The organism is Aliidiomarina sp., assembly GCF_022565475.1.
Taxonomy (GTDB): Bacteria; Pseudomonadota; Gammaproteobacteria; order Enterobacterales; family Alteromonadaceae; genus Aliidiomarina.
The window spans coordinates 1-114505 of the sequence record NZ_JAIUMR010000003.1 but is presented as its reverse complement, the minus strand read 5'-3'; the positions used below and the strand labels follow the sequence as shown (position 1 = coordinate 114505).

Here is a 114505-nt window from a genome sequence, read left to right as displayed (position 1 = left end):
GGGAAAAGTGTCGTTTACGCTGCTATTTATTATTGCTTTTATTCTGCTCTGTGCATGGCTTATTCGCCGGTTTGGTAGTGGTTATTTACCCGTGGCGGGTTCAGCGATTCGTATTGTCGCGAGCGCGAACGTCGGACCAAAAGAAAAAGTTATGATTGTCGACCTGCTCGATAAACGCTTGGCGATCGGTGTCACTGCTCAACAGATTACGCTACTGACTGAAAGTGAAATTCCAGCCGATGCAGAGCAAATGAACACCAACACGCAACCCGCTTCGCCCGGTTTTTCTCAATTATTGCGACGTTCATTGCAGCGCAACAAACCCGAGGAATAACATGTATTTTCGGTTACTACTGGGTGTCCTAGCACTGCTAATTGTCGGATTACTGCCGCTCGACGCGTTCGCCCAAAGCTTACCTACGATTACCAGTCAAACCGCAGAAGATGGCAGCCAGCAATGGTCAGTGCCACTACAGACACTTTTACTGCTCAGCAGTATGGCCTTCTTGCCCGCCATGCTATTAATGATGACCAGTTTCACCCGCGTCATTATTGTTTTTGGTCTTTTACGTACCGCCATGGGAACCCAGTCGGCACCCCCAAACCAAGTGCTGCTCGGACTCGCTTTGTTTTTAACCTTTTTCATTATGTCGCCGGTGCTCAGCCAAATCTACGAGATTGCATGGGTGCCCTTAACCGAAGACACGATCACCTTTGAACAATTTATTACCTTAGCCAGCGAACCGTTGCGCGAATTTATGTTAGCTCAGACGCGCCAAGACGACTTAGCCTTGTTTGTTCGTTTAGCCGATATAGGCCCTGTTGCTGGACCAGAAGAGCTGCCCATGCATGTTTTAATTCCGTCGTTTGTCACCAGTGAATTAAAAACTGCATTTCAAATCGGCTTTACAATTTTTATTCCCTTTCTGATTATTGACTTAGTCGTCGCTAGTGTCCTGATGTCGCTCGGGATGATGATGGTGCCACCGGCAACCATTTCATTGCCGTTTAAGTTGATGCTTTTCGTTTTAGTGGACGGCTGGCAATTGCTAATTGGTTCGCTGTCACAAAGCTTTTTCGTTTGACGAGGACTGAACGATGAATCCAGAACAGGTCATGACGATTGCTTATCAAGGAATGCGGGTCGCACTTTATCTCGCTGGTCCCTTACTGCTTACCGCCTTGGTTATTGGTTTAACCGTCAGTTTGTTTCAGGCCGCTACACAAATCAACGAAATGACCCTCTCGTTCATTCCGAAAATCCTTGGCGTCGTCATTGTACTCGTTATTATCGGCCCGCTGTTGTTACAACTCATTATGGATTTCACCCGCGAGCTGTTTACCAATATTCCGCTCATGGTTTCCTAGGCCTCGTCGATGATCGAGGTAACTTTTACGCAGCTTCAGGAATGGATTGCCGCTTTTTTTTGGCCGCTGGTACGTATTCTTGGTTTTATGGCGATAGCACCCATTCTGGGGCATTCTCGCATCCCTAATCAGCTTAAGCTCGGATTCGCAGCAATTTTTGCCATTGTTATTAGCCCCATTTTGCCGCCCATGCCGGACGTTCCGCTCTGGTCCTGGGCCGCCTTCGGCATTATTGTCGAGCAAATGCTGATTGGTGTTGCTATTGGCTTGGTAATGCAGATTACGCTCGCCGTGGTAATGGCTGCCGGTGAATTTATCGGCCTGCAAATGGGTCTCGCATTTGCAACTTTTTTCTCGCCTGACAGTGGCACCAACAGCATGATTTTATCGCGACTGCTGCATACCTTCGCGATCTTGATGTATTTGGCGCTCAACGTGCATTTAATGATGATTGAAGTACTTGCATTTTCGTTCCAGAATTTACCTATTGGCACTGCAGGGCTCAACCTTACTGCATTTGAAACGCTTGCGAGGTTTGGCAGTATTGTGTTTTTAAGCGGCATCTTGTTGGCACTTCCTGTATTCGGCGCCTTGCTGATCATCAACATCACCTTAGGTATTCTTAACCGCTCAGCACCGCAGCTAACCGTATTCTCTATCGGTTTCCCACTGTCGTTGACCATGGGCTTATTTTTGCTAATGATCTTAACCACGAACCTCGGCGGATTCTTACAAACCTTGTTTGCCCAAGGGGTTTCCTTTATTGATGAGTTAATTCACGCTCTCGCACCACTACCCCAATAAAAAACCCAGCATCGCTTTCGCTGTGCTGGGTTGTCAACGCGTCCATCCGATGATCAACGAAGATAATCGAAAAGACTCATACTGGTAATATCCACAAACGTTTTTTGTGCCGCTTGAAGGCCGACCATGCGCATGCTGTAATCCGACGCTGCAGCTACGTAGTCAAGATCAACGAGGTCTGAAAGTGTTTGCTCATAAGCGAGCAAGCGATTCTTGGCGACCAAATCAAGCGTATCTAGCTCATTCAAGCGTGAGCCGACTGAGGCTCGACGCGTTAATGTGTTGTCTAACATTTGGTCGAGCTCGCGCAAGGTTTCGCTGAACACATTACGCTGTGCGGCGCGTCCTTCTGGCGTTTCCGTTGAACCGCGCAATGCGGCAATAGCGTCTTCCATACTGCGAAATAAGTTGGGGTCCATTTGATTCGCCCGTCCCGCAGTTAAACCATCACCATCGCTCGGTTGACCTGAGAATTCAAGGCGAACACCTGCATAATCAATTGGTTGCCCTTCACTCCATGCGCCTGTGGCAACTTCTGTACCATCGACCATTACGGAATATGTGGTTGCACCTGCTCCATCAACCGCAAAATTGACGTTAAAGCGCTGGCCGAAGTTAGGGTCCGAGGTATCCAAAACATTTAAGCGCTCAATCACTAACGAGCCTTGATTTCCTGCGTTAACCTTCTGATGATAGGTCGTGACCCCAGGGGCGGAAGCGAATAACCGTTCAGCTGTATCACGCACGACCATGGTGCGGTTGTCATCAATGAATTGCTCGCGAGGCTCTATGCCATCGATAAACTGAACTCGACCATCAACCCGAATTAAAGGCGCTGAATCGTCTTTTTGGCCGGCAAATAAGAAGCGCCCAACACCATCGGTGACATTCGCTTGGCCAATCATGGCCTCATAGATGCCCTCTAATTCAGCAGCGATTGACCCTTTGTCGAGGTCGCTAACCGTATCGCTCGAGGCTTGTACCATTAGCGTTTTGGCGCGCGTGATCATATCGCCAAGACCATTTAAAACGCTTTCTTGCTGGGACAAATTGTTGCGAGCCGACACGCGTGAATCAAGCAGTTGCTGCGTCGTAGCTTTCGATTGCATAACGTTAACGGCACGGGAAGCCGCTTGTGGATCATCTGAAATATTCACGACTCTGCGACCGGTCGCCAACTGATTGCCCACCTTCATGAACGCGCCCTGCTGTTGGTTCATGGATTTGACATTCTGGTCGAAAATAATCTGTGTACTTATCCGCATCGTTTCACCTATTTATCGAACTAGCGCAGTTGCAGCAGTTCTTCCATGATTGTTATACCGGCCTGAATAACACGTGCATTCGCTTGATAATACTGCTGATACAACATCAGATTCGCTGCTTCTTCGTCCAGATTAACACCTGATTCGGACTGTTGAATCATACGCAGCTGATCGGTAAGACCTTCCTGCGCGGCTAAATTCGCATTTAATACGCTAATACGCGTACCTGTGTCACTGACAATCGCGGCATACGCTTGCGTGAACGTGGCTGAACCACCAACGATCGTTTGGTTTTGCAACGCTTGCATCGCCATCGCATTGCTATTATCACCACTGTTACCTGATTGCGCTGCGGCGAGCTCAGAACTGTCACTAATATTGACTGCGAACTCACGCGCAACATTTTGCACGGGGTAAATTCGGAAACGGTCGCCATTCTCTGGTGTGCCGTTGACTTCCATGGTCAGTCCCGCAAAGCTAATGGTATTATCCGGGTTGACCGTTACATCAACTTGCTGGCCATTATCTCGGCGCACGGCAGTGAAATTGCCATCGGCAAACGTCACGTCAAACGCTGCAGAAGTAAGGCGAGCGGTATCGGTAATAGCGACCGTTGCAGTTGCGTCACCTGCATTTTTGCTATTTAAATGGACAATCGGCGAGCCAATCGTAAATAGCGCCTGACCAGGCTGACCATTCAAGTCGGTGCCTGAAGTATGAATGTCATTAAAGCCTTGCGCAATTGAGGTTGCTAATTGACCCAGCTGCCCCTGAAGTCGATCGAGTGACTCTTTCCGGAACTGCATCAAGCCACCCAAGGTGCCTTGTTTTAACACATCTTCACCGAGCTCCATGGTGTTACCCGATCGACTCACGTAACCCAAACTCAATCGCGAAGGGTCGCCGGAGTCACGAAGCGTTTGCAACGTCATGGGTGTTTCACCAGCGACCAAAGACAAGCCATTACCGAAGGAAACATTGTACTGGCCACTGCCGGCGGTATTCACTCGAATATCCATGATTTTACTGAGTTCAGCAACCGCATGATCACGCTGATTTAACAGCATATTAGGCTCTTGCCCGCTTGCAGCGCGCATTGCTGTGATGTCTCGGTTCAGATCGGCTATCTGGCGAGTAAGTTGGTTTGCTTTATTGATTTCAGAGGTAATTTGACTGTTGATGTCACTTTGCATGTCCGCTAAGTAACTATCGAACGCACGAAATTGCGCGGTAAGGCTGTTCGCTGTGCCTAAGACGCCTTCTCGAGCCGCGGCGTCAGACGGGTTGGATGCGAGATCGCCAATCGACGCATAAAAGCGCTGCAACATGGGCCCGATACCTGCATCGGGATCAGACAATAAGTTATCGATCTGGCTGATTTGCGACTGATAAGCTTTTAATCCCTGCAATGAGCTTTCCGCACTATTGAGTCGTGCGGCAATGAACTGATTGAACTGGCGCTCAATCGTAGCCACCTGCACACCGCCGGTTTCATTTTGTCCGAATTGGACAATTTCCCGGTTATAACCGGGTGTAAACACATTCGCGATGTTGTTACTGGTCGCATTCAAACCTGCTTGAGCTGCCTGTAAACCACCAATACCAATATTAAAAACACTCATACAAACACCGCCTCACAAATACAATCTAACTTCTATTATCGACGTAACAAGAAAAAACTTGAGTCTTTTAATGTAAATCGTTAGCGCTTGGTCGACGGTTGCTGTAGCTGTTGCACGAGCTGCTCGGCAAGGCCGATGCCTTGTTTGGACATGTGGCGCGAAAGTTGTTCATCATACATCGACATTAAGGTGTCACGCTCGTGACTATCAAACAGTTCAGAGGGGCCGCTCGCCTCGCGCATCGACTTCAACATCATGTGGAGAAAAAGCGCTTCAAATTCTTCAGCGGCCTGTTTTAAACCTGCATCTGGGTTTTGCTGGTTGAGTGTTTTTACGCGCTCTAACTGGGTTACGTCCATAGCGAGTTGATTTGATATCGGATTCATATCCATTAAATGATCTCCAATGATGCGCGCAAGGAGCCTGCAGCTTTCAATGCTTCAAGGATAGCCATCAGGTCTGACGGCGTCGCACCAAGAGCGTTAAGCGCATTGACAACTTCCATCAGATCAACGCCCTCAACTACTGACAAGGTACCGCTGTCTTCACTGATATCGATGTCTGCGACATCGGTCACCACGGTCTGCCCACGACCAAAGGCGCGCGGCTGGTTTACTTCTTGCCGCGCTTGAATCGCAATCGACAAATTACCATGTGCAATCGCTGCTTGGCGCAAGCGAACTTGACCATTTAAAACAATCGATCCGGTTCGCGAGTTCAGCACAACGCGTGCAGGACCTTCCGGTGTATCAATTTCAATTTGTTCGATACGCGCCATAAAGCTGACGCGTTCGTTCGGGTCTTCCGGTCCGTACAGACGAATCGAGCGACCGTCCATCGCGGTCGCAACAAACAAACCGAACTCTTCATTGATACGCTGCACGACACGTTCAACAGTGGTGAAGTCATTCGTTTTTAGCTGTAGCTCGAGCTCGCCTTGATTCTGCCCCATAGCTAACGGGACTTCCCGCTCAACGATTGCACCGCCAGCGATCCGCCCTGCTGCTTGATGATTAATCACTTGCGAACTTCCTGCAGCCTCAGCACTCGCTCCTGTAATTAACAAGTTTCCCTGAGCTAACGCATAAATCTCGCCATCAATACCGCGTAATGGCGACATCAACAAGGTGCCACCGCGCAGACTTCGTGCATTACCCACAGAGGAAACGGTGATATCCAGTCGCTGACCGACGCGCGAAAACGGCGGTAAATCGGCGGTAATCATGACCGCAGCTACATTTCGCAACTGCATATTAGTTCCTGGGGGAATGGTTACACCGAGTTGCGACAACATGTTACTTAAACTTTGTCCGGTAAAAGGCGCTTGTGTGGTTTGGTCACCCGTACCGTCAAGACCGACAACCAGACCATAACCGACAAGTACGTTATCACGAACACCGGCGAAGTCTGCAATGTCACGAATTTTTTCTGCTTGCACGGGCGCCGCGAAGGCGAGGCATAAGCTGCAAATGACCAATAAACGTTTCATGTTGACTCCTAGAGCGGGCTTGCCCAGTTAAAGAAACGCTGCATCCATCCCATGCGCTGGGCACCATGGACATAGCCATCACCTATATATTCGATACGGGCATCCGCGACTTGCGTCGACAGCACGGTATTCTGGGCGCTAATCGCGCGCGGGTTCACAACACCAGAAAAACGTATATATTCAGCGCCTTGATTAATGGCAATGTGCTTTTCACCACGGACGCGGAGATTGCCATTCGGCAAAATCTCTAACACTGAAACCGTAATCGTGCCTTGAAAGCGATTGTTCGCACTGGCTGCACCTTGCCCCAAGAAATTTGTTTCTGAACCAACGTTGAAACCGAGCTCGGCTAAACGCTCAAGTACATCCGGTAACTGGGCCAAATCCACCGCCATGTTGCTACTACGACTAGCCGACGTTTGCGAGCTTTTCGATGCACTCACTTGCTCTTCAAGGAGTATCGTAATGATGTCGCCGCTCATGCGCGGGCGGCGGTCTTCAAACAGTGGCGCAAACCCGCGTTGTGGTTGGAAAATAGAGCCATTCGAGACCACTTCCGCATATTCTGGGTAAACCATTGGCTCCGGTTCACTGACGACACGAGGCTTCGGCGGTGCAGAACACGCGGCGACAAGCAACACGCAGAAAATGCCGATGCTAATCTGAAAAAACTTGTGGACTGTCATGACCATTTCCTCACTCAATGACTATGGTGCACATTTACAGTTGCGTTAACCGCGACAACATTTCGTCACTCGCACGAATGCCTCGGCTGTTGATCTCGTAAGCGCGTTGGGTCTGGATCATGTTGACCATTTCTTCCACTACGTTCACATTCGAGTTTTCAACAAAACCTTGCATGAGGCGACCAACACCGTTATTACCCGGAATTTGCTCTTCTGGCACACCTGAAGATGCGGTTTCTCGATACAGATTTCCGCCAATACTTTCAAGTCCGGCTGGATTAATAAACTGTGCTAGCGTCAACTGACCGACTTGTTGATTCTGCGGGTTGCCCGGCGTAGTGACGGTGACGATACCGTCTTCGCCAACCGTAACGCTCAAGGCATTAGGCGGTAAGAACACGCCCGGCTCGATCGGATAGCCATTCGCGGTCACCAATTGACCATTCTGATCAATTTGAAAACTGCCGTCGCGGGTGTAGGCTAAATTGCCATCGGGCATCAAGACTTGGAAAAAGCCTTGGCCGCTAATCGCTACGTCACGCGAGTTCTCGGTATTAATTAAATTGCCTTGAGTGTGCAAACGCTCAGTGGCGACCGCGCGAACACCGGTACCCAGTTGTAAACCTGACGGTAGACGGTCTTGGGCGTTGTTCATCGCCCCTGGTTGGCGCATATTTTGATAAAGCAAATCTTCAAACACCGCACGCGAGCGCTTAAAGCCTGTGGTATTCACGTTTGCTAAGTTATTGGTAATCACGTCCATCTGAAATTGTTGTGCTTCCAGACCCGTTTTACCTGTCCATAATGACTTGATCATTGTTCTCTCCTCACCCTACTGCTTAGCCAGACATCGACAGCAGGCTGTTCGCACGTTGTGCGTTTTCATCTGCGGTAGACACGACTTTCATTTGCATATCGAACATGCGCTGATTACTAATCATCGCGACCATAGCTTCGACGGCACTAACATTACTGCCTTCGAGTGCACCACTGACGACGCGAACACCGTCATCAGCATTCAACGGCGCATTGTTGACACTGCGAAATAAACCGTCATCGCCGCGAACGAGTTGTCCCGGTTGCGCACTGACCAACTTCAATCGATCAACTTCTGCGACTTCGTCGGGATTTTGTCCGGGCGACAACGCCGTAATCGTACCGTCTTCACCGATAGTCAGCTGTGCTCCAAGGGGGACCATAATCGGACCACCGTCACCTAACACTGGGCGGCCGTTACTATTCAACATGCCATTTTCATCGATGCTTAAATCACCACGGCGGGTATAACTCTCGGTTCCATCCGGTGCTTGTACTGCTAACCAGCCTTCACCGCGGATGGCGACATCCAGTGGCCGTCCAGTCTGATTCACCGGGCCTGCCGTTGAGTCGAAACTTGGCGTACTTGCTACCGCAGCAGTCCGCGTATTCATCATGCCTTGTGCATTCACCGGTACTGCTCGGGTTGCATCAAGCTGCTGACGAAAGCCACTGGTATTCACATTCGCTAAGTTGTGCGTAATCGTCGCTTGGCGATCAAGCGAGTTTCGTGCACCGTTCATAGCGGTGTAAATCATTGGATCCATGTCGCGCTCCTAAAAAAGGCGGCGCTAGCATTTAGGCTAGCGCCATTTCCATTAACGTAAGTTAACTGTGGTTTGCAGAACTTCGTCTTGGGTACGGATACTCTGAGCATTGGCCTGATAGTTACGCTGTGCAATGATCAGGTCGACCAACTCTTGGTTCAAATCAACGTTCGACGCTTCAACAACGCCCGACGCAATTTGACCAAACTGAGCTTGTCCAGGAATACCAATGATCGGGCTACCTGAATCAGCCGTTTCGCTCCAGACGTTATTACCGATCGCTCGCAAACCTTCATTGTTTTGGAAGCTCGCTAAGGCTAAGGTGCCTAAAACTTGCTGTTGGTCATTCGTGTAAGTGCCCATAATTTGCCCTTGCTCATTCACATTTAAGCGCAACAATGAGCCTGAGGTATATCCATTCTGAACCATAGAGCTGACTTCAAAATTATTGGCAAACTGCGTGGTTCCGGTTAAGTCGAGCTCGAACTCAACTTCGTTGGCGCCAGTGCCTGGGTCAAAGTTAAAGCTCAAAACTGTTGCTGCGGATAAGGTGCCGTCGGCATTGAACTCAACGTCTTGAAGGTCCCGAACATCGTCGTCGCCGTCAATCATAATGCCCGCTTGCCAATCATTCTCACCTGTCTTAAAGAAGAAGATACGAACGTCTTGGCGCGTACCGAGTGAATCATAGACAGAGACGTTGCTCACGTACGAATATGTCGTTGGGTCATCTGGATCAAAATTGTTAGGGTCCACTTCATCAACACGAGCATCAAGGTTAAACGCAGCGTCTACGTTGCTCGTTGGCTGAGCTTGAATGCCATCGGCTGGGATACGGATTGCTTCTGGAGCGGTTCCCGGTGCAACACCGCGGTTATAACCGGTTAATTTTGCACCTTGGGCATTAATTAAGTGACCATCTTTGGTCATACTAAATTGACCGTTGCGTGAATAAACGGTTTGATCGTTTTGCGTCAAACGGAAAAAGCCGTTACCACTAATCGCTAAGTCAAGATTGCGGTTGGTCGTTTCTTGGTTACCAGCACCAAAGTTTTGAACCAGTCCGCCGACCTTTACACCCATACCAACTCGGCTGTCCGAATAAACGTCAGCAAAGCGAATACTCGTGGACTTAAAACCGACCGTACGTGCGTTAGCAATATTATTACTCACCACGTTCAGGCTTTCTGCGGAAACACGTAAACCGCTTAATGCTTGTGAAAAACTCATAATTGAGCTCCTTGTTTAAATGAATCTGTAACTTCAGTTAGTTTTTTCATCCGTCTTACTGATTAATTGCTTCAGCGACGGCTTCACGTGTCAGATCACCTGACGTATATCATCCAGTCGGACTGGATCAAAAATGCCGCCGAGGTCAAGGCGCAAGCCATCGGCGTGGCCGGTGCTTACTGCCACAACTTCAGCGTAATTCAATGAATCATACGAAACAGCGCGGCCATCGTTTAGGGCTTCAACCGAGAAGCGATACGCACCTGCAGGCGCTCGTGTGCCGTCGGCTAAATTACCGTCCCAACCGATGGTTTGTAGGCCCGAGCCAGACGATCCCGCGTTAAATTCACGCACCACATTGCCATTCATATCCATAATGCGAACTTTCACTTCGGCAGCGGGTTCTTTCAGGTCAACCGCGAACGGTGTTGGATTGCCCTCGTCACCCATCATCATTTGGTTACCAGGAACCAATACGGCTTTACCAATTAATGACGAAGCTTGCATGAATCGGTCGGCATCAATCTGGCGATTGATCACATCCATGGTGTCGTTAAGTTTCTCGATACCACTCACCGTATTGATTTGCGCCAGCTGCGAGGTCATTTCGGCATTTTCCATTGGGTTCAACGGATCTTGATTGCGCAACTGAGTGGTCAACAAGGTCATAAAATTCTTGTGTAGATCATCGGACTCTGAGCGGCGTGCGGCTTGATTGCCATTGACACTTTGCAGTACCGAGCTATCGATTTGGTTAATCATGGTTATTCTCCAATCGTCAGCGTGCGCGTCAGCAGCTGCTTGGTCGTGTTCATTACTTCAACGTTGGCCTGATATGAACGCGACGCAGAAATCATATTGACCATTTCGGCAACCGGGTCGACATTCGGCATCGCCACATAACCTTCTTCATTGGCGAGTGGATGACCTGGGCGATATTCCATGCGCAGCGGCGATTGATCTTCCACCACTTCCCGCACTTGGACGCCTGCGCCACCGTTGCGTCCGGCTTGCGCGTCTTGCAATTTACTTTCGAAAATCACCTGTTTGGCACGGTATGGCTGGCCATCCGGTCCGGCAACACTGTCCGCATTGGCTAAATTACTTGCCGACACATTCATGCGTTGGGATTGCGCCGTCAGTGCCGATGCGGAAATATCAAAAATTGAAAACATACTCATACGTTAGCTCCGGTTACTCTGACTGCATGGCAGTGCGCAAGCCTTTGATGCGACCATCAATAAACTGCAAGCTTGCTTGATAGCGAATTGAGTTATCGAGAAAACGACTGCGCTCCATGTCCATATCGACCGTATTCCCGTCCATACGGGGTTGGCTCGGGTTACGATACTGCAGGTTATCCACCGTAAACTGAGGTTTTCCGCCACCAATATGACCCTTTTGTGTGGTCGCCAAACCAGTGCCGGTCGTTGTCCGCCCCTGCTGCACTGCTCGTTCTAATTCAGCCCGAAAATCAAAGTCGCGAGCCTTGAAGTTTGGTGTGTCAGCATTCGCTATGTTGTTCGCCAACACTTGCTGCCGTTCATGGCGCAAATTCAACGCTTCTTGGTGAAAGTGCAGCGTACCTGTCAATTTATCGATCATCTCGATACCTCGTTGTTGTTCTTCCGCCCTGGTTGTTTTTTAACCAAACCAGTCAGGGGGCATTTCGCACCGTGAAGATTAACGCTGCTTGCGTAAAGTCAATGGCTGGAAAAGAAGCGTTTTTTTGTGCTATTTCTCGCCTTTACAATTCTTCGACCGTCGTATAATGCTCGCCATATGAATCCATCTCGATGGTCGAGACAAACCAAGCTGGCATTGTAATTCCATGATTTTTAAACGCTTTTATTTATCCCTTATCGCTCTCGGCTGCTTAGTGTTAAGCAGTGCCGAGGCATCAGCGATGGTAAATAGAGGCGCAGAAAAAAATGCCGATTTAGAGCGCGCTGTCCAAATTTTTCTGCATAACGAACTTGAGCGTCGCCGCGCCAGTGGCGATGAATCCATTCCTCAATATGAATCTGCCGACATTCAATTAGTGTTGCCGCCTGCAGGACTGCCTTGCGATGACCCGAATTTGTCACTACCAAGTCGGCCACAACGGTTTGCCGGAAGAATATCGGTCGCTGCCAATTGCCCAGACAACCCCAACTTGGTGCGGTATTTACAGGCAAATATCGAGTTAATGGGTTATGTTGTCGTTGCCGCACAGGACATTCCTGCGGGTGTGCCATTGACCGCCGAGCAAGTGACTTTGCAGCTCGTCGACTTATCTCGAGCGACAACGCAAAGCGTTTTTGCCGAGCAAGTGGTTGTCGGCCAGACCAGTCGACGTATGATCCGGGCTGGTCAACCCATCCATGAAAACATGATTCATCAGCCGCCAGTCGTGAATCGCGGCGATAAAATGGTCATTAGCGCGCAAGGGAATGGTTTTGCCGTCAGCCGCGAAGGTGAGGCGATGGATGCCGGTGCGATCGGCGATGAAATTCGCATTCGGGTTGGTCAGCGCGAAGTGATTCAAGCAAGAGTCACCGCACCGGGACACGCTCGAGTAAACTTATAAATTCGTGTTGCTGCTTTTTTCGACAATCATGGATATACTAACGTACAATGATTTCGATTCAACTTTAGCCGCTTAGTGTTAAGTTTATGTAAATCGCTGTAAGCTATATGCAACGAGGGTTTCAGCACTACAATTAAAAGATAAAAGGGCTAAAGTTTTGCCGTGTCGCGCCGATAACTCGAGTATAGCGAACGTAAAGCACGACGAACAAAGGGGTTTACCTTGAAAATTAATGGTACACAACCGTTGCCACCGAGCGCGCAACCAGAGCCAAGTAAAAGCGGGAAATTGCAAAAGCCTGGCAGCACTGAAGCAGCGACTTCGCCTGCAGCGGTAACGCATTTTAGTCAAACAACGCAAGATACTAGCCAAGATATCGATATGGCGCGTGTCGCTGAGCTGCGCGAAGCAATTCGTGACGGCAAGCTGGACATCAATGTAGACAAAATTGCCGATGGCCTCATCGCCAGCGTACAAGATCTACTGAAAGCACAAAGCTAAGTTCGTTTAGCCAACGAATTTAGCTCGTTTGCGCGCTCATCACTTCTGCAAGTATCCGGCCTAAGGAATTTATTGTGAGCGCAGCACTACAACAACACCTCGAAAGCCATCATTCTATTCTGACCAAACTCACGGAATTACTCGAAGAAGAGCAACGTTTACTCGGCGTCGGCGACATCGATGGTAAGGCACTCGAAACGGTCGCAAAAGACAAGTCGACTCAATTTGCTGCTTTACAAGAGAATGAGCAGAAACGCCGCAATTTGCAGAAAAGCCAAGGTTTAGGTGAGAACAAAGAAGGCGCTTTACGGCTTGCAGAACGTTCTGGTTGCGCACCACTCTGGCAGGAAACCCTCGAGCTGGCGCAACAGGTAAGCCGACTCAATGTTCTCAATGGCGAACTCATACAACATCGCTTGCAACATAACCAACAAATGCTCAATATTATTCGTGAGGCCGCCGGTACGCCGTTATATGGTGCCGACGGAAAATCAACGACAGCAGGCTCGCGACTTAACTCAAAAGCCTAGGGAGGTTGCATGTTTGACTACCGCTCGCCGTCAGCACTCCATCGCGAAGACTCGGTTTTACTCATTATTGATATTCAAGAACGCTTGCGCCCAGCAATTGCCGATGCCGATCACATTGTCCAACAAGCCGAAAAACTGGCTCAAGTCAGTCAGCTCATGGACGTTCCAGTTCTGGTGACGGAACAATACCCGCAGGGTTTAGGCGCAACCGTGTCTAGCCTGCAAGCGCATCTACAGAATGCCAACGTCATTGAAAAAATTCACTTTAGTGCCATGCGTGAAGAGCATTTACCGCTCGCTTTGGAAAGTCTCAAGCGCAAGCAAATTGTCGTCTGTGGCACCGAAACCCATGTCTGTGTGCTGCAAACCGTCTTGGACTTATTACAAGCGGATTACGACGTCTACGTGATCACCGATATTGTCGGCTCGCGCGACACTGCGAATAAAGATCTCGCCTTGCAGCGTATGGCCGCTGAGGGTGCCGTTTTGGTGAGTTATGAAATGGTCGTCTTTGAATGGCTTGAGCGCGCCGGAACGGACACCTTCCGGCATGTTTCTAAAAACTTCGTCGTGTGACTTCGCACCGCCCTGCCGGGCGATGCTTTACGACGATATTGCGCAGTTATTCATCTTCATATGCGGCGGCGATTTCAGCCAACTTCGCAGCAATAGCCTCGCGGCTATGCCAATGCCCCTGCGCCATGACTCCAGCCGGTTCAAATAATGTTTCGATATTCGCTATCGGATCAGCGTCGACCAACATCAAATCGGCGCGGTGACCGACTCGAACTTGACCGAACGTGTCGTGTTCCGCGAAGTAATTGCCAACAGCGACGGTTCCTGAATAGATGACGTCATAAGGGGTCATCCCCGCATCAATCATGAGCGGGATCTCGCGACGCATCGACAAGCCCGGCACACTAAATAATTGTGGTGCGTCGGTACCCAATAGAATTTCTGCACCAGCATGATAAAGAGCGCCTAACAGGCGTTGGCGATTCTCTTGATGGATTGCGGCGGTATTTCCGGTGTAATACACGCTTTGCGGATCAGACAGGAAGTTGCGCCAGCCTGCACGGACTTGCTGCGGCACATATTGCAGCTCCGGATAAGCCAATAGACGTTCTGGGTTACCGGCACCAATCAAGGTAGCCCAAAGTGCTTGTGTTGGCACCACACCGACGCCATGAGCAACGGTAAGTTCTGCCAACTCTTGTAATTGTTCGTCCGCGACGCGTTTACTAAAACCGTCTACTTCAGCTAAATAACCATCCAAGTGGTCAATCGTGCGACTGCCCAAAATTATCGCGTGTCGAATCCCAACGTCAGTTGGCACATGTCCGGCAAAATCGATCCCCTGTTCCTGTGCTTCGGCGGCAATCGCTCGATACTGATCGAGACTTAATCCCGGGTGAATCTTGAGTAAGTCCCATCCGGCTTCAGCATGTTCACGCACGCGTTGCCGCGCCTGTGCGCGATCACGCACGGTGTTGCTGTTGAAGCTAGGGCCGGCAAGATACAAGGTTGGGCCGATTCGGCTGCCGTTGGCGATATCGTCTTTCAGCTGCAGCTGGTGGGGGTGTCCCAGCATGCCGCGCACCGTGGTAACGCCACCTGCTAAGTAAAGGAAGAGGACATCATCGAGATAGCGCTCAGGAATACCACTAAATGACTGCGTGGGTGGCACATGGCCATGCATTTCAGCGAGCCCCGGTAATAGATAGCGGCCATTACCGGCTATACGAGTGGCCCCTGCCGGAATGTCGACCTGATCTTGAGACCCCATGGCAACAATACGATCACCGGCAACAACAACGGTTTGATTACGTTGCATGCGGCCTTCATGCTCCGGCTGCATCGTCAATACATGAACATTCTCGAACACGGTCACACGGGATTCATCAGCAGATGCAGGTGTTGAACATAGCGCAAACACAAGCCACCAGCTCACGAGCGATAGACACAGTCGCGTCATCATATTGGCTCCTTTTCGATCAGACTTAATACAATCTCTCTACGTCAAAACAGTATAGTCTGATCGGCATGAATCGCGATCTATGTTTTATCCTTACCCTGGCCAACCACATGTTGATGCATGTCCTGGAGTTGTTGTTGCATCACCGCCATCTGCTCGCGCATCCAGTGAATGTCTGCTGCTTCGCCCTCACCATCTTCAAGCTCTTGCGCTGCGCTCTCTTTCTGCATGGTTTCGAGGACGATACCAATCATCATATTGAGGAAAATAAAGGCACTTAAGAAGATAAAACTGACGTAGTACAACCATGAGAGCGGGTAGACCTCCATGGTTTCATACATGATTGAGGTCCAACTTTCGAAGGTTGCAATCCGGAACAAGGTCAGCATGGCAATGGAAATATTTTCCCAATAAAACGGATTAATATCGCGAAATACAAAACTGCCAACTGCACCGTAAATATAGAAAATGATAAACATGAATAATGCCACATAGCCCATGCGCGGCAAGGCTTTCAAAAAGGCATTCATAAGCACCCGCAATTCCGGCACGATTGAGACCAAGCGGAGAACCCGAAAGACCCTGAGCAAGCGTGCGAGTAGGACACTTTGACCGCCATCAACCGGAATTAAACTGGCGACCACAATGACAAAATCGAAAATGTTCCAGCCGGATTTAAAGAAGTCGCGATAGCGTTTTTCGGCGAGCATGCGGATGGCAATTTCGACCACAAAGAATGCGGTGACGGCCCAGTCGAGGACATCCATAATGCGCGTAAATCGCGTCGTTTCTTCGTAGGTTTTTGCACCGACAACGAGCGCTGAAAAAATAATAATGGCGACAACAACCAGCTCAAACACTTTGTTGCTGCGAAGATTTTCAAATCGGGTTTGCCAGCTTCGGTAATCTGCTCTGTCCATTTTGACGTTTACTTCTATTCAATTCAAAATTAGAGCGCAATTTAGAGCGCTTGTCGGAGTGATGCAAGGGCTAGATGCGGCCGCGCAGCACAAATTGCAATGCTGCGAAAGTAAACTTTTTGCATTAGTTTACTTACCGATTTTTTATGATTTATGCTAGATTAACCCGTTCGACGCGCCGAAAATTTCGGTAACTTATTGATTTTAGGGTTTGCTGAAAGAGGAAAACGCATGCAATTAGCCGTTCTGGTGATTTATCTTGCAGCACTCATAACCCCTTGGTTATTCGTGCAACATCAGCATCGAACCGCTTACTTAATGGCCATTGTTCCGGCCGCACTCACGATTTGGTTCGCCGGTCATATTCCGATGATCGCCGCCGGTGAAGTGCTCATCCATGAGTTCGCGTGGATTCCTGGTCTCGATATTTCGTTCACCATGGTGCTTGACGGTTTGTCACTCATGTTTGCGCTACTGATTTGCGGGATCGGTACCTTTATCGTCCTGTATGCCGGAGCCTACCTGAAAGGGCATGAGGACCAGAACCGATTTTTAGTGGTACTCCTTGCGTTCATGGGCTCGATGTTGGGCTTAGTGCTTGCCGACAACCTGATTACCCTATTCGTTTTCTGGGAACTCACCAGTATCACCTCTTACTTGCTGATCGGCTTTAATCATCACCAAGAAAGTGCACGTAAAGCGGCGTTGCAAGGACTCATTGTCACCGTTGCAGGCGGTCTCGCTTTACTGGCCGGTATCGTCATGCTAGCCATCGCCGGTGGTTCATACTCGATACAAGAGATCCTGAATAGTAGTAACAGCGTCACATCGCATGCGCTCTATACCGGCATGCTCATTTGTTTGCTACTCGGCGCATTTACTAAATCAGCACAGTTTCCGTTCCATTTCTGGTTGCCAAATGCAATGGCGGCGCCGACGCCAGTCAGTGCTTACTTACACTCCGCAACCATGGTGAAAGCGGGTATCTATTTACTTGCCCGTTTACAACCGCAAATTGGCGGCACCGAACTGTGGACGATTATCCTCAGTACCGTTGGTGCGTTTACCCTATTTACCGGCGCATTTATGGCACTGAGAAGTACCGATCTCAAAAAGCTGTTGGCTTATTCCACCGTGATGGCCCTCGGTACCCTGACCTTGCTGCTCGGTATTGGCACCGAATTGGCGATGCTCGGTTTCGCTGCCTACTTGCTCGCCCACTCGCTGTACAAAGGCGCGCTCTTCATGCTCGCGGGCATCGTCGACCATGAAGCGGGCAGCCGTGAAGTCACTGAATTGGGAGGCTTGCGTAAGCAGCTACCATTAACGGCTATATTGACAGGTGTTGCAGCACTCTCCTTGGCAGGAATACCGCCACTATTTGGATTCGTTGCTAAAGAGCTCTTGCTCGAGGCCATGATCGACGGCGCATTTGCATGGTTTATTTATGCGCTTGTGATTGTCGGCTCGATTTTCATTGTCACCGTCGCCTCTGTCATTGCCTTGCGTCCCTTCTTTGGCGCATTTAAAGCACCAAAGTCTGCAGACAAGATTCATGAGCCGCCGCTCGCCATGCTCGCTGGCCCGATTGTATTGGTGGCGCTGTCGCTCGTCGCTGGCCTGCTACCCGGTTTAGCCGGTTACTGGATTACACAGCCGGCGACTAATGCCGTCGCGGGCACTGTCGTGGACGGCTATTTGGCACTCTGGCATGGCCTGAATTTGCCACTATTGCTCTCAGCAGTGAGTCTAATTGCCGGTTTGATTCTGTTTAAAATGTGGGACAACGTGCGTAATCGCTTACGCATTTTAGACCCGATTATTGCGCGCGGCCCAGAACGGGGTTACTTCCTCTTTATGGATGCGATCGTATGGGTGGCCGAGTGGCAAACGCGGAAGCTGCAAAACGGGTCAATGCGCAACTATCTGCGCACGATCGTCCTCGTTTTTGTCGGATTGACGGGGTACACCCTGCTCGCCCGCTACCAAGTCCATTGGAATTTCGATATCTCCGTTTACTTCCATGAGTTGCTCGTCTTGGGCGTGTTGGTCGCAGCGGCGATTACTGCCAGTGTCACACACTCGCGGCTTGGAGCTGTTGCCGCCATGGGTGGCGTTGGCTATACCATTGCCTTGGTCTTTATTTTGTTCAGTGCACCCGACCTCGGTATCACGCAGATACTCGTGGAAACCCTCACGGTTATCTTGCTCGTACTCGTGCTGTTCCGCTTGCCGAGCTTCTCGAACATCTCGACTACCCGCGAGCGAATCCGCGATGCGGCAGTTGCCCTTACTGTCGGTGTGCTCATGACGTTCTTGATTATGATTACCATAGACGTGCAGTTGTTCGAGCCGATCTCAGGTTACATGATTGAGAATAGCTATCCGTTGGCGCATGGTCGTAATATCGTCAACGTCATCTTGGTTGATTATCGCGCGCTCGACACCTTAGGCGAGATTTTTGTCTTGGCCCTTGCAGCCATGGGTGTGTACGCCATGATCAAGTTCAATCCACAAACAGCGCCGGGAGCGAACCATTTCGCCGGCACCTTGATTCTGCCGCCGAAGAAAATTCCTGAGAAAGACATTGTGCACTCACTCGACGAAATTCACCTTGCCATGCTGGAGAAAGAAGAGATTCTGGCGCCGGGTGATGTTGCCGAGAACAACGGCAAGAAAATTGCCGCGGCCAGCGACGCCAAGTCGAATCCGGATCTGAGTCCGAATGCCTCCGACGGGCATGACGATGATGTAGCGGAAGGCGATGGCTCTAGCGAAAGCGACAATAATCAGCGCAAGGAGGACAAACCGTCATGATGAAACCAGGTACGCTGATCCTTCATGCTGCAGCACGTTTCCTTGTGCCCTTGCAGCTCCTGTTTTCAGTTTTCTTACTGCTGCGTGGGCATAACGAACCGGGCGGTGGATTTATCGCTGGGCTTGTCGCCTCAGGTGCGTTCGCCCTGTATCTATTCACGTTCGGTGCTGCGGTCACGCGCGACTTGATGCGCGTTGATCCGCGCAATTTAATTGGCATCGGCCTATTTTTTGGCATGATTTCTGTGTTTCCAGCGCTCTTCAATGGCCAGCCATTGCTGACCGCCCAATGGTGGCCGATTATGCTGCCAGGCGGCACAGAAATTAAGCTCTCGACACCGCTGATCTTCGATATTGGTGTCTATTTCGCCGTGTTTGGCTCAGTCATGCTGATGCTGATCGCGCTCACCGAAGCAGAAGAACACTAACAGGAGGCAAAAATGGAACCCATCATGGCCATTGTTGTTGGCCTCTTATATGCAGCGGCTATTTACATGATGCTTCGGCGCAGTATCGTCAAGCTGGTGATCGGGCTCATGTTAATTTCAAACGCGGCCAACTTACTGATCTTCACCTCTGCAGGGATGACCCGCGGCGGTCCACCACTCATACCGGAAGGTTCGGTTTTGCCTGAGGGTGTGATTGCGGATCCACTCCCGCAAGCATTAATTCTGACAGCGATTGTTATCGCGTTCGGGGTACTCGCATTTGCTGTTGTATTGATTCACCGTGCATACAACATCCTGCGTACCGATAACTTGGATCAGATGAAGGATACTGACACGTGAGTTTAGAAGTCGCTCTGCCAATAATTATTCCTTTAATGACCGGAACCTTGTGCGTCATGTTGTGGCGCTACAATGTTATCCAACGTGTTCTTTCACTCGTTGGTAGTCTCGCCTTACTCGGTGTAAGCATCTGGCTGCTCGTCAGTGTCATCGAACACGGCCACGTTGTGATGTATATGGGCAACTGGGTTGCGCCCTTTGGGATTACCCTCGTTGCCGATATGCTCAGTGCCATTATGGTGGTGTTGACGGGTATGATGGCCGTTGCAATTGCCATCTTCTCGCTGTCTTCCGCATCACCCAGTCACGAGCGTTTCGGCTATTACCCGCTCATGCACTTGCTGCTTGCCGGCGTCGCAGGTTCCTTTTTAACCGGCGATATTTTTAACCTGTACGTCTGGTTTGAAGTGATGCTAATCGCGTCATTTGCGCTCCTGATCCTCGGTGGCGAGCGTGCGCAAATGGAAGGTGCGGTTAAATACGTCACCCTCAACTTGCTCTCATCCGCGATTTTCCTCAGTGCAATCGGTTTGCTCTACGGTATTACCGGCACCCTAAATATGGCTGATATTGCCGTCAAGCTCGGCGCCGCAGAGCACACTGGCATGGTCGACGTGATCGCGGTCATGTTCTTAATTGCCTTTGGGATTAAGGCGGCGGCATTCCCGTTGTTCTTCTGGCTACCGGCGTCTTACCATACCGGCCCAGTGGCAGTCTCAGCGCTGTTTGCTGGCTTGCTAACCAAAGTCGGCGTCTATGCGCTATTCCGAGTGTTCACGCTGATCTTCAATCAAAACGTCGATTTCACCCATGAGCTATTGCTGTGGATGGCAGCGCTGACTATGTTGACCGGTGTACTTGGCGCCGCCGCGCAATTCGAGTTCCGGCGGATCTTGTCATTCCACATTGTCAGTCAGATCGGCTACATGATTCTTGGCTTAGCACTCTATACGCCACTTGCCATCATTGGTGGCGTGTTCTATATCATGCATCACATCATCGTAAAGACCAATTTGTTCCTGATCAGTGGCATAACGCACCGCTTACTCGGCTGCTATGACCTGAAGAAGCTCGGTGGCGTCTATAAAGCACGACCATTCCTGAGTGTACTGTTCTTAATTCCAGCACTGTCACTGGCGGGCATACCGCCACTGTCCGGCTTCTTCGCCAAGTTCATTATCATTCGTGCGGGTGTCGAAGCCTCGGCGTGGGTGGTGACAGGTATCGCCTTACTGGTCGGCCTCTTAACCCTGTATTCGATGATTAAAATTTGGGCTGAAGTATTCTGGAAGCCGCTCCCTGAAGGGCAAGATGATACGGCGTTAACCCTTGGTAAGACACCGAGTTCGCTCGTCATTCTCTATATTCCAGTTATTTTGTTGGCACTCTGTACCTTGTATATCGGTCTTAATGGCCAGCCCATTTATGATCTCGCTGAGTTTTCGGCACGTCAGTTACTAAACCCTCAAGCCTATATTGATGCGGTGTTAGGAGGTGGCTCATGACTGGATTTATGTGGAATCTGCTGCTTGCGGTGACCTGGGTTGTGTTAACCGGAGACGCTGGCGGCGTGAACCTCATTTTCGGTATGCTTGTCGGTTATGCAGTGCTGGGCGTTATGCAACGGCAAATTCCTAGCATTCGCGGCTACACTCGGCGACTACCGCGCCTGATTAAATTTTTCTTCTTTTTTATTAAAGAATTAATCATGGCCAATTTAACCGTCGCCTTCGATATTATCACCCCGGTTTGGCACATGAAGCCCGGTGTGATTGCCATGCCATTGGCAGCAAAAACCGATTTAGAAATCACTATGGTTGCGAATCTGATTTCATTAACGCCGGGCACGTTAAGCCTTGACGTTTCCGACGACCGTCGCGTTTTATTTATCCATGCCATGTTCCTTGATAATGAGCAGGAGCTTCGCAACAGCTTGAAAGATATGGAGCGTCGGGTCTTAGAGATCCTGCGCTAACTAGAAGGAGGACCTGTGCAGATTGTTTATCTACTTACCTTTGGCTTATTAAGTATCGCCTTTGTGCTGATCTTTATTCGCCTAATTCTGGGCCCCACTTTGCCGGATCGCGTGGTCGCGCTCGAGTTGTTAGCGACCGTAGCGGTCGCCATGACCGGTATGTATGCGATATTCGTCGACCGTAGTAGTTTCATCGACGTGGCTATCGTCGCAGCGCTAACCGCCTTTCTAGGCGCGATTGGTTTTGCGCGCTTCTTAGAACGAGGAGGTCCTCGCGATGATTGAGGTAGTGATTGATTGGATTATTGCCATTCTGATGCTGTCGAGTGGCTTATTTACGTTACTCGCAGCTGTCGGCATCTTACGGTTGCCCGACTTGTTAACACGTATGCATGCCAGCACCAAGGCCGGTGCACTTGGCGTCGCATTAATGATGACCGCCGCTATGTTGCATTTTAATGACCTCGTGGTCATGGCAAAAGCACTCGCGGTGATTATGTTTATCTTTATTACCGCCCCAATTGCAGCACATGCCATTGGCCGTGCCGGCTACTTTGTCGGCGTTCCGATTTGGGTAAAGACAGTCAAGGACGAGCTCTTTAATCGTTACGAGCCTGATACGCATCGGTTACGCAGTGGATTAGAAACACCGGAAGAATTGGCCGCATTAAAACCCAGTAAAGATAAGCCGCGAATTCGCGTGAGTAGTAAAAAGTAACGTTCGGCTCGCAAACGAAAAAGGCCAATCCAAAGCATTTGGATTGGCCTTTTTCGTAGCTTAAGCACTTACGGCTCGAGTTCTTCCGCGGTAAAAAGATCCTTAAATAATGGCGTGCTCAAGTAGCGCTCCGCGGAGCTCGGCAAAATAACCACCAAATTCTTCCCTGCATACTCCGGTAAACAGGCGATGCGATCGGCGGCAACCACGGCAGCACCTGAGGAAATGCCAGCTAAAATACCTTCTTCGCGCATTAATCGGTGAGCCATCGCATAGGCCTCGTCATTGCTGATGCGTTGAGTACCACGAATCAAGCTAAGATCGAGGTTCTGCGGCACAAAACCAGCGCTGATACCTTGGATTTTATGCGCCACATGAGTCAATTCCTCACCGGCCAGCGTTTGACTAATCAACGGCGAGTCCGCGGATTCCACCGCCCAAATGTCTAATGCATGATTCATCTCTTGGAAGTAACGCCCAACACCCGTTAAGGTTCCGCCAGTCCCGACGCCTGCGACAAAAATGTCGACGGCACCATTGAGGCTTCGGAAAATTTCCGGTCCAGTGGTTTGCTGGTGAATCGCTGGGTTCGCCGGATTTTCAAATTGGCGCGTAAAGTAAAATCGGTTTGGCTCGGCTTGCATCATCTCGGCTACTTTTGCAAGCGCGCCCTTCATGCCATTTTCTGCTGGTGTCAGGACAATGTTAGCCCCCAGTGCTTTCATCAGCTTGCGCCGTTCGAGGCTCGCCGAACGCGGCATCACGAGCGTAACTTTGAAACCTTTCGCCGCTGCCACGCTTGCAAGCGCTATCCCGGTATTACCTGAAGTGGCCTCAATCAACTCTTGGCCTTTGGCCAGTGCGCCATCTCGTTCAGCTTGGCGCACTAGGCCAAGTCCCAAACGATCTTTGACGCTTCCCGCTGGGTTACGACCTTCCATTTTTGCGTACACATTCGCCTTAGCGCTGGGACTGAGAACACGTGATAGTTTAACCAGTGGCGTATAACCAATGCTGTCCGCGTTATTTTCAAACCGAGTGGGTGTTGTCATTGCTTATCCTCTTGTTGCGCATCGTCAGTCACGCTTTGTTCGCTCGCGGCATCTTGCTGACGTTGGCGAGCGGCTTCCTTTTCCGCACGCAGAATGTCTTCATCTTCTAATTCGATAGGCGGTAAATCACCACACACGTTACCACCCATGCGATTAATGGTTTTGCACATTTCCGCAACGCGGGCGTCTAATACATGGACATGATCCAGCATTCTACCCATCGCGGTAGCGACCGGGTCTGGATTGTCCCGTGACACAGCGTAGGCATCGAAACCATATTTTTTCGCAATTTCGGCCCGACGTTCCGACTCGCCGTCATCCTGCTCAACAGACGCTCGTGTTTGGCTGACGATTCGTCCGGGAATCCCAACCACGGTTGCGCCGGCCGGCACATCACGAACGACCACCGCATTCGAGCCTATTCGGGCATTTTCACCAATTTGCAAAGGACCTAAAACTTTCGCCCCAGCGCCAATCACTACACCATTCGCGAGCGTTGGATGGCGCTTGCCATGCTTCCAACTTGTGCCGCCTAAGGTGACGCCGTGGTATAGCGTACAGTCATCACCGATTTCGGCGGTTTCACCAATCACAACACCCATGCCGTGATCAATAAAAAACCGACGGCCAATTTTGGCTCCGGGGTGTATTTCGACACCAGTAAACCAACGCGCAATCGTCGAAATCCAACGCGCCAGCCATTTCAATCGCCAATGCCACAGACAGTGACTCAAGCGATGAATCCAAATAGCATGCAGGCCAGGATAATTGGTAAGCACTTCAAAGAAATGACGAGCAGCTGGGTCTCGAGCATATACGCTGGCGATATCTTCGCGAATTCCGCGGAATAACATAGGCGACTCTCAGTCAAAAAAAGCCGTTTTTCCGGCTAGTTACAAGCAATGCTCTGGCATTACATCGTGTTTCATCGATCGTGTTCTCTTGCTGATCCATCGATAAAGAATATAAGTTATGTGGTTATCAGTATAACGTTTATCAAGTGGCAGGGTGAAGTACGGTGTAATTAATCTGCCGGTTTCATCACCGATCAAAGAATTAAGCTACACTGCAATACAACAACAACGACCATAATAAAAAGACTCAACGAGGAATCACCATGAAAAAACGACTTCCGATCACAGTGCTGAGCGCCTGCTGCCTTGCCGTACTGGCGGCGTTACCCGCGTCCGCTGACACACTGGTGCATGCTGGTCGCCTAATTGACGGTTCAAGTAACAGGGTGCAAGAGAACGTCACCATTCGCATAATCGATAACAAGATTTATGGTATTGAACGCGGCTTCACATCGCCAACCGCTGACGACACGGTCATTGACCTCTCAGCAAAAACAGTGATGCCAGGTTTTATCGACATGCATACCCATCTCACGTCACAGTCAGAACCGGGCTCCTATTTGCATCGTTTTACCCATAACCCTGCGGATGTCGCATTTCGCTCAGCACACTTTGCCCAATTAACGCTGCAAGCTGGTTTCACCACAGTGCGCGATTTAGGCGATAGTTTTACCACGAGTGTCGCCCTGCGCAATGCAATTAATAATGGCATTGTTGATGGTCCACGCATTTATACTGCAGCAAAGTCATTAGCAACCACCGGCGGCCATGCTGATCCGAGTAATGGCTATCGCCAAGGTTTAGTCGAAACCCCCGGCCCCATGGAAGGCGTCATCAATGGTACCGATCAAGCTCGGCAAGCGGTGCGCGCTCGTTATCAGGAAGGGGCAAATCTGATTAAATTGACTGCAACCGGTGGCGTGCTGAGCTTAGCTGCGTCTGGCGACAATCCACAGTTTATGGATGACGAGCTGGAAGCGATTGTTGCCACCGCACGCGATTACGGCATGAAAGTCGCCGTTCACGCTCACGGTAAAGACGGTATGGTGCGGGCGATTCGCGCTGGGGTTGATTCGATTGAGCATGGCACTTACATGGACGACGAAGTCTTCGAATTAATGAAGTACCATGGTACCTATTATGTCCCCACGATTACGGCCGGTAAGTCAGTCGCCGAACGCGCGGAAATCCCAGGTTATTTTCCACCACAAGTGGAAGCGAAAGCACGAACCATTGGCCCGCTCATTCAAGACACCTTTGGTCGCGCTTATCAAGCTGGCGTGAAAATCGCTTTTGGTACCGACGCAGGGGTGTTTGATCATGGCGAAAACGCCCGTGAGTTTGTGTATATGGTGGAAGCCGGTATGACACCGATGGACGCCATTGCATCAGCGACTCGCCATGCGGCTATATTATTGGGAGCGGACGATCAGATCGGAACGGTCAGTGCCGGTAAATATGCCGATCTCGTCGCTGTCAGCGGGGATCCGCTGGAGGACATCAGTATTTTGCGACAGATTAGCTTTGTCATGAAAGCCGGCACTGTTTATCGTCACGATCAGTAACCGGCACTTAGGTGAATGATTGTAGCGCTTAGCGGACGTTTAGCGGCGCTCTTTCACCCACACCAGTAAGGTCGCAACATCCGCTTGAATTGCGGCTTCCATCTCCACTTCATAACCTTCACGCTCACGATCCAGTTTCCGAATTTCGTTTTTCGGAAACTCTTTCCGTGCTTCATGCGTGGGCATGTGCTTAATCCGCTCATACATCTCATGGATCGCCGGCCAGCGCTTAGGGTAATCGGCTTGTTCCGCATCCGCTAAATTGTCGAGCAGGACGGAAAGACGAATACAGCCTTCTGACAATGGGCATTGGTCCTGTTGCATTGCCAGCGCAATGGTGTAAATGCTTTCGTGTAAATAGTCGTGGCGTTTTTGCTGTGCAGCCGCCAACGCCGACTTCTGATCACGCAAGCGTGATAAGAGTAATCCAGCGTACACACTCAACGCCGCAATAATCAGGAGACCTACAACCAATAAAACCCACTGTAACACGTGCTACACCTCTTTTTTGTCGTCTTCGTCATCGAAATCGAAGTCAAATTCATCAACGCTGCTGAATACTTCACCGCGGCTTTCATATTCCTCGTTGGCGTCGTTGTCGTCGTCTTCATCGAACGCGTCTAAGTCGATACCAAGTTGCGCAGCCAGCTCTTGATAACGATCCAGTTTTTCGTCGACATAGTGCTGGTCGATTTTATTCAGTACGTAACCCGCTTCAAGTTTGACCAACAAGTCTTGTAACTTCCGGTCATTTTCTAATTGCCGAAACTCTTGTTCAGGCGTCATGGCCTTTGCCGCAGCAGCACCCAATGCAATTGGTTTTTTCGAACCTAAGCGCGCGTCTCGTTGATTTTTTGCTGCCGTTGACGATTTCGTTTGCTGACTCACAGCATAACGACTACCGGCTTTCTGCCCCTTACCTTTTTCTTTCGACTTCGGCGCTGGCTTGGCAGCTGCATCTTGCGGCCGCTCGACTTTACGCGGCGCGAGCGGACCCGGTTTGCGAGACTTTTTAATACGCGTCATAAAATGAGGCTTACCCTATAGCAAATTCAACAATGGACAATACGAATAGTCAGCAACATGCAAACTACCCTATAGGATAACGTATTCTGGAGTGTTCAGCATTAAGAGATGGATAACTGTCGAGAAGAAAATAAAAAAGGCGATGAAATCATCGCCTTGATTTGAACCCGCACACCCCCCCAGGGTGAATTCGAGAACGATTGTCGCTAGTTCCTACATTATTATTGTTCTTCCTTGTGAACTTGCTTCTTTTTATCCGCGCCTTGCGGCACGCCTTTTTCACAGCAAGAATTTTTAATTCGCAAAAACCTTTTGCTAATAACAGACTGCAACACTTTTCATTATTATTGGTGAGCTACACGCTGTTAAGGATACTGCATTTAGAGCAACAACTCGTTGCGCAGTGCTTTCCCAAAATGTTTTTCGCCTCCTGGCGTATTTTTATTCCCTTTGGTCGCTTTTCTTATTTTTCTTTGTTAACGACTTATTAATTTCCGCTCGATGAGCGTTGTAGTGAGAGCCTATCACAAAATTACAACAAGTCACTAGTTTATTTCAGACAATTTTATTTTTATGTTCATTAATCTGTAAACTTTTCGAGCCAAAACCGCGCTATTCCTGACTTGTGCTGGTTGGTGACGACTCACTTCCCCTTGCTTTTCTGTCCCCTAGATTACGAATTTTCGCCGACTTTGCAACCTGAAAATCAATCTTTCGGAAAGTTTTTTTCATTTTTTTGTGATAACTCCGACATAAACTATAGCAAAAGTAATAGATTTTTCAGGGTGGCAACTGTGGTCAATCCGTTGCAAAATGTCGGCAACCTCAAACACAGAATAAGCAAAGGTATGTGTATGCGTAAAATCGCCTCAATCCTAGTCGCCAGCGCCGTCTTGCTAGCCTTATCTGGCTGTCAAAGTACCGCACCGAACGCCAATACGACGAATCAACCGGCAGCTTCCGCAGCCGCGCAATCTGCGGATCACTATTTTACCCAGTTGGCCGATCGCGCTTGGGAGTACAACCAAGGGCAATACTTAATTGCGCGCGATGACAGTGGTCGAGCTGGTCACCGCCTCAATGATATCTCGCCCGAAGCGCTCGCTACACGTTACGAGACACGCAAAGAATTTTACACCCAGCTGGCCGCCATCGATGGCAATCGTCTCAGTGCGGAAAATCAAATTAACCGTGACATGTTGATGTACGCCCTGCGTAACCAATTATCGCAGTACGAATTTAATATGCACCTCATGCCGCTGACCAACGAGACCGGCCCGCACAACACCATTGCACGCCTGCCGCAGCAAGTGCGCTTTAACGGTACCGAAGACTATCAGCGCTATTTGCAGTTACTCAGTGATATCCCTGCTTGGCTAGCACAACAAACCGCGTATATGCGCGAAGGTTTAGAGCGCGGTATATCCCAACCCAGTGTCGTTCTCCGCAATTTCCCTCAAGGTGTACTCGCTTATGTCACTGTTGATCCAGCGGAAAGCATTTTTTATCGCCCAATTACCCAAGCCAATCGACATGTCAGTGGCGAGGCATTGAACGACCTCGAGGTTGAAGCGCAAACCGTGATTGCTACACTCGTCAATCCAGCACTGCAGGATTTCCATGATTTTCTCGCCGATGAATATGTGCCAAACGCTCGCGAAGACATTGCGGCCACTAACTTGCCGAACGGCGAAGCATTTTATGCCAATCGCGCCAAACACTACACAACGCTGGACTTAACACCCGAAGAAATTCATGAAATTGGCGTCGCCGAAGTGGCACGGATTCGTGCCGAAATGGAAGAAGTAATTGCCGAGGTTGAATTCGAAGGAACCTTTGCTGAGTTTATTCACTTCCTCCGCACTGACCCGCAGTTTTACGTCGAAACCGGCGAAGAGTTGCTCAAGGAAGCCGCTTACATAGCCAAACGTGCCGACCATGTGTTGCCGCAGCTTTTCCGGCATTTACCACGAACGCCTTATGGTGTTGTACCGGTACCGGCCGAAATCGCACCGAATTACACCCAAGGCCGTTATTCCGGACCATCACGTGATGATGAAGCTGGTGAATACTGGGTCAACACCTATGCCGTTGAAACTCGGCCTCTGTATGAACTCGAAGCATTAACCTTGCATGAAGGTGTTCCTGGCCACCACTTACAAATTGCACTGGCGATGGAAATGGAGAATGTGCCCGGCTATCGCCGTTCAACCTACATTTCGGCGTTTGGTGAAGGTTGGGGTTTGTATGCGGAATATCTCGGCCTTGAAACAGGATTTTATCAAGACCCGTATAGCAATTTTGGTCGCTTAACCTATGAAATGTGGCGGGCTGCACGTCTGGTGGTCGACACGGGTATGCATGCCATGGGCTGGACCCGCGATCAAGCGGTTGAGTTCCTAGGCAGCAATACGGCCCTGTCACTGCACAACGTCAATACCGAGATTGACCGCTACATTAGCTGGCCGGGTCAAGCGCTATCCTACAAGCTCGGTGAACTCACCATCAAACGTTTGCGCGCGGAAGCAGAAGCAGCCCTTGGTGCAGACTTTGATTTACGAGAGTTCCATGATGAAGTGTTAAAGAATGGAAGTATTCCGTTGGCGACACTTGAACAACAAATTCACGATTACATTCAGCGGAAATTAGCCGAACAAGCGTAATCGTGTTGGTCAACAACAAAAGTCGCAGCCAGTTGATGGTTGCGACTTTTTACTATCGGCTATCGACTAGCCTCGTGGTGGCACCGGCTTACGATTAGCTAGCCAAACACCGAGCAGAATAAAGCCCATGCCGGCGAGCTGAAAAACACCAATCGTTTCACCACTCAAAACCCCTAGAGTCATTGCCACAATCGGGATGAGATACGTGACTGAGCTAGCAAAAACGGTCGTTGCAATTTGTACTAAGTGATTAAATAAAATTAAAGCTAACGCTGTACCCACCACACCTAAGACCACCACCGCTGCGAGTGATCCCCATGCGGCCGTGCTGGTAAGCTTACTCGCCACTTCGCCCGGACCAAGCAAGTACAGGAGAGCAACCGGTAACACCATGAGCAAGGATACGCCGGTAATCGTAAGTGGCGTTTGGTCGGGTAAATAGGTTTTGATTAAATTTAAGTTCATGCCATAACAAAACGTGGCGGCGACAACAAAGAGCGCGTAGGCATTCAGGGTCAATTCGCCAGAAGCACTCAACAACACCAGCATGAGTGTGCCACCCAAGCCGATGAGCAAGCCTAGGATGGTGCGCCCCGTCACCCATTGGCGGAAGATAATCGAGCCTATAATCAGTGTGAAGAGTGGCGTTAACGCATTGAGCGCGCCCGTCACACCACTGTCGATGCGGGTTTGCGCCAGGGCAAACAGAAACGCCGGTAACAAGCTACCGGTTAACCCGACTGAAGCCACCACCAACCATTGGTGTCGCTTCAGTCGGTGCATCCGCACCAAGGCAAAGGGAGCTAAAAATGCCGCTGCGGCAGCTAAGCGAACCGCCGCGACCTCGACTGGCGTAAACGTCAACAAGCCCATTTTAATTAACCAAAACGAGCTTCCCCAGACCAGAGCAAGTGTCAATAGCTTTGCCCATGTCGACCATGGGTAAGCTTGTGTATCCGTCATGTTTTACCTATGTTGCGCAGGTTGCAGTCGCGCGTGATGCGCTGGCATGACTGCAACCGAATGGAAGAAATTCTGTCGGCTAATTACTCTACTCTGCAGCAGAAGGATCAGCTGTGTCGTTTCCTTCGTCTGTGGGTAAAGTAAACCAACCTTGGAGCACTCGCTCTAAATCCGGCAAGCCTGACTTATTCAATGACGAAAAGGTGATGGCTTGCACATCGCCATTAAATCCCGGTAATGCTTCCTGAATTTTCATCAGTGTGGCTTTGCGCCCACCACTATTGAGTTTGTCTGCTTTGGTCAGCACAACCAATACCGGCAACTCGCTGGAAACCGCCCAATGAATCAGCTCTTGATCCAAATCTTTCATAGGGTGACGAATATCCATCAGCACCACTAAACCGCGCAAACATTGACGCTTTTGGAGGTACTCCGAAAGCGCTTCTTGCCATTTATGCTTCATTGCCAAAGGCACTTTGGCGAAACCATAACCCGGTAAATCGATTAAACGACGGTCTTCGTCCAAACTAAACACATTAATTTGTTGCGTTCGGCCTGGCGTTTTACTGGTCCGCGCCAAACTCTTTTGGCGTGTCAGGACGTTCAATGCACTTGATTTACCTGCGTTTGAACGGCCGGCAAAAGCGACTTCCAAGCCTTCGTCTGCAGGTAAATGACGAATATCGGGTGCACTTGTAATAAATCGTGCGGATTGAAAATGTACGCTTTGGCTACTCACTACGAACCTCAATTACTCCGGAAGGACGGGTATTATGAACGAATAATAGTCGACAGCCAACCATAGAACCATCAATCAGACGTTTCATCGTGGCGAGAATCGTGTAAAATAGCGACTGGAATTTTTTTCGGGCCCTGGCCCAGCTGAAGACAAAGAATAAACAGAGAAGAGAGATCATGAAAAAACTCGCGATTCTATGTGGTTTTGTGTTGTTCGCCAGTGGCGCTGCGGCGGCTAAGGCCGATATCGTAGGTGACGCCGAAGCTGGGCAGTCAAAGTCTGTTACGTGTGCAGCATGTCACGGACAAACGGGCACCAGTCCTTCTGGCGACTTCCCGAACATTGGCGGTCAAGGCTACAAATATTTAGTTAAGCAATTAATGGACTATCGTTTAGGCGCGCAAACAAATGGCGCTGAAGGTCGGAACAACATGCTCATGGCCTCTCAGGTGGTCAACTTAAGCGACCAAGACATCCATGACCTTGCTGCATTCTATGCAAGTCAAGAGCATCCGGTTGGCGCGGTCGACGAAGAAATCGTCGAAGAAGCACAGCGTTTGTTTATGGGTGGCGATTTGGATCGCGGTATCACTGCGTGCGCAGCATGTCACGGCCCAAGCGGCTTAGGTATGGGCTTAGCAACATTTCCATTGTTGAGCGGTCAGCATGCAGAGTACACGGCGCTGACGTTGAAAGAGTTTCGTTCTGGTGATCGTAGCAACGATCCAAATGGCATGATGCGTGACATCGCAGCTCGTTTGACCGACCACGATATCGAAATTCTGTCTAAATATATTCGCGGCTTATACTAAAGCAGCACATTAAACTAGGTTTACGGAAAACCGCTGTGGGTAAAAACACGGCGGTTTTTTTGTCAGCGTTTTTTACTTCTTCCGCTCAGCCGCTTTGCGCTCAATCGGAAAATAAAAAGCCCCGGACAAAGTGACCGGGGCGAAGGATGTCCAGGGAAAACATCTTGGGAGAGCATAATGCTCACTTACTATGAGTCCCTATTGGTTAAAAAGTTTCCAATAAAATTTAACCATTTATCAGCTGGTTATAATTTAGTCAGCGCTAATACTAAACAATGAGTCCACTCTGCTCGTCAATTAATGCGCCTCATCCCAGTTATCACCCACGCCCGCATCAGCAATCAGCGGCACATCGATTTTAACCGCCTGCTCCATCACCTCAACTAACTTAGGCAAATAGGTCTCAACCTTGTCCTCGCGAATTTCAAAAACCAATTCATCGTGGACTTGCATGGTTAGAAACACGTCGCCCTCATTGATATTGCCGGGTGTTTTCAACCAAGCGGCGACATCAAGCATGGCCTTTTTCATAATATCTGCGGCGGAACCCTGCATCGGCGCATTAATGGCCGCCCTTTCTGCTGCATTTCTACGCATAGCATTCCGCGCATTAATTTCTGGCAGGTATAAACGACGGCCAAAAATTGTCTCGACATATCCTTGGGCAGAAGCTTGTTTGCGCGTGCGCTCCATATAGTCAAGAACACCAGGGAAACGCTCAAAATAGACGTTCATGTAATGCTGCGCGTCATTACGGCTAATGTCGAGTTGGCGCGCCAAACCAAATGCAGACATACCGTAAATCAAGCCGAAGTTCACGGCTTTGGCTCGACGCCGTTGCTCAGACGTCACCTCTTCTAGTGGCACACTAAATACTTCCGCCGCGGTTGCTTTGTGAATATCTCGACCGCGAGCAAAAGCTTCCAGTAGGCCTTTCGACTGCGACAAATGCGCCATAATTCGCAATTCAATTTGCGAATAGTCAATCGCCACAATTTTATAGCCGTCGGGCGCGACAAAGGCCTTGCGCACCCGCCGTCCAGCTTCGTTACGAATGGGGATATTCTGCAAGTTCGGATCCGTCGACGACAAACGGCCTGTTGCGGTCACCGCTTGATGGTACGAGGTATGAATGCGGCCGGTCGCCGCTTTAATCATCCGCGGTAATTTGTCGGTATAGGTCGATTTCAACTTAGCTAATCCGCGGTGGCGCAAAATTAGGTCCGGCAGCGGGTAGTCCAGTGCCAATTCCTGTAAGACCTCCTCAGCCGTTGACGGAGCGCCTTTGGGAGTCTTCTTCTTCACTGGCAAACCGAGCTGCTCAAATAAAATCGTTTGCAGTTGCTTGGTCGAATTGAGATTAAAGGGCTCTCCCGCAATGTCAAACGCGTCCTTCTCGATTTCAGCCAACTCTTTGGTAATTTCTTGGCTTTGTTTAGCTAGTTGATCGGCGTCGATCATCACGCCTCGCCGCTCCATCATCGCCAAAATTGGAATTAACGGTAGTTCAAGTTCACGGAGCACTTCTTGCAAGCGTCCTTCTGCTAATACACGCGGCCACAACACCTCGTGCAAGCGTAAGGTGATATCGGCGTCTTCCGCGGCGTACGGAGCCGCCTGCGCTATCGACACTTCATCGAAACGCTTCTGCTTACTCCCCTTACCCGCGACGTCTTCATACGCGATCGTCTTATGACCCAGATGCTGCAACGACAAGGTGTCCATGTCATGGCGTGAACTGGTACTATTAAGCACATATGACGCGAGCATAGTGTCGTTGAGGATGCCGCGAACATGGATGCCGTAGCGACGGAATACGTGCATATCATATTTAATATGTTGGCCAATTTTCTTCGGCTGATTGTCTTCCAGTAAATGCTTCATCTGTCCCAGCACCCAGTCGCGGTCCAGTTGCTGCGGCCCATCTAAATCTTGATGCATTAACGGCACATACGCTGCTTCACCAGGGGCAGTGGCAAATGAAATGCCAACTAATTCCGCTTCCATGTAGTCAATGCTGGTGGTTTCCGTATCAATTGCATAGTAATCAGCTTGCTCAAGGCGCTGCAGCCAATCTGCGAACGTCGCTTGGTCAGTAATCGTGACATAACTCGAGCGATCAATCGGCGACATGGCCGCGGATGACTCGGAACTTTCGCCATGACTTGCTGCGTCGCTAACCGCTTGGCCATTGGCAGCGCCGTTACCATTAATACCTTCAGCGCTGTCCATGCCCTTCTCGAGCGCTTTCTGCGCATGACCTTCACCCGCATGTTCTGCAGATTTTTCGCCTTTCTCTAACAGCTCCGCCAGCCAACGCCGGAACTCACATTGTTTATAGAGTTCCGCTAACCGCGCATCATCAGGATCAGCAAGCAGCAGTTCTTCGGGTTTTAAGTCCAATTCAACGTCAAGTTTGATGGTGGCGAGTTGTTTCGACAGGAGCAAGATATCGCGATGTTCTTGCAGCTTGGCCGGCATCGACTTGGCCCCACGGAAACTCAGCTCTGCGACTTTCTCCGGATTTGCTAACATATTCTCGATCGAGCCCATCCCGCTTAGCATGGCCAAGGCGGTTTTCTCACCGACTCCCGGCAAGCCTGGAATGTTGTCCGAGCTATCCCCCATTAATGCGAGAAAATCGATCATTTGATCCGGTCGCACACCGTATTTTTCCGGCACAGCCGCTTCATCAAGGACGGTGTTGGTCATGGTATTAATCAAAATGACGTGCTCATTCACGAGCTGAGCCATATCCTTATCGCCCGTACTAATCAGCGTCGTGCGGCCTTCATCAGCCGCTTGTTGCGCGAGCGTACCAATCACGTCGTCGGCTTCGACCCCTTCAATACTAATCAGCGGCAGTCCCATAGCCCGAATAATTTCATGCAGGGGCTTAATTTGCGAGCGCAGGTCGTCCGGCATCGGCGGTCGGTTCGCTTTATATTCCGCATACATGTCATTGCGAAATGTCGTACCTTTAGCGTCAAATACCACCGCCATGTGGGTTGGATGATATTGATTGAGAAGGCTGCGGAGCATATTAACGACGCCGTAAATAGCACCGGTTGGCTCTCCCGCCGAATTGGTCAAGTGCGGCGGCGCGTAGTAGGCTCGAAATAGATAAGAAGAGCCATCGACAAGAATAAAAGGCTGTTTTGGAATTTGAGGCGTCATAGCGAAAAACCTGTTTCTGTTAAGCACAGTTGAATGCTGCTAGGATGCCACAGACTTGGCTTTCTGGCTAATGAGCTAGACTATTTTTCGCCGTTTGGCGCGAGCATGATGGAAACGATTGAACTGCAAGCGACGAGCCTGTGTACGGTTCCTCTGCTTCTTGCTAACAACCTGTGGATAACTCTGTGAAGAACGATCAATTCTGCCGTGAGTCCAAACTATCAGACTACAGCATCAAGATTTAATAAGCGTTTGATTTTACAGGGATTAAACAGCAACCCAGACCGCATATACTTATTCTTTTTGGCGTAATTGCCACCTGTGGAAATTGCTTTAGTCGAACTTCAACCAGAGATAGTTTAAAGTACGTTTTAGTGTATAGAAGTCGTGAAAACTTCGGCGCAACGAATAATTTTTGTACGCAATCTCTCAACAGGTTTGACAGATTAGCACAATCATTCGCCAATACCAGATCAAAATTCGATCTTTTTTAACATTTTTTGATCTGAAAAATTCGGTTCTTATGAACGAAAATAATGGAGGATTATGGCCATGAAAAAAATCGCTGTGTTATTAAGTGGTTGTGGTGTTTTTGACGGCAGCGAAATTTATGAAACTGTCATTACGTTACTTGCCATTGAACGCAACGGTGCCAGTTACCAATGTTTCGCGCCAGACAAAAATCAGTTTCATGTGATCGATCATCAGGTTCAACAACCCGTTGCAGAAGCGCGTAATGTGCTCACCGAAGCTGCACGCTTAGCACGCGGTAACGTCAAACCGCTCAGTGCGTTACACGTCGACGAGTTTGATGCGTTAATTGTCCCCGGCGGTTTTGGTGCAGCGAAGAATTTCTCTGACTTTGCTATCAACGGCGCCGATGCGGTTGCGGATGACGAGGTCGTCGCTTTTTGCAAAGCCTTTGTTCGCGCACAAAAGCCCGCCGGATACATGTGCATCGCACCCAGCTTACTTCCCTTCGTGTATGGCCAAGGTATTGAACTGACCATAGGTACCGACGCCGATACCGCTGCTGCCCTTGAGAAACTGGGTGCAAAACACATCTCATGTCCTGTCGATAAGATTGTCGTTGATGAACGACATCGCGTAGTCACGACACCGGCGTACATGCTGGCCAGCTCTTTAAGTGAAGCGGCGAGTGGCATCGATAAACTGGTGGCGAGAGTACTGTCGCTGGCGAACTAACCTATATTTGTGCAGCCGAAAACGAGCAAGCCCCGCACAACTGCTGCGGGGCTTGCTCTGCTCAAGTTCTATCGGTTCTAATCGACCGGATGGCCATTCGCGCTGAATTCACCGTCTTTTAAGATAATTCTTAACGGCATGGACTGCGCGTCCTCAGGCAGTGCTAACAACAACATCTGTCCCATCGCTGGTAGCTCAGTCACAGTTACATCAAGGTTCATCAGTCCTAACGTGGCATTGAAAGGTACATTTCGATGGTTGTCTAACGAGTCCATCATCTCCGCCCAGCGCTCCGTTAAGAATGTCATTGAACCGTGCAGTTCAAGCTTGCCAAGTTGCTCACTTTCGCCGACAAAGCGCTCGACCACAAGCTCAGGATCGACGGAAACGAACGCCGCCAAATTCGCCCACGCTTCATCGTCGAGTTCACTAAAATCGCGGTCAATTAAAAAGCGCTGCAGTACGAGTACATCGGCAGACTTGACGCCATTCAACCGCCAATCAACGGTCACCGTCGTCGGACTGTCAGACCAAATGAAGTTCGCGTTTGAGGAGCCATATATCGACGCATCTTCACGGGTCGCATCCATAAAGAAGCTATATCCGATGTCTTCACCATGCCAATTAAAGCTCTCTGCATCTTGGCCAAAGGTCATGCCGAATTGGCCAACATGGCTGCGCAGATCAACAACTTCCGCCACGCCATTGCGCGTCTGCGTACCCCAGTGCACTTTGACGTCGCGTGCAGCGACGCCTTCGTTTTCACCCAAGCCATAGAATGCATGGGACACCTGCCAGTCCATGAGGATTTTCGAGCCGACCATCGCAAGTTGCGCATGGACAACGCCAAGCTCAAGACTCCAGTCGTTCCAAACCTGATTGTAGGCGTCACCTTGGTAGTCTAAAAATAAGCCACCACGGGATACCCGTCCCTGCGAGCTGTAGGTATAAGGCGTCATGCCTTCAGCCAATAGCGCATCAATACGGCTTTCACCTTGGCCTATCCACCGCGCGCTCAGGAAGCCATAGGTCAAGTCGACGTTTTCGCTAAAAAGAATACGAGTACTGTTGTCCAGCTCCGCATTACCGCTAATGCGAACCTTGCCCGAACGCCAACCTTGCGCTAACCATTCCACATTGACTTCAAATTCATGATATTCCGAGAACTCCTCGATGAGCCGAGGTAATTGTTCTTCGGCGAGCTTTTTCGTCGTCAGGATACCGGCGATATAGCCAGTAATTGCAAGGATAATGACAACAATAACAATATTCTTTTTCATAATCTTCCCGATAGATTTCCATCAACACACGCGAGTAGTCCGTACTCGCAGTAAAGGTTGAAGGGCTGGTTACAAGGGCCAGAAAAATAACAATGCTGGAATACTGACCGCTAAAACAATAAGCTGCAATGGTAGCCCCATTTGCCAGTAATCCCCAAATTTAAATCCGCCGGGGCCGAGAATGAGCGTGTTATTCTGATGTGCAATCGGTGTCAAGAACGCACATGAAGCACCCACGGCAACCGCCATCAAAAACGCATCCGGATTCAAGTTCAACTGATTCGAAACACTCACCGCTATTGGACACATCACCGCAGCGGTCGCCGCATTATTCATGATGCTCGTTAGTAGCGTCGTCACAATTAAGATAAAGCCAAGGATAACTGGCGGACTGCTATCGCGCAGGAGAACCAACGCTGACTCCACAATCAGGTCGGCGGCTCCCGTGGTTTCCATCGCCAAAGCAATCGGAATTAATGCCGCCAACAGCACCACGACTGACCAGTCGATATTTTCATACACTTGTCGCAACGGAATCACGCGTAATGCCATAACTGCAAACATCCCTGACGCAAAGGCGACAGCGGCCGAAGTAATGCCTGTGGCGGCCAAGGCAACCGCAGCGACCATAATAATCGAAGCGAATGCCGCTCGTTTCTTGCTGGGTACGCGTACCGTGCGCTCAGCAAGCGGTACACAGCTGTAATTATTCGCAAATTGCGAGAGTGCTTCGGCAGTTCCTTGCATTAATAACACACTGCCCGACTGAATCTTGGTTTGGCGCAAGCGTTTAACGGTTTGACTACCTTCAAAGGAGATCGCCAAAAGATTCAAACCTAATCGACTGCGCAAGCGCAGTTCAGCGGCGGTATTATTGATCAACGCTGAATCCGGCATGACAACCATCTCAACCAAGACCACTTCCGAGTCATCCGATGCGCGCGGCACGGCATCGGCTTGCGCCGAGCTGGTGAGTCCGCCGCGCAAAGTATAGTCGCCATAGGCGGTGACCCGACGATCTACCCATGGCGGTGGCAAATCAAATTCCTCGTCGACCATGCGTAGTTCGCTTTTTTCGCTCTCGTCCTCTTCCTCGTCGTCCGCACTCGGCGGTTTAACGTTATCCACCAAGCGCAGTCCCAATACACTAATCGCTTGGCTCAAGCTTTCCGGCTCAGCCTTGATCACGAGTAAGTCACCTTTCGAGACACGCTGATAGCCGTAAGGGTGAACCACTTTCACCTTGTCACGCACTAAACCGATAATTTCGGCGTCACTTTCCTGTAACTTCGCATCGAGTTCACGCAGCAACATACCTGCCGCTTTTCCGTCTTCAGACACACGGACTTCAGTTAAATACTTACCCGTATCGAAGTTCCCCGCATCAGCACGTTCGCGCTTTGGAACCAGACGCCAGCCGCCGATGGCGAGAAAAATCACCCCCGCAACCGCAACTAAAACACCCACAGGGGCAAAATCAAACATTTGATAGCCGGCGCCCAATGATTCAGCGCGATAGCCGGAAACGATCAGGTTGGGTGGCGTGCCGATCAGGGTTGTCATGCCGCCGAGGATAGAGCCAAAGGCCACCGGCATAAGCACCCGCCCAGGCGGTATTCCTAGCTTTGACCCCAACTGAATCGCGATCGGCATTAATAGCGCCATCGCACCGACATTATTCATGAACGCGGACAAGACCGTAGCGAGCGCAGTCAATGCCGCGATGGTAGTTACGGCGCCTCCGGAGCTTGGCGTGAACTTATGCGCGACAACATCAATCGCTCCGGTAATTTGCAACGAGGCACTGAGCACAAGGACACAGGCCACAGTGATCACTGCAGGATGACCAAAGCCATAAAATGCTTCGGCACTTGGCACTAAACCAGCGATCACACAGGCCAATAGTGCGCCCAGCGCAACAATATCATGACGCCATCGACCCCAGATAAAGAACACCAAGGTGAGCAGCAAAATCCCTAAAATCAAACCTTGTGGTACGGTCATATGTTTATCCTGTTTCGAGTTGTCGACGCAGTTCGTTTAACACCAACTCAGTTTGTGGCTGCTCGCCAGTCCACGCTTGATAACTCAAGGCGGCTTGCTCGACAAGCATCCCTAGCCCATCGGCGACTTTGCAGCCAGACTGCTGTGCCCACTGTAAAAATACCGTCGGCTGCGCGCCATACACCATGTCATAACAAAACGGCGCGCCATGCAATATTTTTTCACTCAACGGCGGCAGCTCACCGTATAGACTTGCCGCTGAGGCGTGAATAATTAAGTCCCAGGGTTCATCTTGAAGCGCGCTGTCATAGTCACCGGCGGTAACGCCAGCGAATTCATCAGCAAGCTGCTGCGCTCTCGCCACGGTGCGATTGACAACATGAATGACCTGCGCCTGCGCTGCCAACAGGGGTCCAAGAACGCCACGTACAGCGCCACCAGCGCCGATAATTAAAATTCGTGCACCGGCCAGCTTCACGCCAAGACGCAGTAGATCACGCACCAGACCAAGGCCGTCGGTGTTATCCCCAAGCCAACGACCTTCGCGTAAAATTAAGGTATTCACTGCACCGGCTTGCTCTGCTCGTTCACTCAGTGTGGTGCAGAATGAAAGGACTTGCTCTTTTAACGGCACGGTGACATTCGCACCGACGCCGCCGCTTGCGACAAATTCCGCCAAACGCTGCGAAAATTGCTCTGGAGCTGCTAAAATGCGCTGATATTCGAGCCGCCGCCCAAACTGCGCAGCAAAGGCAGTATGAATTTGCGGGGACAAGCTATGCTCTATCGGATAACCAAAAACAGCGAGTTTCATGAAAATACCAACATTCCTTCATCGTTTACGCAATGTCCACACAGAACCGCAAACCCTTTACCAGCGTTTAGGTGGCGAAGATAGTGTGCGTGCCATGGCGGATCGATTTTATGACATTATGAGCACAGATCCAGCGGCGAAGGAACTTTATGCCATGCATCCACTGCCTTTGGATAGCATTCGCGTGAAGTTTTTTGAATTTTTAAGTGGTTGGTTTGAAGGGCCGCAGTTGTATGTGGAAAAGTATGGTCATCCCATGTTGCGGGCTCGCCATCTGCCATTCAGTATCAATGAAAGGATGCGTAACCAATGGCTGCATTGCATGTACCAAACCCTGGAAGAGCAAGTGCAAGATAAACAATTAAAACATGAATTGCGCCAGCGTTTTACACGCCTGGCGCACCACATGATCAATCAATAACTAAGACGCGTCTTTAGCTTTTTGCTTCTGAATCCGCTCGATGCGGCCAGCAAAACCGGTCTTGGTTTTATCGTCGAGGCCAAAACCAAGTGCCTGTTCACAGACATTGATGGCTTTGTCGTAATGCCCATCTTCAACCAATAAGGTCGCATAATTTTGGAAAGTCAGCACTTGCGGCAAAGACCCGCCGTTACTCTCGGCTAACGGCTTTTTGATCTGTTCAAATTCGTCAATGTGACGCGCAGAAAAGGTTTTACAAATGGTCCGCCAACCGTCATCTGCTCGATTGCGATAACTCGTTTCAGTGATTTGTTGGTAAAGGCGGTGACGTGTAAGTGGGTCCTTCTCGTCGTCCAAGGCCAATAATGGCTCTTTTATCTCATCAGGAACTTCCGCCCCGAGTGGTGACGGCTGTGATTTGTCGCCGCTATCAATCACCGGATCAACGTCCTTCGAAATCACCTCTTTTTCTTTGCTTGGCGTTTCGTCGCTCGTGGATGTTGGCTTTGTGCTCACGGGTTCACTTGAGCTATCGGACTTCGAGGATGCCGAAACTGAGGATTGCTCCGAGACACTACTGGACGGCTTGCGTTCAGATTGATTCGCTTGCTGTTGTGATTTGTTGGCCGCTAAACGACGAATAATAAAGATTGCGGCAACAACAATGACCACGAGAATGAGTAAACTAGGCATGGTAAGTTCCTGTATCGATTATTTTTTATGCGGACTCAGCTTAGTCCGAAATCGAACAAGAAACAAGCGATGGCCGGCGCAACACGACCAATGTCTGTGCCCAACACGATTAACTACTGTGCAGACACTGTGCTGAGCACGCGACTCTACCCTTGCAGAGCTGCGCGCTGCCGCTGCATGACTAAGGTAAATTCAACCAATTCCGTGGCTTCAGGTAGTCTTGTAATGCTGCCTCACGACTATCTGCCTCAGCTTGGTACATATACTCCCAGCGCGCCAGCGGTGGCATCGACATGAGAATCGACTCGGTGCGACCACCGGTTTGCAGACCGAACAACGTGCCACGGTCATAGACTAAGTTGAATTCCACATAGCGCCCACGACGGTATAACTGGAACTGGCGCTCGCGCTCGCCAAACGGCGTGTCTTTGCGTCGTTGCATAATCGGCACATAGGCTTTGGTAAAATGGTCACCAACCGAACGCATCAGCCCAAAAGCATGCTCGAAATCGAGCTCGCCGTTCGGGTTGCGATTCAAATCATCAAAGAACAAGCCACCGACACCGCGCGTTTCTTGTCGATGCGGTAAGAAGAAATACTGATCACACCATGCTTTATAATCGTTGTAATACGCTGAGCCAAATGGGTCACACGCCGCCTTCGCCGTTTCATGCCAATGTTTAACGTCCTCGTCAAATGGATAGAAAGGCGTGAGATCAAACCCGCCACCGAACCACCATACAGGCTCTTCTCCCGGCTTTTCAGCGATAAAGAAGCGAACATTAGCGTGCGACGTCGGTATGTAAGGGTTATGCGGATGAATCACCAACGACACGCCGCAAGCATTGAAGCTGCGGCCGGCTAATTCAGGTCGGTGTGCGGTCGCCGACGCCGGCATCGATGCGCCAAATACATGGGAGTAATTGACACCACCTTGTTCAATCACTGCACCGTTCTTTAGAACTCGCGAGCGACCGCCACCCCCTTCTTCACGCTGCCAACTGTCTTCGACAAAGCGCTGTTGGCCATCAACCACTTCAAGCTCCGCACAAATCGAGTCTTGCAAGCTCTGCAAATAGCGCTTTACTCGTTCTAAATACTGGTTTTGCGGGTTGGCTTGCTGCGGATCGGCTTGGCTCATCGTAACGTGGCTCCTGTCAGGGGGTTAATAATTTGCGACGGTTCTGTCCGACCGCCAGTTTCACCGGCCATAATCCAGTCTAATTCATGGCCAAGTTCAGCAGCGACCGCTTCGGCACTGCGCAGTGGCGGCTTGCCAGCGTAATTGGCACTGGTCGACACCAGCGGTGTACCGAGGGCGCGACACAATGCACGCACCGGTTCAAATGCGGTTACACGCACGGCAATGGTATCAAACTCACCACGTAAAAAGCCTGGCACATTGGCTTTTGCCGGTAACACCAGGGTCACTGGCCCAGGCCAATGAGAGAACACCTGAAAACGTTTATCTTGGGGGATTTTACTGTCATCAACATAGTCGAGCAATTGGCTATAGTCGGCAGCGATCAGAATGAGGCCTTTCGTTTCCGGTCGCTGCTTTAATGCAAGGAGTTTTCGCACGGCAATCTCATCGTACGGCGCACAACCTAAACCGAACACAGCTTCGGTTGGATAGGCAATTAAACCGTGGTTCGCAAGCGCTGCTTTTGCTGCCGCGAAGTTGTCTTGTGTTGGATCAGAAATTGGAAACGACATGCGGACTCCTGAATAATTCACGATGACAGTGCTGGTTCCTTACCGCATCCTTTCGCGCCAGCTAACGAGCGTTATTATAACGGCTCAGATTTGTAACCGCACTGCTTTTGCGGGCAACGTAAACGAACGCCGGCGGCCGAATCGCGTTTAACCAGCACACCCCACCCGCATTCAGGACAGCTTTGTGCGACTGGCTCGTCATTGACGGCATATTTGCATTTCGGGTAACGGTTACAGGCATAAAACTGCTTGCCGTACTTATTTGCTCGCTGTTGCAAATGTCCTTTCTTACACTCTGGGCACGCAATCGTTGCAGTAGTTTCTTTCACTGCCGTAGGGTCGAGCATAAAGTGACATTCAGGGAAGCCGCTACAGCCAATAAAAAAGCCGTAACGGCCTTTCTTTAAGAGTAATCCGGCATTGCACTCTGGGCACTGCTCCGGCAAAGGTTGCGGGTCGAAATCGCCGGACTCATGCAGCGATTGGGTATAGTCACAAGCAGGATACTGACTGCATCCCCAAAAGGAGTGATGTCCGGTGTGCTTCAGTCGCACTACATTTCCACACAGCGGACAAGGCTCGTCGCGCTCGTTTTTACGATCCGGCGCGTCAAATAGATGTGTTGGAGTCATAGGGCCTCTGCGTTATCGGCAAATGGTTTCACCGTCAGAAGACTAGTGTAACAAACCCTCTGGCTCTTCAAACAACAGGTCTTCCATCTGGCTGTAGGCGTCTTCGTGACCCGGCACGTTAAACAGAACCATTAAAATCACCCACTTCAAGTCTTCCAACATGAATTGCGGGGTATCAAGTTCCATCACACGGTCGATCACCATTTCGCGAGTCGCGAAATCCAGCACGCCAATTTGCTCTAAGTACAGCAAGAACCCTCGACACTGCACATCAAGCCGAGCCTGCTCTTCCGCAGTGTAGGCTCGGAACGACGCCACAGGCGCCGCTTGATTTATATACGGATGGTCCTGACTGTCCTGTAGATCGGCCAGACGCTCTAACCAAGCGAGCGCTTTCCCGATTTCCTGTTCGTGGAAACCTGCACGGGTAAGCTCGTCAGTCAGTTCATCGTGGTCAACCACCACTTCCATTTCAGAATGGACGTAGTTCTCAAACAAGTACATGAGGATATCAAACATCTTCATTACCTCCTCACCCTGACGTAACCGCCAGGTACTGTCTTAATCCATCCATCCAACTCGAGACTGATGAGCTGGTGCATTACTTCTGAAACCGTCATTCCTGAGTGACTTATGATAGCGTCAATCGAGGTGGTTTCAAATCCCACACTAGCTAATATGGGGGCATTTGCCAAGTGTTCAAGCGCATTTTCGCATGCATTCTCGTCGAAAACATGCGCTGCGCGCGAAATATTCGGGAGATCGCCGCAACAGCCCTCACCAAACATCATTTCGTAAGCCTCCACATTGGCCTGCAAGTCGAGGTCAATTTCCTCGGGTTTCGTCACCAATCGCGCACCTTGTTGAATCAGAAAATTGGGGCCTGCGGCCAAGGGGTTCAGCGGTGATCCGGGAATCGCGTAGACCTCGCGGAAACAATCTAAAGCTGACTGAGCGGTATGCAGTGAGCCGCTGCGTTCAGCTGCTTCGACGACCACCACGCCGCAACTTATTCCTGCAATAATACGATTACGCAGCGGAAATTGTTCACTCCGCGCCGGCGTTCCCGGTGCATATTCGCTCAGAATCAATCCTTTTTCGCCGATTTCAGTGAGTAGTTGGCGATTGCGAGCAGGATACAACTGGTCAATGCCGCTACCGAGCACGGCGATGGTTGCACCCGCGACCGACAAGGCTGCGCGGTGCGCTGCGCCGTCCACACCCAGCGCACCACCACTAGCAATCACCCAGCCCATTTGCGCCAACTCACGGCTGAACATTGTCGCCAGCTCAATACCGCTCGGGCTCGCATGACGCGAGCCAACAATCGAGATTGACGGTCGCTGCAACAAGCGCAGATCGCCGCGGGCAAAGAGCACCATCGGCTGCGGAGTAATTAGCGTGACATCGAAAGGAAAAGCTGAACAGCCCCACGTCAGCATGCGGTGTGAAGGACATTGACCCAGCCAATCGAGTGTTCGCGCCGCTTCCTTTGCACTCACATCAGCTAAGTTGCGAATAATGGCTTGCGGCACCTCAGCCAAAGGCTCAAGCACATTATCGGGCGGAAACCGAGCAAAGGGATCTAACTCGCCGTCGTCATGGTTTGACCAAAAACAGCAGAGCTGCTCGCGCACGCGAGACGGTGCCCGTTGAATACTTAGCCACTGGCGAATCGTTTTCACCGAGGTATTGGCTGCTGTTAATGCGTCGATTTCGACAACGTCCGCTGGCTGGTTATTCTGTGCAACCGAGAGAGGCCACTCTGCCTGTTCCTTCATCATGTGTCATCCTTGTTTTTTTAGCAAAAAGCCCCATATTTGACCTATAGTCACGGAGCGGTTGAAGACAATTCTGCGGAGTTTTCAAACTGAAACAAGGACAAAACTGTATTTTCAGCGATCTTCCACGTAAAATTAGCGATCCACGTACGAACGGAACCACAGCACTATGGCAGTTATGACGATTTTGAAGTATCCAGATGAGCGTTTACGTACCATCGCTCAACCGGTTAAACAGGTTGACGATGCGTTGCGCACAACGATCGATAACATGTTTGAAACCATGTACGGCTCTCAGGGCGTTGGCCTTGCCGCCACCCAGGTGAATGTGCACAAACGTTTATTCATCGCCGATTGCAGTGAGAATCAAAACGAGCCGCTGGTCTTTATTAATCCAGAAATTATCGAACGCGATGGTATTCACGAAAATGAAGAAGGTTGTTTAAGCTTTCCTGGCGTGTATGCCAAAGTTGAACGCGCAAGCCAAATTAAAGTTCGCGCTCTCGATAGCAACGGCGAAACCTTTGAGCGTGAAGCTGATGGTTTGCTCGCGATTTGTATTCAACATGAAATCGATCACTTAAACGGCAAATTGTTTGTCGATTATTTATCACCGTTAAAACGTGACCGGATTCGCAAAAAACTTGAAAAAGAAGCACGCTTAGAAGCCAAGCAAGGCGCTTAAGTAGCAACCGAGAGGACAGTCAGTGCGGATTATTTTTGCCGGAACCCCAGATTTTGCAGCGCGGCACTTACAGGCACTGCTCGATACCAGCGACCTGAATGTGGTCGCTGTTTACACTCAGCCTGATCGGCCTGCCGGTCGCGGCAAGAAACTGCAAGCCAGCGCAGTGAAAACGCTCGCGCTAGCGCATCATGTACCGGTCGAGCAACCAAGCTCGTTAAAGACTGCTGAAGCACAAGCGCAATTGCGTCACTATCAAGCCGATGTCATGGTCGTAGTCGCTTATGGTTTGTTACTGCCACAAGCAGCGCTGGATATACCGCGTCTTGGTTGTATCAATGTCCACGGTTCGTTGTTACCACGTTGGCGCGGTGCCGCGCCGATTCAGCGCGCAATTTGGGCCGGCGACCAAGAAACCGGTGTCACCATCATGCAAATGGATGCAGGCCTTGATACCGGCCCCATGCTTGCAAAGTCCTATCTTGCTATCGAAGCCGACGACACCTCTGCATCACTCTACGAAAAGCTAGCGAAACTTGGTCCATTGGCTTTAGTTGAGGCCTTGCGCAGTCTGAACACTGGCGACATTCATGGTGTGCCACAAGAAGATAGCAAGGCGACTTATGCCAAAAAACTGAGCAAAGAAGAAGGTCAAATTGATTGGTCGCAAGACGCCGCCTTTATTGAACGATGCGTGCGTGCATTTAATCCTTGGCCGGGCAGTTACTTCACCGTCCCGGGGCATGAAGATCAACCGTTCAAAGTGTGGCAAGCAGAAGTTCAGGCTTCGCCTTCAACAGCGCCAGCACACGGTACCATTGTCGCCGCCGACAAACATGGGATCAGCGTGCAATGTCAAGGTGGTGTTTTAGTGATGACGCAACTGCAGCCGGCCGGTAAAAAGGCGATGTCTGCAGCGGATGTACTCAACGCCCGCCGTGACTGGTTTGCGGTTGGCTCAAGTTTAATCAGCACACCGTCCGCGGCCTCGTGAGTCACCTCGTCGCGTTACAACTTACCCTGATTCAAGGCGATTACAGACGCAATGACTGACAAAAAAACGACGTCCGAGCCGAAACAAGCGAGTCCCCGTCCTGCAGCGGCTCGCGCTGCCGCTGCACAAGCATTGCAGCTGGTGTTGCAACATGGTCGCTCATTAACTCAGGCCTTACCGCAGGCCAGCGAGAAGTTAGTTGGCAGTGAGCGTGCCTTTGCGCAGGCCATTGCCTATCAAGTGTTACGTCAATTACCCGTTTACGAATGGCTGCTAAGTCACTTGTTGGACAAGCCGTTAAAAACCAAAGTCCGGGTTGTGCACTACCTCTTATTAGTCGGCTTGTGTCAGTTGCGTGACATGCGTGTGCCGGCGCATGCGGCGATCGCTGAAAGTGTCAGTGCCGCCAGTTTATTAAAACAACCTGCACTTAAAGGCATGGTCAATGCTGTTTTGCGTCGTTATCAACGCGAAATGGATGCGCTCGAAACGCAACTCGCTTTGGAGCAAGACAAATCCGCGACACTGGCCTTCGCTCACCCTGGCTGGTTGCTCAAACGCTTACAACACGCATACCCAGAACACTGGCAAGACATTTGTACTGCGAACAATCAAGCGCCGCCGTTGTGGTTGCGGGTCAACGCACAACAATTCAGTCGTGACGATTATTTGGACCTATTGAACAGCGCTGGCTTAGACGCCGTCGCCGACACGCACTGTCCATCAGCCATACTTTTGCAGCGTTCGACCGATGTCACTGCTTTGCCTCATTTCACCGAGGGAGCTGTGTCAGTTCAAGACCGTTCGGCCCAATTCGCTGCACATATACTGACCCCGAAAAATGGCGAACGGATCCTCGACGCCTGTGCTGCGCCCGGTGGAAAAACGGCTCACATTCTTGAGCTCGCACCGCAAGCGCGAGTAGTTGCACTCGACTTTGACGAGAGCCGATTACAGCGTGTGCACGAAAATTTACAACGCCTACAGCTCAACGCTGAGGTCATCTGCGGTGATGCAAGTCAAGCAGACTGGTGGGATGGTGAGCTCTTTGACGCCATTTTACTGGACGCACCCTGCTCCGCTACCGGCGTGATCCGTCGCCACCCAGACATTAAGTGGCTGCGCCGCAACGACGACATTAGCACCTTAACCGAGCTACAAAAATCAATTCTGCAACAGCAATGGCAACGGTTAAAACCCGGTGGGCGTTTACTTTATGCGACATGTTCTATCCTTCCTGACGAGAACATGCTGCAAATTCAAGCATTTCTCGCTACAGTTGACGGTGCTGTCGGTAAAACGATTTCATCTGACTTAAGTGGCGTTGACCTAATCCAGAGCGCCACAGACGGTTGGCAGCTATTACCTGCAGTAAGTGCCGAACACCAACAAAGCGGTGACGGGTTCTATTATTTTCTGCTTGAGAAAAAGAGCGACGCATGAAAAAAGTCATAATTGTCGGTGCCGGCCGCGTGGGTGCGACGTTAGCCGAAAGCTTGGTCAGCGAACGTAACGAAGTCACCGTTATTGATCAGAATCGCGAATTGCTTGACCTGCTGCAAGACAAGCATGACTTACGTGTCATTCAAGGTAATGGCGCCCATCCTGACGTCTTACGATCAGCAGGAGCCGACGACGCTGACATGCTGATTGCGGTGAGCAGCCTCGATGAAGTCAACATGCTCGCCTGTCAGGTCGCCCACTCTATTTTTAATACGCCACTGAAAATCGCCCGTGTCCGTTCAGAGCAATACACCAAATACGAAGATCAACTGTTTCGCAAAGAACAAATGCCAGTCGACCATATTATTTCACCGGAACAATTGGTGACCTCTTATATCAAACGCCTGATTGACCATCCGGGCGCCTTGCAAGTGGTGCATTTTGCGGAGGGTAAGGTGAGTTTGGTCGCAGTACGCGCGTCGTATGGCGGAAAACTTGTCGGCCACGCCATTGCGACGTTGAAAGAGCACATTCCAAACACAGATACTCGCGTTGCCGCGATTTTTCGCCAAGGCCGCCCGATTCGTCCCGTGGGTTCAACCATTATCGAAGCCGATGATGAAGTGTTTTTCGTTGCCGACAGCAAGAATATTCGTGTCGTTATGGAGGAATTGCAGCCTCTGGAAGCACGCTATCGCAATATTATGATTATGGGCGGTGGTCACATTGGTGCTGGCTTAGCGCGCCAACTCGAAGAAACACATAAGATTAAGCTGATCGAACTTAGCCATTCGCGGGCGGAACAGCTCAGTGCCGAACTCAGCAATAAAACACTCGTTCTTCAAGGCGATGCCACCGACCAAGAAATGCTCAATGACGAGCGAATTGAAGACGTAGATCTCTTTATAGCCGTCACCAATGACGATGAAGCCAATATCATGGCGGCACTGTTAGCTAAACGCATGGGCGCTAAGAAAACCATGGTATTAATTCAGCGCAGTGCGTATGTCGACTTAGTTCAAGGCGGCGAAATCGATATCGCGATATCACCACAACAAGCGACGATTTCGGCGCTACTCAAGCATATTCACCGTTCTGATTTCGCCAGTGCTTATTCGTTACGCCGTGGCGCAGCTGAAGCCATTGAAGCGGTAGCGCGCGGTGAAGAGAATACGTCGCAAGTGGTTGGGCGTGAAGTCGGCGAGCTGAAACTGCCGCCAGGCACCACCATTGGTGCGATTGTCCGCGGCAGCGAAGTGCTCATCGCCCACGATGACACCCTGATTCAGTCTGATGACCATGTCATTTTATTCTTGGTCGACAAAAAGTATGTCAGCGAAATTGAGCGACTGTTCGCACCGGGCGCGCTGTACTTTTAGCGCACCAAGCTGTCGCTAAGCCATTCGGCTAACCATTCGGTATACCTAGTGTTTCCAGAATGCTGGCGTAAAGAGGACCAGTAAGGTAAAGATTTCTAAGCGGCCAAAAATCATCGCTAACATCGCCACCCACTTGCCGCCGTCGGAGACGCTGGCAAAATTACCCGCCACTTCCCCTAAACCTGGACCTAAGTTGTTCAACGTTGCTGCCGTCGCGCCAAATGCCGAATAATCATCCAGCCCGGTGGCAATAAACAACAACATTATGATGACAAACACCAACGCATAAGCGGCAAAGAAGCCCCACACGGCCTGTACGACTCGGTCCGGCAAGGCACGATTGCCCCACTTAACCGTGAATACTCCACGCGGATGAATCAGACGATTAATTTCGCGCATTCCTTGGCGGTAAAGTAATAAGACCCTTATCACTTTTAAACCACCACCGGTTGAGCCTGCGCTGCCGCCAATAAAACTGGCGAAAATAAGAAGGACAGGCAAGAACAATGGCCAAGTAGCATAGTTCTGGGTCGTAAAACCGGCCGTTGTTGCGATTGAAACGGTCTGGAAAATACCGTGGAACAGCGCATCCGACCAATGACCGAACCACTGCTGACTGAGTAACACGAGAACAACGATGGTAATTAAGGCAAATTGAATAGCGATTAACGCACGAAACTCTGGGTCTTTGTAATACACTTTCAAGGAGCCACGGTACAGCTCATACTGCTGTTGGCCTTCAACTTTGCGACTGTAGAGACGAGGAACTGCGGAAAAGTGCAGCGCGAAATTTACCGCTGCAATCAGCAAGAATAAGACACAAATCATGTGAATCACGGGGTTGTCGTAATAGCCCATACTGGCGTCATGGGTAGAGAACCCGCCGATGGCAACGGTTGAAAACGCGTGCCCGATGGCATTGAACGGCGTCATCCCCGCGGCCCAATAAGCTAAGGCGCAGGCAATGGTTAAGCCAAGATAAATGTACCAAAGCTGCTTCGCCGTGTCGGCGATGCGGGGCGTCATTTTTGAGTCTTTGACCGGACCAGGAATTTCTGCGCGGTATAATTGCATGCCACCAATGCCCAGCAAGGGTAAAATTGCGACAGCTAGTACAATGATCCCCATGCCCCCTAGCCATTGCAGTTGCTGACGATAAAAACGATAGGCATGCGGCAACTCGTCGATACCGGTGAGTACGGTCGCCCCTGTGGTTGTTAACGCCGAGAACGACTCAAACATTGCGTCAGTAAAACTTAGGGTATATTCATCTGGCATCCAAAACGGTATGGCGCCGACCGTCCCTAACACCACCCAGAACATGACCACAATGACGAAGCCTTCACGGGTTTTTAATTCACGTTTATGGGTGCGGTTGGCATACCAAATCAGGATACCAATGACCAAGCTCAGCACGAATGCCAACAGAAATGCCCAGCCACCACCGTCTTCGTAGAAGTAAGCCAGCACTGCTGGCGGAATCAAGGTGACACTAAAAAGTGCGATAAGTATGCCTAAAATCCGCAATATCGTGCGTATTTGCATGGAAAACGAGCCCTTAGCCTATCTGTTTTTGTTGTTTGTACGGCATTTCACGTTCGACAGCATTGCGGATCTTAACTGCGGCCATTGCCATTAATCTGCATTCGAACCACTGGAGTTAATACATTAGCATCATTTCCCAGCAACATTGTATAAATTTGCTGGTAGGCCAACACAGCTTTGACATAGTCACGGGTTTCTTGAAACGGTATCAGCTCCACCCATAGGTCCGCTGGCATTGGCTCTGCTGGCAACCATTCATTCACCCGGTTAATCCCAGCATTATAGGCAGCCGTAGCTAGTATCCAGTTCTGATCCGTGCGTTGTAACAACTCGGCCAAATACTGTGTACCGAGCCGCACGTTATCTTCTGGTGAATCTAAGCGTGGCGTGGTGTTGCGCATCGGCCCCGGGCTTCGACGAGTGAGATGTTCCGCAGTTCCCGGCATGACCTGCATCAGTCCCCGTGCGCCAGCGGGCGAAACTGCATCCGGTTGAAACGAACTTTCCCGCCGCGCGATGGCAAACACCCACGATAGATCGACAGCAGCGCGCTCCGCTTCACCGCTGAGCAGTTCCCGATACGCCAGTGGAAAGCGCCGATGAACATCATTGAGGGCTCCATTTTGCGCAAACGCGAAGATCGCTTGGTCATGCCAGCCCCACTCCGAGGCGACCACGGCGGCCAATACCTGTTGTTCGGCAGAGAGGTCGGTCCGTAACGTATTCCATTCACGGCGCGCATCAAGAAACTGTTCCAGCTGACGCCATTCATAGGCACGCAACGCGGCTGGGTGTGTTGCCACAGCTTGCAGGTCTGCCGGCTCATAGGTTAACTCTTGATGATTTAAATCTGGCACGAGCGCCAATCGCGCACTTGCTAAAAAACCATAATAATTACGCTCTCCCGCGACTTGCTCGAGCTTGGCATGGCCAAGGTCATTGAAGCCAAGCTGCACCAATGCCCGCGCATGCCAGTAAGTCCATTGCGGAGCACTGCGTTGCGCCTCCGGTAAATTAATCACGAAGTGATGAATGAGGTCATAACGCTGTTGCTTGAGTAAGGTTGCCAAGTACCATTGCTGCGTAGCCGAGTCCGCGTGGCGCATGTCCACTTTACTAAACCAAACCAAGGCATCTGGCTCTTGGCGCAGCGCTAACGTGACGGCAATGGCTTCGTTCATCTGCTGTTGTTCAGCGGCGCTGAAGGGATGTTGCTGGAACTTATCAAGATACGTTTCCCACGCTTGAATGGTCGCCCGGTGGTTTTGCCAGCGATAACGCTGCAGTGCGGCAAGGATAATTTCCTTTTCGCGGTAATCTTGGTCTTGAAATTCTTGCGTGCGCCGAACTAACGAAGGATTGGCGTGCATGCGACGTTTTAGCAGCGTCAGATCTTGCTTATCCTCTGGCATGTAGCGCGTGAGATAACGCGCTAACGAGGTTTGGCGCTCATTTAAGGCCAAACCAATCCGCCGCCAGACCACTTGCTCGGTTCGGTTGCCCGCTGCCGCCCAGTTGGCAAACACCGAGTCACAAGCAGACGGCAAACTCCGACCATGCAGCCATTGTGCGGTCACTTCCTGCCAAAAACGTTCCAATTCCTTGTCATTACCCCGAACGTCTTGATAGCGATAACGCAGGTACTGGCACTGCAGTTGTGCAGACGATTGCGGCCGATAGTCGCGCAGAAAGCGGTTGGCGTCGTTACGGCGCACGTGATACTGCAGCCATGCGGTGCGCAATTGACGCTCTGCCGGTGTCCCCCGATGTTCCTGCAGGAATTCAAGAATAGGCCCTTCATTTTGTAAACTAAGGTTGTTTTCGAGTAAGTTCGCCTCAAGATAAGGAAAGAGCGGATAGTCCGTTAGCTGTAACATGGTTTCGCGTGCTCGCGTGAATTCACGACGCGAGAGCATTTGCTCAACGTCAATAAAGAGTTCACGCTGCTTGCTGAGCTTTTCTGCATGCGGCAGCGAGCCGTCCGGTCGCACGCCAAACGGGTCAAAGTAATGGACGGCAGGATGCGGAGCAAGCGAAGCTGTGTCAGGCTCGCTCGGTGACAGTGCAAATGCAGCACCAATCAGCAAGCCCGCACTGACAAGCAAGGTGAAACGAACCTGACGTAAAGGCTTTTGTACAGCCTTTTCAAACGGGTGTTTAATTTTATTTCTCATTATGGGATGATAACCGCCACACTTTTTACGATACTGTTCTAAGAACCGTTCGTGAACTGAGCATCGTGTAAGAACGAATACAACTTAATTTCGTAACGATCGTGCTCGCTACAACATCGTGCAAATCATCTCTGATGTACTACATACGTTGTAGCATAAGCACACAACAACGCAAGCATGAGAACAGAGATCGGCTCTGTTTTTATTGGGAGACCAGTCGGGAGACCAAATATGATCTACCAAGGCAACAATCTACACGTTGACTTTATTGAACCTGGAATTGCACAACTGACTTTCGATGCGCCAGGCTCGGTCAACAAATTTGATGAAAAAACCCTGAATGAGTTCAGTGACGCCCTTGATGCACTGGCTGCAAATCAAGACTTAAAAGGTCTTTTAGTACGCTCGGCAAAGTCAACGTTTATCGTCGGTGCCGACATTACCGAATTCCTCACTCTCTTTGCCGATCTCGACAAAACGAAGAAGTGGGTTCACATGGCCTCGCGCGTCTTCGATAAATTGGAAGACTTGCCGGTGCCAACCATTGCTGCAGTCAATGGTTTTGCCTTGGGCGGCGGCTGTGAAGCCATTCTTGCCTGTGACTACCGAATCGCTGATGAAACTGCGGTTATTGGTCTGCCAGAAGTGAAATTGGGTCTAATCCCAGGCTTCGGTGGCACGGTTCGCTTGCCTCGCGTGATTGGTCCTGACAATGCGTTAGAAGCGATTACCACAGGCGCCAACCACAAGCCCGAGAAAGCCTTGGCGATTGGCCTGATTGACGCGGTGACCGCAAGCGACCGTTTACAAGAAGGTGCATTGAGCATGCTGCGCGACGCTATTGCCGGCGACCTTGACTGGCAAGCCAAGCGTCAGCCGAAGCTTGAAGCGTTAAAAGCCAACGAAGTCGAGCGTCTAATGACGTTTAGCACCGCTAAAGGTTTAGTCTGGGCCAAAGCCGGTAAACACTACCCGTCCCCACATGCTGCAGTAGAAGTAGTTGAACGCGGCGCTGGTGAAGCGCGTGAAGAAGCACTCAATATCGAGAATGAACTCTTTGTCAAGCTGACCCAAACCGACGCAGCGCGCGCACAAGTGGGTATTTTCCTTGCTGATCAAGTGGTTAAGGGTAAGAGCAAAAAAACGGCAAAGTCTGCGACGAAACACATTAAGCGTGCGGGTGTTTTAGGTGCTGGCATCATGGGCGGCGGCATCGCCTATCAGTCAGCAGTCAAAGGCGTGCCAATTGTCATGAAAGACATCCGTCGCGAAGCGCTCGACTTAGGTTTAGCCGAAGCATCAAAAATCTTAGGTAAAGGTTTAGAGCTTGGTAAAATCAACCAAAAAACGGTTGCCAATACGCTGACATCGATTACCCCAACACTGAATAATAGTGAGTTAGCGGACGTTGATATCATCGTTGAAGCCGTGGTTGAAAATCCAAAAGTGAAAGGCTCAGTGTTGGCGGAAATTGAAAAAGTGGTGGCGAAGGACGCAATTATCACGTCGAATACGTCAACTATTTCTATCGATAAACTGGCTGAGAACCTCGAAGACCCATCACGTTTCTGCGGTATGCACTTCTTTAACCCAGTGCACAAAATGCCATTGGTGGAAATTATTCGCGGCAAGCACACATCGGATGAAACCGTTGCTGCAGTCACTGCTTATGCACTGCAAATGGGTAAAACCCCAATTGTGGTCAACGACTGCCCTGGCTTCTTGGTCAACCGCGTGCTGTTCCCCTACTTTGCAGGCTTCAGCAAGTTACTCGACGACGGTATCGACTTCCCTGGCATCGACAAAGTCATGGAAAAGGAATTCGGCTGGCCAATGGGCCCCGCTTACTTATGTGACGTTGTTGGTCTCGACACCGCTGACCATGCAACCCATGTCATGGCCGAAGGCTTCCCAACGCGCATGGCACGCGACGACAACGGCGCCATCGCGAAGCTAGCGGCTGCAAATCGGTATGGTCAGAAGAACGGCAAAGGCTTCTATGAGTACAGCGTCGACAAACGTGGTCGTCCGCAGAAAGTGGTAAATCCGGACGTTTACGAAGTGATCGGCAAAAAAGAAGCCAGCGCTGAGAAGGACGAAATTATTGCCCGCTGTATGATTCCAATGGTCAATGAAATGATCCGTTGCCTCGAAGAAGGCATTGTCGGTTCAGCAGAAGAAGCAGATATCGCATTAATTTACGGCCTTGGTTTCCCTCCATTCCGTGGTGGTGCGTTCCGCTATTTGGAAACGCTTGGCCTCGACAAATTCATTGAGTTAGCCGACAAGTTCGCTGATCTAGGTGAGATGTACCAAGTCACCGATGGTTTACGCGAGAAAGCGAAAAACGGCGAATCTTACTTTAAGAGCTAATTCGAACGGAGATTGTTATGAAAGACGTAGTGATTGTAGATGCAATTCGCACACCCATGGGCCGTTCGAAAGGCGGTGCCTTCCGGAATGTTCGTGCCGAAGACCTTTCCGCAGAATTAATGAAAGGCCTACTGGCGCGGAACCCGAATATTGACCCAACTGAGATTGAAGATATTTACTGGGGCTGTGTACAACAAACCCTTGAGCAAGGCTTTAACGTCGCGCGAAACAGTGCGCTCATTGCCGGTATTCCGCACTCTGTTGGTGCGGTTACCGTCAACCGTTTGTGTGGTTCTTCAATGCAAGCGATTCACGATGCCACGCGCGCAATTCAGACTGGAAACGGTGACATCTTTATTGCTGGTGGTGTTGAGCATATGGGTCACGTACCCATGATGCACGGCGTCGACTTCCACCCAGGCCTAAACCGCTCGGTGGCAAAAGCGGCCGGTTCAATGGGCTTAACCGCTGAATTATTGGGTAAGAAGTTCGGTATCAGCCGTGAAGAACAAGACTCATTCGGCGCACGTTCACACCAATTGGCGCATCAAGCGACCTTAAGTGGCGAATTTGACAGCGAAATCTACGCGATTAATGGCCACGACGAACACGGTGTTTTAAAACGCTTTAAGCACGACGAAGTGATTCGTCCGGAAACAACGGTCGAAGCGCTAGCTGGTTTACGTCCGGTATTTGACCCAGCCAATGGTACGGTCACGGCGGGTACGTCGTCAGCGATTTCTGATGGTGCGGCAGCAACCTTAGTGATGTCAGCCGACCGCGCGAAAGAACTCGGTTTAACGCCACGTGTTCGTATTCGCTCTATGGCAATTGCCGGTTGTGACCCATCGATTATGGGATATGGTCCGGTTCCGGCCACCCAGAAAGCACTCAAGCGCGCTGGTTTAAGCCTTGCTGACATTGAGCTGTTCGAACTCAACGAAGCTTTCGCGGCGCAAGCGCTGGCGGTTATGCGTGGTTTGAAAATCGAAGACCAGCTGGACAGCAAGGTGAACTTGCACGGCGGCGCTATTGCATTAGGTCACCCACTTGGATGTTCAGGCGCGCGTATTAGCACGACCTTAATTAACTTAATGGAACAAAAAGACGTAAGCTTAGGCTTGGCCACCATGTGTATTGGTTTAGGCCAAGGTATTGCGACCGTGTTTGAGCGCGTGTAAAAAACACAGCACTTTGATATACCGCAAAAATCCCGCTGGCGATTATCGTCGGCGGGATTTTTTTATCGTCTTAAAATGCCTATAATGACGCTACGTTCATGCACTATTTATACAGCAAGCGATATTGTCAGTTAATTAAGAAAAGGATGAATCATGTCGCCCTTCACTACTGCGGACTATCAACTTGATACCATGGGCTTGCGTTGCCCAGAGCCTGTCATGTTGATTCGTGGCAAAATGCGGCAGATGCAAGACGGCGAAAAGCTGTTGATTATCGCCGATGATCCGGCAACAACCCGAGATGTTCCGGCATTTTGCCGTTTTATGGATCATCAGCTTCTCGCAGCGCAAACCGATGAAGCGCCCTATCGTTATTTAATTCAAAAAGGACTTTAATTCAAATAGAACGCAACTGTTCCACGTGGAACAAGAGGATGCTCGCTGGTATACCGATTCGCCAAGCGCGCCTGTCAGTCGTTGTCGCGCTATCTTTAGTCAGTCTTACAATTTATATTCCCAAAACTCCGCGGCACCCATTTCTGGATCAAGCTGATAAGGCTTAAACCCATACTTCAAATAGGCAAGACGTGCCGGTTCATTGCCACTAAGCACTTCCAACGTGAGTTTCACGCAGCCACGTTTTGTCGCTTCCTCTGCGGCAGCAGCGATCAGCTGTTGGCCAATACCTTTACCGCGGTGGCCATCGAGTACTGCAATATCATGCAGGTTACAAATCGGCTTTGCTGCAAACGTCGAGAAACCTTCAACACAATTGATTAACCCGACAGCGCCGTCGTCGTCCCACGCGATAAAGCTGAATACCGTTGGTCGTTTCGCCATTTCAGCAATCAAGTTCGCTTTGGTGTCGTCACTGAGTGCTTCGCCGCCACCCATTGGATCTTGAGCATAATGATTTAAAAGTTTAAGCAATGCATCAGCATGCTCAGGATTTTGATAATCCACCGGTAAAATTCGCAACATTTCCTGAATATTCCCCTATTTTCATCTGGTTATCTCTGCCCGACTTCCCAAGAATAATAAGGGAAACACCGCAGCTTTAGCTTGCCCAAAGAATAACATACTATAAGACCTACAAGGATCCTTGCTTATGGAACCCCCGAACATGCATGAACAACAGTCACTCGGCAGTTATTTAAAAAGTCGCCGACAACAACTCAAACTTAGTCAGCCGGAGCTCGCTGACAAAGTTGGCATCGAGCAATCCTTTTTATCGAAGCTCGAGAATGAGCACTCGTTACCAAGTACCGATACGTTTCGGCGTTGGCTCAATGCTCTCGACCTCACCGTCGACAATATCGTTCACGCACTGCCATCTGCTTACGTGACCAGTAAGCTACGGCAAATCAGCGACATTGACCAATTTCTCGTCCGACAACAGCAGCATACATTCGCGAGTCGGAGTCGCCTCTTGACCTGGTCTGCGATTGCACTGTCCCTTTCTCTGCCGATTTTCTACGTCGGTTACAGTGCCTCCGTCTTTCCGACCACACAGTACGAATATGTGTCTCAAGGGCTAATAGAACCCAGCGAGTCGGCGATGCTCTACTCAAACTGGCACGTCACAGTGCAGAATAATCAGGACGACTTTATCGCAAAACGCCAAGAAATTTACCAACGTTACGATGAACGGCGGCGACTCTCGTTTACGAATCGCGGCGAATACTTCACGACACAGGATGACGAGCAACCACTTATGCGCAGAACGTGGGAGCGTCAACCCGTCAATGAAGCTTCGATAATCACTCGGCCAGTCAACGGTCTATTACAAGGCATCGGCTTAGGATTGTTGGTCATCGGTTTGCTTGGCTTTTGGCGTGAGCGCCGCCTCTATCGCAAATAGCCGATGGTCGGTCTTGAACTCCGTTCCCCAATGTTCCACATGGAACCTTGGGGAAGTCCTACTGAACTACATGACCTCCGGTACCTCGAGTTCCGGCGGTGCTTCACGTATTTCAACAAACTGCTGCAGCCACTCCTCGATGTGCCCACGTATCGGCTTCAACATGGCGACCATCGACGTATGTCCGAGCAACTCATATTCAAGATAGCGCTTATTCCCTTGCTCAATTTGAAAGACTTTGAAGCGTTCTATGTCCGGATTTGGCATTGTGACAGTCACCGGTAAGTCGGTATCAACCTCAGGGTACTCATTCAGCACCTGCAAATTCTCGACGCCTAACCAGCGTTCCACGGCTTTGCGACTCACCTGCAAATCAACAACTTCGTCGGTCCGTCCTGCGAGCACAAGTGCCGGGCTTTGCGTCGCTTCCAAACGCTGTGCAAGCGTGGTCATCCGCTCGGTTTCGCCACTGCGAGTGATAATATTGCCAAGGGCCGCATCGAAACGCGAGTCGGAGACAAACCACCGTAAGCGCCAGTCCATCTCCTTCAGTTGCTGAAACATAAAATTGGCGTCGCTACGAAAATCGTTCATCGGCGCCACGAACACCAGACCTGAAGGCTGTACGTCCTTGTCAATGAATAAACGCTCAAGCTCGGTCGTTGCCATCATCCCCATCGAAAAGCCCATTAATACGACCGGCGCGTCTCCATAGTTATTGATCACGTGATCGCGAATCAATGTGAGATTCGGCAAACCGAATGCCATCGGGTTCGTTTCCGTCGGTCCGGCAATAATCAATGGGCGAAACCCTAGTGAGCGTAACCAAACTCCCGTTGGTGCAAACAAGTGCGCGGACTTCATTCCGTAACCCGGTGCCACGATGACAACAGGAGCATCATCGGCAAGCTCGGGTAAGCGAAATAAGGTTTCCTCTGAAAAGTATTCGCTAAGTTCAGGTTCCCGTGAATTGCGCAACGTTAGCGTCCACTTAAACTCCTCATGGGTCATTTGACCCTCGTCGTAAATGGCTTGAACATCGGCTAAATCAAGATAATGAAGACACCGATGCTCAACCGTCGCACTACAGACCTTTTGTCGATTCGGTGCGACCGCAAATTCTACGCTGGCCATGCCACTCACAGGTTCCATGTTGAGGATTTGGCGTTCGACGAGGCTCGTACAACCCGCTAATATCGCAATTACACTCATGGCTACGCCGGTACCAATTACCCTGGCAAATACTGTCATCACTTTTCCCTATTTAAAATCACAATCAACGAGATGGTCGTTCACCATACCGACTGCTTGCATAAACGCATAGACAATCGTTGGGCCAACAAAGGTAAATCCTGCTTTCTTCAGCGCCTTTGACAACGCTTGCGACTCGGCAGTTTCTGTCGGTACGTCGCCCATGGACTTAGGCTGATTCGCGATCGGCGCATGGCCCACGAACGACCACAGCCACTGACTGAAATCTACACCTTGTTCATGGAGTCGAACAAACGCATCGGCATTTTTAAAGATAGAATTAATCTTTAAGCGATTGCGAACAATGCCGCTGTTGTGCATCTGCGCTTCGATAAAGGTCGCACGTGCCTCCCCTTGAATCTGCGCTAATCGATGTGGATCGAAGCCAAAAAACACAGCCTCATAATTGGCTTGTTTACGTAAAATCGTAATCCAGCTCAGTCCAGCCTGTTGGCCATCGAGGCATAATTTAGCAAACAGTTCGACACTATCACGGACGGGTTTACCCCAGAGTTCATCGTGGTATTGCTCGTAATCGGCATGCCCTAAACACCAAGGGCAGCGATTAATTGACTGATTGTCCATTCCCATGCGCTTTCTCCCTATAAATTCGGCGCTTGCTCAGTGTATAATCACACAAATCCCATGCCGCTGCACAGCGGAAATTCGGCCGAATTGAAGTGGAAATCTCATGGAAAAATTTGACGTTAAAACATTTCAGGGTTTAATTCTCGCCCTACAAGATTATTGGGCACAGCAAGGTTGCGCGATTGTTCAACCCCTCGATATGGAAGTCGGAGCGGGAACCTTTCACCCGATGACCTTCTTGCGCTCGATCGGACCGGAACCGTCGAGCTACGCGTATGTGCAGCCTTGCCGCCGTCCAACCGATGGCCGCTATGGTGAGAATCCGAACCGATTGCAACATTATTATCAGTTTCAGGTGATCATGAAGCCGAATCCTGCTGATCTACAGGAGCTGTATCTCGGCTCGCTGAAGTTGCTTGGATTCGATCCGCTGGTACACGACATCCGCTTCGTTGAAGACAACTGGGAATCGCCCACCCTTGGCGCTTGGGGGCTTGGTTGGGAAGTTTGGCTAAATGGCATGGAAGTGACGCAGTTTACTTACTTCCAGCAAGTTGGTGGCCTCGAATGTAAGCCTGTGGCTGGGGAAATCACCTACGGTCTTGAACGCTTGGCGATGTATATCCAAGGCGTCGATAGTATTTACGACTTAGTCTGGACGACAGGACCACGCGGTACCATCTACTACCGTGACGTGTTCCATCAAAACGAAGTTGAGCAATCGGCCTATAACTTCGAGCATGCTGATGTCGCTGTTTTGTTTGACCGCTTTGAGTCCTGCGAAAAGGAATGTGAGTTACTCATCAGCAACAACCTGCCATTGCCAGCGTACGAGCAAGTGATGCGTGCATCGCATGCATTTAACTTACTCGACGCCCGACACGCCATCTCGGTGACCGAACGTCAACGCTATATTTTACGTGTGCGCACAATGGCGAAAGCCTGTGCGGAAGCCTACTTCGCGGCTCGTGCCGAACTTGGTTTCCCATTGGCAGAGAAGGCAGACGCTGAAGCAGCGCTCGCCGTATACTGCAAGAATAAAGAAAAAGCGCAAAAGAAAGGAGCGAAAGCATGAGTCAGCGTCACGATTTACTGATTGAGCTCGGCACCGAAGAGCTGCCACCGAAAGCGCTAAAGGGCTTAAGTGAGAGTTTTACGGCTAGTTTCGTCGCTGAATTAAACCAAGCTCGCCTGTCTTTTGAAGACGTCGAATCGTTCGCAACGCCGCGCCGTTTAGCGGTGTTGTTTAAAAGCGTCGAAGCACAACAAGCCGATGAGATCGTCGAGAAACGTGGGCCGGCAATCCAAGCCGCCTTTGATGCGGATGGCAATCCGACGCGTGCCGCCGAAGGCTGGGCTCGCGGTTTGGGTATTACCGTCGCCGATGCGGAGCGGTTGAAAACCGATAAGGGTGAATGGCTGCTGTATAATGCAACTGTCGCTGGTAAGAGTATTCGTGACCTAGTGCAGGGTTTCATCGACCAAGCTGTGAAGCAACTGCCAATTCCAAAAGCGATGCGCTGGGGCTCAACCTCCTATCAGTTTATTCGTCCATTGCACACACTCACCGTCATGCTCGATCACGAAGTGCTTGATGCAGAGTTGTTTGGTGTGCAAAGTGACAATAAGGTGAACGGACATCGATTCCATCATCCTGAGCGATTGACGGTTGACCACGCAGCCAATTACGCTGAAGTTTTGGCTTCAGGGCATGTGGTCGCCAGTTTTGCGGCACGGCGCGAAACCATTCGCGAATCGGTCGTCGAACTGGCGAAAGCAGAAGACGCCGTGCCCGTTTGGGATGAAGACCTCATTGACGAAGTTGCGTCCCTTGTGGAGTATCCGGTACCTATGGTCGCCAACTTTGATGAGTCCTTCCTTGCGGTGCCCAAAGAGGCGCTGATTTACACCATGAAGGACGACCAGCGGTACTTCCCGCTGGTGAATGAAAACGGCGATTTACTCCCCCGTTTTATTTTCATCAGTAACATCCAAAGCCGTGACCCGCAGCAAGTCATCCAAGGCAACGAGAAAGTCATTCGTCCACGCTTAGCCGATGCTCAATTCTTCTTCGAGTCCGACAAGAAGACCAAGCTCGCCGATCGATTGGACAAGCTCGACACCGTTCTCTTCCAAAAAGAACTTGGCAGTATTGGCGATAAAGCCCGGCGTATGGAAGCCACCTCGCGGTTCATTGCCGACGAGCTTAAAGCCGACAAAAACGCAGCGGCGCGTGCAGGCTTATTAGCGAAAGCCGACTTAGTGAGTTCCATGGTCATGGAATTCCCAGAAGTCCAAGGCATCATGGGCATGCACTATGCGCGTCATGACGGTGAAAGCGAAGCGGTCGCTAGCGCTATTGAAGCGCATTATCGTCCGCGCTTTGCTGGTGATTCCCTGCCGACCAGTTTAGAAGGTTGTGCAGTCGCTCTCGCCGACAAGCTCGACACGCTTTCTGGCATCTTTGGGATCGGGCAAATCCCAACCGGCGACCGTGACCCATTTGGTTTGCGCCGCGCTGCTATTGGCATGCTTCGCATCTTAGTGGAAAAGCAATTGCCATTGGACGTAGAAACTTTAGTTCGTAGTGCCGTCGCCAATTACGGAAACATTATTAAGAATCCAGACGAAGTTACCGCCCAAGTGGTCGACTTCCTCCTCGGTCGTTTCCGGGCGTGGTATCAAGAGCAATCGATTTCGGTCGATGTCATCCAAGCGGTGTTAGCTCGCCGTCCAACGATAGCGCTCGACTTTGACCATCGAGTGAAAGCCGTCGCTGAGTTCCGCTCGAACCCACAAGCGGAAGCACTTGCTGCGGCCAATAAACGGGTGAGTAATATTCTTGCCAAGAGTGAGATTACCCTCACCACGGTTGATGTGTCGTTGCTACATGAAGACGCAGAAAAGGCGCTCTATAGGGCTCTCAGTGGCCTTCGTGACACGGTTTCGACAGCTGCTATCAATGGTGATTATGCCGCCGCTCTCAGCGCGTTAGCGACACTCCGAGAGCCTGTCGATCGCTTTTTCGATGAGGTCATGGTCAACGCTGACGACGAAGCGATTCGCCGTAACCGATTGAGCCTGCTCAATGAGCTGCGCGACCAATTCCTCAACGTCGCAGATATTTCGTTGTTACAGTCGTAAGCTGGCGATGGCACAAGTCAATTGGCTTGTGTCATCCAACCTACCGGCAAAGGAGAAGTGTGATGGCCTTTTTAGTGTATTTAGCCGTTATTTTTTTCTGTATTTGGATCGGTAATGTCGCAGCAAAAACCCGCAAGTGGCTCAGCTATGTGCTGTGCATAGCAGCGCCCGTGCTGTTAGTGACCTTGGTTGCAAGTCTGCGCTGGTATTTTGATCCTAGCCTCGATTTCGCCGGGTTGCTGACTGTACTCATCACCTTCCTCGGACTGACCGGCATTATGACGGCGCTCATCGTTCGTCATATGGTATTAAAGACACCCCAAGCACCGAATAGAAAAAAACCCCGCTAACGTTCGTTGCGGGGTTTCTACTTTATGGTTTAGCGCTATTTACATCGCGTCCTAGACGTCCAAGTTCGCCACTTTCAACGCATTACTTTCAATAAATGCACGACGAGGCTCAACATGATCACCCATCAAGGTCGTAAACAATTGGTCAGCACCAATCGCGTCTTCGATAGTGACTTGCAACATCCGGCGAGTTTCTGGGTCCATCGTCGTTTCCCACAATTGATCCGGGTTCATCTCGCCTAGACCTTTGTAGCGCTGAATATATAAACCGCGCTTCGATTCGCTAATCAACCACTCAATGGCTTCAACGAAATCGTCAACCGGTTGCACTTTCTCACCACGCTGGACATAGCCACCGTCTTCCACTAGACCGTTAATCTCCGAGCCGACAGACGCTAAGCGGTCATAGTCGCGTGAGACGAGAAACTCATAGGTTAGTGGGAAGTCGGTGAATACACCATGACGACGCAAACGAATCATCGGTAAGAACACACCGCGATCTTCATCGTTGGTGACCAAGACTTCGTAGGTTGCTGAGTCTTTTTCCGTGGCCATCATATCCGCGCAGAATTTCTCTGCCCACGCCGTCACGTACTGTTCGTCTTTCATATTCTCAGCGGTTAAGCGCTCAGCGTAAACGAGACGGTTCAGCACATGTTTCGGTAATCGACGGCTTAACCGCGCAATGGTATCCAGTGCAAATTGATAGTCGCGTACCATTTTCTCTAACGCCACACCGGTAATGCCCGGGGCATCGGCATTGACGTGCAAAGAGGCACGGTCAAGCGCCAACGACGTGAGATATTGAATCAGGCCTGGATCGTCTTTGATATAGTTTTCTTGCTTACCTTTTTTCACTTTATACAGCGGCGGTTGCGCGATATAGATATAACCACGCTCAATTAACTCTGGCATTTGCCGGTAGAAGAAGGTCAATAACAAAGTACGTATGTGCGAGCCGTCGACGTCAGCATCGGTCATAATAATGATGCGATGATAGCGCGTCTTGTCTGGGTTGTATTCGTCACGGCCGATACCACAGCCCATTGCTGTAATTAACGTTGCAACTTCCTGCGACGACAGCATTTTGTCAAAACGTGCTTTCTCAACGTTCAGGATTTTACCTTTCAATGGCAAAATGGCTTGGTTTTTGCGGTTACGGCCCTGTTTCGCAGAACCACCCGCAGAGTCACCCTCCACAATATAGAGTTCAGAAAGTGCTGGGTCTTTTTCTTGGCAATCTGCGAGCTTGCCCGGCAAGCCGGCCAAATCCAAGGCGCCTTTCCGACGCGTCATTTCCCGCGCTTTACGTGCAGCTTCACGAGCGCGTGCAGCGTCAATAATCTTTTGTACGATCACTTTCGCATCGGTCGGGTTTTCTAACAAGAAATTGGCTAGGTTCTCACCCATGGCTTGCTCGACCGCACTTTTCACTTCGGACGACACTAACTTGTCTTTCGTTTGCGAAGAGAACTTTGGATCAGGAACTTTCACCGAAATAACGGCTGTGAGACCCTCACGGGCATCATCACCGCTGGCGTTGGTTTTCGCCTTTTTGGTGTAACCTTCCTGCTCCATATAGTTATTCAAAGTCCGTGTCAGTGCCGCACGGAAACCTGCCATATGGGTTCCACCGTCGCGCTGTGGAATGGTATTGGTAAAGCAATAGATATGCTCTTGAAACGAGTCGTTCCATTGCAAGCCGACTTCAACTGAAATGCCGTCATCGCGCTCAACACTAAATTGGAAAACTTTTGGGTGAATCGGGGTTTTCTTGTCATTCAAATACTGAACAAAGGCGGCAATACCACCATCATATTTGAAGTGATCACGACGATCAGCGCGCTCGTCAATCAAATGAATTGAAACGCCTGAATTCAAAAATGAGAGTTCGCGTACCCGTTTGGCAAGGATGTCGTAATGAAATTCTGTTTGCGTGAACGTTTCGTGGCTTGGCCAAAAACGAATTTCGGTGCCTGACTTGCTGGTGTCACCGACCGCTTGAATATCGCCGTCTGGGTTACCGTGGGTGTAAGTCTGTTTCCAAATTTTGCCTTCACGATGAATTGTCAATGCCAACTTTGCTGACAAAGCGTTCACAACAGAAACACCAACACCGTGCAAACCACCGGATACTTTGTAAGAGTTGTCGTCAAACTTACCACCAGCGTGAAGTACGGTCATAATGACCTGTGCTGCAGACACGCCCTCTTCGGCATGCATTTCAACCGGAATACCGCGACCATCATCGCGAACAGAGACGGAACCGTCGGAGTGGACCGTGACGTAAATCTCGTTACAGTGGCCTGCCAGTGCCTCATCGATAGAGTTATCGACCACCTCAAACACCATATGGTGCAAACCTGTACCGTCGTCGGTATCACCAATGTACATTCCTGGACGTTTACGCACTGCGTCCAGACCTTTCAACACCTTAATACTCGACTGATCGTAATTACTAGCAGACATAGTTTCTTCCTGTTTAATCATTTTTGATTGTTCCTTGTTCCACGTGGAACAATCGAACTTCGGCATTCTCAAAGCGATGTTGTAATTCTTCTTTGCGAATCGCAGTGATAAACACCTGACTTCCACTTTCCAACAATGCGTTGCAAAGTCTCTGTTGATTCTCTGCGTCTAGCTCAGCGGGTAAGTCGTCAACTAAAATGACACACCGTTTGCCTAAACGTTCGGCGTAGTCAGCACTTTGTACTAACCGTAACGCCGCAACTAAGAGCTTTAGCTGTCCACGGGACAGCCGTTCGCGAGCGTCGACACCATCTACACGGATTTGCCATTCCGCTTTGGTCGGCCCCACGCTGGTGAAACCTTGGCGCAAATCCAATTCGAGCTTGGCAGCTAACGCCTCGCTCAATGTCTGTTGCTCTTGCCATCCTTGCAACAAACGAAATTCGAATTCGTATTGCGGTAAAAATTGCTGGCAATACTTATTTAACTGTTGGTTTAGCCCGGTTAAATAGGCAGCACGCGCGTTGGTGACTGCTTCCCCTGCTGTTGCCAACTGTTGATCCCAGTACGCGCCACCTTGTTGATGGTAACTGCGTTGCTTCAACAAACTGTTTCTTTGTTTCAACAGTCGAGAAAACGTTAACCACTGTGGATAATAACTTTGTTCCACATGGAACAAACCCCAGTCCATGTATTGGCGACGCTCTTTCGGACCATCCGTGACCAAGGTTACGCCTTCCGGCGTAATCAGTTGAATCGGCATGAGCTTTGCTAATAAACTAAAGCGCTTTTCCGACTCGCCATTCATACGAATTTCAGTTTCGCCGTTACGATAGCGCCGAAAACCTACTTTCTGAATTTCTCCATCTTCTGCATCTCGAACGCGAGTGAACAAAGTCAGGGCTTCATTTTCATCTTGCACGACTTGTCGCACTTGATGCGTTCGAAACGAGCGACCAAAGCCTAAGCTATAGATCGCTTCGAGAACACTAGTCTTACCGCTACCATTTTCACCATATATAATATTCACATGGCGACTGGGCTCAAGCTGGGCATTGGTAATATTTCGAAAATGCGCAATGACCAACTGATTAATTTGCATAATGAAGTAATTAAAGCCTCAAAGGAACGCCTATAGACGCATCGGCATAACCACGTAAAGCGCACCTTCGTCTTGATTGTCTTCGACGATCGCGCTGCTATTTGGGTCGCTTAAGGTAATTTTCACTTGCTCGCCGTGAATCGAATTCAACACATCAAGTAAATACGTCACGTTGAAGCCGATCTCAAATGCTTCATTATTGTAATCCACTTCTAAGCGCTCTTCGGCTTGCTCTTGTTCCGGGTTATTGGCGGTCAGCACGATTTCATTCGTATCCAACCCAACCCGCACACCGCGGAATTTCTCATTCGACAAAATCGACGCGCGTACACAGGCCTGACGCAATAAATCGCGATCAGCAACCACAATCCGGTCGCCTCCGGTAGGCAGTACCCGACGGTAATCTGGGAAACGGCCATCGAGCAGCTTACTGGTAAAGGTCATTCGTCCGGTTGCCACACGAATATGGTTCTGTCCCAGTGACAGTGAAACGACACTGTCATCGTCTTCAAGTAATCGCAGCAATTCCGACACGCCTTTGCGCGGCACAATGACTTGTTTATGCGGCAACGCCGCTTGCTCAAGTTTCACCGCCGACAGCGCTAAACGATGGCCGTCGGTTGCGACTGTACGCAGAATGTCTTCGTTCACTTCGAACAACATGCCGTTCAAGTAATAACGAACATCTTGGTTCGCCATCGAGAAATGGGTTTTATCCATCAAGTCGCGTAAATTGCCTTGCTCCATCTCGATCTGGACTTCACTCTCCCATTCATCGATGTTTGGATAATCACTTGCTGGCAGGGTACTCAATGAAAAGCGGCTTTTACCCGACTTCACTAAGGCTTTATCATCGCTGGCGGTAATCGTTACTTCAGCGCCTTCCGGCAACGAGCGAACAATATCGAGCAGCTTCTTCGCTGGAATGGTCACATCGCCCGGCTGTGCTTGCTCTAAAGTAACTTCCGACACCAGCTCAACTTCGAGATCTGTACCTGTTAACCGCAAACTCTCCTCACTCACTTGCAAGAGCACGTTACTGAGAATCGGTAAGGTCGTCCGACGCTCGACAGCACCACTAACGACCTGCAACGGTTTGAGCAAAGCATCCCGTGAGATTGTAAATTTCATGCGGTTAACTCCTCTTCTTATTATTTAGTTGTCGCATCAAACCGATAAGGTCCGGTTCAAGTTACGATAGTCTTCCTGAATTTCGTGGTCTGATTCAATGAGTTCTTTAACCTTCCGGCAAGCGTGCAATACCGTTGTATGATCACGCCCGCCAAAGGCATCTCCAATTTCTGGCAAGCTGTGGCTGGTTAACTCTTTTGCTAACGCCATAGCAACCTGACGAGGGCGCGCGACCGAGCGCGTTCGGCGCTTCGAGGTTAAGTCGGAGACCTTAATATGATAATATTCTGCCACCGTACGCTGAATGTTATCGATTGTCACCAGCCGCTCTTGAGCAGCGATCAAGTCACGCAAGGCTTCTTTCACAAAATCGATGGTGATATCGCGACCGGTCAGTGTCACATTCGCTATGACTCGGTTCAACGCACCTTCCAATTCACGAACGTTTGAGCGTAAACGCTTAGCAATGAAAAATGCGACCTCGTGCGGTAGCTTGATTTTACGCTCTTCCGCCTTGCGTTCCAAAATAGCGACGCGAGTCGGTAATTCCGGTGGTTCGATGGCTACGGTTAAACCCCAACCAAACCTCGACTTCAAACGTTCGTCGACCCCTTCAATTTCTTTCGGGTAAACATCACTTGTCAGTATAACCTGTTGATTTCCTTCGAGAAGCCAGTTGAAGGTATGGAAGAACTCGTCTTGAAAGTGGTCTTTTTTTGCGAAAAACTGCACGTCATCAATCAATAAGGCATCGACACTACGATAGCTATCTTTAAAGCTGTCAATTTTGTTGTGTTTCATGGCGTACACCATGTCTTGAACAAATCGCTCAGCGCGCAAATAAAATACTTTCGCGTCCGGCTTGTTGGCCAAAATGCCATTGCCTATTGAATGCAACAGATGCGTTTTACCTAAACCGGTACCGCCATAAATAAATAAAGGGTTATAGGCCTTGCCCGGATTCTCCGCGACTTGTAATGCTGCGGCGCGCGCTAACTGGTTCGAGCGACCTTCAACGAAGTTTTCAAACGTATAGGTCGGTTGCAGATTGCTGTGCTGTAAAGAAATTGGCCGGTCAGCCGGATTCGTTGTTGGTTTCGCGGGCTCTGCAGGAGCACGGCTCGGTGCTGGTGCTGAATTGCGCTCAGGCGCTGTTGCTCTCGTTGCACTGGCGCCGAGATCTTGTGGTTTCCGCGCACCCCCCACTCGGAGCTCAACATTCGGCGCTTCGTCACCAGCGGTTGCGCGGAGAAAGGTTATGATCTGTTTTAAATACTTGTCTTTCACCCATTCCATAACATAGGTGTTGGGTGCGTAAAGAAAGAGCGTGTTGTTTTCGAAGTCAACCTGCAGCGGGCGGATCCACGTACTGAATTGCTGCGCAGGCAACTCATTTTGTAATCGTGTCGCACAATTGTGCCACAGTGAATTACTCACGAAACACTCCTCTTTCTCGATTCTTATTGTTATCAATTTCGCAGCAGACTACTGCCACAAGACCTTTACGAGCGATTCGGATCCTAAGCGCGATCCTTACCTGCGATCGCGCTTCACCCGACCTTCCATTCTACGTAAAATAGCCCGTCTAAGCTAGCTTTTTGCCACTGAAAAGGCAAAGTTATCCACAGGCATTAATTTCGAATTAAATTTGACAGCGATCCGTTTTACTTGTAGAATCCGCGCTCATTTTGAAACCCAGATCAGCTACGGAATAACAGCTATGAAAAGAACATTTCAACCAAGTGTATTAAAACGCAAGCGTACTCATGGCTTCCGTGCGCGTATGGCAACCAAGAATGGCCGTCAGGTCCTGGCTCGCCGTCGTGCCAAAGGACGCAAGCGTCTGACTGCTTAATTCAGTTAAGCTCAGGCAGCTGAGTGACTCAGTACGCATATCCTCGGGAGTTACGTCTGTTAACTCCCGTAGACTTTCAAAACGTCTTCAATAATCCCCCTGTAAAAGCCGTCAGTCGCGAATTTACCATGCTCGCGAAACCAAATGACCTGGCCTATCCGCGCTTGGGCGTCACAATAAGCAAAAAAACTGCCAAACGTGCTGTCGACCGCAATAAAATTAAACGAATTGTACGCGAAACTTATCGTTTAAAGCAGCATAAACTGTCAGGCTTTGATATTATCGTCATCGCTAAGCCAGGGGTGACCAAATTAGACAATCATGCCCTGAGCGAATTACTGAATTATTTATGGCGAAAATTAAGCAAGCGCTGCGTGCAATACTCGTCGGCCTCTTAACCGGCTGCATTCGACTTTATCAGTGGTTTATTAGTCCGCTATTAGGTCCGCGTTGTCGTTTTGTGCCAACCTGTTCAGAATATGCCGTCGTCGCTTTAAAGAAACATGGCGCTCTGAAGGGGCTTTTGCTCGCCAGTCGAAGAATTAGTAAATGTCATCCGGGTCATCCCGGTGGTTTTGATCCGGTTCCCGGAACAGAGTCGGAGTGGACAGACGAAGAAACTTTGTCTGCGGAACTTCGCGAACTCGAGACTAGGAAATCACAAAAAGAGAAAGAGTAACTATGGATTCGCAACGTACAATTCTGGTTATTGCCCTTTTGGTACTATCGTTTTTTATGTTCCAACAATGGCAAAACAAGGGTGGCAATACCCCTGGCATTGATCGCAGCAGCGCACCTACCGAACAAGCGAGCAATGGTCAAAGCGATGTACCCTCCGATGTTCCGGCTCTCGACGGTGACATTCCGGTAGCGGGCGGTAATGACAGCGTCCCTGCAGCCGATACCACGGCGGTACTTGGTGACACCATTACGGTTGAAACCGACGTATTGCGTGTGAAACTCAGTTTGCGTGGTGGTGATTTAATCCAAGCCGAACTGCTCCAGCATGCAGAAACACTGGGCGAGCCCGCGCGTTACACCATCTTGTACCAGCGTCCGGGACATTTGCACATCGCCCAAAGTGGCTTGATCGGTCCTGACGGTATTGATAACGCCGAAACCCGCCCACTCTTCAGCGCTGACCAGACTCGCTTTGAAATGACGGGTGATACCCTTGAAGTGCCGCTCTATTACGTTAAAGAAGACGGCTCTGAAGTCATAAAGCGCTATACATTTACCCGTGGTGACTACGCGGTAAAAGTCGCATTCGACGTCACCAACCGTAGCGACGCACCGAAAACCGTGAACTTCTATGGTCAATTAAAACAAACCATGGTCGACGGCGGTCGGAGCAGCATGTTTATGCCGACTTATCGTGGCGCAGCTTATTCAAGCGACAGTAACCGCTATAAAAAATACAGTTTTAGTGACATCCAAGACCGTAACTTTAGCACCAACACACCGGCCGGCTGGGTCGCAATGTTGGAGCATTACTTTGTGACCGCTTGGGTTCCCGATCAAGAATCAACCAATCGTCTTTACACCAACCGCAATGCGCTTGGCGAAGGCATGATCGGCTTTATTGGACCAGCGCACACCATCGCACCGGGTCAAAACATTGTCCTTGAAAGTGCCTTATACATGGGGCCAAAAGACCAAGCTCGCTTGCGTGAACTTGCCCAGCACCTCAACTTAACCGTCGACTATGGTTTCTTGTGGTGGTTAGCACAGCCGATTTACTGGTTGCTGTCGCTCCTGCAATCGGTTGTCATCAACTGGGGTCTAGCGATTATTCTCGTCACCATCATCGTCAAAACACTACTGTATCCGTTGACGAAAGCACAGTACGTGTCGATGGCGAAAATGCGTAAAATTGCACCTAAAATGAAAGAAATGCGGGAAAGGTTTGGCGATGATCGGCAAAAACTCTCGCAAGCTATGATGAAAATGTACCAAGAAGAGAAGGTTAATCCGCTTGGTGGGTGTTTACCCATGCTCCTGCAATTACCGATCTTCTTAGCGCTTTATTGGGTACTTCTGGAAAGCCCAGAGATTCGTCATGCAGACTTCGTATTCTGGATTAACGATCTATCAAGCCGTGACCCATTCTTCATCCTGCCGTTGCTCATGGGTGCGAGCATGTTCCTCATGCAGCGCTTACAGCCAACGCCAGTGACGGATCCAATGCAGGCGAAGATTCTCCAGTACATGCCGGTCATGTTTACGGTATTCTTCCTGTTCTTCCCGGCGGGTCTGGTACTTTACTGGTTAGTCAGTAACTTGATCTCGATTGCGCAGATGACGTACATCTATCGGCAGATCGACAAAAAGGAAGCAGCGAGCGGCAAACGCCGATAAACTTGCTTAACAACAAAAAGCCCTCAATATTTGCTTACAATTATTGAGGGCTTTTTGCTTGGTGTCGTGCAAAATAAAGACTATATTAGAGACTTAAACTATTTAACGTCATGCCCCTACGGAAACGGTGCCCCTATGTTAAAGATGGATCTTTCTTCACTTGTGCGACTCTCGATGCTCATACTCCTCGTGACATGGATATCGCAACCTGTTGTCGCCGACGATACGAAAACCATTCGTATCGGTACCTTGCACGGAATTCAAAAGCACCATCCAACCTTCGAGATTATTCAAGAAGCCTATCGGCGCATCGGCGTTACCGCCGAGCTTGTGACCTTGCCTTATGAACGTAGCGAATACGAAGCAAATCGCGGCCGAATTATTGACGCCGAACTCGCCCGTACCGAAGAAGCAAGTACTGCATTGGCTAATTTAATCCGCATCGAGCCGTCTATTTTTCCAGTGTATACGTCAGTATTCACCACGCGCACCAATTTGGAAATTACCAGTTGGGAGTCTTTACGTGGACTACGTATCGACACTGTTCGCGGTATGCACACCGTCGCCGATCGTCTTGGTGATATTCCATTTAATGAGGTTGGCAGTATCGAACAAAGCATTCAACGCATTTTGTCCGGACGCTCCGATGTGGCCGTATTACCTGGTTTTGAAACTGAACAAGTCCTCGAGCAATTGAACATCACGTCAGTTCATCGATTAACACCTGATTTAGAAACCTTTTTGCTCTATCATTACTTGCATCAAAAACACGCAGACCTCGTGCAACCGTTGCAAGCCTCGTTGTGGCAAGTCATCAGCGAGCGACAATTGCAGCAGGCTGCTTTACAGGACAACGATGAGCAATTTGAGCACCATTACCCAAACTGAAAGTTTTAGTAACGACGACACCATCGTCGCCCAAGCTACTCCGCCCGGTAAAGGCGGTGTCGGGATAGTCCGTGTCAGCGGTAGCGACGCCAAAGCAATCGCCACCGCACTACTAGGTTATTGTCCTAAGCCTCGATACGCTGACTATACAGAGTTTAACGACACCGACGGTCAACTACTCGACAAGGGCATCGCTTTATTCTTTCAAGGCCCGAATTCATTTACTGGCGAAGACATCCTTGAACTTCAGGGTCACGGCGGCCCTGTTGTTATCGATATGCTGATTAAAGCGATATTAGCTACTGGCAAAGCACGTTTAGCCCGCCCTGGCGAATTTAGCGAACGTGCATTCTTAAATGACAAACTCGACTTAGCGCAAGCCGAAGCGATTGCAGATCTTATTGATACCACGTCAGAACAAGCCGCTCGCATGGCGTTGCAAAGCCTACAAGGCGAGTTCTCGTTTAAAATCGACCAGCTGGTCGACTCGGTCATTCATTTACGCATGTACGTTGAAGCGGCAATCGACTTTCCCGACGAGGAGGTCGACTTCCTAAGTGACGGTAAAATTGCTAACGACCTCGAACAAATCATTACCAACTTACTGAGTGTCGAGCAGCAAGCCAAACAAGGCAGCTTGCTGCGCGAAGGTATGCGTGTCGTCATCGCCGGTCGGCCGAATGCTGGCAAATCGTCCCTGTTGAATGCCCTAGCCGGCCGCGAATCCGCCATTGTCACCGACATCGCTGGCACCACCCGGGATGTTTTGCGTGAGCACATTCAAATCGATGGTATGCCGCTGCATATCATCGACACCGCAGGTCTGCGCGAAAGCCCCGACAAAGTCGAGCAAATTGGTATCGAACGTGCTTGGGCCGAAATTGAACAAGCCGACCGCGTGCTCTTCATGGTCGACAGTACCGAAACCAATGCCATCCACCCAGACGATATTTGGCCGGAGTTTTTCGCCCGTCTGCCAGAGCACCTACCGTTTAGCGTCATCCGTAACAAAATCGACCAAACCGGTTACGCCGCTGGCTATCAAGAAAACCAAGGTGTTCCCGTTATTTCCTTGTCCGCTGCCACTGGACAAGGCATCGAGCACTTACGCGAACACTTAAAAGCGTGCATGGGCTTCAACGCGAATATGGAAGGTGGCTTTATGGCACGTCGCCGCCACCTCGATGCCATTGAGCGGGCCAAAAGCCACCTCTATGCAGGTAAAGAGCAACTCGAAGGCTACTTGGCTGGTGAATTACTTGCCGAGGAGCTGCGTCTCGCTCAGCACCATCTCAATGAGATTACGGGTGAGTTCACCAGTGACGACCTACTCGGCAAGATTTTTGGCAGCTTCTGCATCGGGAAGTAGGTCGCTTACCATCAGACATTAACAAAGCGAAAAGGTAGGCCCAATGAACATTTTAATTTTTTTAGGCAGTGTTCGCGAAAGTACACCGCCTCGCCCGGCTCGCTTAGGTGAACGTGTTGCATTTGCCTGTAAGCGGATATTAAAAGCCAATTTCCCGAACAGCCGCATTGAAGTCATTGACCCACTTGACGTGAAACTAGAGCCTGTATTCAAGCCGCATTTTTCTTATTCAAGCCAGACTGTGCCTGACGCACTGAGTAAGTTAGCTGATAAAATTTCAGCTGCAGACGCTTATGTAATGATTAGCCCAGAATATAATCACTCAATGAGTCCAGCGCTCGCCAACCTACTTAACCATTTCGGTGCCTCACTTTTCTCATACAAACCAAGTGCAATTGTCACGTATTCAGCGGGTCAATGGGGTGGCGCTCGGGCCGCTGTGAACATGCGGACATTCTTAAGTGAACTTGGTTGTTTACCGGTTTCAGCGATGATCCACCTTCCGAAGGCACAAGAGGTGTTCAACGATCAAGGTGACTATCTGGCAACTGTGCATGATACCGAACGTTGGGATAGCTACCTGAACCGTACTTTCTTACAATTGCAGTGGTGGAGCGAAGCAGCAAGCAACCAACGCCAAGCAAAAGATCCACACCAATTGATTGATAACTTTAAACAAAGTCCGAGCCAACGTAATGCGCCAGAGAAAAACTAAAGCATCGATTCGTTCCTAAAGCCCTCTGAAACTTTTAATTTACGCTTTGCACTGAGAAACAGGAGTACTGCACATGACCAAGGTTGATCAAGCACCATCCACTGCCGAAGGCATGGGCCTATTTGAGCGTTTCCTCTCAGTTTGGGTGGCTTTAGCGATTGTTGCTGGCGTTTTAATTGGTCAATTTGCCCCGAGTGTGCCAGAAACACTGTCGCGCTTTGAATATGCGCAGGTATCCATTCCGGTGGCGATCCTGATTTGGGCGATGATTTTCCCGATGATGTTGCAAATCGACTTTGCCTCGATTAAAGGTGTGCGTCGACAACCGAAGGGATTAGTCATTACCACCACGGTGAACTGGCTGATTAAACCATTTACCATGTTTGCCGTGGCTTGGTTTTTCTTTATGGTCGTATTTGAGCCTCTGTTGCCCGCTGCGACTGCCCGCGAATACTTAGCGGGTGCTATTTTGCTTGGCGCGGCGCCGTGTACCGCTATGGTATTTGTCTGGAGCTATCTAACCCGTGGTGATGCCGCCTACACGCTGGTACAAGTCGCGCTCAATGATCTGATTATGTTGGTGGCATTTGCGCCGATTGTCGTCTTACTGCTGGGAATTTCGAATATTCAAGTGCCGTGGGACACGGTGCTACTCTCGGTCTTGTTGTACATCGTTATTCCGCTGACTGCTGGCTACTTGGTGCGCAAAAGTATGATCAAGCGTCATGGTTTAGACTGGTTTCAAAATGTGTTTCTCAAACGCGTTGGCCCAATAACTCCAATCGGCTTAATCATCACTCTAGTTTTGCTTTTTGCATTTCAAGGCGACGTCATTCTGTCGAACCCTCTACACATTGCTTTAATTGCTGTGCCCTTGATTATTCAAACCATCTTAATCTTTGCTATCGCTTACGGTTGGGCGAAACTTTGGCGGGTACCGCATTGCGTTGCCGCACCAGCGGGTATGATAGGCGCAAGCAACTTCTTTGAACTCGCCGTTGCTGTTGCAATTGCCCTCTTTGGTCTGCAGTCGGGTGCGGCACTGGCAACCGTTGTTGGTGTCTTAGTCGAAGTGCCGCTCATGCTGGCGTTAGTCCGGTTTGCGAACAAAACGCGGGGCTACTTTCCTGACGAGCAACCAAAAACCGTGGCTTCATCACAAAACCGACTATAGTTAACTGTAGTCCAGTCGCAACACTACGGAGCGTGCTATGCGAACCACACAGATAGTCATTCTTACAGCACTGGTCTTGACACTCAGTGCCTGTAGCAGCGTTTACTACAACACGATGGAGCGCTTTGGTTATGAAAAGCGTGACATCCTCGTCAGCCGCGTCGAAAATGCACGCGACGCGCAGGCGGATGCGCAAGAAACCTTTGCCAATGCGCTGGAGCAGTTTCAGTCGGTTGTAAATGTGCCGGAAAGTGAGCTTTCTCGCACCTACAACAACTTGTCGCGCGCTTATGATCAAAGCAAAGATTCTGCAGACCGTGTCAGTCAGCGCATTCGGGATATTGAAACCGTGGCTCGCGATCTCTTTCGCGAATGGGAGCGAGAACTGCGTGAATACAGTAGCGACAGTTTACGCCGCCAAAGCGAACAGCAGCTTCGCGATACCGAGCGTCAGTACGACACCTTAATCCAGCAAATGCGTCGCGCAGAATCGCGCATGGAGCCGGTTTTGACCGCCTTTAACGATCAAGTGTTGTTCCTGAAGCATAACCTCAACGCCCAAGCCATTGGTGCATTGCGTGGTGAATTAGGGCAAATTGAAAGCGATGTATCGTCGTTAATTAGTCAAATGCAAGAGGCCATTGCCGAGTCAGAAGCGTTCATAGCGCGTTTCCGTTCAGAATAAACAACAAAGCCCCGCGAGGGGCTTTGTTGTTTATTCTGAACGTGGTAAACCGAACTACTGCTCTCGTTGTGGTAAAGTTCGAATGGTCAGTGTCGACAGCGCCAGCATCACAGCGGATATCACCAAGCAGGCTTCCAGCCCCCATTGTAGATAGACCCAACCCGACAACACTGTGCCAAGCAAGCGGCCGCCCGCATTCGCCATATAATAGAAGCCAACATCTAAAGACACGCCGTCGGCACGCGAATAAGCCACAATCAAATAACTATGCAGTGACGAATTAACCGCAAATAAGACGCCAAAAATACCCAGCCCAATCATAATACTCGCGGCTACCGGTGCTTGCTGCCAAAGCGCTATGGCTAACAACAGCGGACTTAACGCTAACACCAAATTCCAACCGGCAGCTTGCTGCCGACCGACGCCGCTTGCCGTCAATTTTGGTGCTATACCTTGCACAAACCCATAACCAATGACCCACAGCGCCAAAAAGCTCCCCACTTGCCAGCTACTCCAACCGAGCTGGCTTGCAAGAAAAACTGGCAACGCCACCACAAACCACACGTCACGCGCGCCGAACAAGAAAAAACGCGCAAGCGACAAGCGGTTAATTGCGGAGCTCTTCGAAAAAAGCTCATTAAACTTCGGTTTGGCTTTCGCTTTGCCCGCGTCCTTTTTCAGAAAAACTAAACTACCCATCCAGACCGCAAGCAACATCAGTGCCATCGCCAATACCGCGCCTTGGAAGCCAAGTAAGGTTAATAGCAGTCCACCGAGGAAGAAACCGACGCCTTTTAAGGTGTTCTTGGAGCCCGTTAAAATCGCCACCCAACGATAAAGCTGACCTTGCTGTTGGTCGGGCACCAATAACTTAATGGTACTTTTAGCACTCATTTTATTCAGGTCTTTGGCAATGCCAGATATTGCTTGGGCGACCATGACCCAGGCGACCGTTAACCAAGCTGCGGGCACGAGTAACATGACCAAAGCTAAAATTTGCAAGCCCAAACCAATGTTCATGGTGCGATTCAAACCAAAGCGCGCGCCAAGATAGCCCCCAACCAAATTGGTGACCACCCCAAAGAACTCATAAAATACAAAGAGCATGGCGACTTCGAGCGCGTTGTAACCAAGCTGGTAAAAGTGGAGCACCACCAGCATGCGCAACGCGCCGTCCGTCAAGGTAAATGCCCAATAGTTACCGGTCACCAGCAAATATTGCCGAATAGCCGGTGACAGTTTTGCTAGCATCCAGCCACCTTCGCCATCAGTTCAACCGTGCGGTTCGCATAACCCCACTCATTGTCATACCATGCGTAAATTTTCACATGGGTGTCGTTAATGACTTTCGTCGACAGCGCGTCAACAATGCTCGAGCGTGGATCGGTTTTATAGTCCATGGACACGAGCGGACGCTCTTCGTAGCCAAGAATGCCTTTTAGCTCGCCATCAGCCGCAGCTTTCATCCAACCATTCACTTCTTCGGCGGTTGTTGCACGTTCAACCTCAAACACGCAATCGGTTAACGACGCATTGGCAAGCGGAACGCGCACGGCATGGCCATCAATTCGGCCTTTAAGCTCTGGGAAAATTTCAATAATAGCGGTTGCTGAACCCGTCGACGTTGGAATCAGGTTCATGCCACAGGCACGCGCTCGACGCAGGTCTTTATGTGGCGCGTCGAGAATACTTTGGGTATTGGTGAGGTCATGAATCGTGGTCATGGAACCATGTTTAATGCCGATATTTTCCATCAACACTTTCACCACCGGTGCCAAGCAGTTGGTGGTACAAGAGGCTGCGGTCACTATTGGGTGCTGGGCTGGGTCATATAAGTGATCGTTCACGCCCATCACCACATTCAATGCACCCGCTTCTTTCACTGGCGCCGAAACCACAACGCGTTTGACGCCCTGCTTCAGATAATCTTGCAAAATGGCAACCGTCTTCATCTTACCTGATGCTTCAAGGACCACATCACAGTCACTCCAATCGGTTTCGGCGATGGTCTTGTTTTGAGAAAAACGCATGGCTTGGCCATTCACCACAATCGACTGACCTTCCGCTCGCGCTTCGTGCTGCCAAATGCCGTGAACTGAGTCGAAATTCAATAAATGAGCAAACGTTTCTGCATGTCCGCCTGGGTCGTTAACCGCAACCACATTTAAGCTTGGGTGCTCTGCGAGAATACGCAGCGCTAAACGACCAATTCGTCCTAAACCATTAATACCTACGTTGACGGACATACTGACTCCTTCTCGGTTGTTTCAATAAATTGAGGGTTATGGGTGGCGCTAATTTGAATTACATGCCGCATCCAGTCGGGCATCGCCGGATTGAGCCGGTAATACACCCACCGCTCTTCCTTACGGTCAAGCAACAAACCGTATTCGCGCAGTTGCGCCAAATGCCGGGACACCTTTGGCTGTGACATGCCGGTGCGCTCAACCAAATCACAGACACATAATTCAGCAGACGCCACGAGATGCATCATCATGGTGAGGCGCAATGGGTCGGCCAGCACTTTAAAGAGCTCAGCGGGGCTATTAAACAGGTGCGGTTCGGATTGACGCTTGCGCAAAATCAGCAGAAACATGCGAATCCGCTCACTGAGCTCGTGCAGCGTCTGCTTAAATGCATTGGGGTTATTACTTTGCACCGGGTCAGGAAAGTCCCATGCAATGAAATTTTGCCCAGCGAAACTCGCTTGGCATTCGGTGCGAGCACGGTCACAGAGACTAATCACATAATCAAATTCACTCACGTTCACATCGTCGAGTGACTTTGATTGCAGCCCTTTTGTATCCAATTGAAAGTCTTGTAGCGCGGTCATAGCGCCGGCGGAAATCATGCCCGGCTCGGTTCCAGCACTCGCAACTTCAACGTCATCACCGCCAAATTGGCGCATCAATGCTTCGGCCATAATTGACCGCGCTGAATTCGCCGTACACAAAAATAATACTTTCGTCACCATACCCGAACACCATACATATGGAAAACCGTATATATAGTAAAACGAACCTCTTCTGAAAGCAATATTTCTCTAAACTCACTGGAAATAGCCGACATTAACCGCCATCATGAAATAAGATTGAATCGTCGTTTCGGTTGTAAGGAGGAGCTATGGCACGCAATGATCTCGACCACCACACCTTGGTTGTGGAAGGTGGTGCTATGCGTGGCATCTTTGCCGCTGGTGTGCTCGATGCCTTCATCGACGAAAACTTCTATCCATTTCAACACGTCATTGGTGTTTCCGCAGGCTCCACCAATGCCATCGGATATTTGTCCGGCGCGCGCAAACGAAGTTACCGAGTTATCACTGACCACGCCCGCCGCGACGAATTTATGAATATTCGTCGTTACTTAAAAGGCGGTCATTTTTGCGACGTTAGTTGGCTTTGGCATACCTCGGTCGCCGAATTACCGATGGATCTTGAGCGCTTTAAAACTCGAGGTATCCCTTTAACCGTGGTGACCACCAGTATTGTCACTGGCAAGCCGTGTTACCACTTGGTCGATGAAGAGAATATGAACGACTTGTTTCCCGCATCCTGTGCGATGCCTGTGGTGTTTCGCGACTTTCCGCCGATTAACGACGAACCCATGACCGACGGTGGACTGGCGGATTCAATTCCGGTGATTCACGCCTATGAGCAAGGCGCGCGTCGTCTTACGGTGATCCTGTCGCAGCCACTGGGCTTCAAGAAGAAACCCGCTCGTTTTCCGAATCTACTGAAACCGCTGTTCGCTGATTATCCGGCCTTATTCGATGCAGTTACACGCAGAACGGATCAATATAATGCCGCGCTGGACTTTATTGCGACTCCTCCTGATGATTGTCAAATTAATATTATCGCGCCACCACAAAACTTTCCGGTGTCACGCTTCACAACCGACCTAGATTCATTAAACATGGGTTATGCCCAAGGCTTGAATGCGGGTGCCCGATTTATTGCCGAATCGCTTGTTCGTCAACCGCTGCGCTAGCGGTGACGCAGACCTCACCTGAATAAAGGATTGTGCTATTATCGCGCTCAAGGTAACGTAAGAAAGCAGCTACATTCTAATCCGCTTATTAGCGAATAATAACAACGAGACATCATCATGGGACTAATATTAAAACTGCTCGCGGGTATTGTACTCGGTACCTTTATCGGGCTGTACACGCCGCACTGGGTCGGTAATCTCTTAATCACCTTTAAGGTACTGTTTGGACAATTACTCTTCTTCACCATCCCACTACTCATTTTGTTTTTTATTACCAGTGGTATTGCAAGTTTGCCGCAAAACTCTGGGAAATTACTCGGACGAACGTTGGGGATCGCCTATTTATCGACGATAATCGCCGGTATTGTCGCTTTTTTTGCCGCTGCACTCGTCGTGCCCATGTTAGCAACTGAGTCGACCGAAGTAGCAGGTTTAGTCGGTACGACCCTAACGCCTTATATCGAACTGAATATTCCTCCACTGTTTAACGTCATGACCGCACTAGCCTTAGCATTCATTTTTGGTTTAGGTATTGCTGCGACTCAAGCGCAACAACTCAAGAGCCTGTCTGATCAAGGCCGTGACATTATTGAGTTGCTGCTCGTCAATGTGATTATCCCATTGTTACCGTTTTATATTGCCGGTGTTTTCGCTGAAATGGCCGCAGCAGGGACGGTGTTTACGACCCTGAAAACCTTCGGCATTATTCTCATCCTGGCCATCAGCTTACATTGGATTTATATCGTTTCCATGTTTGTGATTGCCGGCATGAAAGCCGGTGTTTCGCCTGTCCGATTAATCAAAAACATGTTGCCTGCTTACTTCACTGCACTCGGCACCATGTCGAGCGCGGCAACAATTCCGGTCACCTTGCAATGCGCTAAAAACAATGACGTTAATGAAGATGTGGCGAACTTTACCGTGCCCTTATGCGCAACGACGCATTTAGCGGGCTCCACCATTACGATCGTTAGCTGCACAGTTGCGGTGATGGTTTTACATGGTTCGTTAGCCATTCCATCATTCATTTCGGTGTTACCATTTATCCTCATGCTCGGTATTGTCATGCTTGCTGCACCCGGCGTTCCCGGTGGCGCAGTCATGTCGGCAGTCGGCCTACTCGGTTCGATGCTTGGCTTTGGTGAAACCGCCATTGCCTTGATGATTGCTCTGTATATGGCACAAGACAGTTTTGGTACTGCTTGTAATGTCACTGGCGACGGGGCCATCGCCTTATTAGTGAATGAAGCGGCGCCTACCACTGAGCATGAACCAAGCTAGCACTTCGGCCACGAAAGCAATTCGCCGCCCCTCGTTTCCTTGGGGGGTGGTTATTCTTTATGTTTTTATTGGCCCGATAATCGGCAATGCGGTCATCGCCTTGATCAGTGGTGCTACCTTGTTCACCACTGATTTATCCGCGCTAAATGACGTACTTTCAGGTATTTTCCTGTTTTTTATGATGGGCTTAATGTTCTGTCATTTGATGGGTGGCATTCAGGCGCTTTTATGTGGCGTCGCCGCTGCCTTATGGCAACGCAAACGTGGTCAGCTACCCTATTCAATCGCTGCTCTTTTCGGTGTCATTGTCGGTCTTGGTTTTATTTTCATTGTTACGCCAGACAGCTTCCCCATGTCATCTATTTTTATCGTAGTTCATGTCGTTGCTGTATTGGGCTGTAACTACCTTACTCGGAAGTCTAAATCATGACGTTTGAAATTCGTCAGTTGAGCTGGCACAAACGTCGGCGTCCCGGCAGTCAACCGAAACCAATTGCTGTCGAAGTGCCCGACTTTAAAAAAGAAGCCAATCACATGTGTCAGATCAGTGTCACATTTGATAACGGTGAAATTCTCGAAATGACCGGCAGGGTTTTACAAAACCCCGTCACCGGTGCTTGGTCAGTAAATGGTATTAATACCAGTGGCCAGAGTGTCTTTGCAAAATATGTAGAGGACTAATGTAAGTTGGTACTTACTTATCCTCTTTACTAGGTCTCTTAAGTGGTTCTTTATTGTAGTAGCGGCGAATCCAATTCATGCTTCGATACACGCTTTTTTGCGCGAGTAACCAACGTTCCACTAAATATTTTCCTGGCACATCGGAAACAATGATCGCGATTAGAATGGTCAGTAACCCTTGCCCAGGAAGAATGAGCATAATGCAGCCGGCGATAAATAAAACCAAGGCGAGCGCATTCCGCAAAACATAAAATAGCACCCGCGATGCATTCCAATGCCGTTCACGATGATGATGGCAAAAGTAATCGGAAGGCATCTTCACAATAAGCCAAGGAATAATAATCATCGAAGCGAGAGCCATGGTTAAACTCACTGAGGCAAACAGTGGCAAATACGGCTGAAATAGTTCGTAAACGAGTATCATCCAATCAGGCACATACTGTTTCAAGATACACTCCTAAGCGTCGCGTTTTTGCTCTCTCTCGGTCATGCATTCGAGACAATACAAGGTGGTAGGATCAAATGCCAATCGCTTTTCAGCGATTTTCTCTTCGCAATCAAGACATTCCCCAAAGGTTCCGCTAGCTATGCGATGTTCGGCAGCCGCGATAGCCTTGAGCATTAGTTCTCGCCGCCGTTTATTCGCTTGAGCCATTTGTTGACCTTGCATCGCGTCCATTCGAGACAAGCGTCCCACGCTTTGCTGATCAAGTATCACTGGTTTCTCCGCCTCACTCGCACTGCTCTCAATTTCTAACAGTTCATGACGCATCGCCTGTAGCTTTTGCTTAATTTGCTGCAAATCCATATATTGAGCCTTAGTCATGTAACAAAAAAACCCCAGCTCTCAACTTTACCGAAAAGAGACTGGGGTTTCATTGTTTCCGATTAACGAAACGTTAATTTAACGTAGAAGTAGTAACGGAATTTTGGTGCTTCTTAAGAGTTTGTTGGTATGACTACCGACGAAAAATTCACGAATACGCGAATGGCCATAAGCGCCCATAATCATCGCATCCATATGTTGCTCGTCCGCATAGGTCAGCAAAGAATCTTCAACTTCACCAGCTAACAATGCGGTAGTCACCGCAAACCCGTTTTCCTGTAACTTAGCTGCAGCTGAGTCAAGCTGAGCTTGATGGTCATTCGTTTCTGCCGCAACCATCACCACATGCACTGGAATACCGCTAAACAATGGGCTATTGGCGACCATATCAACCGCCTTTTTTGCCGTTGTCGAGTGGTCATACGCAATCATAATTTTTTGCGGTTCACGGAATTCGCCAGTCACGACCCAGGTCGGACGATGTAGAGCGCGAATCACGCGTTCAACTTGATGACCGATGTGTTGGCCAATGCCATTACCGCGTTTGCCCTGCCGGCCAATGACGAGCAATCGGGTCTCATCTTCAAGCTCAACTAAGGTATCAACTAAATCGCCATGGCGCTGACGCAACAAGGGTTCTGCAAAGTCATTGGCAATATGTTTTTGCGCTGCTTCTAAGAACATATGCCCTTGCTGGCGCGCTAACTTTGCGCGCCGCTCTTCAAGGTCAATAATTTCAGCTAACAAACGTTGCCGCTCGTCCATACCAATTTGACCACTAAAGTCGCTGGCATCATCCTGACGAGCATCATTTAAGACATTCAAAAGAACCAACGGAGTATTCATTCGCTTGGCCGACCAAGCTGCATAGTCAGCAACGGTGTCGCTCAGTGCAGAACCATCAATACATGCAATTGTATGTTGTGTCATATTCCGTATTCTCCCTTAATGTCCCATGAGGCGGTCGATAGCGTCTGGTTTGTCCGACACACCAAATTTATCGACAACGGTTGCGGTTGCTTTGTTCATACCAACCACGTCGACTTCAGCACCTTCTCGGCGGAACTTCAAAATTACTTTATCCAGTGCAGCTACCGAAGTAATGTCCCAAAAATGAGCGCGATCTAAATCAATAGTCACCTTATCAAGAGACTCTTTGAAGTCAAAGGATTCGACAAATTTTTCCGAGGACGTAAAGAATACCTGACCGATCACTTTATAAGTCCGGTGATTACCATCTTGCGAAACAGTTGAGCTAATGTGCATGTAATTGCCCACTTTTGCTGCAAAGAAAATGGCAGCCAACAACACACCAACAAACACGCCTATGGCCAAGTTATGCGTCCACACCACCACGACAACGGTGGCAATCATCACGATGTTGGTGCTCATCGGGTGCTCTTTCAAATCTTTAATCGACTGCCAACTAAAAGTACCAATCGAAACCATAATCATCACGGCAACCAGCGCAGCCATTGGGATTTTTGATACCCAATCCGACAAAAACACCACCATAAGAATTAACACAACGCCCGACGCAAACATCGACAAGCGACCACGACCACCTGATTTTATGTTAATAATCGACTGGCCTATCATGGCACAACCGGCCATACCGCCCATTAAGCCAGAACCAACATTCGCTATACCTTGTGCGCGACATTCTTTATTGCGATCGGATTTGGTGTCGGTTAAATCATCAACAATGGTTTGTGTCATCATTGACTCAAGCAAACCGACGACCGCCAACGGAATTGCGTACGGCAACACAATCATCAGCGTTTCAAGATTCAATGGTACATTTGGCCAGAGGAAAACCGGCAAGGAATCAGGTAGCTCCCCCATATCGCCGACGGTGCGCACATCAATTCCCATGTACATAACAAATGCTGTAATTAAAACAATGGCTATTAGAGGCGAAGGAACTGCTTTTGTGACGTATGGCAAGCCGTAAATAATCCCTAAACCTGCGGCGGTAAGCGCATATACATGCCAAGTAACATTTGTTAGTTCGGGTAGCTGCGCAAGGAAAATCAAGATAGCTAAGGCGTTCACAAAGCCGGTAACGACAGAGCGCGAGACAAAGCGCATCAGCGAGCCAAGCTTCAAAATGCCAAACAAAAATTGGATCACACCGGTGAGCAAGGTCGCAATTAATAAGTACTCTAATCCATGATCACGAACTAATGTCACCATTAATAAGGCCATTGCTCCCGTCGCAGCAGAAATTTGCCCGGGACGGCCGCCAACAAAGGCTGTAATTACGCAGATACAAAACGACGCATACAGACCAACTTTGGGGTCGACACCGGCGATAATTGAAAACGCAACCGCTTCAGGTATCAACGCTAAAGCAACCACGATTCCTGCAAGTACATCCCCTCGGATGTTCCCAAACCATTCTTTTTGCCACGTACCTATCATGACTTTCTCTCTTCTAACCTGAGGTGGATCCAACGACGTCTAAAGTAATTTTTATAAACAAACTTAATAACCATAGACGCAAAAACGAGAACTGAAAATTTTTCAACAAAAAAGCTGGAAGGTGGTCAACTCGTTCATTCAATAACGAGCGTACACTATCCAGTTACATCGATTTATCTACAGTTCAATGAATTATTGGCCTGAAACGGCCGATTAAGCATGTTTTAAATGACAAAAAGAGCCTAATCTGAGCATGAAAACCGCCAATGTGTGCAAAAAACACGCTAACATCACGGTTTCAAGGACGAGCATTCTAGGTATCTCTTGTTTAGTATTCAAGCTATTTTTTAACTTAAAACCGATTTAGCCTGCGAAACTTAGCCATAACCTAGTTTGAACCGTTATTATTTAACTTCTGTGGTCTTCGGTGTATCCCCTCCACCCAGCAGAACCAAACAGACGGCTTGCAGGTATTACCCTATATGTGGCTAAATTCGAGCATCACTTTATTGAAGGACACGTCATGAATATCCATATTCTCGTTGGCACGACATCGGGCAACACCGAATACCTCGCTGACCAATTACAAGGCGAGCTAACTTCTGAAGGCCATACCGTCGTCTTTCATGATCAACCTGATTACGCAAACGTTCCACAATCTGACTGTCTTTGGCTACTCTGTATTGCCACCCATGGTGCAGGTGAGTATGCAGATAGCATTGCGCCTTTCATGGAAACACTGCAAAGCGAGCAACCCAATTTAAGTGCACTCACGTTTGCCATTATCGCGGTCGGCGACTCAAGCTATGACACGTTCTGCCAGGCTGGACGAGATGCAGAGTCGTTACTTCTTGAGCTAAATGCCCAACAGATCGCCGAGCCATTGACGATCGATATGCTGTTAGAACTTGATCCCGAATCCACTGCAAGCGACTGGTTAGAGTCCTGGCGATCACAACGCAACTGAGCCAATTCGAAGCAATGAGTAAAAGTGGGGATAAAGTTATCCCCTTTTTAATGCCGTTAACAATCGCCAAATTGCTCACTTATTCGGATCTTATCCACAGCATACTCAGATCATTACTCACGCAGCGAACATTTTGGGGATAACTAGCGATCTTTCTTGTGATCGGATCCGGGGATAGATCTGGGGATAACTATCGATGTGTATAACCACGTACTTATACCACTGGTTATGCGCAAATAAGATCGCTGCTTATACACACCCAAACAGATCATCTAATGCTATGAAATTAAAGATTTATTTCGACATACTCACAGATCTTAAGCGAGCTAATAATAGAAATAATAAAAAGATCTTTAAAAAAATATAGATCTAATTAATACCATAGAACCCTAACCCACTCGGATCGCTACACGCGGTACTCGTTCCCATCACCAAAACCGCTACACTGCAAGAAACATCGAGTGTAAAAGGATTTTTAGTCACCAATAAAAGTGCTACAATAACCGGCTATACGATCGTCGACGAAGCCAGTTGATCCTTTTCCCATACACGATCAACTGCTTTTGACGACCCATTTAAGTACGATTCGATCGGAGTTCAGATCAAAATGGCAACAGATGCACGTTATGAAGTAATTGTGATTGGCGGTGGTCACGCTGGTACGGAAGCAGCACTTGCAGCTGCTCGTATGGGCCGACGCACCCTATTGATTACGCATAACATCGATACTTTAGGTCAAATGTCATGTAATCCAGCCATTGGTGGCATTGGTAAAGGGCATTTGGTTAAAGAAATCGACGCATTAGGCGGTATTATGGCTCGTGCAGCTGATCATGCCGGTATTCAGTTTCGTACTCTCAATGGTTCGAAAGGCCCAGCGGTTCGTGCGACTCGTGCTCAAGCCGATCGCGCTTTGTACAAAGCCTATATTCGCACTGCACTTGAGCAACAAGAAAATTTACAGATCTTTCAACAAGCAGCAGATGATCTGATCGTCACAGAAACCGCACTAGGTCCAAAAGTTGAAGGCGTCGTCACCCAAATGGGTTTGAAGTTTTATGCGCCGGCTATCGTTTTAACCACAGGAACCTTTCTCGGTGGTCAAATTCATATTGGTTTAAGCAACTACAGCGGTGGCCGCGCTGGCGATCCACCGTCCATCGCACTTGCTCGTCGATTACGGGAATTACCGCTACGTGTTGATCGCTTAAAAACCGGAACACCACCGCGTATTGACGCTAAATCCGTTGATTTTTCCGTCATGCAAGAGCAACCAGGCGACACACCGACCCCGGTTTTTTCCTATATGGGACGTGACGAAGATCACCCACAGCAAATTAGTTGCTACATCACCCACACGAACATCAATACCCATGACATCATTCGCAGTGGCTTAGATCGCTCACCTATGTATTCTGGCATCATCGAAGGTATTGGCCCGCGCTACTGCCCGTCGATTGAAGACAAAGTCGTACGTTTTGCTGACAAAGATTCACATCAAATCTTCGTTGAACCAGAAGGTTTAACTACCAATGAGCTTTACCCAAATGGTATTTCAACAAGCTTGCCATTTGATATTCAGCAAGCTCTTGTTCATTCCATTCGTGGTTTTGAAAATGCTCATATCACGCGACCGGGTTATGCGATCGAATATGATTTCTTCGATCCACGCGATCTCAAGCAGTCGTTAGAAACCAAGTACATTCAAGGCTTGTACTTTGCCGGTCAAATCAATGGTACCACCGGCTATGAAGAAGCGGGTGCTCAAGGCCTGATTGCCGGTGTCAACGCAGCCTTGGCCGTCACCGACCAAGAACCGTGGACACCGCGCCGTGAAGAGGCCTATACGGGCGTGCTTATTGACGATCTAGCAACGTTAGGTACGAAAGAACCGTATCGCATGTTTACTTCGCGAGCGGAATATCGTTTGTTGTTGCGTGAGGACAATGCCGACATTCGTCTTACCACCAAAGGACGTGAATTGGGCTTGATCGACGATCAACGTTGGGCTCGTTTTAACGAAAAAATGGAAGCGGTTGAGCAGGAACAACAGCGTTTGCGTTCAACTTGGGTGCATAAAGATCACCCAGCCGTTGAGCAAATTAACCCACTGTTGAAAACGCCAATTAGCAAAGAAGCGAGCTTAGAAGAGTTGTTACGTCGCCCAGAAGTGACTTATAACCAACTGATGGCCATTGAATCAATCGGTCCAGCTTTGACCGACACGCAAGCGGCTGAGCAAGTTGAAATTCAAGTGAAATATGCGGGTTATATCAAGCGTCAGGAAGAAGAAATAGCGAAAACGCGCCGTCATGAAAACACCAAATTGCCGGTCGATTTTAATTACGCCAGCATTTCTGGTTTGTCGAATGAAGTGATCGCTAAGTTATCCGAACATAAACCTGAAACCGTGGGTCAAGCTGCACGCATTTCTGGAATTACACCAGCGGCCATTTCCATGTTATTGGTCCATTTAAAGAAACAAGGTTTATTGCGAAAATCAGTCGCATAAGCAAAAAAATTCCGGCAAACTGTGGATAATTATCGATTTAGTGTTAATTCATCCACAGTTTAGTGTCTTAGCTGTACAAAAATATTAAAAACACCGTTTCTCCAATCCGAGATACATGCATAGAGCGATCACGAAGCGTTATGAGCAAGTCCACAGTTTTCCCAGCCGACCAATTGGCTGACCGTCTTTCTCAGTTATTGAAACAAACTGACTTGACGATAAGCACACAGCAACAACAGCAATTGATTCAATTGCTGGGTTTATTACATAAGTGGAATAAAGCTTACAATTTAACCTCAGTTCGTGACCCTGCAGATATGCTGATTCGGCATATTTTAGACAGTATTGTCGTCAGTCCCTATTTACATGGACAACGCATTATCGATGTTGGAACGGGCCCAGGACTACCCGGTTTACCGTTGGCAATCTGTAATCCGGACAAAGAATTTGTGCTGCTCGACAGCCTTGGCAAGCGGGTTAGCTTTATTCGTCAGGTGGTTCACGAATTGCAGCTAACGAACGTCACTCCAGTGTTAGCGCGGGTCCAAGACTATCACCCGGATCCAGGTTTTGATTCCGTGGTTAGTCGCGCATTTGCCTCACTTGCAGATATGTTGTCGTGGTGTCATCATTTGCCTTCTGCCAATGGCCGTTTTATCGCCCTAAAAGGGCTCGCAACGGACGAGGAATTGGCAGCGGTTGAATCGCCTTATCGAGTGTTAGCGATTCATGAACTCAAGGTACCAACACTCGAAGCCGCTCGTCATGTGGTTGAAATATCAGCCGAATAAAATAACAAATAGGTGAATTGACGTGGGAAAGGTCATCGCAATCGCAAACCAAAAAGGTGGCGTGGGTAAAACCACAACCGCTGTGAACTTGGCAGCATCCATGGCTGCTACCCGGCGTAAAGTGTTACTCATTGATCTTGATCCGCAAGGCAACGCGACCATGGGGAGTGGTGTCGATAAATATGACGTTCCAGCCACGGTTTACGATCTTTTAGTTGATGAAAAACCTGCTGCCAGCGTCATTCAAACCGAAACGAGTGGTAAATATCATCTTTTAGCGGCGAATGGTGATGTCACCGCCGCAGAAATAAAATTGATGGAAGTTTTTGCCCGCGAAACGCGCTTACGTCGAGCCCTTGAACCCGTGCGCGATTATTACGATTTTATTTTTATCGATTGCCCACCTTCGTTGAGCTTATTGACGGTCAATGCAATGGCAGCTGCCGACTCGGTGTTAGTCCCAATGCAATGCGAATATTATGCGCTGGAAGGTTTAACGGCGTTAATGGACACCATCGAGCAGCTAGCCAGTTTCGTTAATCCACAATTAAAAATCGAAGGTATTTTGCGTACCATGTACGATCCACGCAATCGCTTAGCGAACGATGTGTCCGAGCAATTGAAAAATTACTTTGGTGAACAAGTTTATCGAACCGTGATTCCACGTAACGTCCGCTTGGCTGAAGCGCCAAGTTTTGGCTCTCCAGCCATGTATTATGATAAAACGTCTTCAGGTTCAAAAGCTTATCTAGCGTTAGCGGGTGAAGTCATTCGTCGCGCAGAAACTGCGGCGACCGCATAAGAGGGACTAACTATGTCAGTGAAAAAACGAGGATTAGGACGCGGATTAGACGCACTGCTGACCAACAGCGCCAACGCAGCCACCCGTCATCAAAGCCAAACTGATGTGATGGAGGCCTTAGAAAAGGGCGAATTGCGCAAGTTACCCGTTGAGTTTTTACAGCCGGGTAAATATCAACCGCGTAAAGATATGGCGCCAGAAGCGCTTGAAGATCTTGCTAATTCCGTGAAGGCACAAGGCATTATCCAGCCGATTGTCGTTCGCCCAGTGTCTGAGCATCGTTTTGAAATTATTGCCGGTGAGCGTCGGTGGCGAGCTGCGCAACTTGCTGGTCTCGATACCGTTCCCTGTTTAGTCAAAGACGTTCCAGACGAAGCAGCCATCGCGATTGCCTTAATTGAAAATATTCAACGCGAAGATCTGAACCCGTTGGAAGAAGCCGTGGCCTTGCAACGCTTAATGGACGAATTTGAACTCACCCATCAAAGTGTCGCTGAAGCGGTCGGAAAGTCACGCACGACAGTGACTAACTTATTGCGCTTGATGCAGCTGAATGACGATGTAAAGGTACTACTTGAACGCGGCGACATTGAAACCGGTCATGCGAAAGTCCTCCTTGGCGTCAATGGTGATCTCCAGGATGAACTTGCACGCGTCATCGTTGCAAAAGGGCTCACCGTTCGCGAAGCTGAGCGTCTAGTGAATCAAGCCTTAAATCCAACCCAAAAAGAAGAAAAGAAACCTGATCCAGACGTACAGCAGTTAGAAAATTCATTGAGTGAACGTTTAGGAGCAAAGGTGGCGATTAGTCATAACCGTAAAGGCAAAGGTAAATTGGTGATTAACTATACCAGCCTTGATGAACTTGATGGAATTTTGCGCCATTTTTCTTAATTTCGATAAACTATCGGAGAATCAGGTAGTTTTGTTGAATAAAAGTAATTTGCCTGAATATATAAGGCGTAAAAGCCCGGCTTTAGTTGCAATTTAGTGGCAAAACTTTATAATCTGCGCAGTTTTTTTATGTTCAGTGCACAAACTGCTCAATGAATGAACTTTAGCAGTGTGTAAAGGCACTGAAATCCACCGGTTGGAATGGTCATGCTAGCACAGTCGAATCACCCGTTAACTCGGGCAGGACAGCAGCTTGCGCTAAGAACATTAGCCCTTCAACTTGGTGTCGGTTTCATCTTTGTCGTTATTTTTGGACTGCTGATGGCAGGTCCAGGAACCGTGTCAGCATTAGCTGGCGTCATCATTGCCTTGGTTCCTAACATAGTATTTTCAGCGTTGGCCTTTCGTTATGGCGGCGGACGTTTTGCACCAAGTGTCGTGCGTTATTTTTTTATAGCAGAAGCGGTAAAATGGCTCCTCGTTGTGAGCTTGTTGATTACCGCCTTTTTATTGCTATCTGGACCCTGGTTACCGCTGTTTGTAACCCTTTTGGTTCTCTTGCACGTACAGTGGTTGGCACCGATTCTTTTAAATTCAAAAACTAGTTAATTGGGTAATTACATGGCTGCAGAAGGAAATACCAGCATCCAAGGTTACATTAACCACCACCTTTCAGATATGACGATTGGTGAAGGTTTTATGGCCGTTAACGTGGGTGCACTCAGTGTCGCGATTATTCTTGGTTTCGTCTTTGTTCTTAGCTTTATGGTTGTTGGCCGTAAAGCAACAACAGGCGTTCCGGGTAAGTTTCAGTGTTTTGTGGAAATGATTATTGAGTTCATTGCGACCTCAGTAAAAGAAACATTCCACGTTAAAAACAAACTGATTGCTCCGATTGCTTTGACTATTTTCATGTGGATATTCTTAATGAACCTCATGAAATTGGTGCCAGTTGACTGGTTACCAGCGGTGTTTGGTGCTGTCGGTCTCCTGATTAATCCTGAAGCGATTAAGTACAATGTCGAAGGCTATTCGCTGCTTGAAAAGATCATGGCGCACCCATGGAGCTACATGACCATCGCACCAACGACCGACATCAACATTACGATGGGTCTGGCGTTAGGCGTCTTTTTCTTAATCGTCGGTTACTCGATTGCCTTTAAAGGTATCGGTGGCTTCATCAAAGAGCTAAGTTTTACACCGTTCAATCACTGGGCCTTGATACCGTTTAACTTGGTTCTCGAGCTCGTAACCTTAATTTCAAAGCCAGTGTCGTTAGGTCTTCGTTTGTTCGGAAACCTCTATGCCGGTGAAGTTATCTTTATCTTGATCGCGCTGGTCGGGTTGTATCAGTTACCACTGCATTTTGCGTGGGCGGTGTTCCATATTTTGGTTATTGTGTTGCAGGCGTTCTTGTTCATGATGTTAACCATCGTGTACTTGAGTATGGCAGCAGAAGACCATTAATAAACCATCAATTTTTTTACATTAACTTTAACTTTTAAAATTGGAGAAAACCCAATGGCAATTGAAACTGCAACATTATTCGCTGTAGCTATCATCCTGAGCGTTGCTGCTTTAGCAACTGCGATCTCTTTCGCAATCATGGGTGGTAAGTTCTTAGAAGCTACTGCTCGTCAGCCTGAAATGGCTTCTCAGCTACAGACTAAAATGTTCATCCTTGCTGGTCTTATCGATGCTATCGCGATGATCGGTGTTGGTATCGCATTGTTGCTTTTATTCGCAAACCCGTTCATCGGTTAATCAAGCACAATCGTCGATCACCAACTTAGAGGAGGGTTGTTGTGGATATTAACTTCACCCTTATAGGTCAATCGATTGCGTTTGCGTTCTTCGTGTGGTTCACCATGAAATTTGTGTGGCCACCGTTGAATAATGCGATTGAAGAGCGTCAGAAGAAAATTGCTGACGGTCTTGCCGCTTCTGAACAAGCGAATCAAGACCTTGAAGTCGCTCGTGCAAAAGCCGACGAAGAGCTCAAAGCTGCGAAGTTACAAGCAGCTGAATTAATCGACCAAGCCAAAAAACGTGCGGCGAAGTTGGTTGAAGAAGAGACTCAACGTGGTCACGCTGAGCGCGAAAAAATTATTGCTTCCGGTTATGCCGAAGTGGAAGCCGAGCGTACTCGTGTTCGTGAAGAACTCCGCAAGAAAGTTGCCTTCTTGGCAATTGCTGGTGCAGAGAAAATCATTGAACGTGAGGTCGATGCACAGAAGCAAAGCGACATTGTTGAAAAACTTGTCGCTGAACTGTAATCACGGGGGTTGAGCTATGTCCGAATATACAACGGTCGCTCGCCCCTATGCTAAAGCAGCTTTTGATTTTGCTGTTGAGCAAGGTGCGTTAGACAAATGGCATGGTATGTTAGCGTTCGCAACGGAAGTTGTTGAAAATGCTGACATCGTGACCTTTTTAAATGGTGCGTCAAGCCTCGCTCATCAAAGTGACGTTTTTATCGGGATTTGCGGTGAGCAACTCGATACCAATGGCCAGAACTTAATCAAAGTAATGGCGACCAATGAACGCTTGAAGGCTCTTCCGGAAGTACTGCGGTTATTCGCAGACATGCGACAAGAGTACGAGAAAGAGGTTACCGTTGAAGTCACTTCAGCGATGGACCTCAACGACGCCCAAAAGGCGAAGTTAAGCGCAGCGTTGGAAAAACGTCTTGAACGCAAAGTTAAGCTCAATTGCAGTGTTGAACCGTCTATTGTTGGCGGTTTGCTGATCCAAGCCGGTGACATGGTCATCGACAATACGTTAAGAAGCCAGCTCAAGCGCTTAGCTTCTTCACTGCAATCATAATCGGGGACGAGAGCATGCAACTGAATTCAAATGAAATTGCAGAACTGATCAAACAGCGTATTGAGCAGTTCGAAGTTGTCAGTGAAGCTCGCAATGAAGGCACCATCACTGCTGTAACAGACGGTATCATCCGGGTCACCGGTTTGGCTGACTGTATGCAGGGGGAGATGATCGAGCTTCCTGGAAATCGCTATGCAATCGCACTTAACCTTGAGCGCGACTCTGTAGGTGCGGTTGTAATGGGTCCATACGGTGACCTGCAAGAAGGTATTAAAGTCAAATCAACGGGTCGGATCCTGGAAGTTCCAGTGGGCCGTGCCCTACTTGGCCGTGTTGTGAACACGCTAGGTATGCCAATCGACGGTAAAGGCGCAATTGATGCTGACGGTTTTGAGCCGGTAGAGAAAATTGCACCGGGCGTAATCGAGCGTCAATCAGTTGATCAACCAGTACAAACTGGTTACAAATCAATTGACGCCATGATTCCAATCGGTCGTGGTCAGCGTGAGTTGATCATCGGTGACCGTCAGACCGGTAAAACAGCGATGGCCGTTGACGCCATCATCAACCAGAAAGATTCAGGCATTAAGTGTGTCTACGTTGCAATCGGTCAGAAAGCGTCGACCATCGCCAACGTCGTCCGTAAGCTTGAAGAGCACGGCGCCTTAGCGCACACCATTATTGTTGCAGCGTCGGCCTCTGAGTCAGCAGCGCTTCAGTATTTGGCTGCTTATTCTGGTTGTACCATGGGTGAATACTTCCGTGACCGCGGTGAAGACGCGCTAATCGTGTATGATGATTTGTCGAAGCAAGCCGTTGCTTACCGTCAAATCTCATTGCTACTGCGTCGTCCACCAGGACGTGAAGCATTCCCAGGTGACGTTTTCTATTTACACTCGCGCTTGCTAGAGCGTGCTGCGCGTGTAAACGCTGACTACGTAGAAAAGTTCACTAACGGTGAAGTGAAAGGTAAAACCGGTTCTTTAACTGCGTTACCAATCATTGAAACCCAAGCAGGTGACGTTTCTGCGTTCGTACCAACCAACGTAATCTCGATTACTGACGGTCAGATCTTCTTAGAAACTGACTTGTTTAACGCGGGTATTCGCCCAGCTGTTAACGCCGGTATTTCGGTATCGCGGGTAGGTGGTGCAGCTCAGACTAAGATCATCAAGAAGCTTGGTGGCGGTATTCGTCTTGCATTGGCTCAGTATCGTGAACTTGCAGCGTTTGCTCAGTTCGCATCTGATCTCGACGAAGCCACACGTGCCCAGCTTGAGCATGGTCAGCGTGTTACCGAGTTGATGAAACAAAACCAATATGCGCCAATGAGCGTTGCGAACATGGCCGTGTCTATCTTCGCAGCCGAAAAAGGTTTCTTGAAAGGTGTTGAAATCGCTAAGATTCAATCTTTCGAGTCTGCTTTGCTGGAGTACTTTAACAGCGAGCACGCCGACCTCATGGCGAAAATTAATGAAACAGGCGATTACAACGGCGATATCGAAGCTGAAATCAAAGCAGGTATCACCAAGTTCAAAGAAACACAGAGTTTCTAAGAGCCGGGCCGCAGGAAACTGCGGCCTTCCGTCGTTGTAAACGCAGGAGATTATTATGGCCGTTGGAAAAGAGATAAAAACTCAGATCGGGAGTATTAACAACACTCAGAAGATCACCAGCGCAATGGAAATGGTTGCGGCCTCGAAAATGCGTAAAGCGCAGGATCAAATGGCCAGCAGCCGTCCATACGCGGAAGCTATTCGCGAAGTGATCGGCCATATTGCTCAGGGTGACCTTGAGTATCAGCATCCTTGGATGACTGATCGTGAGGTTAAACGTGTTGGATATATCGTCATCTCGACCGACCGTGGTTTGTGCGGTGGCTTGAACAGTAACGAATTCCGTATGGTGTTACGTGATGTTCAAGAATGGAAAGAGAAAGGTGTTGACGTAAGTTTTGCTGCAATTGGATCGAAAGCTGCGGCTTTCTTCAAGCGCATTACGACAAATATCCTAACCCAAACTTCTGGTTTGGGTGACAAGCCTGCCCTGAACGATCTGATCGGAACGGTATCGGTAATGCTGAACGCATTCGACAGTGGTGAGCTTGATCGTGTGTATCTCGTGTACAACAAGTTTGTTAACACGATGACACAACAACCGGTCATTAACCAACTGTTACCTTTGCCTAAAACAGAAACTGCAAAACGTGCACATGCTTGGGATTACTTATACGAGCCAGACGCAAAAACGTTGTTAGATACATTGTTGCGTCGTTTCGTAGAAAGTCAGGTGTACCAAGGTTCAGTCGAGAATTTAGCGAGTGAACAAGCGGCACGAATGGTAGCTATGAAAGCAGCTACCGATAACGCAGGACAACTGATTGATGAGTTGCAGTTAGTTTACAATAAAGCTCGTCAGGCAGCGATTACCCAAGAGATTTCAGAGATTGTCTCGGGCGCTGGCGCAGTGTAAACCTGCTACCCGGCAAAGGTCATGAAGATTTGCAGAGTTAGAGGATAAGTCATGAGTCAAGGTAAGGTCGTCCAAATCATTGGCGCAGTTGTGGATATCGAATTCCCACAATCTAGCGTACCAAAGATCTACGACGCACTGCGCATCGCCGAAGGCGATTTGAAGGGTCTAACCCTCGAAGTTCAGCAACAGCTGGGCGGCGGTGTCGTGCGTACAATTGCACTCGGTACTACTGACGGTCTCCGTCGTGGTTTGAGTGTTGACAATACAGGTGAGCCAATTATGGTTCCCGTTGGTAAGGCAACTCTAGGACGTATTATGAACGTTCTTGGTGACCCTATCGACGAAGCTGGCGATATCGGTGAAGAAGAGCGTATGTCGATTCACCGTGAAGCGCCTTCTTACGAAGAGCAGTCAAGCTCAATCGAGTTGCTTGAGACAGGTATCAAGGTTATCGACCTAATCTGTCCGTTTGCGAAAGGTGGTAAAGTTGGTCTGTTCGGTGGTGCCGGTGTAGGTAAAACCGTAAACATGATGGAACTGATCCGGAACATCGCAATCGAGCACAGCGGTTACTCAGTATTCGCTGGTGTTGGTGAGCGTACTCGTGAAGGTAATGACTTCTATCACGAAATGAAAGACTCGAACGTACTTGATAAAGTAGCGTTGGTTTACGGTCAGATGAACGAGCCACCGGGTAACCGTCTGCGCGTTGCATTGACCGGTCTTACCATTGCGGAGAAATTCCGTGACGAAGGTCGTGATGTTCTGTTCTTCGTTGATAACATCTACCGTTATACACTAGCCGGTACGGAAGTATCAGCACTGCTTGGCCGTATGCCATCAGCGGTAGGTTATCAGCCTACACTTGCTGAAGAAATGGGTGTATTGCAGGAGCGTATTACGTCAACTAAGACAGGTTCAATCACGTCAATCCAGGCCGTTTACGTACCTGCGGATGACTTAACTGACCCGTCACCAGCAACTACGTTTGCTCACTTGGATGCAACCGTTGTATTGTCGCGTGACATCGCGTCATTGGGTATCTACCCTGCGGTTGACCCACTGGACTCAACTTCGCGTCAGCTCGATCCACAAGTTATTGGTACCGAGCATTATGAAACAGCGCGTGGCGTTCAGTCAGTCCTTCAGCGTTACAAAGAACTGAAAGACATCATCGCCATCCTCGGTATGGACGAGCTGTCTGAAGAAGATAAGCGTGTTGTCGCACGTGCGCGTAAGATTCAGCGCTTCTTATCTCAGCCGTTCTTCGTTGCTGAAGTATTTACCGGTTCTCCAGGTAAGTACGTGTCATTGAAAGACACGATTGCTGGCTTTAAAGGCATTCTGGACGGTGACTTCGATCACATGCCAGAGCAAGCGTTCTACATGGTTGGTACCATCGACGAAGCGATCGAAAAAGCCAACAAAATGTAATTGAACGGGAGGTTTGTAATGGCGGTATCTACAGTACGTCTGGATGTGGTAAGCGCAGAAGAACGGTTGTTCTCTGGCGATGTACGTTCTATCCAGGTGACAGCTGAAGAGGGTGAAATGGGTATTTTACCTAAGCACACCCCGTTATTGACCGCCTTGAAGCCTGGCATGATTCGTTTGGTGACAGAAGCCGGCGAAGAAGAGCTGTTTTATGTTGCTGGCGGCATTATGGAAGTACAACCTGACGTTGTCACCATTTTGTCTGACACGGCGGTACGTGGTGGCGAACTTGACGAGCTAGCGATTGAGAAATCAATCAAAGAAGCGCGTGAAGCAATGGCCCACTCGTCACCTGACATGTCGTACGCTGAAGCAGCAGCAGAGCTTGCCCGTGCAGTCGCACAGTTGCGCGTATTGCAACATCTTCGCAAGAAGAAAGGCAAGTAACAGGTTCGCACAAGGCGATCAGCAAAAAACCCGGCTTATGCCGGGTTTTTTATTGCGCTAGCGTTGGACGCTAGCTGTATAAACATTTCGCAAGTGGCGTTTCGGAACGCTCGGAACCCTGCTAAAATTGTTTTTCCTTAGTGTCATTTGGTAGAAAGGATCGTCCATGACCACAGCCCCAATCAATGCCGTTATTCTAGCCGCAGGCAAAGGCACGCGGATGCGTTCTGCGCTGCCAAAAGTGCTTCATCCCGTGGCCCAAAAACCAATGGTTGCGCATGTCATTGAAAGTGCGCAAAAACTTGGCGCTGAACGAATTAACTTGGTGTATGGTCATGGTGGCGAGCAATTAAAGCAACGCTTGGCAGATTATGCAGTCGACTGGGTTGAGCAAGCCGAACAATTGGGCACCGGCCATGCGGTGCAACAGGCAATTCCGAAGATTTCCGACGACGAAACAGTCCTGATTCTCTACGGCGACGTGCCACTCACTCGAGTCGAAACACTGCAAGCATTGCTGACTGCGAAAGGCGACAGTCCTTTCGCACTATTGACGGTTACCCTGCCCGACCCAACCGGTTACGGCCGCATTGTTCGCGATAATACGGGCAAGATTACCGGTATTATTGAACATAAAGATGCATCTCCAGAACAACATCGCATAACCGAAGTGAACACCGGAATCATGGCGGTGAATGGCGGAGACCTAAAGCGTTGGTTAAGCCAACTCGACAACAATAATGTGCAGGGCGAGTACTATCTGACCGATATCGTTGCCATGGCGGCAACCGAAGGTGTGGACATTGCAAGTAGCCAGCCAGCCGAGATTAGCGAAGTAGAAGGTGCAAATAACCGAGTCCAATTAGCTGGCCTGGAGCGCGCCTACCAGCAACGCCAAGCTGAAGCGCTGATGATGGCCGGTGCTACTCTACTCGACCACACTCGAATTGACGTCCGCGGCAGTGTGACCGTTGGTTCTGATGTGGTGATCGACGTCAACGTGGTGTTTGAAGGTGAAGTCACAATCGAGGACGGCGTGATGATTGAGCCGAATTGCGTGATTCGCGACAGTCATATTGCAGCAGGCGCTGTGATAAAAGCAAATTCAGTGCTGGAAGGCGCTAAAGTTGGCCCAACGGCACAAGTTGGACCATTTGCCCGTTTGCGCGCAGGTACAGAATTAGCAACAGGAGCGGCGGTTGGCAACTTTGTTGAAATCAAGAAGTCATATCTTGGCAAAGGTGCGAAAGCCGGTCACTTAACGTATTTAGGCGATGCCACCGTGGGTGCCGGTACAAATATCGGTGCAGGAACCATTACCTGCAACTATGATGGCGTGAATAAACACAAAACCGAAATTGGCAAGGGTGCCTTTATTGGCTCTAATAGTTCATTAGTTGCACCGGTTGCCATCGGTGACAACGCGACCATTGGCGCGGGCTCGGTCATTACGACACAAGTCGGCGCAGACGAACTTGCAGTTGCTCGCGGCAAACAACGTAATATTGCGGGATGGAAACGCCCAGTGAAAAAGGGAGATCAGTAAGATGTGTGGAATCGTTGGAGCAACGGCAGAGCGCCGAGTCGCTGGGATTTTATTAGAAGGCCTACGTCGCCTCGAGTACCGTGGTTATGACTCCGCTGGCGTGGCCTTGTTAAATGACGAAGGCTTGCAGCAAGTGCGTCGTGTCGGCAAGGTTCAAGCACTGGCGGACGCGTTGGAAGAAACCAACACCAATGGCTTTAGCGGCATAGCCCACACCCGTTGGGCGACGCACGGAGGGGTCACCGAGGCCAACGCGCATCCCCACTTCTCCAATGACACCATTGCAGTGGTCCATAACGGAATCATTGAAAACCATGATGTCTTACGCAAAAAGCTACAAGATCTCGGTTATGTATTCACCTCGCAAACCGACACCGAAGTGATTTGTCACCTCATACATCATGAGTTAAAAACACAGGATGACCTGCTTGCCGCACTCCAAGCCACAGTAAAACAATTGGAAGGCGCTTATGGCACCGTCATTATGGACAAACGTCGTCCAGGCGAGCTCGTTGTTGCACGCTCTGGCAGCCCGTTAGTCATTGGTCTTGGTCTTGGTGAAAACTTTGTTGCGTCGGATCAGTTAGCATTATTACCGGTGACCCGCGAGTTTATCTATCTTGAAGAAGGTGATGTAGCGCGTATTACCCGTGAAACAGTAGAAATTTTTGATACCCAGGGGCAGCCGGTTCAACGTGAACAACAAACCTCTGACTTGCAGTATGATGCAGGCGGCAAAGGCGAATATCGCCATTACATGCTGAAAGAAATTCATGAGCAGCCCATTGCCGTGCGCAGCACCCTTGAAGGTCGCGTCAATGGCGATGAAATCATGGTCAATGCATTTGGTGAGAACGCTGCAGAAATCTTCAAAGACATTCGCCACGTCCAAATTATTGCGTGTGGTACCTCGTATCATGCCGGTATGGTCGCGCGTTATTGGTTTGAGGCTTACGCAGGCGTGTCATGTAACGTCGAAATCGCTTCAGAATTCCGCTACCGCAAGTCGCATGTTTTTCCGGGGAGCTTGCTGGTCACGATTTCGCAGTCGGGTGAAACGGCCGATACCTTGGCGGCCTTGCGATTGGCGAAGACACTCGGTTATCGTTCGAGCTTAACCATTTGTAACGTGGCGACCTCGTCCATGGTACGGGAATCGGATTTAGCCTTCTTAACCCGGGCTGGCGCTGAAATCGGTGTAGCTTCAACCAAAGCCTTTACCACGCAGTTAGTCGGCTTGTTGATGCTGGTAAGTGCCCTCGGCCGCTTCAATGGCATGGATCAAGCCACCGAAGCAAGGATTGCTCACGCTCTAGCCGCGTTACCGACCAAACTTGAACAATCATTGAAAATCACCGCAGAAATTGAAGAATTGGCCGAAGAATTTGCCGACAAAGAACACAGTTTGTTCTTAGGACGCGGCGACCAATATCCGATTGCCATGGAAGGTGCGCTGAAGCTGAAAGAGATCAGCTACATTCACGCTGAAGCCTATGCCGCCGGTGAGCTAAAGCACGGCCCGCTCGCATTGATTGACGCCGAAATGCCGGTCATTGTGGTTGCACCCAACAACGAGCTGCTCGAAAAACTGAAGTCGAACGTCGAAGAAGTTCGTGCTCGTGGCGGCATCATGTACGTGTTCGCCGACAAAGACGTACACTTCAAAAGCGATGACACCATGCGCGTGATTAACCTCGATCATGTTGACGAGCTAGTCGCACCAATCGTCTACACCATCCCATTGCAGCTACTGAGCTACTACGTTGCCATTATTAAAGGCACCGATGTAGACCAACCGCGTAATTTAGCCAAGAGCGTTACCGTGGAATAAGACGAAAGGGCCGCAAGGCCCTTTTTTCTTAGTAAAAATTCGCAATCATCCCCCCGCACGCTTCAGAACAAAGATTCGCGAAGCGATGACAGCTCGATGACAGCACGATGAACCGCCCATGACGGCACTGTCATATTAAGATCATAAAGTTGCGTTATAAAGGTCATGAATTCACCACAGGGTGCTTAACCATGACCTTTAGAATGCCACTTAAAACCTTGTTTTTAATCACGTTACTGCCTTTAGTTATGCTCATAAGCGGCTGTCAGCCAGCGGGCGATTTGGGCAGCCGTGACAATCCAGTAAGGCTTTATTTCACTCCCTCTGTGGATGCTGACACCATAGCCAGCAACTCCCGTGAATTTATTCGTTTCTTAGAGGAAGAAACGGGTGACTACTATGTCACAGGAATTCCTACGAGTTACATTGCTGTGGTTGAAGCCTTTGGCTCGGGCCGCGCCGATATTGGCGCAATGAACTCCTTTGGTTACTTGATGGCTAACGAGCGTTACGGTGCGCGCGCGCATTTACGGATGATTCGCCATGGTGTCGACTACTACCAAGGACAAATTGTCGTGCGTGCTGACAGCGATATTCACACACTTGAAGATCTACAAGGCAAGCGTTTTGCTTTTACTGATCCGGCGTCGACTTCCGGGTACTTCTTTCCGCTAAAAATGATTCGCGAAGCCGGTGTCAGCCTTGGTAACGAAACGTTTGCCATGAAGCACGACAGCGTGATTACCATGGTCTACCAAGGGCAGGTGGATGCTGGTTCTGCTTACTATTCAGCGCCCGCAGCCGACGGCACGATTCGCGATGCCAGACAGCGGGTGTTGACCCAATTCCCAGACGTTGAAGAGCGCGTGCGTATTCTAGCCGTGACCGACAGAATACCGAACGACCCTTTCGTGTTCCGTAAAGACCTGCCTGAAGATATTCGCGACCGCTTTATCGATGCGGTGAAGAAATTCCTTGATACGGAAGAAGGTCGCACTATCTTTCGCAATATCTACAGTGTTGAGGGATTGGTGGATGCCACAGATGCAGACTACGACCCGCTGCGCGACATGATTCGCGCAATTGAACTCGATACCAACCGACTTTTGCTGTAGGACATGCACATGCATTTATTAACCGCCGACAAGCTCGTAAAAACCTATCCGAACGGCACGCAGGCACTAAAAGAGGTGAGTTTTAGCGTCGACGAAGGAGAATTTTTGGTGGTGATTGGTTTGTCGGGATCGGGCAAGTCGACGTTGTTGCGATGTATTAATCAGTTGCACCCAGTGACAAGTGGAACCATTCAGTTTGAACACTTGGCGCTGAATAACCTGCAAGGAAAAGCTCTGCGCCAGCAACGCAGCCGCATTGGGATGATTTTTCAACAGTTCAATCTTATTCCGCGCAAAACCGTGCTCACGAATGTTCTCGCTGGCGCTCTGGCCTCTACTCCGGTATGGAAGTCGTTATTGGGCCTGTATTCGGCAGAGCAAAAACGACAGGCGATGAAATACCTCAGTATTGTCGGCCTTGATCATAAAGCTTATGTGCGGGCGGATAACCTATCCGGGGGGCAGCAGCAACGAGTGGCTATCGCTCGAGCCTTGATGCAACAACCGAAAATTTTACTCGCTGATGAGCCGGTGGCCAGCTTAGACCCAGCGACTTCCCATTCGGTGATGAAATATCTGCAAAAAATTAACCAAGAGCTCGGCGTGACCGTGATTTGTAATCTGCATTTCTTATCCCTTGTGCGCACGTATGCGACGCGCGTCATAGCGCTCAAAGACGGCTCTAAGGTTTATGAAGGCTCGCCTACAGACATTGACGAACAGTGGTTTCAGACTATCTATGGTGAAGACGCTGTTGAAGTGAGTATTAACTAATGGACAAGAATCAAGACGTACAAGAACAACTGCATGCGACCATGCCAGTCACTCGCTATCAGGCGACGATCAAAGCCTGGTGCATTGATGCGGTTTTGTGGAGTTACAGCGTCCTCGTGATTTATAAGCTCGTATACCAAAGCTGGTATTTAAATCTGCGCCATTTGGACTTCAGTTGGTCAGAGCCTTTAGCCTGCGGCATTGCCGGAATTATTGTCGCGAGTGGGCTAATTTATACTCGGTTATCTGTGGGTAAAGCTATTACCGGCTTGATTGAGTTCAAAGACGGTGAGTCACTTTTTCGCACCGCGGCAGTGCGCCTAGGCCTCGTCTTTTTATTACTGACCTTCCTAGCTGGCTTGCAGGTATCGCAAGTATCGATGCGCGAATTCTTCTCTGATAGCGGACTCACCGGTGCTCAGCGCATATTTACTGCGCTACTCACCCCGAATATGTCGATTTTTGAAGACGCATTATTCGCCGCGATTGAAACTGTCTATATGGCCTTTATAGCCACGGCGTTTGCGATACCGGTGGCCTTTATATTGGCGTTTTTCGCTGCAAGAAACCTGATGAAGCACTCGGCTTTGAGTTTCGCTATTTATGCGACGGTGCGCTTCTTTATGAATCTCACACGATCAATTGAGCCACTGGTTTGGGCCATTATCTTTTCGGTGTGGGTCGGTATCGGGCCGTTCTCGGGGATGTTGGCATTGTTTTTACACTCTGTGGCATCCCTGACGAAACTCTACTCCGAGCAAATTGAGGCGATTTCTGACGGTCCGGTTGAAGCCATGACGGCAACGGGTGCACACCCAATTCAAGTCATTTGGTATGGCGTGGTGCCCCAAATCGTATTGCCGTATTTGTCGTACACGATTTATCGCTGGGATATCAACGTGCGCATGGCAACGGTGATTGGCCTTGTCGGTGGCGGTGGTATCGGCACTATGCTCATGCAGTATCAGGGTCTAGCGCGCTGGAACGAAGTGGGAACCTTGGTGATCATGATTGCCGCGATTGTCTGGATTATGGACTACGCCTCAGCGAAGATTAGAGCGCATTTGAAGTAACCGCTTCACGACAACGCCCGCCGCTAGCAGCGGGCGTTTTTGCTTGTTCTTCATCGCTGCAAAGGCACGGGTCTCGTCTTGCGGCCTTTATTGACGTATCCTATTCAGTAAAGTGAGCCTATTGATTAACCCACGAGACATTCTTGAATGAATCAACAACCGAATAATCCTCTGCACGGATTAACCCTCGAAACAATCGTCACGCGTTTGGTGGAGTATTATCACTGGCAAGGATTAGCCGAGCGGATTCCAATTAACTGCTTTGCCAAAGACCCATCGATAAAATCATCACTTAAGTTTTTGCGCAAAACCCAGTGGGCACGAGACAAAGTCGAGGCACTGTATATCAGTACCTTTGCCAGCTCAAATCCTTGGCTGAAGTAAATTCAGCCACTACCACATCAGATCATCAGGTATCTTGTAATCTGCGTAAGGATCATCGTTGTCAGGGGCTTCCTCTTGGGCGTCGGGGTTGTTAAGTAAGACGATCGCTGTGGGTATGCGTTGTTGAATCTTCTCAGCGACTTGAGCGGGAATTAGCGCGTAGCCCTCACCGTCACGGACAATAGCTATCTGACCGTGGGTTAGCTCGTTATGTATTTTTTGGTTAACGTGCAAACGTTTCACCAATGTACCATCGGCAAAGTTAAAAGTGATTTCGCCCTTATGGTCAATTCGATTGACGTCGATGAGCTGACGAACTTGGGCTGCGATTGCCTTTTCTTGTAACTCCGCTTGGCGCTGTCGATTCAGTTCCTGGTCACGAGCGACCTTCTCACGGCGCTTTTGCTCGGCAAGTAACGTCGCTTCATTGACGATTTGGCGCTTCTTACCTGCACTCTTCTTTTGCTGATGCTTTTCTTTGTTCAGCGTCTTCAGTTTTTTCGCATCGGCTAAGCCGGCCTTGAGCAACTGCTCTTGCAGGGCATTCTTCATAACAGCACTTTCCGTTTGAATTTGGTATTGGTGGTATTGAAACTGTCAGTCAGCTTAAAACTAAACGCGCGTGCAGTACAGTGCCAATCCGATTACTTTTTGATTGGTAATTAATTAGGATTGGGATATTCTCAAAGGCGGTTAAAAAGGAATCGTATTCTTAACCATTGATTAGTTATCACTCACAGAGTTTGGAGGCAAAGGAATGATACGTCCTATAATTTTCATATTAATGACTGCAGTGCTCACTGCATGTACATCTGCACCAACAGTTGAGCACCAAGTCACCGGCCAGACTCGACCCGCTGTTTCACCTGCTGACGTGTTGTTTATTCAACACGCGCCAGAGCACTACCAAGAAATTGGCATTGTATCGGCGCAAAGTCCAAAATCTTCGACCTCTCTCGATGAGTCGGTAACTGATGCGCTGATTGAGCTGTTAAAGGCCGAAGCTGCAGCACTCGGCGCGAACGCAGTGGTGATGACCTATCTCGGCGACCAAAGTGAAACGGTAAGAGTGAATTCCTTCGACGGCTTCCAAGGCGGAGCTCGAGATGAATTACGGGTGCAGCGACTGGTCCAAGGGCTCGCGATTTACGTGGAGTAAGGCTTCGCGTTCAGGTCGCCTTTCGGTGCTGAAATTATGCAGCAACTAGTTTTCGAACTTTTAGCGCCTCTCGATGTTGTTCGGCGTGCCAAAGTTCAAACATATATTGTTGCTGCAACCAGCTTTCCGCCGATGTGTCGAAGGCGATAGACAAGCGAACAGCCATTTCCGGACTGATACCGGCGCGTCCATTGAGAATTGAACTGAGTGTTTTTCGGCTAACGCCAAGGGCGTCGGCTGCTTCTGTGACCGATATTCCTAGAGGCTCGATACAGAGCTCTTTAATAATTTCACCTGGATGCGGAGGGTTGTGCATTACCATAAATTGTCCTCAATGGTAGTCTTCATAATTAATTACTTCAGCATGACCGTCGTTAAATTTAAACGTGACACGCCAATTTCCGCTGACTTTGACCGACCAAGTTCCTTTCCTTTTTCCTTCTAGCGGATGAAGCCTTAATCCCGGAAGTTTCATATCGTCAATGTTATTTGCTGCATTTAGTCGACCCAGAATTAAACGCAATTTCTTTTGATGTTCCACCATAATTCCAGCTGTACTGCCGGTGAAAAAGAAGTTAGCGAGACCTTTGTGTTTAAAGGATAAAATCATGAAAAGTGTAACCTATAACGACTCACTTATCAAAGTGTAAGTAATTTGGTCATATTATGATCGTTGAAGTTACTCAGATGAAACGTAAGTTTTTGTCAGCAATGGCTGATTGATGCATAGCAAGCCTTCGCAAAATCGCCAAGGCTTGCTAAGAAAAGCAGAGGAGTTAACCTTCCGGGTTCAATTTGTCCTCAGTTCGCAATTCAAAATCGCTGGCATCGTGGCGTTCGCGCAGCTGACTCGCTGGCTCTCCCCATGCTTTATTCACCATACGACCGCGCTTTACGGCTGGGCGTGCGGCGATTTTTTCAGCCCAACGTTGGACATTTTTGTAGCTCGAAGCGTCAAGAAATTCTGCGGCTTCATACACTTCATTGCGGACTAAGGCCCCATACCACGGCCAAATCGCCATGTCGGCGATCGTGTACTCGTCGCCTGCAATGTAGTCGTGGTTCTCCAGTTGCTTCTCAAGTACGTCGAGCTGGCGCTTCACTTCCATGGTGTAACGATTAATCGGATACTCGTATTTTTCCGGTGCATAGGCATAGAAGTGGCCAAAGCCGCCGCCAAGAATTGGCGCACTCGCCATTTGCCAAAATAGCCAGTTCAAACACTCTGTTCGACCGGCAGCTGATTTCGGGATGAACTTGTCAAATTTCTCCGCTAGATACAACATCATCGAGCCCGACTCAAATAATCGGGTTGGCGGATTGGTACTATTATCCACCATCGCCGGTATTTTCGAGTTTGGATTCACCGCAACAAAGCCTGAACTAAACTGCTCACCTTCCATGATATTGATTAGCCATGCGTCGTATTCTGCCGCCTTAATTCCAGCAGCGAGAAGCTCTTCCAATAAGATGGTGACCTTCACACCATTTGGTGTCGCCAAAGAGTACAGCTGCAATGGGTGCTTACCGACCGGCAATTCTTGGTCGTGCGTGGCACCAGAAATTGGCCGATTGATATTGGCGAATTTACCACCATTGCCTTGTTTCCATTGCCAAACTTTCGCTGGTGTATAGGTGTTTCCGGACATGAGGTACCTCGTGATCAACTAAATAATGCATGACTGTATGCTGCCATAGCCTCATTACGTTAGCTATCGTACAATGGTTGTATGTCTCTAGGTTTCTTACAAAAGGCTTTCCGTGTTTAAGAAGATCGAATCCATTCCCCGTCGCTATCGTTTAACCTTCCTGCTTGCTGTGTTTGTTATGACTCACCTGATATGGGGTACAGAAATGCTCCGCTATTTTGGTGGCTGGACATTGCTGCTGTTTGTCATGTTTCCAGAAACCTTAGTCACTAAAATTCCGGCAGATAAAACGAAAGATATGCTGCGTTTACTTAGTCGCGAGGACGACCGTTTACGTGTCGGCATGGAGCAAGTGGCTCTGAGCGTTGTGAAAAAAGTTGCGCTCAGTGAATACAACGACAAATACGCCATGTTGTCGTTTCCGTATACGGGGAAAATCAGCTCAAATTACGTGTTTCCGATTGAGCAAATGAACGACGTACGCGCTTGGTTACAAACGCATACGCCGGAACTAGAGATTATTACTTAGACTTACAAGGAAATCTGCAAGCGCTCATTGGTTGAGGCTGGAGCGAGCTTCCAGCCCACTTGTGATTGAATGATTGATTGACCAAACCGTATTTCCAAATCCTGCATCTTGCGCAAATCCTCCATGGTTGTCATCGGCGATTGACTCCAAATGCTCATGGTCACCTCATTGGCTAACGCGCTGCGTATATCCGCAAGCACAGGAGCGTTGCGAACATCAATTGCGATGTTGCCTAACGTTAATTGGAAGGTTTCTGCATGTGGTAAGAAAATCAAATTGACCTCTAGCTGATGAAAGCCCTTGTCACCGCCAGAAAAGAACATAGGTAGCTCGATACCGCCATCGGTCATGGGCAAATTAATGGTGATATCGAGTCGATAGGGGTGTGAGGCTTCAATGTCCGCGAGCGTGATCACGTCCGTTTGAGACGTCTGTGCACGCGTCATATGCTCAGAAAAATTCGCTTGCGAGAGGATTTCATTGATGTTGCCCAGAGCGTCCTCGGTCGAGATGGAGAATGTTTGCACGGCGAGTTCAAAGGGAGTTGCTCCCTGCTCAATCGCGTGGCGCCAATTCGTATTTTCAGCAGAAAAATCATTCACAAGGTCGATGAATAGTGCGCCAGTGATGTACGCAGACGTGCGCACTGCGTGAGTGGTTTCAAAATGAGGGGCGAAATTTTCGAAAAAATAATCCATGCTGTTGCGATAATCTTCTGCGTAACTTGATCGGATACCGACCCAATGAGCGGTTCCCTCGGTCCGCTCGATATCGCCAAGATAGTCAGCGATTTCCGGAGCGATTACTTCATTGAGTGCGACACGAACGCTCAGCCAGGCGCGAATATCGTCTAAGTCACGACTGCTATGAGCCTGTTGAGCAAGCGCAAATTGCAATGCCAGCATGGCACGATGACTGGTTTCATCAAGGTACTTTGGGTCGAGGAACTCATTACGACCGCGATCTGCAAATGCGTCACGTTGATAGCCATGAAAAGCTTCATGCAATAGGGTTTCGCGATGATCTGCGTGAGCTGCCTTGTCATCGCTAAGGCGAATGGCCGTGGCATTCTTATCGTTTGGCAGTGAATACTGAATATGAAAAGAAGAATCGGTTAAATTTGGCAAACGTTCAGCGTAGTAATAAAAGTTGTCGGCGAGTTGCTCATACCCTGCAATAGGCTCTTCCGTCGTAAAGAGAACAGCCTGGCCGTCGAGGCTATAGGTAATAAATGGAGTGTTCTCAGACCAAAACCCAGGCCAAACCGCGGTAAAATGGGCATGTGATTGCTGAGTTTCGGTGGCGAAAGCAAGGAGCTTTTGCGATGTTGTTGGGTCTTTAGAGTTGTGTTGTTCTGCTGCGGATGTCGTCGCAAGGACGAGCGCCAAGAGGAAATGAGTGAGCATGATGTTCCTTTTCATTTTTATAGAGTGAAGAGGACCTCTCCGGGTCCGCTATATAGATTAATTCGGTGCGTTATTACTCACACTATACAAAGCAATTTGCCAACCGTCGTCACCGTTTTCCCAAATCATTAAAAATTTACCTTCGTACGAGGTCAACTCGCGGTCGCCGGCGAAGGTGTTCACCACCCGCCCGGTCATCCAAGCAACGTCATTACCCGTCGCAATTGACGTGTATTCATGGGTGTAACGCGTGCTTTCAAGGAAGAAAAAGAGACGACTGAAAAAACCACCAATGGCTGGACGACCTTCCACAGGGGGCATGTTGGCAATATGGAGCATGCCATCATAGGCAAAAAGCTCGCTGAGGCGCTGGTGATCTTTATCCAACATGGCTTGTTGTAACGACTCAAATTTCTGTTCAAGTGCGGAATCAGCCTGAACTGAAGGGCTTAAAATTAATGCGGCGATAAAAATCACCCCAAGCAGTGTCATTTTCAACACAGTCGAGCTCCTTGTTGGTATAAAGAAAGCGCTCGTCTCAAGAACGAGCACGTCTAACTATCCATCACATTCCGCTTGAAGCCAAGTGCCTTTTTGTTCCATGACGAGTGTTTCTGGTTGCCCATTGAATTCAGTAGCGACATTCACGAGTGCTGAATAACGGGTAGGATCATGGATACGAAAAGTGCCCTCACCGCTGGTGGGAGGGTTGCTGTCACACGAAAAACGAACATGGAAAGTGTCGCCCTCACCTGCCGTCATCGTTTGTGTGCATCCGTCCTCCTGTGTCCACATCCCTTGGCGAATCTCTTCCTCGGTAATACACATTTCTAGCGTTGCGCCTTGCATGTCAAGGTTGATTCCTTGCTGCGCCATCATATCTTCAACCATCCGCCGTTGTGATTCGGGTAAAGCATTGAGCTGCTTGCGAACCTCATCCATTGCTTGTTCGAAGCTACCACTTTCACTGGTCATGGAGTACTCATGTTTCCATTTGCCGGGCTTGATATCAATGACGATACTGTCATCCGCTGCTACCGTTCCAGCAGCGAAGATCAGGCCCGTAAAGCTTAGTATTGTTAGGTTTTTCATGGTTCACTCCTTGTTAGAACGCGGCGATATCCTCGATGACTGCTTGAATGCGTTTGCCGTGTTCATCATTTTTTAATTGATTGTTGTCGTCAAAGGCTTCATGGGCTTGTCCCAAAGCAAATTGAGTCGGGGCAACCCATAAGCTTAGTTTAGCTAATTGATCCCGAAGCGCCAATAATGCGCGTAGACCGCCCAATGCTCCGGGACTTGCTGAGATAATACCGACAACCTTGCCTTTGAATAAGGTGATTCCTGAATCACCGTTCTCAAGTGAACGCGACATCCAATCGAGCGTGTTTTTTACCAATGCAGGTACTGCACCGTTATACTCAGGCGTCGCAATTAGAAAGCTGTCATGTTGGTCGAAAATTGCTTGCATTTCGCGCACTTTTGCAGGAACGCCGGCGTCTTCAATGTCACCGTTATAAATCGGCAACGGAAAGTCATTGAGATCGATCAAAGTGACGTCATGCCCTTGCTGTTTGGCGATGTTAACCGCGTTCTGAATTAACTTTTTGGGCTATTTGCATTCTAGGGTTGGAATCACTGTTTTTCAATCCTAATTCAACTTCTGTCAACTAGTCCCTGACTGGTTGGATTTATTAAACTAAGAAGGTGTTTCTTGTAGCTATGGTCTGGTTGGTT

At 49.4% G+C, this 114505-nt stretch carries 119 protein-coding genes (1 of these 119 cut by a window edge); 66 read left to right on the top strand and 53 right to left on the bottom strand.

Annotated features, from left to right (window positions below; genetic code table 11):
• The 4 genes in view from fliO to fliR are tightly spaced (at most 13 nt apart) and all read left to right on the top strand, a layout consistent with a single transcriptional unit that may run on beyond the window.
• On the top strand, positions 1-334 hold the 3' portion of the coding sequence (fliO, locus tag LAT77_RS03910) for a flagellar biosynthetic protein FliO (RefSeq protein WP_290563242.1). It extends 71 nt beyond the left edge of the window; 334 of the gene's 405 nt are visible here — the last part of the coding sequence; its start codon lies beyond the left edge, outside the window; its stop codon occupies positions 332-334.
• A 1-nt stretch (position 335) separates the two neighbouring features.
• Positions 336-1085, top strand: coding sequence for a flagellar type III secretion system pore protein FliP (gene fliP, locus LAT77_RS03905; RefSeq protein ID WP_290563241.1), 750 nt, complete (start codon positions 336-338; stop codon positions 1083-1085).
• Positions 1086-1098: 13 nt separating this feature from the next.
• Positions 1099-1368 carry a flagellar biosynthesis protein FliQ gene (gene fliQ / locus LAT77_RS03900; protein ID WP_290563240.1) on the top strand — a complete coding sequence of 90 codons (270 nt, stop codon included), beginning with the start codon at positions 1099-1101 and terminating at the stop codon, positions 1366-1368.
• A gap of 9 nt (positions 1369-1377) precedes the next feature.
• Complete coding sequence (gene fliR, locus LAT77_RS03895; RefSeq protein WP_290563239.1) at positions 1378-2172, top strand: flagellar biosynthetic protein FliR; 795 nt, start codon at positions 1378-1380, stop codon at positions 2170-2172.
• 53 nt (positions 2173-2225) lie between these two features.
• Here the strand turns inward: fliR and flgL are convergent, their stop codons facing one another.
• The 11 genes from flgL to flgB form a co-directional block, all read right to left on the bottom strand.
• Entirely contained in the window at positions 2226-3437 is a 1212-nt protein-coding gene (gene flgL, locus LAT77_RS03890) for a flagellar hook-associated protein FlgL (RefSeq protein ID WP_290563238.1), read from the bottom strand.
• Positions 3438-3457: 20 nt separating this feature from the next.
• A complete protein-coding gene (gene flgK / locus LAT77_RS03885) occupies positions 3458-5059 on the bottom strand; it encodes a flagellar hook-associated protein FlgK (RefSeq protein ID WP_290563237.1) in 1602 nt (533 codons plus the stop codon).
• A gap of 80 nt (positions 5060-5139) precedes the next feature.
• Complete coding sequence (locus LAT77_RS03880) at positions 5140-5451, bottom strand: rod-binding protein (RefSeq protein ID WP_290563236.1); 312 nt, start codon at positions 5449-5451, stop codon at positions 5140-5142.
• Entirely contained in the window at positions 5451-6548 is a 1098-nt protein-coding gene (locus LAT77_RS03875; protein WP_290563235.1) for a flagellar basal body P-ring protein FlgI, read from the bottom strand. Before LAT77_RS03875 ends, LAT77_RS03880 begins: the two co-directional genes overlap by 1 nt.
• Before the next feature lie 8 nt (positions 6549-6556).
• Positions 6557-7234: a flagellar basal body L-ring protein FlgH gene (locus tag LAT77_RS03870; protein WP_290563234.1), complete on the bottom strand. Its 678-nt coding sequence runs from the start codon at positions 7232-7234 to the stop codon at positions 6557-6559.
• Between the two features lie 34 nt (positions 7235-7268).
• Positions 7269-8051 (bottom strand): flagellar basal-body rod protein FlgG, encoded by a 783-nt coding sequence (gene flgG / locus LAT77_RS03865; protein ID WP_290563233.1) that lies wholly within the window; start codon positions 8049-8051, stop codon positions 7269-7271.
• Positions 8052-8073: 22 nt separating this feature from the next.
• Positions 8074-8817: a flagellar basal-body rod protein FlgF gene (gene flgF, locus LAT77_RS03860; RefSeq protein ID WP_290563232.1), complete on the bottom strand. Its 744-nt coding sequence runs from the start codon at positions 8815-8817 to the stop codon at positions 8074-8076.
• A 51-nt stretch (positions 8818-8868) separates the two neighbouring features.
• Positions 8869-10047: a flagellar hook protein FlgE gene (gene flgE / locus LAT77_RS03855; RefSeq protein WP_290563231.1), complete on the bottom strand. Its 1179-nt coding sequence runs from the start codon at positions 10045-10047 to the stop codon at positions 8869-8871.
• Positions 10048-10137: 90 nt separating this feature from the next.
• Positions 10138-10809: a flagellar hook assembly protein FlgD gene (locus LAT77_RS03850; RefSeq protein WP_290563230.1), complete on the bottom strand. Its 672-nt coding sequence runs from the start codon at positions 10807-10809 to the stop codon at positions 10138-10140.
• A 2-nt stretch (positions 10810-10811) separates the two neighbouring features.
• Positions 10812-11228 (bottom strand): flagellar basal body rod protein FlgC, encoded by a 417-nt coding sequence (gene flgC / locus LAT77_RS03845; RefSeq protein ID WP_290563229.1) that lies wholly within the window; start codon positions 11226-11228, stop codon positions 10812-10814.
• Positions 11229-11241: 13 nt separating this feature from the next.
• On the bottom strand, positions 11242-11652 hold the full coding sequence (gene flgB / locus LAT77_RS03840; RefSeq protein ID WP_290563228.1) for a flagellar basal body rod protein FlgB: 411 nt from the start codon (positions 11650-11652) through the stop codon (positions 11242-11244).
• Positions 11653-11953: 301 nt separating this feature from the next.
• Here flgB and flgA point away from each other — a divergent pair, with 301 nt between their 5' ends.
• The 4 genes from flgA (at position 11954) to LAT77_RS03820 (ending at position 14223) form a co-directional block, all read left to right on the top strand.
• Positions 11954-12616 (top strand): flagellar basal body P-ring formation chaperone FlgA, encoded by a 663-nt coding sequence (flgA, locus tag LAT77_RS03835; protein ID WP_290563227.1) that lies wholly within the window; start codon positions 11954-11956, stop codon positions 12614-12616.
• A 222-nt stretch (positions 12617-12838) separates the two neighbouring features.
• Positions 12839-13117 (top strand): flagellar biosynthesis anti-sigma factor FlgM, encoded by a 279-nt coding sequence (flgM, locus tag LAT77_RS03830; RefSeq protein WP_290563226.1) that lies wholly within the window; start codon positions 12839-12841, stop codon positions 13115-13117.
• A 74-nt stretch (positions 13118-13191) separates the two neighbouring features.
• Positions 13192-13647, top strand: a complete 456-nt coding sequence (locus LAT77_RS03825; protein ID WP_290563225.1) for a flagella synthesis protein FlgN — start codon at positions 13192-13194, stop codon at positions 13645-13647.
• A gap of 9 nt (positions 13648-13656) precedes the next feature.
• The gene (locus LAT77_RS03820) at positions 13657-14223 is read left to right on the top strand and encodes a hydrolase (protein ID WP_290563224.1); all 567 of its coding nucleotides are present in this window, start codon (positions 13657-13659) and stop codon (positions 14221-14223) included.
• A gap of 46 nt (positions 14224-14269) precedes the next feature.
• On the opposite strand, the gene LAT77_RS03815 is transcribed toward LAT77_RS03820, so the two are convergent.
• Positions 14270-15625, bottom strand: a complete 1356-nt coding sequence (locus LAT77_RS03815) for an amidohydrolase family protein (RefSeq protein ID WP_290563223.1) — start codon at positions 15623-15625, stop codon at positions 14270-14272.
• A 77-nt stretch (positions 15626-15702) separates the two neighbouring features.
• The gene (locus tag LAT77_RS03810; protein WP_290563222.1) at positions 15703-16542 is read right to left on the bottom strand and encodes an ion transporter; all 840 of its coding nucleotides are present in this window, start codon (positions 16540-16542) and stop codon (positions 15703-15705) included.
• 231 nt (positions 16543-16773) lie between these two features.
• Here LAT77_RS03810 and LAT77_RS03805 point away from each other — a divergent pair, with 231 nt between their 5' ends.
• From LAT77_RS03805 to mnhG, 7 genes are read left to right on the top strand one after another with little or no spacing between them, the layout of a single operon-like run.
• Positions 16774-19359: a putative monovalent cation/H+ antiporter subunit A gene (locus LAT77_RS03805; RefSeq protein ID WP_290563221.1), complete on the top strand. Its 2586-nt coding sequence runs from the start codon at positions 16774-16776 to the stop codon at positions 19357-19359.
• Positions 19356-19787: a Na+/H+ antiporter subunit B gene (locus tag LAT77_RS03800; protein ID WP_290563220.1), complete on the top strand. Its 432-nt coding sequence runs from the start codon at positions 19356-19358 to the stop codon at positions 19785-19787. The genes LAT77_RS03805 and LAT77_RS03800 overlap by 4 nt, the downstream gene beginning before the upstream one ends.
• 12 nt (positions 19788-19799) lie before the next feature.
• Entirely contained in the window at positions 19800-20147 is a 348-nt protein-coding gene (locus LAT77_RS03795) for a Na+/H+ antiporter subunit C (RefSeq protein WP_290563219.1), read from the top strand.
• Entirely contained in the window at positions 20144-21652 is a 1509-nt protein-coding gene (locus tag LAT77_RS03790) for a Na+/H+ antiporter subunit D (RefSeq protein ID WP_290563218.1), read from the top strand. The genes LAT77_RS03795 and LAT77_RS03790 overlap by 4 nt, the downstream gene beginning before the upstream one ends.
• Positions 21649-22122 carry a Na+/H+ antiporter subunit E gene (locus tag LAT77_RS03785; RefSeq protein ID WP_290563217.1) on the top strand — a complete coding sequence of 158 codons (474 nt, stop codon included), beginning with the start codon at positions 21649-21651 and terminating at the stop codon, positions 22120-22122. The genes LAT77_RS03790 and LAT77_RS03785 overlap by 4 nt, the downstream gene beginning before the upstream one ends.
• 15 nt (positions 22123-22137) lie before the next feature.
• Entirely contained in the window at positions 22138-22407 is a 270-nt protein-coding gene (locus LAT77_RS03780) for a monovalent cation/H+ antiporter complex subunit F (RefSeq protein ID WP_290563216.1), read from the top strand.
• On the top strand, positions 22400-22840 hold the full coding sequence (mnhG, locus tag LAT77_RS03775) for a monovalent cation/H(+) antiporter subunit G (protein WP_290563215.1): 441 nt from the start codon (positions 22400-22402) through the stop codon (positions 22838-22840). The genes LAT77_RS03780 and mnhG overlap by 8 nt, the downstream gene beginning before the upstream one ends.
• Positions 22841-22908: 68 nt before the next feature.
• Here the strand turns inward: mnhG and cysK are convergent, their stop codons facing one another.
• Both cysK and cysE read right to left on the bottom strand, forming a co-directional pair.
• A complete protein-coding gene (gene cysK / locus LAT77_RS03770) occupies positions 22909-23892 on the bottom strand; it encodes a cysteine synthase A (RefSeq protein WP_290563214.1) in 984 nt (327 codons plus the stop codon).
• Positions 23889-24746: a serine O-acetyltransferase gene (gene cysE / locus LAT77_RS03765; RefSeq protein WP_290563213.1), complete on the bottom strand. Its 858-nt coding sequence runs from the start codon at positions 24744-24746 to the stop codon at positions 23889-23891. The genes cysK and cysE overlap by 4 nt, the downstream gene beginning before the upstream one ends.
• Positions 24747-25009: 263 nt before the next feature.
• Between cysE and LAT77_RS03760 the strand changes: the two genes are divergently transcribed.
• Positions 25010-26311, top strand: coding sequence for an amidohydrolase family protein (locus tag LAT77_RS03760; RefSeq protein ID WP_290563212.1), 1302 nt, complete (start codon positions 25010-25012; stop codon positions 26309-26311).
• Positions 26312-26350: 39 nt separating this feature from the next.
• Here the strand turns inward: LAT77_RS03760 and LAT77_RS03755 are convergent, their stop codons facing one another.
• On the bottom strand, positions 26351-26803 hold the full coding sequence (locus LAT77_RS03755) for a DUF2489 domain-containing protein (RefSeq protein ID WP_290563211.1): 453 nt from the start codon (positions 26801-26803) through the stop codon (positions 26351-26353).
• A gap of 3 nt (positions 26804-26806) precedes the next feature.
• Complete coding sequence (gene yihI / locus LAT77_RS03750) at positions 26807-27337, bottom strand: Der GTPase-activating protein YihI (protein WP_290563210.1); 531 nt, start codon at positions 27335-27337, stop codon at positions 26807-26809.
• An 854-nt stretch (positions 27338-28191) separates the two neighbouring features.
• Here yihI and LAT77_RS03745 point away from each other — a divergent pair.
• On the top strand, positions 28192-30000 hold the full coding sequence (locus LAT77_RS03745; RefSeq protein WP_290563209.1) for a DUF885 family protein: 1809 nt from the start codon (positions 28192-28194) through the stop codon (positions 29998-30000).
• Between the two features lie 66 nt (positions 30001-30066).
• On the opposite strand, the gene LAT77_RS03740 is transcribed toward LAT77_RS03745, so the two are convergent.
• Positions 30067-30963 (bottom strand): DMT family transporter, encoded by an 897-nt coding sequence (locus LAT77_RS03740; protein WP_290563208.1) that lies wholly within the window; start codon positions 30961-30963, stop codon positions 30067-30069.
• A gap of 88 nt (positions 30964-31051) precedes the next feature.
• The gene (yihA, locus tag LAT77_RS03735) at positions 31052-31702 is read right to left on the bottom strand and encodes a ribosome biogenesis GTP-binding protein YihA/YsxC (protein WP_290563207.1); all 651 of its coding nucleotides are present in this window, start codon (positions 31700-31702) and stop codon (positions 31052-31054) included.
• A 176-nt stretch (positions 31703-31878) separates the two neighbouring features.
• Between yihA and LAT77_RS03730 the strand changes: the two genes are divergently transcribed.
• Complete coding sequence (locus LAT77_RS03730) at positions 31879-32514, top strand: c-type cytochrome (protein ID WP_290563206.1); 636 nt, start codon at positions 31879-31881, stop codon at positions 32512-32514.
• Between the two features lie 297 nt (positions 32515-32811).
• Here LAT77_RS03730 and polA read toward each other — a convergent pair whose 3' ends face one another.
• Positions 32812-35691 carry a DNA polymerase I gene (gene polA / locus LAT77_RS03725; RefSeq protein WP_290563205.1) on the bottom strand — a complete coding sequence of 960 codons (2880 nt, stop codon included), beginning with the start codon at positions 35689-35691 and terminating at the stop codon, positions 32812-32814.
• A gap of 552 nt (positions 35692-36243) precedes the next feature.
• On the opposite strand from polA, the gene elbB reads away from it, so the two are divergent.
• Complete coding sequence (gene elbB / locus LAT77_RS03720; protein ID WP_290563204.1) at positions 36244-36897, top strand: isoprenoid biosynthesis glyoxalase ElbB; 654 nt, start codon at positions 36244-36246, stop codon at positions 36895-36897.
• Positions 36898-36974: 77 nt separating this feature from the next.
• On the opposite strand, the gene LAT77_RS03715 is transcribed toward elbB, so the two are convergent.
• The 3 genes from LAT77_RS03715 to aroE all read right to left on the bottom strand — a co-directional run bounded on the left by LAT77_RS03715 (position 36975) and on the right by aroE (position 40995).
• Positions 36975-38177, bottom strand: a complete 1203-nt coding sequence (locus LAT77_RS03715; RefSeq protein ID WP_290563203.1) for a hypothetical protein — start codon at positions 38175-38177, stop codon at positions 36975-36977.
• A 69-nt stretch (positions 38178-38246) separates the two neighbouring features.
• Positions 38247-40181 (bottom strand): SLC13 family permease, encoded by a 1935-nt coding sequence (locus LAT77_RS03710; RefSeq protein ID WP_290563202.1) that lies wholly within the window; start codon positions 40179-40181, stop codon positions 38247-38249.
• 4 nt (positions 40182-40185) lie between these two features.
• The gene (gene aroE / locus LAT77_RS03705) at positions 40186-40995 is read right to left on the bottom strand and encodes a shikimate dehydrogenase (protein ID WP_290563201.1); all 810 of its coding nucleotides are present in this window, start codon (positions 40993-40995) and stop codon (positions 40186-40188) included.
• Between aroE and LAT77_RS03700 the strand changes: the two genes are divergently transcribed.
• Complete coding sequence (locus LAT77_RS03700; RefSeq protein ID WP_290563200.1) at positions 40994-41416, top strand: group II truncated hemoglobin; 423 nt, start codon at positions 40994-40996, stop codon at positions 41414-41416. The two genes, aroE and LAT77_RS03700, sit on opposite strands and share 2 nt — an antisense overlap.
• On the opposite strand, the gene LAT77_RS03695 is transcribed toward LAT77_RS03700, so the two are convergent.
• The 6 genes from LAT77_RS03695 to dprA form a co-directional block, all read right to left on the bottom strand.
• A complete protein-coding gene (locus LAT77_RS03695; protein ID WP_290563199.1) occupies positions 41417-42109 on the bottom strand; it encodes a hypothetical protein in 693 nt (230 codons plus the stop codon).
• Between the two features lie 181 nt (positions 42110-42290).
• A complete protein-coding gene (hemF, locus tag LAT77_RS03690) occupies positions 42291-43250 on the bottom strand; it encodes an oxygen-dependent coproporphyrinogen oxidase (RefSeq protein WP_290563198.1) in 960 nt (319 codons plus the stop codon).
• Positions 43247-43825 (bottom strand): L-threonylcarbamoyladenylate synthase, encoded by a 579-nt coding sequence (locus tag LAT77_RS03685; protein WP_290563197.1) that lies wholly within the window; start codon positions 43823-43825, stop codon positions 43247-43249. Before LAT77_RS03685 ends, hemF begins: the two co-directional genes overlap by 4 nt.
• Positions 43826-43899: 74 nt before the next feature.
• The gene (locus tag LAT77_RS03680; protein WP_290563196.1) at positions 43900-44457 is read right to left on the bottom strand and encodes a type I DNA topoisomerase; all 558 of its coding nucleotides are present in this window, start codon (positions 44455-44457) and stop codon (positions 43900-43902) included.
• 42 nt (positions 44458-44499) lie between these two features.
• The gene (locus LAT77_RS03675; RefSeq protein WP_290563401.1) at positions 44500-44976 is read right to left on the bottom strand and encodes a DUF494 family protein; all 477 of its coding nucleotides are present in this window, start codon (positions 44974-44976) and stop codon (positions 44500-44502) included.
• Between the two features lie 5 nt (positions 44977-44981).
• Positions 44982-46241, bottom strand: a complete 1260-nt coding sequence (gene dprA, locus LAT77_RS03670) for a DNA-processing protein DprA (RefSeq protein WP_290563195.1) — start codon at positions 46239-46241, stop codon at positions 44982-44984.
• A gap of 166 nt (positions 46242-46407) precedes the next feature.
• Between dprA and def the strand changes: the two genes are divergently transcribed.
• Genes def through trkA form a run of 4 tightly spaced genes read left to right on the top strand, consistent with a single transcriptional unit; the run spans position 46408 to position 50739 of the window.
• The gene (def, locus tag LAT77_RS03665) at positions 46408-46923 is read left to right on the top strand and encodes a peptide deformylase (protein ID WP_290563194.1); all 516 of its coding nucleotides are present in this window, start codon (positions 46408-46410) and stop codon (positions 46921-46923) included.
• Positions 46924-46945: 22 nt separating this feature from the next.
• Positions 46946-47917: a methionyl-tRNA formyltransferase gene (gene fmt, locus LAT77_RS03660; RefSeq protein WP_290563193.1), complete on the top strand. Its 972-nt coding sequence runs from the start codon at positions 46946-46948 to the stop codon at positions 47915-47917.
• A gap of 51 nt (positions 47918-47968) precedes the next feature.
• On the top strand, positions 47969-49360 hold the full coding sequence (rsmB, locus tag LAT77_RS03655; RefSeq protein WP_290563192.1) for a 16S rRNA (cytosine(967)-C(5))-methyltransferase RsmB: 1392 nt from the start codon (positions 47969-47971) through the stop codon (positions 49358-49360).
• Positions 49357-50739, top strand: a complete 1383-nt coding sequence (gene trkA / locus LAT77_RS03650) for a Trk system potassium transporter TrkA (protein ID WP_290563191.1) — start codon at positions 49357-49359, stop codon at positions 50737-50739. The genes rsmB and trkA overlap by 4 nt, the downstream gene beginning before the upstream one ends.
• Before the next feature lie 45 nt (positions 50740-50784).
• Here the strand turns inward: trkA and LAT77_RS03645 are convergent, their stop codons facing one another.
• Complete coding sequence (locus tag LAT77_RS03645; protein WP_290563190.1) at positions 50785-52284, bottom strand: TrkH family potassium uptake protein; 1500 nt, start codon at positions 52282-52284, stop codon at positions 50785-50787.
• Positions 52285-52355: 71 nt separating this feature from the next.
• A complete protein-coding gene (locus tag LAT77_RS03640) occupies positions 52356-54458 on the bottom strand; it encodes a transglycosylase SLT domain-containing protein (protein WP_290563189.1) in 2103 nt (700 codons plus the stop codon).
• Positions 54459-54689: 231 nt separating this feature from the next.
• Between LAT77_RS03640 and fadB the strand changes: the two genes are divergently transcribed.
• The 3 genes from fadB (at position 54690) to tusA (ending at position 58408) form a co-directional block, all read left to right on the top strand.
• A complete protein-coding gene (fadB, locus tag LAT77_RS03635; RefSeq protein WP_290563188.1) occupies positions 54690-56831 on the top strand; it encodes a fatty acid oxidation complex subunit alpha FadB in 2142 nt (713 codons plus the stop codon).
• Between the two features lie 17 nt (positions 56832-56848).
• Positions 56849-58012 carry an acetyl-CoA C-acyltransferase FadA gene (gene fadA, locus LAT77_RS03630; protein ID WP_290563187.1) on the top strand — a complete coding sequence of 388 codons (1164 nt, stop codon included), beginning with the start codon at positions 56849-56851 and terminating at the stop codon, positions 58010-58012.
• Between the two features lie 153 nt (positions 58013-58165).
• Positions 58166-58408, top strand: a complete 243-nt coding sequence (gene tusA / locus LAT77_RS03625; RefSeq protein ID WP_290563186.1) for a sulfurtransferase TusA — start codon at positions 58166-58168, stop codon at positions 58406-58408.
• Positions 58409-58513: 105 nt separating this feature from the next.
• Here tusA and LAT77_RS03620 read toward each other — a convergent pair whose 3' ends face one another.
• Positions 58514-58993, bottom strand: coding sequence for a GNAT family N-acetyltransferase (locus LAT77_RS03620; RefSeq protein ID WP_290563185.1), 480 nt, complete (start codon positions 58991-58993; stop codon positions 58514-58516).
• Between the two features lie 142 nt (positions 58994-59135).
• On the opposite strand from LAT77_RS03620, the gene LAT77_RS03615 reads away from it, so the two are divergent.
• Positions 59136-59873 carry a helix-turn-helix domain-containing protein gene (locus LAT77_RS03615; RefSeq protein WP_290563184.1) on the top strand — a complete coding sequence of 246 codons (738 nt, stop codon included), beginning with the start codon at positions 59136-59138 and terminating at the stop codon, positions 59871-59873.
• A 66-nt stretch (positions 59874-59939) separates the two neighbouring features.
• Here LAT77_RS03615 and LAT77_RS03610 read toward each other — a convergent pair whose 3' ends face one another.
• Complete coding sequence (locus tag LAT77_RS03610; RefSeq protein WP_290563183.1) at positions 59940-61124, bottom strand: hypothetical protein; 1185 nt, start codon at positions 61122-61124, stop codon at positions 59940-59942.
• Positions 61125-61133: 9 nt separating this feature from the next.
• Positions 61134-61715 carry a DNA-3-methyladenine glycosylase I gene (locus tag LAT77_RS03605; RefSeq protein WP_290563182.1) on the bottom strand — a complete coding sequence of 194 codons (582 nt, stop codon included), beginning with the start codon at positions 61713-61715 and terminating at the stop codon, positions 61134-61136.
• Positions 61716-61815: 100 nt separating this feature from the next.
• Here LAT77_RS03605 and glyQ point away from each other — a divergent pair, with 100 nt between their 5' ends.
• From glyQ to LAT77_RS03590, 3 genes are all read left to right on the top strand, one after another.
• Positions 61816-62787 (top strand): glycine--tRNA ligase subunit alpha, encoded by a 972-nt coding sequence (gene glyQ / locus LAT77_RS03600; protein WP_290563181.1) that lies wholly within the window; start codon positions 61816-61818, stop codon positions 62785-62787.
• Complete coding sequence (gene glyS / locus LAT77_RS03595) at positions 62784-64856, top strand: glycine--tRNA ligase subunit beta (protein WP_290563180.1); 2073 nt, start codon at positions 62784-62786, stop codon at positions 64854-64856. The genes glyQ and glyS overlap by 4 nt, the downstream gene beginning before the upstream one ends.
• Positions 64857-64918: 62 nt before the next feature.
• Positions 64919-65206 carry a hypothetical protein gene (locus LAT77_RS03590; RefSeq protein ID WP_290563179.1) on the top strand — a complete coding sequence of 96 codons (288 nt, stop codon included), beginning with the start codon at positions 64919-64921 and terminating at the stop codon, positions 65204-65206.
• 51 nt (positions 65207-65257) lie between these two features.
• Here LAT77_RS03590 and gyrB read toward each other — a convergent pair whose 3' ends face one another.
• From gyrB to dnaA, 4 genes are read right to left on the bottom strand one after another with little or no spacing between them, the layout of a single operon-like run.
• Positions 65258-67675: a DNA topoisomerase (ATP-hydrolyzing) subunit B gene (gene gyrB, locus LAT77_RS03585; RefSeq protein ID WP_290563178.1), complete on the bottom strand. Its 2418-nt coding sequence runs from the start codon at positions 67673-67675 to the stop codon at positions 65258-65260.
• A 13-nt stretch (positions 67676-67688) separates the two neighbouring features.
• Entirely contained in the window at positions 67689-68777 is a 1089-nt protein-coding gene (gene recF / locus LAT77_RS03580; RefSeq protein WP_290563177.1) for a DNA replication/repair protein RecF, read from the bottom strand.
• 30 nt (positions 68778-68807) lie between these two features.
• Positions 68808-69908, bottom strand: coding sequence for a DNA polymerase III subunit beta (dnaN, locus tag LAT77_RS03575; protein ID WP_290563176.1), 1101 nt, complete (start codon positions 69906-69908; stop codon positions 68808-68810).
• Positions 69909-69944: 36 nt separating this feature from the next.
• The gene (gene dnaA, locus LAT77_RS03570; protein WP_290563175.1) at positions 69945-71345 is read right to left on the bottom strand and encodes a chromosomal replication initiator protein DnaA; all 1401 of its coding nucleotides are present in this window, start codon (positions 71343-71345) and stop codon (positions 69945-69947) included.
• Positions 71346-71628: 283 nt separating this feature from the next.
• On the opposite strand from dnaA, the gene rpmH reads away from it, so the two are divergent.
• The 9 genes from rpmH to LAT77_RS03525 all read left to right on the top strand — a co-directional run bounded on the left by rpmH (position 71629) and on the right by LAT77_RS03525 (position 78952).
• Complete coding sequence (gene rpmH, locus LAT77_RS03565) at positions 71629-71763, top strand: 50S ribosomal protein L34 (protein ID WP_126777617.1); 135 nt, start codon at positions 71629-71631, stop codon at positions 71761-71763.
• Between the two features lie 23 nt (positions 71764-71786).
• Positions 71787-72161: a ribonuclease P protein component gene (gene rnpA / locus LAT77_RS03560; RefSeq protein WP_290563174.1), complete on the top strand. Its 375-nt coding sequence runs from the start codon at positions 71787-71789 to the stop codon at positions 72159-72161.
• Complete coding sequence (yidD, locus tag LAT77_RS03555) at positions 72113-72442, top strand: membrane protein insertion efficiency factor YidD (RefSeq protein ID WP_290563173.1); 330 nt, start codon at positions 72113-72115, stop codon at positions 72440-72442. The genes rnpA and yidD overlap by 49 nt, the downstream gene beginning before the upstream one ends.
• Positions 72443-72444: 2 nt before the next feature.
• Positions 72445-74121 carry a membrane protein insertase YidC gene (gene yidC, locus LAT77_RS03550; protein ID WP_290563172.1) on the top strand — a complete coding sequence of 559 codons (1677 nt, stop codon included), beginning with the start codon at positions 72445-72447 and terminating at the stop codon, positions 74119-74121.
• A gap of 135 nt (positions 74122-74256) precedes the next feature.
• Positions 74257-75009, top strand: coding sequence for a hypothetical protein (locus tag LAT77_RS03545; protein ID WP_290563171.1), 753 nt, complete (start codon positions 74257-74259; stop codon positions 75007-75009).
• Positions 74978-76378 (top strand): tRNA uridine-5-carboxymethylaminomethyl(34) synthesis GTPase MnmE, encoded by a 1401-nt coding sequence (mnmE, locus tag LAT77_RS03540; RefSeq protein WP_290563170.1) that lies wholly within the window; start codon positions 74978-74980, stop codon positions 76376-76378. The genes LAT77_RS03545 and mnmE overlap by 32 nt, the downstream gene beginning before the upstream one ends.
• A 43-nt stretch (positions 76379-76421) precedes the next feature.
• Complete coding sequence (locus tag LAT77_RS03535; RefSeq protein ID WP_290563169.1) at positions 76422-77093, top strand: NADPH-dependent FMN reductase; 672 nt, start codon at positions 76422-76424, stop codon at positions 77091-77093.
• A gap of 112 nt (positions 77094-77205) precedes the next feature.
• A complete protein-coding gene (gene arsB / locus LAT77_RS03530; RefSeq protein WP_290563400.1) occupies positions 77206-78267 on the top strand; it encodes an ACR3 family arsenite efflux transporter in 1062 nt (353 codons plus the stop codon).
• Positions 78268-78304: 37 nt separating this feature from the next.
• On the top strand, positions 78305-78952 hold the full coding sequence (locus LAT77_RS03525) for a DUF2959 domain-containing protein (RefSeq protein WP_290563168.1): 648 nt from the start codon (positions 78305-78307) through the stop codon (positions 78950-78952).
• Between the two features lie 54 nt (positions 78953-79006).
• Here the strand turns inward: LAT77_RS03525 and arsJ are convergent, their stop codons facing one another.
• Genes arsJ through LAT77_RS03510 form a run of 3 tightly spaced genes read right to left on the bottom strand, consistent with a single transcriptional unit; the run spans position 79007 to position 81926 of the window.
• A complete protein-coding gene (gene arsJ, locus LAT77_RS03520; protein ID WP_290563167.1) occupies positions 79007-80203 on the bottom strand; it encodes an organoarsenical effux MFS transporter ArsJ in 1197 nt (398 codons plus the stop codon).
• The gene (locus LAT77_RS03515; RefSeq protein WP_290563166.1) at positions 80197-81198 is read right to left on the bottom strand and encodes an ArsJ-associated glyceraldehyde-3-phosphate dehydrogenase; all 1002 of its coding nucleotides are present in this window, start codon (positions 81196-81198) and stop codon (positions 80197-80199) included. The genes arsJ and LAT77_RS03515 overlap by 7 nt, the downstream gene beginning before the upstream one ends.
• Positions 81183-81926 carry a metalloregulator ArsR/SmtB family transcription factor gene (locus LAT77_RS03510; protein WP_290563165.1) on the bottom strand — a complete coding sequence of 248 codons (744 nt, stop codon included), beginning with the start codon at positions 81924-81926 and terminating at the stop codon, positions 81183-81185. Before LAT77_RS03510 ends, LAT77_RS03515 begins: the two co-directional genes overlap by 16 nt.
• 149 nt (positions 81927-82075) lie before the next feature.
• On the opposite strand from LAT77_RS03510, the gene LAT77_RS03505 reads away from it, so the two are divergent.
• The 4 genes from LAT77_RS03505 to LAT77_RS03490 all read left to right on the top strand — a co-directional run bounded on the left by LAT77_RS03505 (position 82076) and on the right by LAT77_RS03490 (position 84904).
• Positions 82076-82942 (top strand): patatin family protein, encoded by an 867-nt coding sequence (locus LAT77_RS03505; RefSeq protein ID WP_290563164.1) that lies wholly within the window; start codon positions 82076-82078, stop codon positions 82940-82942.
• A gap of 117 nt (positions 82943-83059) precedes the next feature.
• Positions 83060-84223 carry a dicarboxylate/amino acid:cation symporter gene (locus LAT77_RS03500; protein WP_290563163.1) on the top strand — a complete coding sequence of 388 codons (1164 nt, stop codon included), beginning with the start codon at positions 83060-83062 and terminating at the stop codon, positions 84221-84223.
• Positions 84210-84653: a hypothetical protein gene (locus tag LAT77_RS03495; protein ID WP_290563162.1), complete on the top strand. Its 444-nt coding sequence runs from the start codon at positions 84210-84212 to the stop codon at positions 84651-84653. The genes LAT77_RS03500 and LAT77_RS03495 overlap by 14 nt, the downstream gene beginning before the upstream one ends.
• Positions 84650-84904: a hypothetical protein gene (locus tag LAT77_RS03490; protein ID WP_290563161.1), complete on the top strand. Its 255-nt coding sequence runs from the start codon at positions 84650-84652 to the stop codon at positions 84902-84904. The genes LAT77_RS03495 and LAT77_RS03490 overlap by 4 nt, the downstream gene beginning before the upstream one ends.
• Before the next feature lie 13 nt (positions 84905-84917).
• Here the strand turns inward: LAT77_RS03490 and LAT77_RS03485 are convergent, their stop codons facing one another.
• The 4 genes from LAT77_RS03485 to LAT77_RS03470 form a co-directional block, all read right to left on the bottom strand.
• Positions 84918-85352 (bottom strand): hypothetical protein, encoded by a 435-nt coding sequence (locus LAT77_RS03485; RefSeq protein ID WP_290563160.1) that lies wholly within the window; start codon positions 85350-85352, stop codon positions 84918-84920.
• Positions 85353-85361: 9 nt separating this feature from the next.
• Entirely contained in the window at positions 85362-85730 is a 369-nt protein-coding gene (locus tag LAT77_RS03480; RefSeq protein ID WP_290563159.1) for a TraR/DksA C4-type zinc finger protein, read from the bottom strand.
• 78 nt (positions 85731-85808) lie between these two features.
• A complete protein-coding gene (locus LAT77_RS03475) occupies positions 85809-86660 on the bottom strand; it encodes a universal stress protein (protein ID WP_290563158.1) in 852 nt (283 codons plus the stop codon).
• Positions 86661-86675: 15 nt separating this feature from the next.
• On the bottom strand, positions 86676-88154 hold the full coding sequence (locus LAT77_RS03470; RefSeq protein WP_290563157.1) for a SulP family inorganic anion transporter: 1479 nt from the start codon (positions 88152-88154) through the stop codon (positions 86676-86678).
• Positions 88155-88677: 523 nt separating this feature from the next.
• On the opposite strand from LAT77_RS03470, the gene LAT77_RS03465 reads away from it, so the two are divergent.
• The 20 genes from LAT77_RS03465 to LAT77_RS03370 all read left to right on the top strand — a co-directional run bounded on the left by LAT77_RS03465 (position 88678) and on the right by LAT77_RS03370 (position 108025).
• Positions 88678-89121: a flavodoxin domain-containing protein gene (locus tag LAT77_RS03465; protein ID WP_290563156.1), complete on the top strand. Its 444-nt coding sequence runs from the start codon at positions 88678-88680 to the stop codon at positions 89119-89121.
• 607 nt (positions 89122-89728) lie between these two features.
• The gene (gene mnmG, locus LAT77_RS03460; protein WP_290563155.1) at positions 89729-91633 is read left to right on the top strand and encodes a tRNA uridine-5-carboxymethylaminomethyl(34) synthesis enzyme MnmG; all 1905 of its coding nucleotides are present in this window, start codon (positions 89729-89731) and stop codon (positions 91631-91633) included.
• Positions 91634-91806: 173 nt separating this feature from the next.
• Entirely contained in the window at positions 91807-92424 is a 618-nt protein-coding gene (gene rsmG / locus LAT77_RS03455) for a 16S rRNA (guanine(527)-N(7))-methyltransferase RsmG (RefSeq protein ID WP_290563399.1), read from the top strand.
• Positions 92425-92446: 22 nt separating this feature from the next.
• Entirely contained in the window at positions 92447-93226 is a 780-nt protein-coding gene (locus LAT77_RS03450; RefSeq protein ID WP_290563154.1) for a ParA family protein, read from the top strand.
• Positions 93227-93238: 12 nt separating this feature from the next.
• Positions 93239-94120: a ParB/RepB/Spo0J family partition protein gene (locus LAT77_RS03445; protein ID WP_290563153.1), complete on the top strand. Its 882-nt coding sequence runs from the start codon at positions 93239-93241 to the stop codon at positions 94118-94120.
• 207 nt (positions 94121-94327) lie between these two features.
• Positions 94328-94729, top strand: coding sequence for an ATP synthase subunit I (locus LAT77_RS03440; RefSeq protein WP_290563152.1), 402 nt, complete (start codon positions 94328-94330; stop codon positions 94727-94729).
• A gap of 12 nt (positions 94730-94741) precedes the next feature.
• A complete protein-coding gene (atpB, locus tag LAT77_RS03435; protein WP_290563151.1) occupies positions 94742-95587 on the top strand; it encodes a F0F1 ATP synthase subunit A in 846 nt (281 codons plus the stop codon).
• A gap of 54 nt (positions 95588-95641) precedes the next feature.
• Positions 95642-95884, top strand: a complete 243-nt coding sequence (gene atpE, locus LAT77_RS03430) for a F0F1 ATP synthase subunit C (RefSeq protein ID WP_126793262.1) — start codon at positions 95642-95644, stop codon at positions 95882-95884.
• A 41-nt stretch (positions 95885-95925) separates the two neighbouring features.
• Positions 95926-96396, top strand: a complete 471-nt coding sequence (gene atpF / locus LAT77_RS03425) for a F0F1 ATP synthase subunit B (RefSeq protein ID WP_290563150.1) — start codon at positions 95926-95928, stop codon at positions 96394-96396.
• 16 nt (positions 96397-96412) lie between these two features.
• Positions 96413-96946 (top strand): F0F1 ATP synthase subunit delta, encoded by a 534-nt coding sequence (atpH, locus tag LAT77_RS03420; RefSeq protein WP_290563149.1) that lies wholly within the window; start codon positions 96413-96415, stop codon positions 96944-96946.
• A gap of 14 nt (positions 96947-96960) precedes the next feature.
• Entirely contained in the window at positions 96961-98502 is a 1542-nt protein-coding gene (gene atpA / locus LAT77_RS03415; protein WP_290563148.1) for a F0F1 ATP synthase subunit alpha, read from the top strand.
• 55 nt (positions 98503-98557) lie between these two features.
• Complete coding sequence (gene atpG, locus LAT77_RS03410) at positions 98558-99418, top strand: F0F1 ATP synthase subunit gamma (protein ID WP_290563147.1); 861 nt, start codon at positions 98558-98560, stop codon at positions 99416-99418.
• Positions 99419-99469: 51 nt separating this feature from the next.
• Complete coding sequence (gene atpD, locus LAT77_RS03405) at positions 99470-100855, top strand: F0F1 ATP synthase subunit beta (protein WP_290563146.1); 1386 nt, start codon at positions 99470-99472, stop codon at positions 100853-100855.
• An 18-nt stretch (positions 100856-100873) separates the two neighbouring features.
• Positions 100874-101302, top strand: coding sequence for a F0F1 ATP synthase subunit epsilon (locus LAT77_RS03400; protein WP_290563145.1), 429 nt, complete (start codon positions 100874-100876; stop codon positions 101300-101302).
• A gap of 166 nt (positions 101303-101468) precedes the next feature.
• Positions 101469-102848 carry a bifunctional UDP-N-acetylglucosamine diphosphorylase/glucosamine-1-phosphate N-acetyltransferase GlmU gene (gene glmU / locus LAT77_RS03395; RefSeq protein WP_290563144.1) on the top strand — a complete coding sequence of 460 codons (1380 nt, stop codon included), beginning with the start codon at positions 101469-101471 and terminating at the stop codon, positions 102846-102848.
• 1 nt (position 102849) lies between these two features.
• Positions 102850-104679, top strand: a complete 1830-nt coding sequence (glmS, locus tag LAT77_RS03390; RefSeq protein WP_290563143.1) for a glutamine--fructose-6-phosphate transaminase (isomerizing) — start codon at positions 102850-102852, stop codon at positions 104677-104679.
• A gap of 191 nt (positions 104680-104870) precedes the next feature.
• Complete coding sequence (locus LAT77_RS03385) at positions 104871-105794, top strand: phosphate/phosphite/phosphonate ABC transporter substrate-binding protein (RefSeq protein ID WP_290563142.1); 924 nt, start codon at positions 104871-104873, stop codon at positions 105792-105794.
• A 9-nt stretch (positions 105795-105803) separates the two neighbouring features.
• Positions 105804-106568, top strand: a complete 765-nt coding sequence (phnC, locus tag LAT77_RS03380; protein WP_290563141.1) for a phosphonate ABC transporter ATP-binding protein — start codon at positions 105804-105806, stop codon at positions 106566-106568.
• Positions 106568-107641, top strand: a complete 1074-nt coding sequence (gene phnE / locus LAT77_RS03375) for a phosphonate ABC transporter, permease protein PhnE (RefSeq protein ID WP_290563140.1) — start codon at positions 106568-106570, stop codon at positions 107639-107641. Before phnC ends, phnE begins: the two co-directional genes overlap by 1 nt.
• A 147-nt stretch (positions 107642-107788) precedes the next feature.
• Positions 107789-108025 carry a VF530 family protein gene (locus tag LAT77_RS03370; RefSeq protein WP_290563139.1) on the top strand — a complete coding sequence of 79 codons (237 nt, stop codon included), beginning with the start codon at positions 107789-107791 and terminating at the stop codon, positions 108023-108025.
• 9 nt (positions 108026-108034) lie between these two features.
• On the opposite strand, the gene LAT77_RS03365 is transcribed toward LAT77_RS03370, so the two are convergent.
• Entirely contained in the window at positions 108035-108577 is a 543-nt protein-coding gene (locus tag LAT77_RS03365) for a DUF2058 domain-containing protein (protein ID WP_290563138.1), read from the bottom strand.
• A gap of 205 nt (positions 108578-108782) precedes the next feature.
• Here LAT77_RS03365 and LAT77_RS03360 point away from each other — a divergent pair, with 205 nt between their 5' ends.
• Entirely contained in the window at positions 108783-109184 is a 402-nt protein-coding gene (locus LAT77_RS03360) for a hypothetical protein (RefSeq protein WP_290563137.1), read from the top strand.
• A 34-nt stretch (positions 109185-109218) separates the two neighbouring features.
• Here LAT77_RS03360 and LAT77_RS03355 read toward each other — a convergent pair whose 3' ends face one another.
• The 3 genes from LAT77_RS03355 to yghU form a co-directional block, all read right to left on the bottom strand.
• A complete protein-coding gene (locus tag LAT77_RS03355; protein WP_290563136.1) occupies positions 109219-109506 on the bottom strand; it encodes a HigA family addiction module antitoxin in 288 nt (95 codons plus the stop codon).
• A 9-nt stretch (positions 109507-109515) separates the two neighbouring features.
• Complete coding sequence (locus LAT77_RS03350; RefSeq protein WP_290563135.1) at positions 109516-109794, bottom strand: type II toxin-antitoxin system RelE/ParE family toxin; 279 nt, start codon at positions 109792-109794, stop codon at positions 109516-109518.
• Positions 109795-109960: 166 nt separating this feature from the next.
• Positions 109961-110833 carry a glutathione-dependent disulfide-bond oxidoreductase gene (gene yghU / locus LAT77_RS03345; protein ID WP_290563134.1) on the bottom strand — a complete coding sequence of 291 codons (873 nt, stop codon included), beginning with the start codon at positions 110831-110833 and terminating at the stop codon, positions 109961-109963.
• 112 nt (positions 110834-110945) lie between these two features.
• On the opposite strand from yghU, the gene LAT77_RS03340 reads away from it, so the two are divergent.
• Positions 110946-111362, top strand: coding sequence for a hypothetical protein (locus LAT77_RS03340; protein ID WP_290563133.1), 417 nt, complete (start codon positions 110946-110948; stop codon positions 111360-111362).
• 2 nt (positions 111363-111364) lie between these two features.
• On the opposite strand, the gene LAT77_RS03335 is transcribed toward LAT77_RS03340, so the two are convergent.
• The 4 genes from LAT77_RS03335 to LAT77_RS03320 all read right to left on the bottom strand — a co-directional run bounded on the left by LAT77_RS03335 (position 111365) and on the right by LAT77_RS03320 (position 114368).
• Positions 111365-112768 (bottom strand): hypothetical protein, encoded by a 1404-nt coding sequence (locus LAT77_RS03335; protein WP_290563132.1) that lies wholly within the window; start codon positions 112766-112768, stop codon positions 111365-111367.
• A 57-nt stretch (positions 112769-112825) separates the two neighbouring features.
• The gene (locus LAT77_RS03330) at positions 112826-113260 is read right to left on the bottom strand and encodes a nuclear transport factor 2 family protein (RefSeq protein WP_290563398.1); all 435 of its coding nucleotides are present in this window, start codon (positions 113258-113260) and stop codon (positions 112826-112828) included.
• A 66-nt stretch (positions 113261-113326) separates the two neighbouring features.
• Complete coding sequence (locus LAT77_RS03325) at positions 113327-113860, bottom strand: DUF3617 domain-containing protein (RefSeq protein ID WP_290563131.1); 534 nt, start codon at positions 113858-113860, stop codon at positions 113327-113329.
• A 13-nt stretch (positions 113861-113873) separates the two neighbouring features.
• Complete coding sequence (locus LAT77_RS03320) at positions 113874-114368, bottom strand: NADPH-dependent FMN reductase (RefSeq protein WP_290563397.1); 495 nt, start codon at positions 114366-114368, stop codon at positions 113874-113876.
• Positions 114369-114505: the final 137 nt, after the last annotated feature.

Excerpts from the sequence above, each read along its gene's own strand:
- fliP (WP_290563241.1), top strand. The coding sequence starts at position 336 with ATGTATTTTCGGTTACTACTGGGTGTCCTAGCACTGCTAATTGTCGGA.
- fliQ (WP_290563240.1), top strand. The coding sequence starts at position 1,099 with ATGAATCCAGAACAGGTCATGACGATTGCTTATCAAGGAATGCGGGTC.
- fliR (WP_290563239.1), top strand. The coding sequence starts at position 1,378 with ATGATCGAGGTAACTTTTACGCAGCTTCAGGAATGGATTGCCGCTTTT.
- flgL (WP_290563238.1), bottom strand. The coding sequence starts at position 3,437 with ATGCGGATAAGTACACAGATTATTTTCGACCAGAATGTCAAATCCATG.
- flgK (WP_290563237.1), bottom strand. The coding sequence starts at position 5,059 with ATGAGTGTTTTTAATATTGGTATTGGTGGTTTACAGGCAGCTCAAGCA.
- LAT77_RS03880 (WP_290563236.1), bottom strand. The coding sequence starts at position 5,451 with ATGGATATGAATCCGATATCAAATCAACTCGCTATGGACGTAACCCAG.
- LAT77_RS03875 (WP_290563235.1), bottom strand. The coding sequence starts at position 6,548 with ATGAAACGTTTATTGGTCATTTGCAGCTTATGCCTCGCCTTCGCGGCG.
- LAT77_RS03870 (WP_290563234.1), bottom strand. The coding sequence starts at position 7,234 with ATGACAGTCCACAAGTTTTTTCAGATTAGCATCGGCATTTTCTGCGTG.
- flgG (WP_290563233.1), bottom strand. The coding sequence starts at position 8,051 with ATGATCAAGTCATTATGGACAGGTAAAACGGGTCTGGAAGCACAACAA.
- flgF (WP_290563232.1), bottom strand. The coding sequence starts at position 8,817 with ATGGATCCAATGATTTACACCGCTATGAACGGTGCACGAAACTCGCTT.
- flgE (WP_290563231.1), bottom strand. The coding sequence starts at position 10,047 with ATGAGTTTTTCACAAGCATTAAGCGGTTTACGTGTTTCCGCAGAAAGC.
- LAT77_RS03850 (WP_290563230.1), bottom strand. The coding sequence starts at position 10,809 with ATGATTAACCAAATCGATAGCTCGGTACTGCAAAGTGTCAATGGCAAT.
- flgC (WP_290563229.1), bottom strand. The coding sequence starts at position 11,228 with ATGAGTATGTTTTCAATTTTTGATATTTCCGCATCGGCACTGACGGCG.
- flgB (WP_290563228.1), bottom strand. The coding sequence starts at position 11,652 with ATGATCGATAAATTGACAGGTACGCTGCACTTTCACCAAGAAGCGTTG.
- flgA (WP_290563227.1), top strand. The coding sequence starts at position 11,954 with ATGGTAAATAGAGGCGCAGAAAAAAATGCCGATTTAGAGCGCGCTGTC.
- LAT77_RS03820 (WP_290563224.1), top strand. The coding sequence starts at position 13,657 with ATGTTTGACTACCGCTCGCCGTCAGCACTCCATCGCGAAGACTCGGTT.
- LAT77_RS03815 (WP_290563223.1), bottom strand. The coding sequence starts at position 15,625 with ATGATGACGCGACTGTGTCTATCGCTCGTGAGCTGGTGGCTTGTGTTT.
- LAT77_RS03810 (WP_290563222.1), bottom strand. The coding sequence starts at position 16,542 with ATGGACAGAGCAGATTACCGAAGCTGGCAAACCCGATTTGAAAATCTT.
- LAT77_RS03805 (WP_290563221.1), top strand. The coding sequence starts at position 16,774 with ATGCAATTAGCCGTTCTGGTGATTTATCTTGCAGCACTCATAACCCCT.
- LAT77_RS03800 (WP_290563220.1), top strand. The coding sequence starts at position 19,356 with ATGATGAAACCAGGTACGCTGATCCTTCATGCTGCAGCACGTTTCCTT.
- LAT77_RS03795 (WP_290563219.1), top strand. The coding sequence starts at position 19,800 with ATGGAACCCATCATGGCCATTGTTGTTGGCCTCTTATATGCAGCGGCT.
- LAT77_RS03785 (WP_290563217.1), top strand. The coding sequence starts at position 21,649 with ATGACTGGATTTATGTGGAATCTGCTGCTTGCGGTGACCTGGGTTGTG.
- mnhG (WP_290563215.1), top strand. The coding sequence starts at position 22,400 with ATGATTGAGGTAGTGATTGATTGGATTATTGCCATTCTGATGCTGTCG.
- cysK (WP_290563214.1), bottom strand. The coding sequence starts at position 23,892 with ATGACAACACCCACTCGGTTTGAAAATAACGCGGACAGCATTGGTTAT.
- cysE (WP_290563213.1), bottom strand. The coding sequence starts at position 24,746 with ATGTTATTCCGCGGAATTCGCGAAGATATCGCCAGCGTATATGCTCGA.
- LAT77_RS03760 (WP_290563212.1), top strand. The coding sequence starts at position 25,010 with ATGAAAAAACGACTTCCGATCACAGTGCTGAGCGCCTGCTGCCTTGCC.
- yihI (WP_290563210.1), bottom strand. The coding sequence starts at position 27,337 with ATGACGCGTATTAAAAAGTCTCGCAAACCGGGTCCGCTCGCGCCGCGT.
- LAT77_RS03745 (WP_290563209.1), top strand. The coding sequence starts at position 28,192 with ATGCGTAAAATCGCCTCAATCCTAGTCGCCAGCGCCGTCTTGCTAGCC.
- LAT77_RS03740 (WP_290563208.1), bottom strand. The coding sequence starts at position 30,963 with ATGACGGATACACAAGCTTACCCATGGTCGACATGGGCAAAGCTATTG.
- LAT77_RS03730 (WP_290563206.1), top strand. The coding sequence starts at position 31,879 with ATGAAAAAACTCGCGATTCTATGTGGTTTTGTGTTGTTCGCCAGTGGC.
- polA (WP_290563205.1), bottom strand. The coding sequence starts at position 35,691 with ATGACGCCTCAAATTCCAAAACAGCCTTTTATTCTTGTCGATGGCTCT.
- elbB (WP_290563204.1), top strand. The coding sequence starts at position 36,244 with ATGAAAAAAATCGCTGTGTTATTAAGTGGTTGTGGTGTTTTTGACGGC.
- LAT77_RS03715 (WP_290563203.1), bottom strand. The coding sequence starts at position 38,177 with ATGAAAAAGAATATTGTTATTGTTGTCATTATCCTTGCAATTACTGGC.
- LAT77_RS03710 (WP_290563202.1), bottom strand. The coding sequence starts at position 40,181 with ATGACCGTACCACAAGGTTTGATTTTAGGGATTTTGCTGCTCACCTTG.
- LAT77_RS03700 (WP_290563200.1), top strand. The coding sequence starts at position 40,994 with ATGAAAATACCAACATTCCTTCATCGTTTACGCAATGTCCACACAGAA.
- aroE (WP_290563201.1), bottom strand. The coding sequence starts at position 40,995 with ATGAAACTCGCTGTTTTTGGTTATCCGATAGAGCATAGCTTGTCCCCG.
- LAT77_RS03695 (WP_290563199.1), bottom strand. The coding sequence starts at position 42,109 with ATGCCTAGTTTACTCATTCTCGTGGTCATTGTTGTTGCCGCAATCTTT.
- hemF (WP_290563198.1), bottom strand. The coding sequence starts at position 43,250 with ATGAGCCAAGCCGATCCGCAGCAAGCCAACCCGCAAAACCAGTATTTA.
- LAT77_RS03685 (WP_290563197.1), bottom strand. The coding sequence starts at position 43,825 with ATGTCGTTTCCAATTTCTGATCCAACACAAGACAACTTCGCGGCAGCA.
- LAT77_RS03680 (WP_290563196.1), bottom strand. The coding sequence starts at position 44,457 with ATGACTCCAACACATCTATTTGACGCGCCGGATCGTAAAAACGAGCGC.
- LAT77_RS03675 (WP_290563401.1), bottom strand. The coding sequence starts at position 44,976 with ATGTTTGATATCCTCATGTACTTGTTTGAGAACTACGTCCATTCTGAA.
- dprA (WP_290563195.1), bottom strand. The coding sequence starts at position 46,241 with ATGATGAAGGAACAGGCAGAGTGGCCTCTCTCGGTTGCACAGAATAAC.
- def (WP_290563194.1), top strand. The coding sequence starts at position 46,408 with ATGGCAGTTATGACGATTTTGAAGTATCCAGATGAGCGTTTACGTACC.
- rsmB (WP_290563192.1), top strand. The coding sequence starts at position 47,969 with ATGACTGACAAAAAAACGACGTCCGAGCCGAAACAAGCGAGTCCCCGT.
- trkA (WP_290563191.1), top strand. The coding sequence starts at position 49,357 with ATGAAAAAAGTCATAATTGTCGGTGCCGGCCGCGTGGGTGCGACGTTA.
- LAT77_RS03645 (WP_290563190.1), bottom strand. The coding sequence starts at position 52,284 with ATGCAAATACGCACGATATTGCGGATTTTAGGCATACTTATCGCACTT.
- LAT77_RS03640 (WP_290563189.1), bottom strand. The coding sequence starts at position 54,458 with ATGAGAAATAAAATTAAACACCCGTTTGAAAAGGCTGTACAAAAGCCT.
- fadB (WP_290563188.1), top strand. The coding sequence starts at position 54,690 with ATGATCTACCAAGGCAACAATCTACACGTTGACTTTATTGAACCTGGA.
- fadA (WP_290563187.1), top strand. The coding sequence starts at position 56,849 with ATGAAAGACGTAGTGATTGTAGATGCAATTCGCACACCCATGGGCCGT.
- tusA (WP_290563186.1), top strand. The coding sequence starts at position 58,166 with ATGTCGCCCTTCACTACTGCGGACTATCAACTTGATACCATGGGCTTG.
- LAT77_RS03620 (WP_290563185.1), bottom strand. The coding sequence starts at position 58,993 with ATGTTGCGAATTTTACCGGTGGATTATCAAAATCCTGAGCATGCTGAT.
- LAT77_RS03615 (WP_290563184.1), top strand. The coding sequence starts at position 59,136 with ATGCATGAACAACAGTCACTCGGCAGTTATTTAAAAAGTCGCCGACAA.
- LAT77_RS03610 (WP_290563183.1), bottom strand. The coding sequence starts at position 61,124 with ATGACAGTATTTGCCAGGGTAATTGGTACCGGCGTAGCCATGAGTGTA.
- LAT77_RS03605 (WP_290563182.1), bottom strand. The coding sequence starts at position 61,715 with ATGGGAATGGACAATCAGTCAATTAATCGCTGCCCTTGGTGTTTAGGG.
- glyQ (WP_290563181.1), top strand. The coding sequence starts at position 61,816 with ATGGAAAAATTTGACGTTAAAACATTTCAGGGTTTAATTCTCGCCCTA.
- glyS (WP_290563180.1), top strand. The coding sequence starts at position 62,784 with ATGAGTCAGCGTCACGATTTACTGATTGAGCTCGGCACCGAAGAGCTG.
- LAT77_RS03590 (WP_290563179.1), top strand. The coding sequence starts at position 64,919 with ATGGCCTTTTTAGTGTATTTAGCCGTTATTTTTTTCTGTATTTGGATC.
- gyrB (WP_290563178.1), bottom strand. The coding sequence starts at position 67,675 with ATGTCTGCTAGTAATTACGATCAGTCGAGTATTAAGGTGTTGAAAGGT.
- recF (WP_290563177.1), bottom strand. The coding sequence starts at position 68,777 with ATGCAAATTAATCAGTTGGTCATTGCGCATTTTCGAAATATTACCAAT.
- dnaN (WP_290563176.1), bottom strand. The coding sequence starts at position 69,908 with ATGAAATTTACAATCTCACGGGATGCTTTGCTCAAACCGTTGCAGGTC.
- rpmH (WP_126777617.1), top strand. The coding sequence starts at position 71,629 with ATGAAAAGAACATTTCAACCAAGTGTATTAAAACGCAAGCGTACTCAT.
- yidD (WP_290563173.1), top strand. The coding sequence starts at position 72,113 with ATGGCGAAAATTAAGCAAGCGCTGCGTGCAATACTCGTCGGCCTCTTA.
- yidC (WP_290563172.1), top strand. The coding sequence starts at position 72,445 with ATGGATTCGCAACGTACAATTCTGGTTATTGCCCTTTTGGTACTATCG.
- LAT77_RS03545 (WP_290563171.1), top strand. The coding sequence starts at position 74,257 with ATGTTAAAGATGGATCTTTCTTCACTTGTGCGACTCTCGATGCTCATA.
- mnmE (WP_290563170.1), top strand. The coding sequence starts at position 74,978 with ATGAGCAATTTGAGCACCATTACCCAAACTGAAAGTTTTAGTAACGAC.
- LAT77_RS03535 (WP_290563169.1), top strand. The coding sequence starts at position 76,422 with ATGAACATTTTAATTTTTTTAGGCAGTGTTCGCGAAAGTACACCGCCT.
- arsB (WP_290563400.1), top strand. The coding sequence starts at position 77,206 with ATGGGCCTATTTGAGCGTTTCCTCTCAGTTTGGGTGGCTTTAGCGATT.
- LAT77_RS03525 (WP_290563168.1), top strand. The coding sequence starts at position 78,305 with ATGCGAACCACACAGATAGTCATTCTTACAGCACTGGTCTTGACACTC.
- arsJ (WP_290563167.1), bottom strand. The coding sequence starts at position 80,203 with ATGCTAGCAAAACTGTCACCGGCTATTCGGCAATATTTGCTGGTGACC.
- LAT77_RS03515 (WP_290563166.1), bottom strand. The coding sequence starts at position 81,198 with ATGTCCGTCAACGTAGGTATTAATGGTTTAGGACGAATTGGTCGTTTA.
- LAT77_RS03510 (WP_290563165.1), bottom strand. The coding sequence starts at position 81,926 with ATGGTGACGAAAGTATTATTTTTGTGTACGGCGAATTCAGCGCGGTCA.
- LAT77_RS03505 (WP_290563164.1), top strand. The coding sequence starts at position 82,076 with ATGGCACGCAATGATCTCGACCACCACACCTTGGTTGTGGAAGGTGGT.
- LAT77_RS03500 (WP_290563163.1), top strand. The coding sequence starts at position 83,060 with ATGGGACTAATATTAAAACTGCTCGCGGGTATTGTACTCGGTACCTTT.
- LAT77_RS03495 (WP_290563162.1), top strand. The coding sequence starts at position 84,210 with ATGAACCAAGCTAGCACTTCGGCCACGAAAGCAATTCGCCGCCCCTCG.
- LAT77_RS03490 (WP_290563161.1), top strand. The coding sequence starts at position 84,650 with ATGACGTTTGAAATTCGTCAGTTGAGCTGGCACAAACGTCGGCGTCCC.
- LAT77_RS03480 (WP_290563159.1), bottom strand. The coding sequence starts at position 85,730 with ATGACTAAGGCTCAATATATGGATTTGCAGCAAATTAAGCAAAAGCTA.
- LAT77_RS03475 (WP_290563158.1), bottom strand. The coding sequence starts at position 86,660 with ATGACACAACATACAATTGCATGTATTGATGGTTCTGCACTGAGCGAC.
- LAT77_RS03470 (WP_290563157.1), bottom strand. The coding sequence starts at position 88,154 with ATGATAGGTACGTGGCAAAAAGAATGGTTTGGGAACATCCGAGGGGAT.
- LAT77_RS03465 (WP_290563156.1), top strand. The coding sequence starts at position 88,678 with ATGAATATCCATATTCTCGTTGGCACGACATCGGGCAACACCGAATAC.
- mnmG (WP_290563155.1), top strand. The coding sequence starts at position 89,729 with ATGGCAACAGATGCACGTTATGAAGTAATTGTGATTGGCGGTGGTCAC.
- LAT77_RS03445 (WP_290563153.1), top strand. The coding sequence starts at position 93,239 with ATGTCAGTGAAAAAACGAGGATTAGGACGCGGATTAGACGCACTGCTG.
- LAT77_RS03440 (WP_290563152.1), top strand. The coding sequence starts at position 94,328 with ATGCTAGCACAGTCGAATCACCCGTTAACTCGGGCAGGACAGCAGCTT.
- atpB (WP_290563151.1), top strand. The coding sequence starts at position 94,742 with ATGGCTGCAGAAGGAAATACCAGCATCCAAGGTTACATTAACCACCAC.
- atpE (WP_126793262.1), top strand. The coding sequence starts at position 95,642 with ATGGCAATTGAAACTGCAACATTATTCGCTGTAGCTATCATCCTGAGC.
- atpH (WP_290563149.1), top strand. The coding sequence starts at position 96,413 with ATGTCCGAATATACAACGGTCGCTCGCCCCTATGCTAAAGCAGCTTTT.
- atpA (WP_290563148.1), top strand. The coding sequence starts at position 96,961 with ATGCAACTGAATTCAAATGAAATTGCAGAACTGATCAAACAGCGTATT.
- atpG (WP_290563147.1), top strand. The coding sequence starts at position 98,558 with ATGGCCGTTGGAAAAGAGATAAAAACTCAGATCGGGAGTATTAACAAC.
- atpD (WP_290563146.1), top strand. The coding sequence starts at position 99,470 with ATGAGTCAAGGTAAGGTCGTCCAAATCATTGGCGCAGTTGTGGATATC.
- LAT77_RS03400 (WP_290563145.1), top strand. The coding sequence starts at position 100,874 with ATGGCGGTATCTACAGTACGTCTGGATGTGGTAAGCGCAGAAGAACGG.
- glmU (WP_290563144.1), top strand. The coding sequence starts at position 101,469 with ATGACCACAGCCCCAATCAATGCCGTTATTCTAGCCGCAGGCAAAGGC.
- glmS (WP_290563143.1), top strand. The coding sequence starts at position 102,850 with ATGTGTGGAATCGTTGGAGCAACGGCAGAGCGCCGAGTCGCTGGGATT.
- LAT77_RS03385 (WP_290563142.1), top strand. The coding sequence starts at position 104,871 with ATGACCTTTAGAATGCCACTTAAAACCTTGTTTTTAATCACGTTACTG.
- phnC (WP_290563141.1), top strand. The coding sequence starts at position 105,804 with ATGCATTTATTAACCGCCGACAAGCTCGTAAAAACCTATCCGAACGGC.
- phnE (WP_290563140.1), top strand. The coding sequence starts at position 106,568 with ATGGACAAGAATCAAGACGTACAAGAACAACTGCATGCGACCATGCCA.
- LAT77_RS03370 (WP_290563139.1), top strand. The coding sequence starts at position 107,789 with ATGAATCAACAACCGAATAATCCTCTGCACGGATTAACCCTCGAAACA.
- LAT77_RS03365 (WP_290563138.1), bottom strand. The coding sequence starts at position 108,577 with ATGAAGAATGCCCTGCAAGAGCAGTTGCTCAAGGCCGGCTTAGCCGAT.
- LAT77_RS03360 (WP_290563137.1), top strand. The coding sequence starts at position 108,783 with ATGATACGTCCTATAATTTTCATATTAATGACTGCAGTGCTCACTGCA.
- LAT77_RS03355 (WP_290563136.1), bottom strand. The coding sequence starts at position 109,506 with ATGGTAATGCACAACCCTCCGCATCCAGGTGAAATTATTAAAGAGCTC.
- LAT77_RS03350 (WP_290563135.1), bottom strand. The coding sequence starts at position 109,794 with ATGATTTTATCCTTTAAACACAAAGGTCTCGCTAACTTCTTTTTCACC.
- yghU (WP_290563134.1), bottom strand. The coding sequence starts at position 110,833 with ATGTCCGGAAACACCTATACACCAGCGAAAGTTTGGCAATGGAAACAA.
- LAT77_RS03335 (WP_290563132.1), bottom strand. The coding sequence starts at position 112,768 with ATGCTCACTCATTTCCTCTTGGCGCTCGTCCTTGCGACGACATCCGCA.
- LAT77_RS03330 (WP_290563398.1), bottom strand. The coding sequence starts at position 113,260 with ATGACACTGCTTGGGGTGATTTTTATCGCCGCATTAATTTTAAGCCCT.
- LAT77_RS03325 (WP_290563131.1), bottom strand. The coding sequence starts at position 113,860 with ATGAAAAACCTAACAATACTAAGCTTTACGGGCCTGATCTTCGCTGCT.